Annotated in this window: 96 protein-coding genes (2 of these 96 cut by a window edge); 57 read left to right on the top strand and 39 right to left on the bottom strand. The window is 72.5% G+C overall.

Annotated elements, in window-relative coordinates; genetic code table 11:
• The 4 genes in view from ACFYTT_RS22945 to ACFYTT_RS22930 are tightly spaced (at most 29 nt apart) and all read left to right on the top strand, a layout consistent with a single transcriptional unit that may run on beyond the window.
• Positions 1-3825, top strand: partial view of an amino acid adenylation domain-containing protein gene (locus ACFYTT_RS22945; RefSeq protein ID WP_387262007.1) — the 3' portion only. 1740 nt of this gene lie to the left of the window's left edge; the window shows 3825 of its 5565 coding nt (coding positions 1741-5565); its start codon lies beyond the left edge, outside the window; the stop codon is at positions 3823-3825.
• A 1-nt stretch (position 3826) separates the two neighbouring features.
• Positions 3827-5323 (top strand): class I adenylate-forming enzyme family protein, encoded by a 1497-nt coding sequence (locus tag ACFYTT_RS22940; protein WP_387262004.1) that lies wholly within the window; start codon positions 3827-3829, stop codon positions 5321-5323.
• A gap of 29 nt (positions 5324-5352) precedes the next feature.
• Entirely contained in the window at positions 5353-8505 is a 3153-nt protein-coding gene (locus ACFYTT_RS22935; RefSeq protein WP_387262002.1) for an amino acid adenylation domain-containing protein, read from the top strand.
• Positions 8505-8756, top strand: coding sequence for a phosphopantetheine-binding protein (locus ACFYTT_RS22930; RefSeq protein ID WP_357211896.1), 252 nt, complete (start codon positions 8505-8507; stop codon positions 8754-8756). Before ACFYTT_RS22935 ends, ACFYTT_RS22930 begins: the two co-directional genes overlap by 1 nt.
• Positions 8757-8768: 12 nt before the next feature.
• Here the strand turns inward: ACFYTT_RS22930 and ACFYTT_RS22925 are convergent, their stop codons facing one another.
• Complete coding sequence (locus ACFYTT_RS22925; RefSeq protein WP_131051787.1) at positions 8769-9710, bottom strand: NADP-dependent oxidoreductase; 942 nt, start codon at positions 9708-9710, stop codon at positions 8769-8771.
• 90 nt (positions 9711-9800) lie between these two features.
• Between ACFYTT_RS22925 and ACFYTT_RS22920 the strand changes: the two genes are divergently transcribed.
• Positions 9801-10427, top strand: coding sequence for a TetR/AcrR family transcriptional regulator (locus ACFYTT_RS22920; RefSeq protein ID WP_131051788.1), 627 nt, complete (start codon positions 9801-9803; stop codon positions 10425-10427).
• Positions 10428-10477: 50 nt separating this feature from the next.
• Here the strand turns inward: ACFYTT_RS22920 and ACFYTT_RS22915 are convergent, their stop codons facing one another.
• The 3 genes from ACFYTT_RS22915 to ACFYTT_RS22905 are packed head-to-tail and all read right to left on the bottom strand — an operon-like array spanning position 10478 to position 14015.
• Complete coding sequence (locus ACFYTT_RS22915; RefSeq protein WP_387261997.1) at positions 10478-12583, bottom strand: CotH kinase family protein; 2106 nt, start codon at positions 12581-12583, stop codon at positions 10478-10480.
• Positions 12574-13410, bottom strand: a complete 837-nt coding sequence (locus ACFYTT_RS22910) for a polyphosphate polymerase domain-containing protein (RefSeq protein WP_236145593.1) — start codon at positions 13408-13410, stop codon at positions 12574-12576. The genes ACFYTT_RS22915 and ACFYTT_RS22910 overlap by 10 nt, the downstream gene beginning before the upstream one ends.
• Complete coding sequence (locus ACFYTT_RS22905) at positions 13407-14015, bottom strand: DUF4956 domain-containing protein (protein WP_176093904.1); 609 nt, start codon at positions 14013-14015, stop codon at positions 13407-13409. Before ACFYTT_RS22905 ends, ACFYTT_RS22910 begins: the two co-directional genes overlap by 4 nt.
• 721 nt (positions 14016-14736) lie before the next feature.
• Here ACFYTT_RS22905 and ACFYTT_RS22900 point away from each other — a divergent pair.
• Positions 14737-16089 carry an endo-1,4-beta-xylanase gene (locus tag ACFYTT_RS22900; RefSeq protein ID WP_131051790.1) on the top strand — a complete coding sequence of 451 codons (1353 nt, stop codon included), beginning with the start codon at positions 14737-14739 and terminating at the stop codon, positions 16087-16089.
• Between the two features lie 82 nt (positions 16090-16171).
• On the opposite strand, the gene ACFYTT_RS22895 is transcribed toward ACFYTT_RS22900, so the two are convergent.
• Both ACFYTT_RS22895 and ACFYTT_RS22890 read right to left on the bottom strand, forming a co-directional pair.
• A complete protein-coding gene (locus ACFYTT_RS22895) occupies positions 16172-17728 on the bottom strand; it encodes a glycoside hydrolase family 43 protein (RefSeq protein ID WP_387261993.1) in 1557 nt (518 codons plus the stop codon).
• A 75-nt stretch (positions 17729-17803) separates the two neighbouring features.
• Positions 17804-18652: an SDR family NAD(P)-dependent oxidoreductase gene (locus ACFYTT_RS22890; RefSeq protein WP_387261990.1), complete on the bottom strand. Its 849-nt coding sequence runs from the start codon at positions 18650-18652 to the stop codon at positions 17804-17806.
• A gap of 298 nt (positions 18653-18950) precedes the next feature.
• Here ACFYTT_RS22890 and ACFYTT_RS22885 point away from each other — a divergent pair, with 298 nt between their 5' ends.
• Positions 18951-20330, top strand: coding sequence for a glycosyl hydrolase family 18 protein (locus tag ACFYTT_RS22885; RefSeq protein WP_387261988.1), 1380 nt, complete (start codon positions 18951-18953; stop codon positions 20328-20330).
• Between the two features lie 75 nt (positions 20331-20405).
• Here the strand turns inward: ACFYTT_RS22885 and ACFYTT_RS22880 are convergent, their stop codons facing one another.
• The gene (locus tag ACFYTT_RS22880; protein ID WP_387261985.1) at positions 20406-21182 is read right to left on the bottom strand and encodes an IclR family transcriptional regulator; all 777 of its coding nucleotides are present in this window, start codon (positions 21180-21182) and stop codon (positions 20406-20408) included.
• Positions 21183-21228: 46 nt separating this feature from the next.
• Between ACFYTT_RS22880 and eda the strand changes: the two genes are divergently transcribed.
• Positions 21229-21888 carry a bifunctional 4-hydroxy-2-oxoglutarate aldolase/2-dehydro-3-deoxy-phosphogluconate aldolase gene (eda, locus tag ACFYTT_RS22875; protein ID WP_357211906.1) on the top strand — a complete coding sequence of 220 codons (660 nt, stop codon included), beginning with the start codon at positions 21229-21231 and terminating at the stop codon, positions 21886-21888.
• Between the two features lie 76 nt (positions 21889-21964).
• The gene (locus tag ACFYTT_RS22870; protein WP_357211907.1) at positions 21965-23077 is read left to right on the top strand and encodes a sugar kinase; all 1113 of its coding nucleotides are present in this window, start codon (positions 21965-21967) and stop codon (positions 23075-23077) included.
• Between the two features lie 22 nt (positions 23078-23099).
• Here the strand turns inward: ACFYTT_RS22870 and ACFYTT_RS22865 are convergent, their stop codons facing one another.
• Positions 23100-23888 carry a class I SAM-dependent methyltransferase gene (locus ACFYTT_RS22865; RefSeq protein ID WP_387261982.1) on the bottom strand — a complete coding sequence of 263 codons (789 nt, stop codon included), beginning with the start codon at positions 23886-23888 and terminating at the stop codon, positions 23100-23102.
• A gap of 116 nt (positions 23889-24004) precedes the next feature.
• Between ACFYTT_RS22865 and ACFYTT_RS22860 the strand changes: the two genes are divergently transcribed.
• Both ACFYTT_RS22860 and ACFYTT_RS22855 read left to right on the top strand, forming a co-directional pair.
• Complete coding sequence (locus tag ACFYTT_RS22860; protein ID WP_131051797.1) at positions 24005-24511, top strand: DinB family protein; 507 nt, start codon at positions 24005-24007, stop codon at positions 24509-24511.
• A gap of 64 nt (positions 24512-24575) precedes the next feature.
• Entirely contained in the window at positions 24576-25427 is an 852-nt protein-coding gene (locus ACFYTT_RS22855; protein WP_387261979.1) for a DUF4253 domain-containing protein, read from the top strand.
• Between the two features lie 12 nt (positions 25428-25439).
• On the opposite strand, the gene ACFYTT_RS22850 is transcribed toward ACFYTT_RS22855, so the two are convergent.
• Positions 25440-26291, bottom strand: coding sequence for an endonuclease/exonuclease/phosphatase family protein (locus tag ACFYTT_RS22850; RefSeq protein ID WP_236145595.1), 852 nt, complete (start codon positions 26289-26291; stop codon positions 25440-25442).
• Positions 26292-26440: 149 nt separating this feature from the next.
• On the bottom strand, positions 26441-27826 hold the full coding sequence (locus ACFYTT_RS22845) for a short-chain fatty acyl-CoA regulator family protein (RefSeq protein ID WP_131051798.1): 1386 nt from the start codon (positions 27824-27826) through the stop codon (positions 26441-26443).
• Between the two features lie 172 nt (positions 27827-27998).
• Between ACFYTT_RS22845 and aceA the strand changes: the two genes are divergently transcribed.
• Together aceA and aceB are read left to right on the top strand one after the other, a co-directional pair.
• A complete protein-coding gene (gene aceA / locus ACFYTT_RS22840; protein ID WP_131051799.1) occupies positions 27999-29279 on the top strand; it encodes an isocitrate lyase in 1281 nt (426 codons plus the stop codon).
• Positions 29276-30889: a malate synthase A gene (gene aceB, locus ACFYTT_RS22835; RefSeq protein ID WP_387261975.1), complete on the top strand. Its 1614-nt coding sequence runs from the start codon at positions 29276-29278 to the stop codon at positions 30887-30889. The genes aceA and aceB overlap by 4 nt, the downstream gene beginning before the upstream one ends.
• A gap of 507 nt (positions 30890-31396) precedes the next feature.
• Here aceB and sthA read toward each other — a convergent pair.
• Positions 31397-32800 (bottom strand): Si-specific NAD(P)(+) transhydrogenase, encoded by a 1404-nt coding sequence (gene sthA, locus ACFYTT_RS22830; protein ID WP_131051801.1) that lies wholly within the window; start codon positions 32798-32800, stop codon positions 31397-31399.
• 148 nt (positions 32801-32948) lie between these two features.
• Here sthA and ACFYTT_RS22825 point away from each other — a divergent pair, with 148 nt between their 5' ends.
• Together ACFYTT_RS22825 and ACFYTT_RS22820 are read left to right on the top strand one after the other, a co-directional pair.
• A complete protein-coding gene (locus ACFYTT_RS22825) occupies positions 32949-33590 on the top strand; it encodes a heme oxygenase (biliverdin-producing) (RefSeq protein WP_131051802.1) in 642 nt (213 codons plus the stop codon).
• Positions 33587-33901, top strand: coding sequence for a DUF2470 domain-containing protein (locus tag ACFYTT_RS22820; protein WP_387261971.1), 315 nt, complete (start codon positions 33587-33589; stop codon positions 33899-33901). The genes ACFYTT_RS22825 and ACFYTT_RS22820 overlap by 4 nt, the downstream gene beginning before the upstream one ends.
• Before the next feature lie 45 nt (positions 33902-33946).
• Here ACFYTT_RS22820 and ACFYTT_RS22815 read toward each other — a convergent pair whose 3' ends face one another.
• From ACFYTT_RS22815 to ACFYTT_RS22800, 4 genes are read right to left on the bottom strand one after another with little or no spacing between them, the layout of a single operon-like run.
• Positions 33947-34762: a heme ABC transporter ATP-binding protein gene (locus ACFYTT_RS22815; RefSeq protein ID WP_387261968.1), complete on the bottom strand. Its 816-nt coding sequence runs from the start codon at positions 34760-34762 to the stop codon at positions 33947-33949.
• A complete protein-coding gene (locus ACFYTT_RS22810; protein ID WP_387261965.1) occupies positions 34759-35787 on the bottom strand; it encodes a FecCD family ABC transporter permease in 1029 nt (342 codons plus the stop codon). Before ACFYTT_RS22810 ends, ACFYTT_RS22815 begins: the two co-directional genes overlap by 4 nt.
• Positions 35784-36800 (bottom strand): ABC transporter substrate-binding protein, encoded by a 1017-nt coding sequence (locus ACFYTT_RS22805; protein WP_254876847.1) that lies wholly within the window; start codon positions 36798-36800, stop codon positions 35784-35786. The genes ACFYTT_RS22810 and ACFYTT_RS22805 overlap by 4 nt, the downstream gene beginning before the upstream one ends.
• Positions 36797-37645, bottom strand: coding sequence for a hypothetical protein (locus ACFYTT_RS22800; protein WP_387261962.1), 849 nt, complete (start codon positions 37643-37645; stop codon positions 36797-36799). The genes ACFYTT_RS22805 and ACFYTT_RS22800 overlap by 4 nt, the downstream gene beginning before the upstream one ends.
• Positions 37646-37780: 135 nt before the next feature.
• Between ACFYTT_RS22800 and ACFYTT_RS22795 the strand changes: the two genes are divergently transcribed.
• The 9 genes from ACFYTT_RS22795 to ACFYTT_RS22755 all read left to right on the top strand — a co-directional run bounded on the left by ACFYTT_RS22795 (position 37781) and on the right by ACFYTT_RS22755 (position 48747).
• Entirely contained in the window at positions 37781-39307 is a 1527-nt protein-coding gene (locus ACFYTT_RS22795; RefSeq protein ID WP_387261959.1) for an HtaA domain-containing protein, read from the top strand.
• Between the two features lie 33 nt (positions 39308-39340).
• Positions 39341-40342, top strand: a complete 1002-nt coding sequence (locus ACFYTT_RS22790) for a WxL protein peptidoglycan domain-containing protein (RefSeq protein ID WP_176093921.1) — start codon at positions 39341-39343, stop codon at positions 40340-40342.
• Complete coding sequence (locus ACFYTT_RS22785; protein WP_387261955.1) at positions 40339-41148, top strand: hypothetical protein; 810 nt, start codon at positions 40339-40341, stop codon at positions 41146-41148. The genes ACFYTT_RS22790 and ACFYTT_RS22785 overlap by 4 nt, the downstream gene beginning before the upstream one ends.
• Before the next feature lie 52 nt (positions 41149-41200).
• The gene (locus ACFYTT_RS22780) at positions 41201-42190 is read left to right on the top strand and encodes a DUF5954 family protein (protein ID WP_387261952.1); all 990 of its coding nucleotides are present in this window, start codon (positions 41201-41203) and stop codon (positions 42188-42190) included.
• Between the two features lie 718 nt (positions 42191-42908).
• Positions 42909-43523, top strand: coding sequence for a class I SAM-dependent methyltransferase (locus ACFYTT_RS22775; RefSeq protein ID WP_357211926.1), 615 nt, complete (start codon positions 42909-42911; stop codon positions 43521-43523).
• A 115-nt stretch (positions 43524-43638) separates the two neighbouring features.
• Positions 43639-45900 (top strand): catalase, encoded by a 2262-nt coding sequence (locus ACFYTT_RS22770; RefSeq protein WP_387261948.1) that lies wholly within the window; start codon positions 43639-43641, stop codon positions 45898-45900.
• Positions 45901-46046: 146 nt separating this feature from the next.
• Entirely contained in the window at positions 46047-47024 is a 978-nt protein-coding gene (locus tag ACFYTT_RS22765; RefSeq protein WP_131054791.1) for a helix-turn-helix domain-containing protein, read from the top strand.
• A 98-nt stretch (positions 47025-47122) separates the two neighbouring features.
• The gene (locus ACFYTT_RS22760; protein ID WP_131054790.1) at positions 47123-47956 is read left to right on the top strand and encodes an alpha/beta fold hydrolase; all 834 of its coding nucleotides are present in this window, start codon (positions 47123-47125) and stop codon (positions 47954-47956) included.
• Positions 47953-48747: a carboxylesterase gene (locus tag ACFYTT_RS22755; protein ID WP_131054789.1), complete on the top strand. Its 795-nt coding sequence runs from the start codon at positions 47953-47955 to the stop codon at positions 48745-48747. Before ACFYTT_RS22760 ends, ACFYTT_RS22755 begins: the two co-directional genes overlap by 4 nt.
• 44 nt (positions 48748-48791) lie before the next feature.
• Here ACFYTT_RS22755 and ACFYTT_RS22750 read toward each other — a convergent pair whose 3' ends face one another.
• The 4 genes from ACFYTT_RS22750 to ACFYTT_RS22735 form a co-directional block, all read right to left on the bottom strand.
• Complete coding sequence (locus tag ACFYTT_RS22750) at positions 48792-49736, bottom strand: CPBP family intramembrane glutamic endopeptidase (protein ID WP_387261944.1); 945 nt, start codon at positions 49734-49736, stop codon at positions 48792-48794.
• 160 nt (positions 49737-49896) lie between these two features.
• On the bottom strand, positions 49897-50352 hold the full coding sequence (locus ACFYTT_RS22745) for a hypothetical protein (protein WP_387261941.1): 456 nt from the start codon (positions 50350-50352) through the stop codon (positions 49897-49899).
• A complete protein-coding gene (locus ACFYTT_RS22740; RefSeq protein WP_387261938.1) occupies positions 50349-52967 on the bottom strand; it encodes a DUF6493 family protein in 2619 nt (872 codons plus the stop codon). The genes ACFYTT_RS22745 and ACFYTT_RS22740 overlap by 4 nt, the downstream gene beginning before the upstream one ends.
• Positions 52968-52999: 32 nt before the next feature.
• On the bottom strand, positions 53000-54358 hold the full coding sequence (locus ACFYTT_RS22735) for an SWIM zinc finger family protein (RefSeq protein ID WP_387261935.1): 1359 nt from the start codon (positions 54356-54358) through the stop codon (positions 53000-53002).
• Positions 54359-54439: 81 nt separating this feature from the next.
• Between ACFYTT_RS22735 and ACFYTT_RS22730 the strand changes: the two genes are divergently transcribed.
• Complete coding sequence (locus ACFYTT_RS22730; RefSeq protein WP_387261932.1) at positions 54440-54910, top strand: SRPBCC domain-containing protein; 471 nt, start codon at positions 54440-54442, stop codon at positions 54908-54910.
• Between the two features lie 18 nt (positions 54911-54928).
• On the opposite strand, the gene ACFYTT_RS22725 is transcribed toward ACFYTT_RS22730, so the two are convergent.
• The 3 genes from ACFYTT_RS22725 to ACFYTT_RS22715 form a co-directional block, all read right to left on the bottom strand.
• On the bottom strand, positions 54929-56200 hold the full coding sequence (locus ACFYTT_RS22725) for a multidrug effflux MFS transporter (protein ID WP_254876849.1): 1272 nt from the start codon (positions 56198-56200) through the stop codon (positions 54929-54931).
• Positions 56201-56395: 195 nt separating this feature from the next.
• Positions 56396-57361 carry a hypothetical protein gene (locus ACFYTT_RS22720; protein WP_387261929.1) on the bottom strand — a complete coding sequence of 322 codons (966 nt, stop codon included), beginning with the start codon at positions 57359-57361 and terminating at the stop codon, positions 56396-56398.
• Positions 57362-57401: 40 nt separating this feature from the next.
• Positions 57402-58994 carry a GMC family oxidoreductase N-terminal domain-containing protein gene (locus ACFYTT_RS22715; protein WP_357211942.1) on the bottom strand — a complete coding sequence of 531 codons (1593 nt, stop codon included), beginning with the start codon at positions 58992-58994 and terminating at the stop codon, positions 57402-57404.
• 215 nt (positions 58995-59209) lie between these two features.
• On the opposite strand from ACFYTT_RS22715, the gene ACFYTT_RS22710 reads away from it, so the two are divergent.
• The 8 genes from ACFYTT_RS22710 (at position 59210) to ACFYTT_RS22675 (ending at position 66476) form a co-directional block, all read left to right on the top strand.
• Positions 59210-59842, top strand: a complete 633-nt coding sequence (locus tag ACFYTT_RS22710) for a hypothetical protein (protein WP_254876850.1) — start codon at positions 59210-59212, stop codon at positions 59840-59842.
• Positions 59843-59900: 58 nt separating this feature from the next.
• The gene (locus ACFYTT_RS22705) at positions 59901-60416 is read left to right on the top strand and encodes a sigma-70 family RNA polymerase sigma factor (RefSeq protein WP_131053772.1); all 516 of its coding nucleotides are present in this window, start codon (positions 59901-59903) and stop codon (positions 60414-60416) included.
• The gene (locus ACFYTT_RS22700) at positions 60406-61257 is read left to right on the top strand and encodes an RICIN domain-containing protein (RefSeq protein WP_176093931.1); all 852 of its coding nucleotides are present in this window, start codon (positions 60406-60408) and stop codon (positions 61255-61257) included. Before ACFYTT_RS22705 ends, ACFYTT_RS22700 begins: the two co-directional genes overlap by 11 nt.
• A 219-nt stretch (positions 61258-61476) precedes the next feature.
• Positions 61477-62238 (top strand): DeoR/GlpR family DNA-binding transcription regulator, encoded by a 762-nt coding sequence (locus ACFYTT_RS22695; protein WP_131053770.1) that lies wholly within the window; start codon positions 61477-61479, stop codon positions 62236-62238.
• A gap of 58 nt (positions 62239-62296) precedes the next feature.
• Entirely contained in the window at positions 62297-63658 is a 1362-nt protein-coding gene (locus ACFYTT_RS22690) for a sugar ABC transporter substrate-binding protein (RefSeq protein ID WP_131053769.1), read from the top strand.
• A 57-nt stretch (positions 63659-63715) separates the two neighbouring features.
• Complete coding sequence (locus tag ACFYTT_RS22685) at positions 63716-64648, top strand: sugar ABC transporter permease (RefSeq protein WP_357211947.1); 933 nt, start codon at positions 63716-63718, stop codon at positions 64646-64648.
• The gene (locus ACFYTT_RS22680; protein WP_131053767.1) at positions 64645-65487 is read left to right on the top strand and encodes a carbohydrate ABC transporter permease; all 843 of its coding nucleotides are present in this window, start codon (positions 64645-64647) and stop codon (positions 65485-65487) included. The genes ACFYTT_RS22685 and ACFYTT_RS22680 overlap by 4 nt, the downstream gene beginning before the upstream one ends.
• Positions 65484-66476, top strand: a complete 993-nt coding sequence (locus ACFYTT_RS22675; protein WP_176093934.1) for a zinc-dependent alcohol dehydrogenase family protein — start codon at positions 65484-65486, stop codon at positions 66474-66476. Before ACFYTT_RS22680 ends, ACFYTT_RS22675 begins: the two co-directional genes overlap by 4 nt.
• A 33-nt stretch (positions 66477-66509) precedes the next feature.
• On the opposite strand, the gene ACFYTT_RS22670 is transcribed toward ACFYTT_RS22675, so the two are convergent.
• Both ACFYTT_RS22670 and ACFYTT_RS22665 read right to left on the bottom strand, forming a co-directional pair.
• Entirely contained in the window at positions 66510-67598 is a 1089-nt protein-coding gene (locus tag ACFYTT_RS22670; RefSeq protein WP_387261923.1) for a hypothetical protein, read from the bottom strand.
• Positions 67595-68731, bottom strand: a complete 1137-nt coding sequence (locus ACFYTT_RS22665; protein WP_387261920.1) for an SPFH domain-containing protein — start codon at positions 68729-68731, stop codon at positions 67595-67597. The genes ACFYTT_RS22670 and ACFYTT_RS22665 overlap by 4 nt, the downstream gene beginning before the upstream one ends.
• 201 nt (positions 68732-68932) lie before the next feature.
• On the opposite strand from ACFYTT_RS22665, the gene ACFYTT_RS22660 reads away from it, so the two are divergent.
• On the top strand, positions 68933-69538 hold the full coding sequence (locus ACFYTT_RS22660; protein ID WP_176093936.1) for a cysteine hydrolase family protein: 606 nt from the start codon (positions 68933-68935) through the stop codon (positions 69536-69538).
• A gap of 8 nt (positions 69539-69546) precedes the next feature.
• A complete protein-coding gene (locus ACFYTT_RS22655) occupies positions 69547-70467 on the top strand; it encodes a DJ-1/PfpI family protein (protein WP_357211954.1) in 921 nt (306 codons plus the stop codon).
• Here ACFYTT_RS22655 and ACFYTT_RS22650 read toward each other — a convergent pair.
• Positions 70464-71552: a GNAT family N-acetyltransferase gene (locus ACFYTT_RS22650; RefSeq protein ID WP_387261917.1), complete on the bottom strand. Its 1089-nt coding sequence runs from the start codon at positions 71550-71552 to the stop codon at positions 70464-70466. The genes ACFYTT_RS22655 and ACFYTT_RS22650 overlap by 4 nt on opposite strands.
• 56 nt (positions 71553-71608) lie before the next feature.
• Here ACFYTT_RS22650 and ACFYTT_RS22645 point away from each other — a divergent pair, with 56 nt between their 5' ends.
• Both ACFYTT_RS22645 and ACFYTT_RS22640 read left to right on the top strand, forming a co-directional pair.
• Positions 71609-72058, top strand: coding sequence for a MarR family transcriptional regulator (locus tag ACFYTT_RS22645; protein WP_357211958.1), 450 nt, complete (start codon positions 71609-71611; stop codon positions 72056-72058).
• 127 nt (positions 72059-72185) lie between these two features.
• Positions 72186-73184 carry an NAD(P)-dependent alcohol dehydrogenase gene (locus tag ACFYTT_RS22640; RefSeq protein ID WP_176093940.1) on the top strand — a complete coding sequence of 333 codons (999 nt, stop codon included), beginning with the start codon at positions 72186-72188 and terminating at the stop codon, positions 73182-73184.
• A 26-nt stretch (positions 73185-73210) separates the two neighbouring features.
• Here ACFYTT_RS22640 and ACFYTT_RS22635 read toward each other — a convergent pair whose 3' ends face one another.
• The gene (locus ACFYTT_RS22635) at positions 73211-74284 is read right to left on the bottom strand and encodes an XdhC family protein (protein ID WP_387261913.1); all 1074 of its coding nucleotides are present in this window, start codon (positions 74282-74284) and stop codon (positions 73211-73213) included.
• A 121-nt stretch (positions 74285-74405) separates the two neighbouring features.
• On the opposite strand from ACFYTT_RS22635, the gene ACFYTT_RS22630 reads away from it, so the two are divergent.
• The 8 genes from ACFYTT_RS22630 to ACFYTT_RS22595 are packed head-to-tail and all read left to right on the top strand — an operon-like array spanning position 74406 to position 82715.
• Positions 74406-75278 carry a xanthine dehydrogenase family protein subunit M gene (locus ACFYTT_RS22630; RefSeq protein ID WP_131053981.1) on the top strand — a complete coding sequence of 291 codons (873 nt, stop codon included), beginning with the start codon at positions 74406-74408 and terminating at the stop codon, positions 75276-75278.
• Between the two features lie 2 nt (positions 75279-75280).
• Complete coding sequence (locus ACFYTT_RS22625; protein ID WP_176093942.1) at positions 75281-75829, top strand: (2Fe-2S)-binding protein; 549 nt, start codon at positions 75281-75283, stop codon at positions 75827-75829.
• Positions 75826-78216: an aerobic carbon-monoxide dehydrogenase large subunit gene (locus ACFYTT_RS22620; RefSeq protein ID WP_176093943.1), complete on the top strand. Its 2391-nt coding sequence runs from the start codon at positions 75826-75828 to the stop codon at positions 78214-78216. Before ACFYTT_RS22625 ends, ACFYTT_RS22620 begins: the two co-directional genes overlap by 4 nt.
• Positions 78217-78225: 9 nt before the next feature.
• Positions 78226-79095, top strand: a complete 870-nt coding sequence (locus ACFYTT_RS22615; RefSeq protein WP_387261907.1) for an XdhC family protein — start codon at positions 78226-78228, stop codon at positions 79093-79095.
• Positions 79068-79676 (top strand): NTP transferase domain-containing protein, encoded by a 609-nt coding sequence (locus tag ACFYTT_RS22610; RefSeq protein WP_387261905.1) that lies wholly within the window; start codon positions 79068-79070, stop codon positions 79674-79676. The genes ACFYTT_RS22615 and ACFYTT_RS22610 overlap by 28 nt, the downstream gene beginning before the upstream one ends.
• Complete coding sequence (locus tag ACFYTT_RS22605; RefSeq protein ID WP_387261902.1) at positions 79673-80542, top strand: AAA family ATPase; 870 nt, start codon at positions 79673-79675, stop codon at positions 80540-80542. Before ACFYTT_RS22610 ends, ACFYTT_RS22605 begins: the two co-directional genes overlap by 4 nt.
• On the top strand, positions 80539-81516 hold the full coding sequence (locus tag ACFYTT_RS22600) for an SRPBCC family protein (RefSeq protein ID WP_387261899.1): 978 nt from the start codon (positions 80539-80541) through the stop codon (positions 81514-81516). Before ACFYTT_RS22605 ends, ACFYTT_RS22600 begins: the two co-directional genes overlap by 4 nt.
• Positions 81513-82715, top strand: a complete 1203-nt coding sequence (locus tag ACFYTT_RS22595; RefSeq protein ID WP_387261896.1) for a VWA domain-containing protein — start codon at positions 81513-81515, stop codon at positions 82713-82715. Before ACFYTT_RS22600 ends, ACFYTT_RS22595 begins: the two co-directional genes overlap by 4 nt.
• Here the strand turns inward: ACFYTT_RS22595 and ACFYTT_RS22590 are convergent.
• The 4 genes from ACFYTT_RS22590 to ACFYTT_RS22575 all read right to left on the bottom strand — a co-directional run bounded on the left by ACFYTT_RS22590 (position 82676) and on the right by ACFYTT_RS22575 (position 85865).
• Complete coding sequence (locus ACFYTT_RS22590) at positions 82676-83632, bottom strand: LysR family transcriptional regulator (RefSeq protein ID WP_176093948.1); 957 nt, start codon at positions 83630-83632, stop codon at positions 82676-82678. The two genes, ACFYTT_RS22595 and ACFYTT_RS22590, sit on opposite strands and share 40 nt — an antisense overlap.
• 162 nt (positions 83633-83794) lie before the next feature.
• On the bottom strand, positions 83795-84550 hold the full coding sequence (locus tag ACFYTT_RS22585; RefSeq protein WP_131054842.1) for an SDR family NAD(P)-dependent oxidoreductase: 756 nt from the start codon (positions 84548-84550) through the stop codon (positions 83795-83797).
• A 2-nt stretch (positions 84551-84552) separates the two neighbouring features.
• The gene (locus ACFYTT_RS22580; RefSeq protein WP_387261893.1) at positions 84553-85524 is read right to left on the bottom strand and encodes an alpha/beta hydrolase; all 972 of its coding nucleotides are present in this window, start codon (positions 85522-85524) and stop codon (positions 84553-84555) included.
• 35 nt (positions 85525-85559) lie between these two features.
• A complete protein-coding gene (locus ACFYTT_RS22575) occupies positions 85560-85865 on the bottom strand; it encodes a putative quinol monooxygenase (RefSeq protein WP_131054840.1) in 306 nt (101 codons plus the stop codon).
• Positions 85866-86016: 151 nt separating this feature from the next.
• Here ACFYTT_RS22575 and ACFYTT_RS22570 point away from each other — a divergent pair, with 151 nt between their 5' ends.
• The 6 genes from ACFYTT_RS22570 (at position 86017) to ACFYTT_RS22545 (ending at position 91121) form a co-directional block, all read left to right on the top strand.
• A complete protein-coding gene (locus ACFYTT_RS22570) occupies positions 86017-86952 on the top strand; it encodes an AraC family transcriptional regulator N-terminal domain-containing protein (protein ID WP_387261890.1) in 936 nt (311 codons plus the stop codon).
• A 9-nt stretch (positions 86953-86961) separates the two neighbouring features.
• Positions 86962-87771, top strand: a complete 810-nt coding sequence (locus ACFYTT_RS22565; protein WP_387261889.1) for a class I SAM-dependent methyltransferase — start codon at positions 86962-86964, stop codon at positions 87769-87771.
• 113 nt (positions 87772-87884) lie between these two features.
• Positions 87885-88379 carry a hypothetical protein gene (locus tag ACFYTT_RS22560; RefSeq protein ID WP_387261886.1) on the top strand — a complete coding sequence of 165 codons (495 nt, stop codon included), beginning with the start codon at positions 87885-87887 and terminating at the stop codon, positions 88377-88379.
• A gap of 93 nt (positions 88380-88472) precedes the next feature.
• The gene (locus ACFYTT_RS22555; RefSeq protein ID WP_387261882.1) at positions 88473-89330 is read left to right on the top strand and encodes a fumarylacetoacetate hydrolase family protein; all 858 of its coding nucleotides are present in this window, start codon (positions 88473-88475) and stop codon (positions 89328-89330) included.
• On the top strand, positions 89327-90088 hold the full coding sequence (locus ACFYTT_RS22550; RefSeq protein ID WP_387261879.1) for an SDR family NAD(P)-dependent oxidoreductase: 762 nt from the start codon (positions 89327-89329) through the stop codon (positions 90086-90088). The genes ACFYTT_RS22555 and ACFYTT_RS22550 overlap by 4 nt, the downstream gene beginning before the upstream one ends.
• 40 nt (positions 90089-90128) lie before the next feature.
• Positions 90129-91121: an aldo/keto reductase gene (locus ACFYTT_RS22545; RefSeq protein WP_387261876.1), complete on the top strand. Its 993-nt coding sequence runs from the start codon at positions 90129-90131 to the stop codon at positions 91119-91121.
• On the opposite strand, the gene ACFYTT_RS22540 is transcribed toward ACFYTT_RS22545, so the two are convergent.
• The 3 genes from ACFYTT_RS22540 to ACFYTT_RS22530 all read right to left on the bottom strand — a co-directional run bounded on the left by ACFYTT_RS22540 (position 91069) and on the right by ACFYTT_RS22530 (position 99725).
• Positions 91069-93318, bottom strand: coding sequence for a glycoside hydrolase N-terminal domain-containing protein (locus tag ACFYTT_RS22540; RefSeq protein WP_387261873.1), 2250 nt, complete (start codon positions 93316-93318; stop codon positions 91069-91071). The two genes, ACFYTT_RS22545 and ACFYTT_RS22540, sit on opposite strands and share 53 nt — an antisense overlap.
• Positions 93319-93327: 9 nt before the next feature.
• The gene (locus ACFYTT_RS22535) at positions 93328-94179 is read right to left on the bottom strand and encodes a phosphotransferase (protein ID WP_387261870.1); all 852 of its coding nucleotides are present in this window, start codon (positions 94177-94179) and stop codon (positions 93328-93330) included.
• An 83-nt stretch (positions 94180-94262) separates the two neighbouring features.
• On the bottom strand, positions 94263-99725 hold the full coding sequence (locus tag ACFYTT_RS22530) for a carboxyl transferase domain-containing protein (RefSeq protein WP_387261867.1): 5463 nt from the start codon (positions 99723-99725) through the stop codon (positions 94263-94265).
• 351 nt (positions 99726-100076) lie between these two features.
• Here ACFYTT_RS22530 and ACFYTT_RS22525 point away from each other — a divergent pair, with 351 nt between their 5' ends.
• The 3 genes from ACFYTT_RS22525 (at position 100077) to ACFYTT_RS22515 (ending at position 105113) form a co-directional block, all read left to right on the top strand.
• Complete coding sequence (locus ACFYTT_RS22525; RefSeq protein ID WP_387261864.1) at positions 100077-101429, top strand: hemolysin family protein; 1353 nt, start codon at positions 100077-100079, stop codon at positions 101427-101429.
• Positions 101426-102460, top strand: coding sequence for a hemolysin family protein (locus ACFYTT_RS22520; RefSeq protein ID WP_387261861.1), 1035 nt, complete (start codon positions 101426-101428; stop codon positions 102458-102460). The genes ACFYTT_RS22525 and ACFYTT_RS22520 overlap by 4 nt, the downstream gene beginning before the upstream one ends.
• Before the next feature lie 202 nt (positions 102461-102662).
• The gene (locus ACFYTT_RS22515; RefSeq protein ID WP_387261858.1) at positions 102663-105113 is read left to right on the top strand and encodes a cation-translocating P-type ATPase; all 2451 of its coding nucleotides are present in this window, start codon (positions 102663-102665) and stop codon (positions 105111-105113) included.
• 90 nt (positions 105114-105203) lie between these two features.
• Here ACFYTT_RS22515 and ACFYTT_RS22510 read toward each other — a convergent pair whose 3' ends face one another.
• Positions 105204-106820 carry a ricin-type beta-trefoil lectin domain protein gene (locus ACFYTT_RS22510; protein WP_387261856.1) on the bottom strand — a complete coding sequence of 539 codons (1617 nt, stop codon included), beginning with the start codon at positions 106818-106820 and terminating at the stop codon, positions 105204-105206.
• A 347-nt stretch (positions 106821-107167) separates the two neighbouring features.
• Between ACFYTT_RS22510 and ACFYTT_RS22505 the strand changes: the two genes are divergently transcribed.
• On the top strand, positions 107168-108130 hold the full coding sequence (locus ACFYTT_RS22505; RefSeq protein WP_387261853.1) for a hypothetical protein: 963 nt from the start codon (positions 107168-107170) through the stop codon (positions 108128-108130).
• Between the two features lie 122 nt (positions 108131-108252).
• On the opposite strand, the gene ACFYTT_RS22500 is transcribed toward ACFYTT_RS22505, so the two are convergent.
• The 5 genes from ACFYTT_RS22500 to ACFYTT_RS22480 all read right to left on the bottom strand — a co-directional run bounded on the left by ACFYTT_RS22500 (position 108253) and on the right by ACFYTT_RS22480 (position 112430).
• Positions 108253-108729, bottom strand: coding sequence for a response regulator (locus ACFYTT_RS22500; protein WP_131057446.1), 477 nt, complete (start codon positions 108727-108729; stop codon positions 108253-108255).
• A gap of 121 nt (positions 108730-108850) precedes the next feature.
• The gene (locus ACFYTT_RS22495) at positions 108851-109525 is read right to left on the bottom strand and encodes a response regulator (protein WP_387261850.1); all 675 of its coding nucleotides are present in this window, start codon (positions 109523-109525) and stop codon (positions 108851-108853) included.
• Positions 109522-110730 (bottom strand): sensor histidine kinase, encoded by a 1209-nt coding sequence (locus tag ACFYTT_RS22490; protein ID WP_387261847.1) that lies wholly within the window; start codon positions 110728-110730, stop codon positions 109522-109524. The genes ACFYTT_RS22495 and ACFYTT_RS22490 overlap by 4 nt, the downstream gene beginning before the upstream one ends.
• A gap of 9 nt (positions 110731-110739) precedes the next feature.
• Entirely contained in the window at positions 110740-111540 is an 801-nt protein-coding gene (locus ACFYTT_RS22485; protein WP_387261844.1) for a hypothetical protein, read from the bottom strand.
• Between the two features lie 113 nt (positions 111541-111653).
• Positions 111654-112430 carry a hypothetical protein gene (locus tag ACFYTT_RS22480; protein WP_387261841.1) on the bottom strand — a complete coding sequence of 259 codons (777 nt, stop codon included), beginning with the start codon at positions 112428-112430 and terminating at the stop codon, positions 111654-111656.
• Between the two features lie 210 nt (positions 112431-112640).
• Between ACFYTT_RS22480 and ACFYTT_RS22475 the strand changes: the two genes are divergently transcribed.
• Positions 112641-114581 carry a DUF1996 domain-containing protein gene (locus ACFYTT_RS22475; protein WP_387261838.1) on the top strand — a complete coding sequence of 647 codons (1941 nt, stop codon included), beginning with the start codon at positions 112641-112643 and terminating at the stop codon, positions 114579-114581.
• Between the two features lie 279 nt (positions 114582-114860).
• On the top strand, positions 114861-115343 hold the 5' portion of the coding sequence (locus ACFYTT_RS22470) for a tryptophan 2,3-dioxygenase family protein (protein WP_131053328.1). The gene runs 219 nt beyond the window's last position; the window shows 483 of its 702 coding nt (coding positions 1-483); its start codon is at positions 114861-114863; its stop codon lies off the right edge, out of view.

Raw genomic sequence — 115343 nt, 5'->3', positions numbered from 1 at the left:
CTGATGCTCGCCGACGCCCGTCCGACCGTGGTGCTGACCAGCTCCGCCCTGCGTGACGGGCGGCCCGCCGAGGCGAACACGGTCGCCCTGGACGAGATCGCCGACGAGGTCGCGGCCCAGCCCGACACCGCGCCGGAGACCGGCACCACCGGCGAGCACCTCGCGTACGTCATCTACACCTCCGGCTCCACCGGCACCCCGAAGGGGGTCGCCGTGGCACACCGGCAGGTGCTGCGCTACCTCGACGGGGTGGCCGACCGGTTCGGGGTCGTCCCGGCCGCCCGGTACGGGCTGATGCAGTCGATGTCGTTCGACTTCAGCGTCACCCTCTTCTATCTGGCGCTGGCCACCGGTGGCGCGGTGCACCTGCTGCCCCGCCGGTGTACCGGCGCGGAGCTCGCCGAGCGGCTGCGGACCGCCCGCATCGACTACCTGAAGATCACACCGTCGCACCTGTGGGCGCTGACCGCCGACGCCGCACCGGGGGAGCTGCTGCCCGCCCGCGCGCTCGTGCTCGGTGGCGAGGCGTCCGACCTGGACCGGGTCGGCCCGCTCGCCGCCGCCGGTCCGGCCCGGGTCTTCAACCACTACGGCCCCACCGAGGCCACCGTCGGCGTCACCACCTACGAGGTCACCGCCGACGCGCCGACCAGCGGACCGGTGCCGATCGGCCGGCCCCTGCCGCACGCCCGGGTGTACGTGCTCGACGAGCGGATGCGTCCGGTCCCGGTCGGCGTACCCGGTGAGGTGTACCTCGGCGGTGACCGGCTGGCGCGCGGCTACCTGAACCGGCCCGACCTGACCGGCGAGCGCTTCGTCCCCGACCCGTACGGTCCGCCCGGCGCGCGTCTCTACCGCACCGGCGACCTGGGCCGCTGGCGCGCCGACGGGCAGCTCGTCTTCCTCGGCCGCCGCGACCACCAGGTCAAGATCCGTGGCTACCGGGTCGAGCTCGGCGAGATCGAGGCCGCGCTGCGGGACTGCCCCGGGGTACGGCAGGCCGCGGTGCTGCTGCGCGAAGAGCGGCTGGTGGCGTACCTGGAGGCGGCACCCGACGAGGCCGCGCCCGAGCCGGCCGCGCTGCGTCGGCGGCTCGCCGACCGGTTACCCGAGCACATGGTGCCGAGCCGGTGGGTTGCCCTGGACCGGCTGCCGTTGCAGGAACACGGCAAGGTGGACCGGCGGGCCCTGCCCGAGCCTGTCGACGACGCCCCGACCGGTGCGCGGGAGACGCCGACCGGGCCGGTGGAGACGCTGGTGGCCGACGTCTGGCGAGCCGTTCTCGGGGTGACCGAGGTCGGCGCCACCGACGACTTCTTCGAGCTGGGCGGGCACTCCCTGCTGGCCACCCAGGTGGTGGCCCGGCTCCGTCGGGAACTGCCCGACGTGGTCGGCACGGACGCGCCGCCGGTCAGCGTGATGGACCTGTTCCGCCACCGCACCGTACGCGAGCTGGCCCTGCTGGTCGCCGGGGACGGCACGGACCGCGGCGGGCTGCTGCACGAACTGACCCCGCCGACGCCCGCCGGCACCCGGATCGCCACCCTGGTCTGCGTCCCGTACGGCGGCGGCAGCGCGGTGGTGTACCAACCGCTGGCCGACGCCCTGCCGCCCGGGTACCGGCTGCTGTCGGTGGCCGTACCCGGGCACGACATCGGCCTCGCCGACGACCCGGCACCCATCGCGGAGGTCGCCGCCGACGTCGTCGCGGAGATCCTGCACCGGGTCACCGGGCCGCTGATCCTGTATGGACACTGCGGCCCCGGCGGGGCGCTGGCCGTGGAGGTCGCCCGCCGGCTGGAGGCCGCCGGCCGGGACCTGGAGGCGGTGTACCTGGGCGCGGTCTTCCCGTTCGCCCGTCCCGTCGGCGGCCTGCTCGGCCCGCTGCTGCGACTGCGGTTGGCCGAGCGGCTGCGCAGCGACCGGATCTACCGCACCTGGTTGCAGGCGCAGGGCACCTCCATCGGGTCACTGGCACCGGACGAGGTCGCGTTCCTGATCCGCGCCATGCGGCACGACGCCGAGGTCTCCGAGGAGTACTTCACCGAGCTGATGCGGCGACGGGTCGGCCCGCTGCGGGCACCGATCGTCTCCGTGGTCGGCGAGCGTGACCGCAGCACCGACTTCCACGAGGAGCGATACCGCGAGTGGCACTTCCTCAGCGACCGCACCGCGCTCGCCGTGATCGACGAGGCCGGGCACTACTTCCTCAAGTACCGGGCGGCCGAGCTGGCCGAGATCGTCACCGACGTACACCGGCACCTCGCCGCGCCGCCGCCGTCCGCCGCGCCGCCGCCGTCCGCCGCGCCGGTCCGCGCCGAGCCGGGCCCGCCGTCCGTCGCCTCGCCACGTCCGGACAGCACGCCGGCCGCCTGGCAGCTCGCGGCCGTCTCCCAGCGGGGACCGGACGGACCCTCGGGCGGGAGCGACGGTACGGCCGCCGCGCCGCCACCGAGCATGCGCCGCTTCGGTCTGGTCGCCGCCGGGCAGATCGTCTCCGGCATGGGGACGGCGCTGACCACGTTCGCCGTGCCACTGTGGATCTACACGCAGACCGGGTCGCTCGCCCGGTTCGCGCTCTTCGCGGTGCTCGCGCTGATGCCCGGCCTGCTCGTCGCACCGCTGGCCGGCGCGGTGATCGACCGGTTCAGCCGGCGACGCGTCCTGCTCGGCGCCTGCATGGCCGCCGGGGGCGGCAACGCGGCGATGGCGGTGCTGGTGCTGACCGACGTCGCCCAGGTGTGGCACTTCTACCCCTTCACCGCCTGGCTGTCGGTGGCACTGGCGTTCCAGCGGCTCGCGTTCGTCTCGGCGGTGCCGCAGCTCGTGCCGAAGCGCTTTCTCGGCCACGCGAACGGCCTCGCCCAGACCGCTGTCGGCCTCACCCAGTTCACCGTCCCGCTGATCGCCGTGGCCCTGCTCCAGGCCGTCGGGCTGCGCGGCATCCTGCTCATCGACGTGGTGTCGTACCTCTTCGCGATCGGTGTGCTGGCCGTGGTGAGGTTCCCGCGTACGCTCGCCCTGCGCCGCCGCGAGAGCATCGGTGCGGAGATCGTCGCCGGGCTGCGGTACGCGCTGCGCCGCCGGGAGTTCCGCGCCATGCTGGCGTTCTTCGCCGCGCTGAACTTCTTCCTCTTCCCGGTGCTGTTCCTGCTCTCCCCGCTGGTGCTCGGCTTCGCCGACCTGAACGAGGTGGCGCAGATCGCGCTGACCGGCGGGGTCGGCGCCGCCACCGGCGGTCTGGTGATGCTGCTCTGGGGCGGTCCCCGCAAGCGTCGGATGCGAGCGGTGCTGCTGGGCACGCTCGGCATCGCGGTGGCCGCCGTGGTCACCGGGCTGCGGCCGAACCTGCTGGTCATCGGCGCGGGCGCGTTCGGCATGTACCTCGCGCTCGCCATCGTCAACGGCGTCTACAACACGATCATCCAGACCAAGGTGCCGCCCCGGGTGCACGGGCGGGTCTTCGCGCTCAACCAGATGGTGGCGCAGTCCACCCTGCCGCTGGGCTGGGGCCTGGTCGCCCCGTACGCCGCCCGGGTGACCGAGCCGATGCTGCTGGCCGACGGCGTGCTGGCCGGCACGGTCGGCGCGGTGATCGGGGTCGGGCCGGGGCGCGGACACGGGCTGCTCTACGTGCTGTTCGGGCTCTGCATCGCGGTGACGGCGCTGGTGTCGCTGGCCACGCCGGTGCTGTCCCGCTTCGACGACGAGGTGCCCGACGCGCCCCCGGACGACCTGGTCGGCATCGAGGAGCGCCGGGCGCGGTCGGCCGCCGGCGGGGACGAGCGGGTACCGGCCGCCGCGACCGGCGGAAAGGCGGACTGAGGTGAGTACGGCGTCGCCGGACCGGGCCACCCCCCGTACCGTGCCCGAGCTGCTGGACTGGCGTACCTCCCTGCATCCCGAGCGGGTCGCGGTCGAGGTGCACGGGGTGGCCGAGCTGACCTTCGCCGACTGGTCCGCCGGGGCGGGGGCCGTCGCCGCCGCCCTGTCCCGGCGCGGCCTGCGTCGCGGCGACCGCGTCGGCCTCTACTTCGGCGCCCGGGACTGGACCTGGTTCGCCGTCGCGTACGTCGGGGTGCTGCGCGCCGGTGGCGTCGCCGTGCCGCTCTCCGACCGGCTCGCCGCCGGACAGCTCGGACACGCCCTGGACCACTGCGCGGCCACCGCCGTGCTGCACGGCGACGACACCCCCGCCCCGCCGGTGCCGTCCGGCCTGCCGGTCTGGACCTGCGCCGAGCTGCTGGCCGAGCCACACCGCGACGGCGAGTCGGTCGCCCGTCCCGGTGACCTCGCGCAGATCCTCTACACCTCGGGCACCACCGGACGTCCCAAGGGGGTCGCCGCCAGCCACGCCAACCTCACCGCCGGTGCCCCGCAGCATCCACGCCGGCTGGCCCTGGCCCACTCGGACCGGTTCCTGCACGCCTTCGCGATCGGCACCAACGCCGGGCAGACCATGCTGCTCAACGCGGTGACCGCGAAGGCCGCCGCACTCACCCTGCCCCGGTTCACCCCGGCCCGGTTCGCCCGACTGGTCGAGGCCGCCGGCACCGTCTTCGTCGTCCCGTCGATCGCCGTCGAGCTGCTCGACTCCGGTGCCCTGCGCGGGCGGGACACCAGCGGCGTACACCTGATCGGCTCCACCGCCGCGTTCCTCGCGCCGGCGGTCGCGGCCCGGCTCGCCGAGACGTTCCCGCAGGCCACCATCGTCAACTACTACACCTCCACCGAGGCGGCACCGGCCCAGACCACCATGATCTGGGACCCGTCCCGGCGGGACGCGGTCGGTCGACCGGTCGGCGGCCGGCTCATGGTCGCCGACGCCGACGGTAGGCCGCTGCCCGCCGGCACGACCGGTGACGTCTGGCTGCGGGCGCCCTTCCCCCGCGCCTACTTCCGCGACGAGGCGGCCAACCGGGCCACCTTCCGCGACGGATGGGTCCGCATGGGGGATGTCGGCCGGGTCGACGCCGACGGCTACCTGTACCTCACCGACCGGCACCAGGACGTGATCAAGACCGGCGCGTTCAAGGTCTCCACCCTGGAGGTCGAGGCGGCGCTGCACGACCACCCGCTGGTCGCCCAGGTCGCCGTCGTCGGTGTCCCGCATCCGGTGCTCGGCACCGCCGTGGCCGCCGCCGTGGTGCCCCGGCCGCAGGCCGCCCCGGACGGCCTGTCCCTGCCCGCGCTGCGCGGATTCCTCGCCGACCGACTGGCCGACTACCAGCTGCCCGCCCGGCTCCTGCTCCTCGACCAGCTGCCCCGCAACGAGGGCGGCAAGGTGCTCAAGCGGCAGCTCACCGACCTCTTCGAGAACTGACCACCACCAGCACAACCCAGGGAGCACATGTGGGCACCGCCGAGGCGACCTCCGCACAGCACGCCGTCTGGTTCACCGAGCGGGCCGGGGTCGCCGGCACGGCCTACCACATGGCGGTCGGCGTACGGTTCGCCGCCGGACTCGACCGTCGGGCCCTCGTCGCGGCCTGCGCCTCGGTGACCGACCGGCATCCGATCCTCGCGGCCAGGATCGTCGGCGACGACGACGGCACCCCGCGCCTGGCACCGGCCGACACCCGTCCGACGGTCGGCTTCGCGGAACTGACCGACGCCCGGGTGACCGAGGAGATCGCCCGGACGTACGACCTGACGACCGGACCACTGGCCCGGTTCACCCTGCTCACCGACGCCGACGACACGCACCTGCTGCTCGTCACCGCACACCACCTGGTCTTCGACGGCATGTCGAAGGACATCCTGCTCCGGGACCTGGCCGCCGCGTACGCCGCCGCCCGTGACGGTGCCACCATGGACCCCGGGCCCCGACCCGACGAGTACGCCGGCCTCGCCACCGCCGAACAGCAACGCGTCGCCGTCGACCTGCCCGCCGCCCGCGACCACTGGCGGCGGCACTGGTCCGGGCCCGGTGAGGTGGTCCTGCCCGGCCTGCGGCGGCTGCCCACCGGCGCGGAGCCCGGTGCCGCCGTGCCCGTGGACCTGCCCAGCGATCTGGTCGACGGCGTCGACCGGGCCGCGCGGTCGCTCGGGTTGACCCGCTTCGAACTGCTCCTCGCGGTGCTGCACGCGCTGCTCGTCCGCTACGGCAACCGGGACACCCCGGTCGGGGTGGCGCTCTCCACCCGTACCCCCGACCAGGCCGACCGGATCGGACTGTTCGTCAACGAACTGCCCGTCACCGCCGACCCGGCCGGCGGGACGTTCCGCGCACACGCGCACACCGTCCGGGCCCGGCTGCGCGAGGTGTACCCGTACCGCGCGGTGCCGTTGGCCCAGGCCGTGCCCGGCCTGCGTCCCGCACCGGCGTTGACCCCGGTCAGCATCGGCTACCGGCGGCGCGGCAGCGCACCGGTCTTCCCCGGGGTGGACAGCGAGGTCGACTGGACGCTGTTCTGCGGTGCCGCCCGCAACGCGCTGCACGTCCAGGTGGTGGACGCGCCCACCGGGCTCACCGTCAGCCTCCAGCACAGTCCGGCGGCCATCGACACCGCCGCCGTACGCCGTATCGGCGCACACCTGCGCACCATGCTGGCCGCCGTGGTCGCCGACCCCGATCAGCCGGTGGCGGAGCTGCCGCTGCTGCCCGCCGACGAGTTCGCGCAGGTCACCCGCGTCTGGAACGACACCGCCCGGACGTACCCGGTCGACGCCACCGTGCCGGCCCTGTTCGCCGCCCGGGTCGCCGCGGACCCGGACGCGGCGGCCGTGGTCGACGGTGACCGGACGCTGAGCTACGCCCAGCTCGACACCGCCGCCACCCGGCTCTGCGTCCTGCTGCGGCAGCGGGACGTCGGGCCCGGCTCGCTCGTCGCGGTCGCGCTGGACCGGTCGTGGGAGGCGGTGGTGACCATGCTCGCGGTGTGGCGCTGCGGGGCCGCCTACCTGCCGGTCGACCCCGGCCACCCGCCGGCCCGCCAGCAGGCCGTACTCGCCGACGCCACGCCCACCCTGGTGGTCACCGGTGCCGCCGCGCCGGACCCCGCCCGGCCCACGCTCACCCTCGACCGGAGCGCCCTGCTCGACGGCCCGGTCCCGGCCGCGCCCGACCTCTCGCCGACCGCCGCCGACCTCGCCTACGTGCTATACACCTCCGGGTCGACCGGGCACCCGAAGGGTGTGGCGGTGCGCCACGGCTCGCTGACCAACCTGCTGCTCGGCGTCCGCGACCTGCTGGAGAGCGGTCCGACGCACCGGTGGCTGCACCTGACCTCGCCGTCGTTCGACATCTCCACGGTGGAGGTCTTCCTGCCGCTGGTCACCGGCGGCACGGTGGTCGTAGCCTCGGCCGTCAGCGCCCTGGACGGCGCCGGTGTCCTGCGGCTGATCCGCGCCGCCGGAGTCACCCACGCCCAGGCCACGCCGTCCGGCTGGCGAGTGCTGCTGGAGGCCGGTCTCGGCGACCGCACCGGGTCGGCGGACGGGGACGTCCCGCTGGTCGCCGTCACCGGCGGGGAGGCACTGCCGGTCACCCTCGCCCGTGAGCTGCGGTCCCGCACCGCGCGCCTGATCAACGGGTACGGTCCGACGGAGGCGACCGTGTACGCGACCATGGCGGAGATCCCGGTCGACCCCGACGAGGTGACCATCGGCCGGCCGCTGCCCAACGTTCGGGCGTACCTGCTGGACGAGGCGGGACGGCCCACGCCGGTCGGGCTCCCCGGCGAGCTGTGGCTGGGCGGCGCCGGGGTGGCCGCCGGCTACCGGGGACGTGACGACCTGACCGCCGAGCGGTTCGGTCCGGATCCGTTCGGGGCGACCGGTGACCGGCTCTACCGCACCGGCGACCGCTGCCGGTGGCTGCCGGACGGGCGGATCGAGTTCCTCGGCCGCGCCGACGACCAGGTCAAGATCCGGGGACACCGGATCGAGTTGGGCGAGATCGAGACGCGACTGCTGGAGCACCCCGAGGTCGCCGCTGCGGCCACGGTCCTGCGGCACGACGCCGACGAGCCCCGCCTCGTCGCGTACGTGGTGCCCCGGCCGGGTGCCGCTCCGGAGCCGGCCGGCTTGCGTCGACACCTGGCGTCGAGTCTGCCGACGGCGGTGCTGCCCACCGACTACGTGACGCTCGACCGGTTGCCGCTGAACCCGAGCGGCAAGGTCGACCGGGCCGCCCTGCCCGCCCCGGCACCCCGCGACGCCGTCACTGGCTCGCGCGCTTCAGGGCCCGAGGCACCCGGCGGCGCGCCGGCCGACTCACCCGACGGCGCGGTGGCCGGTGCGCCCGGCGGCGTGGACGCCGACGGTGGTGACGACCCGGTGGTGGCGCAGCTCCGGCTGATCTGGCAGGAAGTGCTGCGAATCCCCGACATCGGCGTGCACGAGGACCTCTTCGACCTCGGCGGGCACTCGCTGACGGTGACCCGGATCAGCGGCCGGATCCAGCAGCGGCTCGGGGTCGAGGTGCCGCTCGACGCCTTCTTCGACACCCCGACCATCGCCGAGATCGCCGACATCGTGCGGCAGTCCGGGAAGGAGTTCTGATGACGGCCGACCCCGGACTGCGGGCACGGATCGCCCACATGGTCAGCGAGGCCACCGGAGGGGAGGTCGAGCCGGCCGACCTCCTCGCCGGCGGGTCGATGATCGCGTTGGGCGTCGACTCCCTGGGACTGCTGCGTCTGGTCGACGCGATCGAGTCGGAGTACGGCGTCGAGGTCGAGCTGACCGGCGCCGGTCGTCGACTCGACACCCTGGACGACCTCGTGGCGATGCTGGCCGCCGCCGAGCGGTGAGCCGGCCTCGGCTCATACGGTCAGCACGAGTTTGCCGAGGGTGTGCCGGCCGGCGAAGTCGGTGAGCGCGCGTACGCCCTCGGCGAGCGGGTACCGGCGGCCGACGGTCGGAGTGAGGCCGGCGACCTCGCGCATCCCGCCGAACCGGCCCTCCACGTCGAGCACCAGTTCGAAACGCACGTCGCTGCGGTCGAGGAAACGCGGATCCGGCTGGGGAAAGGTGATCGTGTAGAGCCGTCCACCGGGCCGCAGTGCCCGTCCGACCCGCTGGAGGCGGTCGCTGGGCAACACCAGGTTGAATGCCAGGTCGACCTGGTCCGGATAGTCGTCGGCGTAGTCGATGACCTCGGTGGCCCCCTTCGCTCGCAGCAGTTCCGCGTCCGGCGGGCGTCCGGTGGCGATCACCGTGGCGCCGGTCAGCTTGGGCAGCAGGGTGGTGCCCACGCCGCCGCTGGCACCGACGACCAGGACGGTCTCCCCGGGTTGCGGTGCCGCGGTGGCGAGCAGGGCCTGGACGGTGAGGCCCACGGTCGGCAGCGCAGCGGCCTCGGCGACGTCCAGCGCTGCGGGCCGGTGCGCGATGAACGGCGTGTCCGCCTCGAAGACGGCGTACTCGGCGAGGGTGCCGGTGGTCAGGCTCGGCCGGCCGGCGCCGACCATCGCCCGCAACGCCCGGGGCACGGCGTGCCCGAACACCTCGTCGCCCACGTGGTACGCCTCGACGCCCGCGCCGACCTCGCTGACCGTGCCGGCGAAGTCGTTGCCGAGGACGTGTGGGAAGGTCAGCTCGGCGGCGCTTCGAAACTCACCGGCGGGTAGCCGTACGTCCATCGGGTTGATCGAGGCGGCGGCGATCCGTACCTGGATCTGTCCTGGCCCCGGCCGGGGGATCGGCATGTCGGCGACGGTGAGTCGTTCGGGTGGCCCGTACCCGGTGGCGACGACAGCTTTCATGATCCCCCCGTTCGCTAGGGCGGTCCGAAACGGACCGTGCGGTCAGGTTAGTGATGAACGGACCGCGCGGTCAACTTGTAGGCTGGGTCGGTGACCGCCTCGATCCGACCGTTGCGCGCGGACGCCGCGCGCAACCGGGCGTCGTTGCTGGCTGCAGCGGAGGCGGAGTTCGCCGAGCGTGGCCCGGACGCGTCGGTGGCCGACATCGCCCGGCGGGCCGGCGTCGGCAAGGGCACCGTGTTCCGCCACTTTCCGACCAAGGACGATCTCCTCGCGGCGGTGGTGCTCGACCGGATCGACGGGCTCGCCGAGTTGGCGCGGCGGCTCGGGGCCGCTTCCGACGCGGGTGCCGCACTCCTGGAGTTCCTGGACGCTGCGGCGAGTCGGCAGCAGCGGTTGGACCTGTCGTTTCTGCGTGAGTCCGGCGCGCTCAACGACCAACTCGCCGAAGCCCGAGGTCGCCTCTTCGTAGAGATCACCGCCCTTGTCGAACGCGCACAGGCGACGGGCGCGGTCCGGCACGACATCACCGGGACGGACGTGATCCTGCTGATGTGCGCGCCGAGCCACGTCGTCAGCTTCGTGCCGCAGGCGTCACCGGAGCTGTGGCGACGTTATCTGGCGATCATCTTCGACGGGCTCGGGCCGGCCGGCGCCCGACCGCTGCCCCAACCGCCGCCGGACCCGGTCTCGGGGGAACTCCACCACCCGCGCTGACGGTACGTCCCTGGCACCGGGCCGTGACCCGGTGCCAGGGACGCCTGTGCTCAACTCGCCGTGCAGGTCGGTGTCGGTGCGCTGGGCGTGCCGGTGGTGGCGCCGAGGAAACCGAAGGTGGTGCTGGCCCCGGCGGCCAGTGTGCCGTTGTAGCTGACGTTGCGCGCGGTGACCGCCGAGCCCTGGCTGGTGACGGTCGCGTTCCACGCCTGGCTGATCGTCTGGCCACCGGCGAACGTCCAGGTCACCGTCCAGCCGCTGATCGCCCGGGTGCCGGCGGTGACCCGCACCTCGCCCTGGAATCCGCCGGTCCACTGGCTGGTCACCGAGTACGTGGCGGTGCAGCCACCACCACCGGGCGGAGGCGTGGTCGGTGGGGGAGTGGTGGGGGGCGGCGTGGTCGGCGGGGGAGTCGTCGGCGGGGGCGTGGTGATGGTGCCGCCCCACCCGGCGGTGGAGTCCAGCCAGGCCGCCCGGCGCAGCATCCAGTCCCGCATGACCTGCACCTGGCCCTGCCAGGTGGGCGCGGTCGGCGTGACGAAGAAGCTGACCATCCGGGTGGTCAGGTTGGGCCAGCGCTGGAAGTTGCGCTGGGCGCCGTTGGCCAGGGGCGTGCTCAACGCGGTGATCCGGGCCTGCATCGACGCGTCGGAGAGCAGCCCCCGGCGCAGGGTCTGCCACCGCTGCCGCACCTCGTTGACGAAGGCCGGATCGCGCAGCAACTGGGTGAACCAGTCGTTCGCCACCGGCTGGCGGACCTGCTGGTGCTGCCATCCGGCGGTCTGGTCGTTGGCGAAGAAGCCGCCCACGCTGAAGCTGAGGTCGTAGTCCCAGAGCGGACCGGCGAAGATCTTGGTGTCCCGGTCCTTGTAGAAGTAGGCACTGCGGACGTACGAGTCCATCTCGCGGCTCAGTTCGTTGATGATGAGCTGGTCGATGAAGGATCCCACGTCGATGTACGCCCGGTAGCCGCTGACCGGGTCGGCGAAGTTCGGGGCCCGCAGCACGTTGTGGAACTCCTGGATGTGGTTGCGCAGCCAGTCCCGTTGCTCCGGCTGCAACGACGACGGGTCGGCCACCTCCAGGTAGTTCCAGCAGGTCGCGGCCGGGCCGGTGCACGGCAGGATCGGCTCCTCGGCGGCCATCCACTCGAACTTCCAGATGTACCCGCCGGTGATCCTCGGCAGCGTCCGGTCGTCGGCACGCAACTGCTTGAGGTCGAGCCGGTTCTTGGAGTTCTTGATCGTCTCGACGAGCATGTAGACGCCCATGTAGTCGTCGGCCCCGACCGGCCCGGCGTCGGTGTTGAGATAGAACTCGGCGAAGGCGTAGCGCGGGGCGGGCAGGCCCATCTCCCGACCGAGGTCGTAGACGAACGCCTCCCGGATCAGCGCCTTGTCGGTGAACGGCCCGCGCAGCACCCAGTCCGAGTCGGCGGGCATGCCCAGCACCGGATAGTCCGCGTCGTCGTCATCGTTGTCCCAGAACTCCAGCCGGAACGGCGTCTTCTCGAACGTCGCCGAGGACTGACCGCGCAACCGGAACCCGGCCCGGGTGGCGACGGTGGGCGCGGCGGCCAGCGAGGTGGTGCCGCCGCCCGGCTCGAAGACCATCGTGGCGGCGTCGATGTACTCCCGGTCCGGCCGCCCGGCGCCGTACGAGTCGATCAGGACCACCGGCAGGTCGTGGGCGGTGCTGGTGTTCTGCGCGACGTACATGGCGGTGCCCGGCGCGCCGGAGGCGGTCTGCCCGACGAAGGCCTGGGCCCGCAGCTGGGTGGTCCGGGTGAAGCGCAGCGCGGTGCCGGAGTAGAGCGGTGACTGTGCGGTGGGCAGGTTCCCGTCGGTGGTGTATCGAATCTGCGCGCCGCTGACGGTGGTGCTCAACCCCACCGTCACCGCGCCCTGGAAGGTGCCGCTGGGCACCGAGAAGCCGATGTCGCCGACCAGGTCGTCGGCGGCCTCGGAGGCGGCGGCGGTGGTCCGGGTGGCGGTGCCGGCGACCGCTTCGGAGCCGGCGAGTGTTTCGGTGCCGGCGGTCGGTTCGGCGCCGGCGGGCGACGGTGACGGGACGAGCAACCCGGCGACGAGTACGGCGACGGCTGCGATCGCGGCGGTGCGCAGCGGTGCCGCCGCGGTGCGGACGGTCAGACGCACGATGCCTCCTGAACGGATCGGTGAGGGACGGTGGTCGGTGCGGTGTCCACCGGTGCGGTGCCGCCCTGGAAGTGCCGCCGCAGCGTGCGTCGCCACGGTGAGTCCGGCAGTTCCGGACGGAGGGCGGCCAGACCGGTGGCGTACTTGGAGATGCGGACGGGGCGCAGCCCTCGACGCCAGAGCAGCCGATCCGCGTGCGTGGCGGCGGAGCCGGTCTTGGTCTCGACCACGGCCAGTTCGGGCAGGCAGAGGGCGAGGTCGCCGTCCTGCCAGGTCAGGCCGGTGTCGATGGTGACCCGGCTGGCGGAGGACGGCAGCAGCAGCGTTGCGCGGCGGTAGCTGGTGACCAGGACCGGTTCCAGACTGCTGCCGGCGGCGGTGGGTGCGACCGCCTCACGGACCAGCGCCTCGTCCACGAAGGCGCGGCCGGGGCCGACGGTGTTCCGGTCCTGCGGGTCGTACGGCAGTCGGTGCTTGGTGATGCTGCCGCGTGCTCCGCTGATCTTCACTTCGAGCCAGCACTGGGCGGAGTCGAGGTAGGTGCGGGTCCGCACCTTGAACCGTCGCCGTCGTCGGTAGGCCGCGCAGTGGTAGCTGGCCAACCGTGGGGTGTCGAAGTAGACCGACTCGTAGCGGAAACTGCGTTCCCCGTCGATCTCCAGCACCCGCGCGTCCGTGGTGAGCTGATCCAGCAGGTCGGGCAGCGCGTGGACCGGGACGACGTACTTGCGGTCCACCCTGGTCTGTAGGGCGGCCAGCCCGAGGACGTCGGCCAGCCCGACCGGGGTCATCGCCGACAGCATCGGGCTGGCGGGCGACCCGGTCACCGCTGGGCTCCCGCCGGTGCGGCGGTGCCGGCAGGGGAGAGGGTGCTGGTGGCCCTGCCCTTCACCGAGTACCGGACGTCCACCACGGTGGTCTCGTTCACCAGGTCGAGGCGTTGCACGGTGACGACGTGCACCCGGCCGCCGAGGAGCTGTTCCAGTTGCGCGACGAGGGCGAGATGGTCGGTGACGGCCGAGTCGAGCACCAGGATCTGGTGCCGGTAGTGACGGAGCAGCCGGGGGTGGTCGCCGAGGAACATCACCACCAGGATCAGGCCCATCAGACCGCCACTGAGCCAGACCTGGGTGGTGCTCAACGCGCCGAGGATGCCCAGCGCCAGCGCTGAGAAGTAGTACGCGACCTCGTGCTGGTCGAGTTCGGTCGAGCGCAGCCGGATGATGGACAGCACGCCGAACAGGGCCAGGCCCAGCCCGAGTCCGGCGCCGACGTTGCTGGCGCTCAGTGCGCTCGCCACCGCGAGGACGCCGACGTTGACGCCCAGGTAGGCGACGACGAGGTCACGGCGGCGGTGGCGGGGGAAGTAGAGCCCGAAGACGAGCAGGGCCACCGCGCCGATGTCGATCGCGAACAGGATCAGCTGCGACATCTCGTACTTCCTCCTGGATCGCCGCCGCGCCGACCGGCGACCGTCCACGGCACCTCCGACGTACCGTGCAGGACCAGCCGAACGCCTCTGAAACTTCCGGTGAAATTGCCGGAAGTAGTTCGGGAATATTAGACCGCCATATCGAAGCAGGTCAATAACTCTCCGTGTCCTCCCGGGTGACGGGCGGCGAGCGGCGTCCGCCGTCGACGGGCCCGGCCGGGGGTGTCGGTGCTGATCAGGGGTGCTGTCGGGGTGGGGTGCCGGTGGTGGGTCGGTGCGGTGCGGGTGGTCGGCGGCTTCGGCCGTCGGTGGTCCGTTCGGGGTGTTGCGGGCTGTCGTCGCAGGTCGGGCCGTTGCCCATGGTGACGATAGATCGACAGGCGACGCACGGCGGGCGACCGGAATCATAGGCTCTGTCCGATGTGGGGCCTCGATCTCCGGAAGTTTCAGTCGACGTGGGTGTCGGTCGCCTTTCGCTGCCCTGGGCAGCGGAAGAGAGGGTGCATGGGCGGTGGTTGACCGCTTCGGTCGCGGGGCGCCGCCAGCGGTAGTTGCGGAAAACTTCCGGAAGTCATTGACGGACGTGAAACCCCGCTGAAATACTTCCGTCCAGTAAGGCCGATGCGGTCCCTTTGTCAGGGATCGCGGGCATCATCCCTATCCCGCGAGTCCGGAGCCATACTGCCCGTCATCGGGCCACCGGACCCGGAAGGAGCATGAGATGAGCAACGACTCTTCCCAGGCACCCAGGCGGCCGAGACGGCTGCGGGCGGCGATCGTCCTGTCCGCAGTCGGTCTGCTGGCCGTGGCGGGCGCCGTGGTGCTGCCGGGCAACGCCAGCGCGGCGAGCACCCTCGGTGCCTCGGCCGCCGAGCGCGGCCGGTACTTCGGGACCGCCGTCGCGGTGAACCGGCTCAACGACTCGGCGTACACGACCATCCTGAACCGCGAGTTCAACCAGGTCACCGCCGAGAACGAGATGAAGATCGACGCGCTGCAGCCCAACCAGGGCCAGTTCAACTACGCCAACGGCGACCGGCTCGTCCAGCACGCGCTCAGCCGCGGCATGCAGGTCCGGGGGCACACCCTGGCCTGGCACTCGCAGCAGCCCGGCTGGATGCAGAACATGTCCGGCACCACGCTGCGCAACGCCATGCTCAACCACGTCACCCAGGTCGCCACCCACTACCGTGGACAGATCGCCTGGTGGGACGTGGTGAACGAGGCGTTCCAGGACGGGTCCAGCGGGGCCCGCCGCGACTCGAACCTCCAGCGCACCGGCAACGACTGGATCGAGGCCGCCTTCCGCGCCGCCCGGACGGCGGACCCGAACGCGCAGCTCTGCTACAACGACTACAACATCGACAACTGGAACGACGCCAAGACCCAGGCCGTCTACCGGATGGTCCAGGACTTCAAGAACCGGGGCGTACCGATCGACTGCGTCGGCCTCCAGTCGCACTTCACCGGCGGCTCGAACTACCCGAGCAACTACCGGACCACGCTCTCCAGCTTCGCCGCCCTCGGTGTCGACGTGCACATCACCGAGCTCGACATCCGCAACGCGCCGACCGACGCGTACCGCAACGTGGTCAACGACTGCCTCGCCGTGGCGCGCTGCAAGGGCATCACCGTCTGGGGCATCCGTGACTCCGACTCGTGGCGCTCCAACGAGAGCCCGCTGCTGTTCGACGGCAACGGCAACAAGAAGGCCGCCTACGACGCGGTGCTGACCGCGCTGAACAACGGCAGCCCCGGCGGCGGCGACCCGACGTCCCCGCCGACCACCCCGGCACCGGGCGGCTGCACCGCGACGATCACCCCGGGTCAGGTCTGGGGCGACCGCTACAACACCTCGGTGACGGTCAGCGGGGCCAGCACCTGGTCGGTGGTCGTCGCGATCACCTCGCCGCAGCGCATCTCCGCCACGTGGAGCGGCAACCCCACCTGGGACGGCAGCGGCAACGTGATGACGATGCGCTCCAACGGCAGCGGCAACACGTTCGGCTTCACCACGATGATGAACGGCAACTCCTCGGCCCGCCCGCAGATCCGGTCCTGCTCCGTCGGCTGACGACGAGCCGTACGGCCGACCTCCACCACCACGCGAGCGCCCGTCCCCGAGACCCGGGGGCGGGCGCTCGCCCGTGCCCCGGTCAGGGGCGTTCGGTCGGGCGGTAGTCGAACCAGTCGAAGGCGGCGCTGCCCTCGGTCACATAGAGGCCGAACACCCGACCGGTGAAACCGGCGGCGACCTCGGTGGACAGGTAGCGCCCGTCGAGTTCGGCGAGCACGACCGGCCCCTGCCCGGTCAGCACCTCGAAGCTGACGGTGTCGCAGGCGGCGGCGCGTACGCCGAACGGCGCACCGGGGGCCGTGACCTGGTCGGCGGCGGTCACGGTCGGCGGGAGCAGGTCGTCGGTGCGGGTGGCGATGCTCAGAGTGACCGGGCCGGCGGGCACCGGCAGCTCGCCGAAGACCTGACGGAACGGTCCGACCCGGCCGACCACCCGGACCAGCCCGTCGCCGACCTCGATGTCGTAGTGGTGGGCCTCGTCGATGCGTAGCGTCAGCCCGGCCCGACCCGTGCCGGGGTCGACCCGCACGGCGGCGCGGCAGTCGTGGTGCTGCTGTCGGCGGGCCATCATGGTGACGCCGACCCGGTCCAGGGTCGTGCCGGCGGCCCGCAGGGTGAGCCAGCCGGGCCGCTCGGTCAGCGACCAGACGTCCGCGGGCCGGTCGCGCAGTGAGATCCACTCCGGCGCGAGACCTGCGGTGTCGAAGTCGTCCCGGTACGCCGCCGGGCCGGGCGGCGCGGCCAGGGCGGGCGGACTTCCGGCCGGCGCGGAGGTCACCTCCTGCACCGGGTCGACCACCGGCCAGTCGTCCTCCCAGCGCACCGGCACCAGGAACGTCTCCCGCCCGAGCACGTGGTAGGGCGGCCACTGGCCCTTGGCCCGGATGCCCAGCAGCACCATCCACCAACTGCCGTCGGTCGCCTGCACCAGGTCGGCGTGCCCGGTCGCCTGCACCGGATGCCCGGTGCTCCGGTGGGTCAGGAACGGGTTGCCCGGGGCGGGCTCGAACGGGCCCCGGACGCTGCGCGAGCGGGCGACGGAGACGGCGTGGCCGGTGTGCGTACCGCCCTCCGAGACCAGCAGGTACCACCACTCGCCGATGCGATAGAGGTGCGGCGCCTCCGGGTACTGCCCACCGCTGCCGGACCACATCGGCACCGGGCCTTCGAGGACCTTGCCCGCCTCGGGGTCGATCCGGTACGACGCCACTCCCGACAGGGTCAACCAGCAGTCGCCGTCGTCGTCCCAGGCCAACGAGGGGTCGATGTGCGGCAGGTCGAAATAGACCGGGTCGGACCAGGGCCCGGCCGGATCGGTGGCGGTGACGATCAGGTGCCGGCCGATGCTGACGTTGGTGGTGACCATCCAGAACCGGCCGTCGTGGTAGCGGATCGTCGGTGCGAAGACGCCACCCGAGGCGTGCGCGTCCGGTGGCAGGTCGAGCTGGCTCGGGCGGTCCAGCACGTTGCCGATCTGCCGCCAGGTGACCAGGTCCCGGCTGTGGAAGACGGGTACGCCGGGGAAGTACTCGAAGCTGGAGCAGACCAGGTAGTAGTCCTCGCCGGCCCGACAGACACTGGGATCGGGGTGGAATCCGGCGACGACGGGATTGCGGAACGTGGGGGCAGCGGACACCTCGGGGTCACCCTTCGTCGTCTGGGCGAAGTAGCCATCCCGGTCGATGCTATGCGCCGCCGGGCGGCGCGCCGGTCACTCCGGGAGATGGCCGCGCAACAACTCCACGGTGCGCTCGTACAGCCGGTCCTGGACCTCGGGGTCGGCGGCCTGCGGATGGGGTGTGCCGGGGACCCGCTCGTCGTAGTAGGTGCCGTTGTCCTCGCGCTTCGCCGTGATTTGCACGACGGTGTCGGCGGCCTGCTCCGGGGGCTGCCCGTCGACCGAGAACATCGCGTGCAGCAGGCCGGTCGAGATGACGCCCGGGTGCAGGCTGACCACGTCCAGCGACGGTGACGGTCGGTTCCGGGCCAGCCAACCGGTGTACGTGACCAGGGCGAGCTTGGCGTGCGCGTACGCGGCCGACGGGGTGTACGCCTGCCGGGTCAGGTCGAGGTCGTCCAGGTGCAGCGTGGCCGAGTGGTGGGTGGCGGACACGATGTTGACGATCCGTCCCCGGTCGTGGCCGGCGACCAGGTCGATCAGGTCGGTGGTGAGCAGGAAGGGCGCCAGGTAGTCGACCTGGAAGGTGATCTCGTTCCCGGCGTCGCTGACCGTCCGGGTGGCCGGCGCGGGACGGCCCGCGTTGTTGATCAGGACGTCGATCGGATCGGTCGTGACGCGGATCCGCTCGGCCAACCGGGTGACCTCGGCGAGATCGTGGTAGTCGGCCGTCACGTACGTCAACTCGGCATCCCGGCGTTGCCGGGAGCGCACCTGGTCGAGCAGGTCGGCGACCTCGCTCTCCGGCTCCGGTCCGTGCAGGACGAGACTGCCGGGCCGGTCGGCGATGGCCAGCGCGGTGGCGCGGCCGATGCCGCTCGTCGCGCCGGTCAGCACGACGGCGGCGTCCCGCAGCGCGTCGGCGTGCGGTGCTGTCGGCACGACTGCTCCCGTCGTCGTCGAGCCGGGCGGTGGACGTGTTCCGCCACGTCATCGGCGGTGTCGGTGATGAACCTAGCGGCTGTCGCCGGGGCGGTGGTGCGCTTGGCGAGTTTCGTCGCCGGTCGTCCGACTTTCATGGCTGCCATCGAAAGTTGTCGTTGACCCCAACGGTTAACACTCTTTAAGATTCTGCTGCCTCGAGGAAACCACCCTGTCCACCCGTACGCTCGTCCGGCGCCGACGACCATCGGCGCCGGACGGCGGCACGGCGCCGTGATCCGCACCGGGAAGGCCCTCGATGTCCTCACCACGTCCACGCCCCCGTTCGGCCCTGGCCGCCGGCCTGCTCGCCCTGGTCACCGCCGGAGCGACACTCGCCGTCACCCCGACCGCCGCCCACGCCGTGGTCCTGCCGAACAACTTCAAGAGCGTCGGCTACATGCCGTCCTGGACCGGCAACGTCAACTCGGTCCAGTACGGCAAGCTCACCCACATCAACTACGCGTTCGTGCTGCCCAACAGCAACGGCACCCTGCGGCCGGTGGAGAACCCGAGCAAGCTCTCCTCGCTGGTGTCGCTGGCCCGGGCCAACAACGTCAAGGTCTCCATCGCCGTGGGCGGCTGGAACGACGGCGACGACAGCGCCTTCGAGGCTCTCGCCGCCAACGCCGGCACCCGCACCACGTTCGTCAACAGCCTGGTCTCGTTCGTCAACCAGTACGGCCTCGACGGCGTCGACATGGACTGGGAGTACCCCGACCCGGGCGCCTCGGCCGCCAACTACGCCCTGCTCATGCAGCAGCTCGGCAACGCGCTGCGCCCGCAGGGCAAGCTGCTGACCGCCGCCGTGGTCGCCGAGGGCTACTACCGCGACGGCGTGCCCACCTCGGTCTTCAACCACGTCGACTTCCTCAACATCATGGCGTACGACGGCGGCAGCCCGCACGCCAACTACGACTGGTCGATCAACGCGGTGAACGGATGGAAGGCGCGCGGACTGCCGGCCGCCAAGGCCGTCCTCGGGGTGCCCTTCTACAGCCGGCCCGGCTACTACACGTATACCCAACTGGTCGGCATGGACCCGGCCAACGCCAACCGGGACTGCACCACGGTTGGCGGCGTCCAGCAGTGCTACAACGGCATCCCGACCGTCAAGCGCAAGACCCAGTGGGCGATGGCGAACGCCGGCGGCATGATGAACTGGGAGCTGACCCAGGACACCAGCGGCTCGACCTCACTGGTCAGCGCGATCTACGACACCGTCATGGGTGGCGGCACCCCGCCGCCGACCGGCCGGACCGGCCCGATCACCGGCATCGCCGGCAAGTGCGTGGACGTGGCCGCCGCGAGCAACGCCAACGGCACGGCCGTGCAGCTCTACACCTGCAACGGCACCAGTGCGCAGAGCTGGACGGTGGCCTCCGGCGGCACCCTGCGGGCCCTCGGTAAGTGCCTGGACGTGGCCAGTGCGGGCACCGTCAACGGCACGCCCGTGCAACTCTGGGACTGCAACGGCACCACCGCGCAGGTCTGGCAGGCCCAGTCCAACGGCACGCTGCGCAACCCGGCGTCGAACAGATGCCTGGACGCCACCGGCAACAGCTCCGCCGACGGCACCCGGTTGCAGATCTGGGACTGCTTCGGCGGCGCCAACCAGGTCTGGCGCCTGCCTTCCTGACCGGCGGCGAGGATCGGCACCGGCCGGGCTGACCGGCGTCGAAGGGCTCGGGGTGGAATCGCCGCCCCGAGCCCGCTACGCGACCACCATGCTGCGGGCCTGGGTGAGGCCACCGATCATCTCCCGCAGCGCCGCGACGATCGACGCCTCGATCTCCGGCCGTAGCCGGGAGACCGGAACGGAGATGCTCACCGCGTCCACCGCCGGGGACGACAGCGGGACGGCCATCGCGAAGCAGACGATGCCCTCGGCGTTCTCCTCCCGGTCCACCGCGTGCCCGGTCGCTCGGACGTCGGCCAGCGCGGCGTGCAGGGCGTCCCGGTCGCAGACGGTGTGCGGGGTGAGGCGGGGTAGCGGCCAGGTCAGCAACGTGTCGACCGTCTGCTCCGGGTGCCCGGCCAGCAGGGCCTTGCCGAGGGCGGTGGCGTGCGCCGGCAACCGGCGGCCGATCGCGCTGTAGAGCCGCAGCCGGTGCACCGACTCCCGCTTGGCCAGGTAGACCACCTGGTCGCCGTCGAGCCGGCCGAGGTGGACGGCCTCGCCGAACCGGCGGGACAGCTCGTCGAGGACGCTGCCGAGCAGGCCGACCCGGTCGTCCCCGTCGAGATAGGCGGCGCCGACCCGCAGGGCCCGCAGGCCGAGCCGGAACCGGGTGCCGGTGTCGTCGGTCTGCACCCAGCCGCGACTGGTCAACGTGCGCAGCAGCCCGTGCAGGCTGCTCTTGGGGATGCCGAGCGCGCGTGCCAGGTCGCCCAGGGCCCAGGAGCGCGGCTGGTCGGCGAGCAGTTCGAGCAGGTCGAGAGTGCGGCCGGCCGACTTGACGGGCTGGAACTCCTCTGGCGCGGTGGGCACCGGCCCACTCTAGCGAAGCCGGTACGCCTCCAGTAAGGTCACGTACGTGACTAACGTTCAAGGATCTGAACGATCTGGCCAGGGATCTGGAAAAATCGACGTCGGACGGGTGCTGCCGGTGGTGGTCCTCGAGGACGCCCGGCACGCCGATCCACTCGCCTCGGCGCTGGTCAAGGGTGGTCTGTCGGCGATCGAGGTGACCCTGCGTACCGCCGCCGGGCTGGACGCGATCAAGGCGGTGGCCGGGCGCGGCGATCTCACGGTCGGTGCTGGCACCGTGCTCACCGCCGAGCAGGCCGAGCGGGCCGTGGCCGCCGGTGCCCGGTTCGTGGTGACCCCCGGTTTCGCCCCCGCAGTGGTGCGCTTCTGTCAGGAGGCCGGCGTGCCGGTCTTCCCCGGCGCGGCCACCGCGACCGAGATCCAGATGGCCGTCGACGCCGGCCTGAACGTGGTCAAGTTCTTCCCCGCCCAACTGCTGGGCGGCGCGCCGATGATCAAGGCGCTGGCGGCGCCGTTCCGCGACATCCGGTTCATCCCCACCGGCGGCCTCACGCCCGCCGTGATCGACGAGTACCTTGCCCTGCCGGCCGTGCTGGCCGTCGGCGCGACCTGGATGGTGGCGGCGGACCTGATCGCCGGTGAGCAGTGGGACGAGATCACCAGCCGGACCGCCTCGGCGGTGGCGGCGGCGGGAGGCCGGGCATGAGCGCGCAGAGCGAGCGAATCATCGGGTGCAGTGCGGTGGTGCCTCATGGCGGCACGCAGCGGAGCGGAGTGCCGGCATGAGCGCGCAGAGCGAGCTGACCCCTCGGCCGAAGGACGAGTGCCGGTACGACCTGGTCTCGCTCGGCGAGGTCATGCTGCGACTCGACCCCGGTGAGGGGCGGGTCCGCACCGCGCGTCAGTTCCGGGCCTGGGAGGGCGGCGGCGAGTACAACGTGGCCCGGGGCCTGCGCCGCTGTTTCGGCCTGCGGACCGCGGTGGTCACCGCGTTCGCCCAGAACGAGGTCGGCCGGCTGCTGGAGGACCTGATCCTGCAGGGCGGCGTGGACACCAGCTTCGTCACCTGGCTGCCCTACGACGGCATCGGCCGTAGCGTGCGCAACGGACTGAACTTCACCGAGCGCGGTTTCGGCGTACGCGGGGCGGTCGGCACCTCCGACCGGGGCCACTCCGCCGCCAGCCAGCTCAAGCCGGACGACGTCGACTGGGACCACCTCTTCGGCACGCTCGGCGTGCGGTGGCTGCACACCGGCGGCATCTACGCGGCGCTGTCGGAGACGGCCGCGCAGACCGCCGAGGCCGCGATGACCGCCGCCCGCCGGCACGGCACCATCGTCTCCTACGACCTGAACTACCGGCCCAGCCTCTGGAAGGCGGTGGGTGGTCAGGACCGCGCCCGGGAGGTCAACCGTCGGCTCGCCGCCCTGGTCGACGTGATGATCGGCAACGAGGAGGACTTCACCGCCTGCCTCGGGTTCGAGGTGCCGGACACCGACATCCACAGCGGCGCGCTCGACGCCGGCAACTTCAAGACGATGATCGAGGCCGTCGTCCAGGAGTACCCGAACTTCAAGGTCGTGGCGACCACGCTGCGCGGCGTGCACAGCGCGACGGTCAACGACTGGGGTGCCGTGGCATGGTCGGGTGGCGCGTTCGCCGAGGCCACCCACCGCCCCGGCCTGGAGATCATGGACCGGGTCGGTGGCGGCGACAGCTTCGCCTCCGGGCTCATCTACGGCCTGCTGGAGCGCGACGGCGACCTGACCCAGGCCGTGGAGTACGGCGCCGCCCACGGCGCCCTGGCGATGACCACCCCCGGCGACACGTCGATGGCCAACCTCGCCGAGGTGGAGGCACTGGTGCGCGGAGCCGGCGCCCGCGTGCAACGTTGACCTGCGATCGGCCGGGTCGGGACTACCCGATCCGGCCGGTCAGCACGCAGACGCGGACGTGCTCGCGGAACCGGGTGGCCGGGACCAGCGCGTCGCGGATCATCGTGGACAGCTCCGTCCGTTGCGCCGGCGGGGGCAGGGCGTCGACCGGGAAGCTGGAGTAGACGCCGCCGAGAAGAGCGTCCAGGTCGATCTCGTCGGTGTATTCGACCACGGTCTCGGTGACGTGGTAACCGTGCCGGGTGAGTGCGTCGGCGTACCGGCGTCGGCTGTCGGTGTCGGTGCCGCAGCTCCGGCTCAGTTCGGTGCCGTGCCAGCGTTCCAGGCAGGCACGTAGTGCCCGCGACCATGACGTGTCCTGAAGCCACAGAGGGGTCCCGTTGGCGACCACCGCGATTCCGCCACCGGGACGCAGCAGCGGACGGAGCCCGGCGAACACGCTCTCATGCGCCATCCAGTGCAGAGCCTGCCCGACGGTCACCGCGCCCACACTCCCGTCGCCGAACAGCCGCCCCAACGCGGGCAGGTCGGAGTCGGCACCGAGCACCCAGCTCACGTTGTCGACCCGCTGCTCCTCGGCGGCCCGACGGGCGAGTACGAGCATGTCGGGCTCGGGATCGACCCCGACGACCGCCCGCACCCGGGCGGCGATCGGCAGCGTGAGCTGGCCCGTGCCGCAGCCGAGGTCGACGACCACGTCCTGCGGCGTCAGACCGAACGTCGTCGCCAGCACGTCGAAGACGGCCGGCGGATAGCCGCGCCGGTAGCGTTGGTAGAGCCGTGCCACTTCACCACCGAAGCCCAGGTCCATGCGGCCAGGATGTCCGGACCGGCCGCGACCGGCCAAGGCATTCTGCTGACGGCAGCATGCGGCGAGGATTCGGCAACCTGTTTGCCCCGCCGTCGCGGGGTTGACATGCTTCGCTCATGTCATCGCCCTCCGTGCCCGACTTCGAGCGGGTCATCGACGCGCCGCTGCGGGACCAGTTCGAGGTCTTCATCGACCAGCACCGTGCCGAGCTGCAGCACTGTCTCGACGGGCTGACCGAGGAGCAGGCCCGCCGGTCGCTGGTGCCGTCCCGGACGACCCTGCTGGGTCTGGTCAAGCACGCGACCTTCGTGGAGAAGGTCTGGTTCGACGAGGCGGTGACGCGCCGGTCGCGTGCCGAGATCGGCATCCCGGCCACGCCGGACGAGTCGTTCCTGCTCGACGACGGTGACACCGTCGCCAGCGTCCAGGAGGCACACCGGCAGGCGTGTGCGGCGTCCCGTCGTGCCACCGCCCCGCTGGGGTTGGACGACCTGCTGCACGGCAACCGGCGCGGACCGATCCCGCTGCGCTGGGTCTATCTGCACGTGCTGCGCGAGCTGGCCGAGCACTGCGGTCACGCCGACATCCTGCGCGAGCAGATCCTGGCCGACGCGCCGGGATGACACGGGTCGGAGCGAACGGCTCGTCGGCCGGAGTTGTCGGTGTAGGCGACTATCCTCACGCCTCGTGACCTCGCAGTTGAACGACCTTCCCACCGATCTGGCCGAGCTGTTCGCCGACGCGCAGCCGCACCGCCGCACCCTGCCCGTGTCGCTTCCGCCCGGCCGGACGGTCCGCAGCGAGGAGGCACCCGACGAGCGTCCCGCGCTGTGGCTCAGCGACGGCCCGGCCCCGTCCGGACTGTGGCCGGAGCTGCACGCGGCGCACGCGACGTCGGGGCTGTGGCCGCTGCTCCTCGACCACCTGCACGGCGACCCGGATCGCCCCTGGGCCGACGGCGAGCTGTGGCCGGCGAGCAGTTCCGACCCGGCGGAGCACGCCCCCGAGCGGCTGCTGGCCGGATGGTGGTCCGACCACACCACCGACTACGAGGGCGGTGAGCCGACCAGCAGGCAGCTCGCCGTCTCCGCGCCGTACGGCCAGGACTGGCCCGGCCTGGCGGCACCGGCGTCGCCCCGGGTGACGCCGCAGGAGCACGCCGACCACTGGGCCGAGCAGTTGTCGCTGGCCCAGCCCGACATGCGGCTCGGTCTGGTCGCCGCCGAGCGGGGCAGCGACGCGCTCGCCGTCCTCGGCTGGCAGGGGCCGGTGAACTACACCAACGACGCCGGCCGGCTCTCCGCGGTGCTGCGCAGCTGGGAGGACCGGTTCGGGGTACGCGTGATCGGCCTCGGCTTCGCCGAGCTGTACCTCTCGGTCGCCGCCCCGCCGACGACCGTCGACGAGGCGCTGCCGATCGCCGCCGAGCACTTCGCCTTCTGCCCGGACAACATCTGGCAGGGGCAGAGCCCGTGCACGCTCGCCGGCTACGCGGACCGCATCGTCAACGCTCCGACCTGGGCGTTCTGGTGGGACTGACGGTCCAGGTCGTCAGGCGGCGGGGTTCTCGGCCCGCTCGGTGGTGAGGGTGACCAGGAACGCCGCGTGGTCGGTGGTGCCGCGCATGTCGATCGATCTGCTGGCGGTGATCGTCAGGTCCGGGGTGGCCATGAACTGCTGCACCCCGCCGTCGTGCAGGTGCTGGTAGTCGGCGGGTACGCAGGACCGCACGTCGGGCGTGCCGCCGTGCCGCAGGTTGAGGTCGCCGCTGACCACCGTCGGCTGATAGCCGGCACCGGCGTGCAGCTCGGGTACGGCCACCCCGAGCAGGTGCCCGCACTGGGCCAGCGCCAGCGTCGAGCTGGTGTACGCCAGGTGCGTGGTGCACGCGTAGAAGACGGTGCTGGCGTCCACGCAGAGCCAGGCGCGCTGCTCGGGGTCGGCCGGGTCCTGCGCCGGGAAGACCCCCCGGTGCAGCTCGTGCCCCTGGTACGGGTCGGCGACGTGGGCCAGCACGCCGACGCCGTACTGCTGGCCGTTGACGCAGCGGTAGGGCTCGCCGGTGCGGCCGTTGCGGGCGGGCTGGAAGGCCGCGACCACGGTGCCGGAGTGCACGCCGGTCATGGCGCGCTCCAACGCGTCCACGTCACCGGAGCAGATCTCGTTGAGCGTGACGATGTCCGGGCGTTCGGCGCGGATCACCTCGGCGGCCTGGTCCACCGCCCGCCCGGTGTAGCAGCCCAGGGCCATGCCGCTGTTGCAGAGGTTCATCTGGAGCACCCGCAACGGGGCGGGCGTGGTGGGCGGGGCGGTCACCGAGCAGCCGGCCAGCAGCGCGGTGGCCGCGAGCAGGCCGAGGGCGGCGCGCAGCGGACGGGGGACGCGGAAGCGACGACGAGCCAATGCACCTGCCCTGGACGTGCGGAGGGGTGGCAAGTGTATCGGCAGCTCCGTCGCGGCCGTGACGCTGCGCGACCGGCGTCGTCGGGGTGGGTGGCCACGCCGGTGGCCCGGACCGGCCGGTCCGGGCCATGCGCGCCGGACGCCGGCTTTCAGTCCCGCAACGGGTACGGGATGAAGGTGCTGCGGTTCTCGTCCAGGTCCAGGTGCCGGCTGATCGGTGGGGCGGCCCGCTGCGGGCAGCTCATCCGCTCGCAGGTCTTGCAGCCCGGCCCGATCGGGATGGCCGCCTCGGCCGCGTGCAGGTCCACCCCGGTGGAGTAGACCAACCGCCCGGCGTGCCGCGTCTCGCAGCCCAGCCCGATCGCGTACACCTTGCCGGGTTGGCCGTAGCCGCCGTGGTGGCGGGTGATGGTGCGGGCGATCCAGAGGTACCGCTGCCCGTCGGGCATCGCGGCGACCTGGGTGACCACCCGGCCGGGCGCGCCGAACGCCTCGTAGACGTTCCACAGGGGGCAGGTGCCGCCGGTGCGGGAGAACGGGAAACCGGTGGCGGACTGCCGTTTGGACATGTTGCCGGCCCGGTCCACCCGGACGAAGGAGAACGGCACGCCGCGCGCCCGGGGGCGTTGCAGGGTGCTGAGCCGGTGGCAGACCGTCTCCCAGCCCAGCGCGTAGTGCTGGGTCAGCAGGTCGATGTCGTAGCGGCGCTGCTCGGCGGCGGCCAGGAAGTGCTCGTACGGCAGCAGCAGTGCCGCCGCGAAGTAGTTGGCCAACCCGACCCGGGTCAGGATCTGGGTCTGCACGTCGTCGAAGTTCTCCGACTCGACGATCTCGTCGATCACGTCGGCGCACTCCAGCAACGCGATCTGCGCGGCCATCCGCATCGCCTCCTGCCCGCCCCGCAGTGAGGTGGACAGGTGCAGGGTGCGGGTCTGCGGGCGATAGCGGTGCAACTCGCCGCCGAGCGAGCCGGGCTCCTCGCGGGTGACGCGTACTCCGTGTCGCTGCGCCAACCGGTCGCGCAGCAGGACGCGCACCTCGCCGCGACGCAGCGCCATCCGGGCGGCCAACCGCTCGGCCTCCTCGTCCAGGTCCGGCACGTAGTTCTGCCGACGGTAGAAGAACTCGGTCACCTGGTCGTGTGGGCTGCGCCCGATCCGCTCCCGGTCGCCGACCAGCTCGGCGAGCTGCTCGTCGGCCTGCTGGTAGCGGCGGTGCAGGTCGATGACGGCGGCAGCGACCTCGGGCAGGCGGGTGGCGAGCTCGGTGAGTTCGGTGATGCCGGCCCGGGCGGGCAGCGCCTCGCGCAGCCCGGCGACCAGGCGCGGGGTGTCGTGCGCGGCGAACACCGTCGGGTCGACGCCGAACAGCTCCGTGATGCGCAGCAGCACCGGCACGGTCAGCGGGCGGGTGTCGTGCTCGATCTGGTTCAGGTAGCTCGGGGAGATGCTGAGGTGACGGGCCAGCTCCGTCTGGCTCATCCCGCGTTCCTCGCGCAGCCGGCGCAGACGGGCGCCGGCAAAGGTCTTGGTCATCGCCTCGCCTCCCGGTCGGCGGATCAGGTCGGGCCACATTAGCACTGCTGCGAATAGAGCCTTTCACAACTTTGCAAAATCGCTCTTCGGCTTTTCAATAATTGGCTCCTTCCGTCTCTCGACCGGCCCTGACAGGCCGTGTGACCGTATGTGACACAGAAATCCGAAGGGGATGAATACGATGCTTTCCGCGGTCGAGCAGTTGCAGCACGAATGGGAGACCAACCCCCGCTGGCGGGGAGTACGGCGCAGCTACCGCGCCGAGGACGTCATCCGGTTGCGCGGCGCCATCCAGGAGGAGCACACCCTGGCCCGGCACGGCGCCAACCGGCTGTGGCGGCTGCTCACCAGCGAGGACTACGTGCACGCGCTGGGGGCGCTCACCGGCAACCAGGCGGTGCAGATGGTCCGGGCCGGGCTCAAGGCGATCTACCTGTCCGGCTGGCAGGTGGCCGCCGACGCCAACCTGGCCGGGCACACCTACCCGGACCAGAGCCTCTACCCGGCCAACTCGGTGCCGGCCGTGGTGCGCCGGATCAACAACGCGCTGCTGCGGGCGGCCCAGATCACCACCGCCGAGGGCGACACGTCGGGCATCGACTGGCTGGCCCCGATCGTCGCCGACGCGGAGGCCGGTTTCGGCGGCGTGCTCAACGCGTACGAGCTGATGAGCGCGATGATCGCGGCCGGCGCCGCCGGCGTGCACTGGGAGGACCAGCTCGCCGCCGAGAAGAAGTGCGGCCACCTCGGCGGGAAGGTGCTCATCCCCACCGGCCAGCACATTCGCACACTGGAGGCGGCCCGGCTCGCCGCCGACGTCGCCGGGGTGCCGACCGTGGTGGTGGCCCGCACCGACGCGCAGGCGGCCACGCTGCTCACCACCGACGTGGACGAGCGGGACCGCCCCTTCGTCACCGGCGAGCGCACCCCGGAAGGCTTCTACCGCGTCCGCAACGGCATCGCGCCGTGCATCGCCCGAGGGCTCGCGTACGCCCCGCACTCCGACCTGCTCTGGATGGAGACCAGCAAGCCGGACCTGGAGGTCGCCCGCCGCTTCGCCGAGGCGATCAAGGACGAGTACCCGGACCAGCTGCTCGCCTACAACTGCTCGCCGTCGTTCAACTGGCGCAAACACCTCGACGACGCCACCATCGCCAAGTTCCAGCGCGAACTCGGCCACATGGGATACCGGTTCCAGTTCATCACGCTGGCCGGCTTCCACGCGCTGAACTACTCGATGTTCGACCTGGCCCGAGGTTACGCCGCCGAGGGGATGCCGGCGTACGTGTCGCTCCAGGAGCGGGAGTTCGCGGCCGAGGCGGCCGGTTACACCGCGGTCAAGCACCAGCGCGAGGTGGGCACCGGCTACTTCGACCTGATCAGCACGGTGCTCAACCCGACCGCCGAGACCACCGCGCTGCGGGGTTCGACCGAAGAGGAGCAGTTCGCATGAGGTACGAGATCATCGGCCCGGTGGCGGAGCGCTTCGCCGAGGTGCTCACCGCCGAGGCGCTGGAGTTCCTGGTCACGCTGGACAGCGAGTTCTCGGCTCGCCGGGTGGCGTTGCTGGACACCCGGCGGGCCCGCCGGGACCGGTTCGCCACCGGCCAGTTGCCCGACTTCCTGCCGGAGACCATCGGCGTCCGCGCCGACCCGAGCTGGCGGGTGGCGCCGCCCGCCCCCGGCCTGGAGGACCGGCGGGTCGAGATCACCGGCCCGCCGGAGCGCAAGATGACGGTCAACGCGCTCAACTCCGGGGCCCGGGTGTGGCTCGCCGACTTCGAGGACGCCACCGCCCCCACCTGGGACAACGTCATCCGTGGGCAGCTCAACCTGATGGACGCGCTGGACCGGCGGATCGACTTCACCGACGCGCGCGGCAAGCGGTACTCCCTCGGCGACGACCTGGCGACCATCGTGGTCCGTCCGCGTGGTTGGCATCTGGTGGAGAAGGGGATCGTGGTGGACGGTCGGCCGATCTCGGCCAGCCTGGTCGACTTCGGGCTCTATCTCTTCCACTGCGCCCGACGGCAACTCGCGGCCGGCGCGGGACCGTACTTCTATCTGCCGAAGCTGGAGGACCACCGCGAGGCGCGGCTCTGGAACGACATCTTCGTCTTCGCCCAGCACTACCTGCGGCTGCCGCAGGGCACGATCCGGGCGACCACCCTGATCGAGACGATCACCGCCGCGTTCGAGATGGAGGAGATCCTCTACGAGCTGCGGGAGCACTCGGCGGGGTTGAACGCCGGCCGGTGGGACTACATCTTCAGCATCATCAAGAACTTCGGGCAGTGGCCGGACTTCGTCCTGCCGGACCGCGCCGAGGTGACGATGACCGTGCCGTTCATGCGCGCGTACACGGAGCTGCTGGTGCGGACCTGTCACCGGCGCGGGGCGCACGCGATCGGCGGCATGGCCGCGTTCGTGCCCAGCCGGGACCCGGAGGTCAACGAGACGGCGCTGAGCCGGGTGCGGGCCGACAAGCAGCGCGAGGCAGCAGCCGGTTTCGACGGCTCCTGGGTGGCCCACCCCGGCCTGGTGCCGACCTGCCGCGAGGAGTTCGACGCGGTGCTCGGCGCACGCCCGCACCAACTCGACCGGCAGCGCGACGACGTCGAGGTCACCGCCGCCGATCTGCTCGCCGTGGACAAGACCCCCGGTCAGGTCACCGAGGCGGGCCTGCGATCCAACATCGCGGTGGCGCTGCGTTACGTCGACGCCTGGCTCGGCGGGGCCGGTGCGGTGGCGCTGTGGAACCTGATGGAGGACGCGGCGACCGCCGAGATCGCCCGCTGCCAGGTCTGGCAGTGGCTGCACCACGGTACGCCGCTGGCCGGTGGCGGCAGCGTCACGGAGGAGCGGGTCCGGGCGATCCTCGACGAGGAGTTGGTCACCCTGGTCGAGGGGCGCGGGAACGCCGCCGAGCGCGAGCGTGCCGAGCACGCGGCGCGCATCGTCGAGGAGACCGCGCTCGGTGAGGTCCTGCCCGCCTTCTTCACCACCGGCGCGTACGCCCGCCACCTCAGCCCGGTGCGCTGCCCTGCTCCGGTCACCGTCTGAGCGTCCACCGTCGGGCGCGGGCGCTGGTGGCGGATCGTCGTCGGGCCGGTGCGGGTCGTGCTGGTTGGGGCGCTGTCGAGCTGAGAGCGTCAACGGATCGGGACTTCCTCTGGCCGCCGGTGGGCGATGCTGACCCGTGCCCGTGCCCGGGCTCGGAGCCGTGCCCGGGCTCGGACCTTTCCCCACCTCGACCCTTGGCCAGGCTCGGGCCGTCGACAGATACGCACCTTGCCGAGGCTCGGACGTTGTCCAGGCTCGGACCTGTGTCGGGGGCGGGGGTGGGAACGGGCTCCGGACACGGCGTCCGGCAAGGTGGTCAGGGCGAATGATCGGCGGGCGGTCGGTGGGGCTGAACGGCTGCGGGGCCCAAGCGGTCGCGGTCGCGGAGTGGTGATGGCCCACCGGCCGAACGGTCTCGACGGGCGACGGCATAGACGGGTCAGCTCGACAGTGCTCCCAGCAGACGCCACCAGGGCAGCATCGCAGCACCGCACGATCGCCGGGCGGTCAGGTGTCGATCCGGGTGATGTTGCGGATCTTGTTGGACGCGTCCAGCGCCGCGACCTTGTAGGCCTCGGCCAGCGTCGGGTAGTTGAACACCGTGTCGACCAGGTAGTCGACCGTTCCACCGCAGCCCATCACCGCCTGTCCGATGTGGACGATCTCGGTGGCGCCGGTGCCGAAGACGTGGACGCCCAGCAGTCGGCCGTCGTCCGGCGAGACGAGCAACTTCAGCATGCCGTACGAGTCGCCGACGATCTGGCCGCGCGCCAGCTCGCGGTAGCGGGCGACGCCCACCTCGAACGGTGTGGCGCTCTCGGTCAGCTCGTCCTCGGTCTTCCCGACGAAGCTGATCTCCGGGATGGTGTAGATGCCGATCGGCTGCAACTCGTGCATCGGGCGTTCCGGCTCGCCGCAGGCGTGCTGGGCGGCCAGCCGGCCCTGCTCCATCGAGGTGGAGGCCAGGGCCGGGAAACCGATCACGTCACCGACGGCGTAGATGTTCTCCACGGTGGTCCGGTAGTTCGCGTCGACCTCGATCCGACCGCGCCGGTCGGCGGTCAGTCCGGCCGCCTCCAGGTCCAGCCCGTCGGTCTGGCCCTGCCGTCCGGCCGAGTACATCACCGTGTCGGCGACGATCCGCTTGCCGCTCTTGAGTACGCACAGCGCCGCGTTCTGGTGCTTCTCCACCGCGGCGACCTCCTCGCCGAAGCGGAACGTCACCGACAGGTCGCGCAGGTGGTACTTGAGCGACTCGATGATCTCCTCGTCACAGAAGTCGAGCATCCGCTCGCGACGTTCCACCACGGTGACCTTCGTGCCCAGCGCGGCGAACATGGAGGCATACTCCATGCCGATCACGCCCGCGCCGACCACGACCATGCTGCGCGGCACGGCCTGGAGGTTGATGACCCCGTCGGAGTCGACGATGGTCCGGTCGTCGAAGTCGACGCTGTCCGGTCGGGCCGGTCTGGTGCCGGCGGCGATGATGGCCTTGTCGAACGTGATCTTCGAATCCCGTCCGGAGCCGCCGTCGACCCAGACCGAGTGCGGGTCGGCGAAGCGGCCGGTGCCGGTGATCAGGGTGACCCGGTTGCGGGTCAACTGGTTGCGGATGACGTCGGTCTGTCGGTTGATCACGTGTTGGGTGCGGGCCGCCAGGTCGCTGACGGTGATCTCGTCCTTCACCCGGTAGCTGCTGCCGTACAGGTCTCGTTGGCTCAGGCCGGTCAGATAGAGCACGGCCTCGCGCAGGGTTTTCGAGGGGACGGTGCCGGTGTTGATGCAGACTCCGCCGAGCATGTCGCGTCGATCCACGACGGCCACCCGTCGGCCGAGTTTGGCGGCGGCGATGGCGGCCTTCTGACCGCTCGGCCCTGAGCCCAGTACCAACAGGTCGTAGTCATACACGATCACTAGCGTCGCAAGATGTGGTGGACTGCGCCAGGCCAGGCGACCAAGCGGAACAAGGGTTTACCTTCCTGGAATGTTGACCTGGTGCCCTCTCCCCACCGACCGATGATCATGATAGGTTAGCCTTACCTAACAGGAGGTGTTCATGGGGTTCGCCGCACAGGTGCGCGAGTTGACCAGGGCGGACCACCGGGCCGCGCAGAACGTGACGTATTTCGACGCCCTGTTGTCGGGGCAGCTCGACCGGGCCGGGTACGCCGCGTTGCTGGAGCAGCTCCACGTCGTCTACCAGACGTTGGAGGAGGCCGCCGAGGCGATGCGGGACGACCCGGTCGCCGGGCCGTTCGTCGTGGAGGAACTGCGCCGCCTGCCCCGCATCGTCGACGACCTGCGGTTCCTGCACGGCCCCGACTGGGCCACCCGGATCGCGCCGAGCCCCGCCACCCGGCAGTACCAGGAACGCCTGCGCGAGGTCGCGTTCACCTGGCCGGCGGGCTTCGTCGCCCACCACTACACGCGGTACATGGGCGACCTCTCCGGCGGGCAGGTGATGGTACGGGCGGTACGCCGCACGTTCGGCCTCGACACCGACGGCGTCCGGTTCTTCCTCTTCCCCGACCTGGACGCGGCCGCCTTCAAGCAGCACTACCGCGAGTTGCTCGACACGGCACCGTGGGACGAGGTCGAGCGGCAGCGCTTCCTGGACGAGGTGTCGTGGGCGTACCGGCTGAACACCGAGATGATCGCCGAGCTGGGCCGGGACGTGGCGCAGGGGAGTGCGGCGTGAACGCGGCGGACCCGTTCCCGCCCGACGTGGTGTCGGCCGTCATGCGGCACATGAACACCGACCACGCCGACGACTGCCGGCTGATCTGCCAGGGCCTGGGCGGTCGACCGACCGCCACCGCGGCGACCATGTCCGGGATGGACGCCGAGGCGATGTACTTCGCGGCCACCGTGGACGGTGTCCCGGTCCCGGTGCGGGTGCCCTTCAGTGCCCCGCTCACCGAGCGGCGGCACATCCGGGCCGAGGCCGCCCGGATGTACCGGGAGGCGTGTGCGGCGCTGGGCCTGACCCCACGGCCCGACACGAGCTGATTCCGTGCTGTGCACGACGGCCCGCCGGTCATCACCGGCGGGCCGTCAACCGTCCGTGCGGACCGGCAGCACCAGCGGTACGCCGGTGCGCGGGTGCGGCAGCACCTCGATCTCGTGCTGGTAGACCTCGCTGAGCCGGTCGGCGGTGAGCACCTCGACCGGTGGCCCGTCGGCGACCAGCCGCCCACCGGCCAGCAACGCGATCCGGTCCGCGTACGCGGCGGCAAGCGCCAGGTCGTGCAGGACGACCACCACGGCACCGCCCTGACGGGCCCGCTCGCGTGCCAACCGGAGCACCAACTCCTGGTGGTGCAGGTCCAGCGCGGCGGTCGGCTCGTCCAGCATGAGCATCGGGGTGCGTTGGGCGAGTACCCGGGCCAGCGCCACCCGCGCCTGCTCGCCACCGGAGAGCGCCGAGAAGACCCGGTCGGTGAAGGACTCCGTGCCGGTCAGCCGCATCGCCTCGCGGATCGCGTCGTCGTCCTCGTCGGCGTACCGCGTACCGGCCCAGGGTGCGCGGCCCATCGCGACCACCTCGCCGACGGTGAACGGGAACGTCATGGTGGCCCGTTGCGGCAGCATCGCGCGGAGTCGGGCCAGCTCGACCGGAGCCCAGCGGTGCAACGGCCGGTCGGCGAACGCGATGTCGCCGGAGGCCGGTGCCAGGTCGCCGCAGATCGCGCCGAGCAGGGTGCTCTTGCCGGCGCCGTTCGGCCCGACCAGCGCCAGCAGTTCCCCGCCCCGGACGTCGAAGGTGACGTCGGTCAGGATCGGTCGGCCGCCGCGCCGGACACCCAACCCGTCCACCCGCAGGCGGACCGGATCGCGACCGATCTCCGGCACCGCCGTACGCCGCCTCATCCCCATCCTCCCGCCCGGGTCCGGGTCCGGCGCAGCAACCAGAAGAAGCACGGGCCGCCCACCACGGCGGTCAGCACGCCGAGCGGTAGTTCCTGGTAGTCGACCAGGGTGCGGGCGGCCAGGTCCCCGGCGACGACCACGATGGCCCCGCCCAGCGCGCTGGCCGGCAGGAGCAGCCGGTGACCCGGCCCGGCGACCATCCGGACCAGGTGCGGCACGACCAGCCCGACGAAGGAGATCACGCCGGTGAAGGCCACCGCGGCGGCACCGAGCAGCGCGGTCACCCCGATCATGGCCAGCCGCAACCGTTCCACGTGGACGCCCAGGTGCCGGGCCGACCGGTCACCGAGGGCGAGCAGGTCCAGGCGGCGGGCGGTGGCGGCGGCGATCGCGATGCCGACCGCCGCACACGGCAGGGTCACTCCCACTGCCGCCCAGTTGGCCTGCGCCAGGCTGCCGAGCTGCCAGAACGCGATGGCGCGTACGGCGTCGGCGTCGCCGAAGAACATCAGCAGGCCGATCAGCGCGCCGGCCACCGCGTTGACCGCGATGCCGGTCAGGACCAGCGTGACCACCTCGGTGCGTCCGCCGGTGCGGGACATCGAGTAGACCAGCGCGGTGGCGGCGAGACCGCCCAGGAACGCGCCGGTCGCGACGGTCCAGCCGCCGAGCGTGGCGACGCCGGTGACGATGACCGTGGCGGCGCCGACCGCGGCGCCCGAGGAGACGCCGATGACGCCCGGCTCGGCCAGCGGGTTGCCGAAGACGCCCTGCATCAGCGCGCCGGCGCAGCCGAGCGCCGCGCCGACGATGACGGCGAGTACGACCCGGGGGAACCGGACCACCCAGAGGGCGCTCTCCCCGTGCGGGGCGCTCGGCAGGGGACCGACGTCGAGCCCGACGCGGTGCAGCAGTGATCCGAGCACCTCGGCGGGCGGCACCTGGACCTGCCCGGTGCCGGCCGCGACGAGGCAGAGCAGGACCAGGGCGACGCTCAGCCCGACCAGGAGCAGGGGCCGTCTCATGTGCACGGTCGGTGGACCGCCTCGGCGAGGGCCTGGATGGTGCGGCCGGTCCGCGCCCCGAAGCTCAGCAGCATCCCGTCGTCCATGTCCACGATCCGGCGGTGTCGACCGGCCGGGGTCTGGCCGACGCCGGGCAGGGCGAGCAGGCCGTCCACGCCCTTGACCGACTCCAGCCCCTCGGTCATCACCAGGATGACGTCCGGTGCCGCGTTGATCAGACCCTCGCTGGTCAGCGGCCGGAACCGGGACAACCCGATCTCGGTGCCGGCGTCGGTCGCGCCGATCGCCCGGATCATCTCGTCGGAGCCGGCGCCCTTGCCGCCGATCAGGTACACCCCGGCGGTGCCCCGCACATAGAGGAACGCGATGCGCAGTGGCGGGCCGTCCGCCGGGGCGCTGCGGCGGGCCTCGGCGATCTCCGCCTCCACCCGGGACACGAGGAGGTCCCCGGCCGCCGGTACGCCGAGGGCGGCGGCGATGGCGCGGATGTTGCGGGGGATGGCGGCGAGGCTCTGCTCGTCGTCGATCAGGACCACCGGGATGCCGGCGCGACGGAGCTGGTTGAGCACCTCGGGTGGGCCGATGCTGGTGTCGGCGAGTACCACCGTGGGGTTCAGCCGCAGCACCGCCTCGGCGGCCAGGTCGTGTCCGGCCGGCGTGACCACCGGCAGGTGCGTGGCGGCGGCGAAGGTGGTGGAGGTGTCCCGCCCGATCACCCGGCCGCCGAGGCCGAGGCTGAAGACGATCTCGGCGATGGAGCCGTACAGGTTCACCGCGAGGATGCGGCTGGCGTCGGTGACGGTGACCGTCGTCCCGTCGGCCGAGTCCACGGTGACCGGCAGGTTGCTGCCGGGGTCGCCGCCGACCGGGACGACGTCGGTGTCGGTCACCACGGCGGTGGCGGGCCCGCAGCCGGTCGCCGTGGTGGCGCCCGGCGTGCCGGCGGCGGCGTCGCAGGCGACGAGACCGAGCAGCGCGGGCAAGGCCAGCAGCGCGGGCAGTACGCGCCTCACCGCTGTCCCTGCCGACGTCGACGGATCCGCAGGACCACCAGCAGGACCAGCAGCGCGGCGAGTCCGGCCACCGTGAGGGTGAACCACCGTCCGGCCGGTCCACTGTCGCTGACCTGGGTGGTGAGCAGGTGCTGGTCGGCGCTGACCGGATCACCAACGGTGCCGCCCGTGCCGGTGGCCGTACCCGCCTCGGGCGGAGCCGATCCCTCGACGGCGCCGGCCGGACCGGTGGTGCCGACGGGTGCGTCGGAGGCCGCCGGCGCCGGGGCGGCGGAGGTCCGGGTGGTGCCGCCGGGCGCCGACGACGCCGGGGCGGTGGCCCGGGTGGTCGGGCTGGCCGCCGGCGCGGCGAAGGTGACCGGCACCTTGACGTCCTGCGCGCGGTCCGAGCTGCGGGTGTGGTCGTTGCGGCTGGCCACCACGCAGCGCCGGACGGTGCAGTCCACGTCGCCGATCGTCGCGGTCAGCCGGAGCCGCACGCTGAACGAGCCGCCGGAGCCGTACGGGACGGCCAGCCCCTCGCCGTACGCGGGCGGGTTCGAGGAGATCCAGTGCGAGGCGCCGGTCGCGCCGCTGGTGTCGATGCCGCCCCCGCAGGGCGAGGGCGGTGCGCCGGCACCGTTGTCGACGCAGTACGCGACGTAGATGCCCTTGGCGGTGTCGTAGCCGGATCCGGAGACGGTGACGGTGGCACCGGCGAGGGGGATCGCGGTCGTCCGGCTGACGGAGAGGCGTTGGCCGTCGGGGCCCCTGCCGACCGTGTCCGCGTACGCGGGGCCGGCCGCGAGGGCGCCGATGACCAGCAGCACCACGCTGACCAGGGCGGCGGCGAGGCGGGCAGGCATGAGTGACCTCCGAAGATTTGGTTAGGCTAACCTAAGTAGATCTTGCCGCGTCCGCAAGAGGGTGTTCGGAGGATTTCCCAAAAGATTAGGTGAGCCTAACCTAATCGAGCCCTACCCCCTCCGAGAGGAAGACTCATGTCCGTACCCAGACCCGGCGGTATCCGCCGACGGTCGTACCGGTGGGCGTCGGCAGCGGTGCTCGGCGCCGCCGCGTCACTGGCCGTGGTGGCCCCTGCGACGGCGGCACCCGCCGACGTCACCGCGGGAAGCCTCGACTGGGGCTTCAAGAGCTCGTTCCGGGCGTACGTCTCGACCGGTAACGGCAATCCGCCGATCGGGGTCGCCGACGGTGCCACCCGCAAGGCGGACGGCACCTTCACGTTCCCGGTCACCGGCGGCACGTACGACAGCGCCACCGGCGCGACCACCGTCAACTACGGGGGCACGGTCGTGTTCTCGTACCCCTCGCACTTCTTCAAGATCACGCTGGCCAACCCCACCGTGGTGGTGGACGGTGCCGGTGGTTCGCTGCTCGCCGATGTCGACCTCGAGGTCAGCGGCGGCGGATTCGAGCCGGTGCAGATCGAGCAGGCCGCCATCGCCACCCTCGGCACCGGCGGCGCCAGCCCGACCGTCTCGGGTGGCTCGGTTAGCTGGAACAACCTGGCCACCACGCTCACCGAGACCGGGGCCACCGCCTTCGCCGGCTTCTTCACCGCCGGCACGGCCCTGGACCCGACGTCGTTCACCTTCACCACCGGGACGGGCGGCGGCGGCCCCGCCACCCCGTCGGTGACCGTGGACCCGTCCGCCGCCCTCGACCCCGAGGGGACGTCGGTCACCGTCACCGGCTCCGGGTTCGACCCGGACGCCAACGGCGGGGTCGGCGTCTATGTGGCGTTCGGCCCGAAGGTCGACAACCACTGGACGAACTCCCGTCCGTACAAGCCGGTGAAGTGGGTGCACAAGAACGCCTCGTCCTCCGCGGCGCAGGTGAAGCTCGCCGCCGACGGCACCTTCTCCACCACGTTGGACCTGGTGCCGAGCTACACCGACGGCAACGGCGACACGGTCGACTGCACGGTGACCCAGTGCTACGTGCTGACGTTCGCGGCACACGCCTCCAGCGACCGCAGCCAGGACACCTTCACCCCGGTCACCTTCCGGGGGGCCACCGGTGGGCCCAGCGGCGCCGAGCAGGAGATCACCGCCACGGTGCTCCAGTCCGGTCCGCTGACGCTGACCTCGTCCGGCAGTGCCGTGGCACTGTCGGCCGTGCACCCCGGCGGGGTCGCCGACGGTGCGCTCAACGCGGTGACCGTCAGCGACCTGCGCGGCACCAACGCCGGCTGGAACGTGGTCGGTCAGGTGGAGGACTTCACCAGCGCGCTCGGTGGCACCATCGCCGCCGACAACCTCGGCTGGACGCCGAACGCGTCCGTGCTCGCCGACAAGCTGGTGGGCTCGTCCGGGGTGGTCACCCCGGGCGGACGGGCCAACCCGGGTGACGGTACGGGTCTGGGCAGCGCCCGTACCCTGTGCGGCTCGACTGCCGGCGCCAGCGCCGGCAGCTTCCGGTGCGGTGCCGACCTGGGCCTCGGGGTCCCGGCCGCCACCGGTCCGGGTGACTACACCGCCACCCTGACCCTGACCCTGTCCTGACGCGTGGAAGGGCATCTTGTTGTGCGCAGATCGATGACGAGGTGCCCTTCCCCGCACCTGGTCGCCGTGACCGTGGTCCTGCTCGTCACCGTGCTGGCGGGTGGACCCGCCGTCGCCCTCGCCGCGCCGGCTCCCGCCCCGTCACCGTCGCCGAGCGACGCGGGGTTCACCTGGGCGGTGCAGCCGTCCGGACCGTCCGGCCCCACCGGCCGCAGCTACTTCGTCCACGACGCCGAACCCGGTCAGGTGATCGAGGACCGGGTGGCGTTGACCAACCTGAGCACGACCGCGATGACCTTCGCGGTGTACGGCGCCGACGCCTTCACCACCGCCGACGGCGGCTTCGCGTTGCAACCGGCGAGCCGTCCGGCGGTGGACGTGGGCGCCTGGACGCAGTTCGCCGAACGCACCTACCGGGTGCCGGCGGGCGAGCAGGTGATCCTGCCGTTCCGGATCGGCGTACCGGCCAACGCCAGCCCCGGTGACCACGCCGGCGGGGTGGTCGCCTCGATCGCCCAGGTGGCGGAGACGGGTGGGCAGGTCAGGCTCGACCGCCGCGTCGCCGCCCGGATCTACCTGCGGGTCGCCGGCCCGGTGCGCCCCGGCCTCCAGGTCGAGGCGATGCGGATCGGGTACGACAACCCGGTCAACCCGTTCGGCACCGGCCCGGTGGTGGTCAGCTACCGGCTGCGCAACACCGGCAACACCCGGCTGACCGGCACCACCCAGGTGCGCCTGACCGCGCCCTTCGGCATCGGACTGGCCCGCACCGAGCCGGTCGAGGTGCCCGAGTTGCTGCCCGGCGCGGCGATCACCGTCACCGAACAGATCAACGGTGTGGTGCCGGCTGGACGGCTCGCCGCCGACGTGGCCGTCGACCCGGCCACCCCGGACCGTATGCTGCCCACCGTGCACCGCACCGCCGTGACCTGGGCCGTGCCGTGGGTGTGGACGGCGCTGCTGCTCACCGCCCTGGGCGCGTTGCTGGTCAGCCGGTTTCGGGCGATCCGGCGTCGTCGGACGTCGCCGGCATGAGGTGGCTCGCGTACGGGGCAGTCGCCCTGCTCGCCGGCCTCGCGCTGACCGGCGCCCCGGGGCCGGGCCCTCGGGTGACGTTGGACCGGGCCGAGGCGAGACCGGGGGAGCAGGTGCTGGTCCGGCTCACCGGTTGGCCCGCCGGCACCGTCGTGATCGAGCTGTGTGACGCGGGTACGCCGCCCCGCTGCGCGGTGGACACCTCGGCCCAGATCCATCTGTCCGGCTCCGGTGCCGGTGGCGCGCCGCTGACCGTCGCCGCGCCGGCTGACGGCTGTCCCTGCCAGGTGCGCGTACGCACGATGGAGGGTCGGCTCTCGGCGACCGCGCCGCTGCGCGTGACCGGCGCGACCCGGCAACCCGGCGGCACCCTCCGATCGGCGGCGACCCGCCCCCCGGTCGTCGTCGGGGCACACGTCGAACGCGACGGCGGCTGGCCCGCCCTGTTCGGTGCGTCCGCGCGGCGGACCGTGGTGCTGCGGCTGCGTAACGACGAGCCGGTGCCGGTCGCGGTGACGCTCTCCTTCAGCGTCGGTCGGGGACCGGAGCCGACCGGCTTCGTCGCGTCCCCGGACACGCCGGATCTCGCCGCCGGGGAGGAACGCGTCGTCCGGGTTCCGATGACGCTGCCCGCCCCGGCCGTCGGTGACTACCGGATCCACGGCGAGCTGGTCACCTCCGGGGCGGCACGCCGGGTGGAGGCGACCACCGACCACCAGCCGTGGGGGCTGGCCGGGCTGTTCGGCTTCGCGCTGCTCGTCCCGGCGGCGGCCGAGGTGCGTCGCCGCTGGTCCTCCGGACGGTGAATCCACCGTCGCCTCTGGCGCACTGACGACTGCCGTAACACAATGTGGAGCTATGCATCACGGTGAGCAGCCGCCGGACGCGGTGATTCGGATCCGGCACCGGGACGACCCCGTGGGGCTGGTCACCGAGCACGACGCGGTCGAGCGGGCCGGCGCGTACCCGACGCTGCGGCTCGGCGCCCCGCTGTTCGGCTACGCGGTGGATCTCGGCGGCGGGCGCTGGCGGGTACACGAACTGGTCGAGGAGACCCCGCAGGCCGCCCGCGACGCGCTCGCGCACCGGCTCCGGGACCGGATCGCCGAGACCGCCGACGCGGACCTGCTGGCCGAGCTGACCGCGGCGCGGACGGTCCTGGACTGGCAGAAGGTCGACGAGGTGACCGTCGGAGGCTGCCGGCACCGGGTGATCCGGGCGGACACCTTCGTCCGCTTCGGCCCGGACGGGCCGGAGCCGCCCCGCCCCACCGACCCGGACCCGCGCGACGCCGACACCTCGGACAGTTTTCTCGGCGGCACCGACCTGGTCGCCGACCCGGCCGAACCGACCGGCCTCGGCGCGGCGGTGCTCAAGGTCGAGCTGCTGCCGGCCCGCTATCCGCGTGCCCAGGTGCCCGCCGACGTGTACGCCGACAGTGTCGCCGCGGTGCGTGCGTACCCCGACGGAGTCCTGCTGCCGACCCGCTTCGCGGTGGCCGAACAGGTCGGGGCCGGATGGCAGCCGACGAGCCGGGCGGTCGCCACCCCGCAGGAGGCCCGTGACCTGATCACGTTCGAGTTCCGGTGGCTCGTACCCCGGCTCGCCGATCCGACCGAGGCGGAGGCGGCGGAGTACCGGCGTGCCGCCGACCGGATCGAGTCCACCCGGGCCAGCGAGGTGACCGTGCTCGGCCGCCGTTTCCGGGTCACCCGCGTCGAGACGCTGCTGCGCTTCTCCGCCGACGGTCCGGAAGGACCCCGTCCCTCCGACCCCGACCCGGAACCGCCACCCGAGATCCACTTCGCCCGACTCCGCGCCGAAGGCCGCCTACCCGACCACCCTTGACCACCCGCCCCCGGATCCGGCTCCCGCATGACCACCGGACCATCGACTAGCCCGGGCAATCTCGCCGGGGCGACCCGTGAGGCGGCCCCACCGCCTCGCCCGGCCACCACCGCCTCGCCCGGCCCCGCTAGCGCCCGGCCCCGCTAGCGCCCGGCCCCGGTCCGGGCCGGTCCCCGCTGGCACGCCCCGCACCCCGCACCCCGACAGCGCGTGCCGGGGCATCACTGCTGGTAGTCATGTCGCCCGCCCATCGTCCCCCGTGCGACCCCTTTGCTCTGCTTCAACCCACGCATCGGTAACCCTCCGCAGTGTATTCGGTGCCATGGTCGCTGCGCCGTCGTCGAATTGGTGCAGCTCACGCGCTATTGCGTGGGTTGAAGCAGAGCAAAGGCGGCGCGGTGGACATCTGGTACTGGCGGGAAGTCGTCACACTCAGCGACTGTCACAGGATGCCACCGTCGCCGATGTGCGTGCCCACCGCAGGCGTCGTTCGTCCGCTCCGGCGCGTTGATCAAGACGTTTTGGTCACGACACCTCGGCGCGCAGGGCCAAAACCTCTTGATCAACCGGCCGTCGGTCGGGGGGCGGGGGGCGGGGTCGGGGCGGGCGGGAGGGTTGGGGGGCGGTCGGGGGGTGCGGGTGGGTGGGACCATCGGTTTGGGGCGATGCCTGGGCGGCGGCGGCCCGGCGGGGTCGAGCGGGAGAGCGGAGGCTGCACGTGCGACGACGCGACCGGCTCATCGACTACTGGGACGACCGGGCCAGCGGGTACGACCGGCGGACCGCCTCGGCGGAACGTCGGCTGCTCGGGACCAGCCGCCGATGGGTGTGCCGCCGGGCCACCGGGCAGACCCTGGAGGTGGCCGTCGGCACCGGCCTCAACCTGCCGCACTATCCGGCCGACGTGCGACTGAGCGGCGTCGACTGGAGTCCCCGGATGGTCCACGCGGCCGGGCGGCGTGCCGCCGACCTCGGTCGTACCGTCGCGCTGGCCGCCGCCGACGCCACCGCCCTGCCCTTCGCCGACGCGCGGTTCGACACGGTGGTCTGTACCTTCGCGCTCTGCTGCGTCCCCGACGAGCGGGCCGCGCTGACCGAGGCGCTGCGGGTGCTGCGCCCCGGCGGCAGCCTGCTGCTCGCCGACCACATCGTCGCCTCCCACCCGCTGCTGCGCGCCGCGCAGCACGTGGTCGACCTGGTGAGCGTGCCGTTGCAGGGCGAGCACTACACCCGTCGCCCACTGCACACCCTGCGGCGGCTCGACGTCGAGGTGCTCGCCACCGAACGCCTCAGCTACGGCGCCATCGAACGCGTTCACGCGCGCCGGGCCTAGCCGGGAACCGAGGAACGGGCCTCACCAGACTCATACCGTTCGCCCTGTTTTGCCGACTCCGGCCAGGGTATCGCGGTGGCATCCGGTACTTGTGTTCCAGGAGGTACTTGCCGATATGGATGCCCGTAACCCCGCGAAGGTGGTCAAGGACGCGGTGGAGTCCGCCGCGGAGAAGGTCACCGACGCCCTCACGCCGGAAGTGCCCGGCAAACCGGGCAGCGCGCCAGCGACCGTGTCGGAGCCGACCACACCGCAGGATCCGCTGCCCCCCAAACCGGAGCAGGGGAGCCCGCAGACCCGTACGCCGACCGGCGCGCGCACCGGCGCTCCGGCCAGCGCCAACGGTCAGCAGGGCGCCTACCTGACCACCGCGCAGGGGGCACGGCTGCGCGACACGGACCACTCGCTCAAGGCCGGTCCCCGGGGGCCGGTGCTGCTCCAGGACCACCACCTCCGCGAGAAGCTCACGCATTTCGACCACGAGCGCATCCCGGAGCGGGTCGTGCACGCCCGGGGCGCCGGAGCGCACGGCGTGTTCACCGCGTACGGTGCGGCCGAGGCCGTCACCCGGGCGGGGTTCCTCCGCAAGGGACGCACGACCGACGTGTTCGTCAGGTTCTCCACCGTCCTCGGGTCACGCGGCTCGGCGGACACGGTGCGCGACACCCGGGGCTTCGCGACGAAGTTCTACACCGACGAGGGCACGTTCGACCTGGTCGCCAACAACATGCCGGTCTTCTTCATCCAGGACGCGATCAAGTTCCCGGACATCATCCACGCCGGCAAGCCGCACCCGGACCGCGAGATCCCGCAGGCGCAGAGCGCGCACGACACGTTCTGGGACTTCGTCTCGCTCCACACCGAGGCGCAGCACCACACCATCTGGAACATGTCCGACCGGGGCATCCCGCGCTCGTACCGGACCATGGAGGGCTTCGGCGTACACACCTTCCGCCTGGTCAACGAGGCGGGGGAGACGGTGCTGGCCAAGTTCCACTGGAAGCCGAAGCTGGGCGTGCACTCCCTGGTGTGGGAGGAGGCCCAGATGCTCGCCGGCATGGACCCGGACTTCCACCGGCGCGACCTGTACGACGCCATCGAGGCGGGTGCCTTCCCGGAGTGGGAACTCGGTCTCCAGGTCTTCCCGGACACCCCGGAGGAGACGTTCGCCGGTATCGACCTGCTCGACCCGACGAAGATCGTGCCGGAGGAACTCGCCCCGGTGCAGCTGGTCGGCAGCCTGACGCTGAACCGTACGCCGACGAACTTCTTCGCCGAGACCGAGCAGGTCGCCTTCCACGTCGGCCACCTGCCGCCCGGCATCGACGTCACCAACGATCCGCTGTTGCAGGGCCGCCTCTTCTCGTACGTCGACACCCAGCTCACCCGCCTGGGCGGGCCGAACTTCGCGCAGATCCCGATCAACCGGCCGCACGCGGCCGTCAACGACATGCTGCGCGACGGCTTCCACCAGCACGCCGTGCACGCCGGGGTGGCGCCGTACCGGCCGAACTCGCTCGACGGCGGCAACCCGTCCCCGGCCGGCGACGCCGAGAACGCCTTCCTGGACGTGCCGGTGCGGGTGGCCGAGGCGCCGAAGATCCGGGCCAACCCGGTCTCCTTCGACGACCACTACAGCCAGGTGCGACTCTTCTGGCTGAGCATGTCGCCGGTGGAGCGGGAGCACATCATCCGGGCCTACACCTTCGAGCTGGGCAAGTGTTACCACCAGGAGATCAAGGAACGGCAGCTCCAGTGCCTGGCCAACATCGACCCGGTGCTCTGCGCCCAGGTCGCCACCGGTCTCGGGCTACCCGCCCCGGAACCGACCGTGCCGCTCGCCGACGTCACGCCCAGCCCCGCACTGTCCCAGGTGGGTCGGCAGTGGCCGGCCGACGGACGGATGGTGGGCATCGTCGTGGACCCGGAGGTCGACCTGGACACGGTCAGTGACGTCCGGCGGGCGGTCTTCGCCGCCGACATGGTGCCGCTGCTGATCGCCCCGCATGGTGGCCTGATCGGTGACCTGCCGGCGCAGCGCAGCTTCGCCACCGGCCGGTCGGTGGAACTCGACGCGCTGCTGATCGCCAGCGCACCCGCCCCGGCACCGGACGCGCCGCCGGCCCGCGACGCCAAGGCCGGTGCGGCCTCCGCAGGTCCGGTGGACCCCCGGGTGCTGCTGATGGTGGAGGAGTGCTGGCGGCACGCCAAGGCGATCGGCGCCTGGGGCTCCGGTGTCTCCGTGCTGGAGCAGGCGGGCGTCGCCGGTACGCCCGGCGTCGTCACCGGCGACTCCGGCGAGGACGTCTTCACCGGAGTGCACCGGCTGATGGCCGACCACCGGGTCTGGGAACGGTTTCCCGCCTCGGTCGGCTGACCCAGCGACCGGTCCTGCGGGGGCGGTTCGTCGCACGGCGACGGGCCGCCCCCGCATCCGTGCACTGTCGGTCGAGCCCGTGCACTCACAGCCCTCCCCGCCCCGTCGGGCCAGCGTTAGGTTTCGATCCGACGGAGGGAGGAAGCATGCTCGTGCTGGACACCGGGGACCTGCCGGCCGGCGAGCGCGCCGAGGCGTTCCAGGCCACGGTCAGCGCCAACTGCTCGTCGAGCATGGCGTCGTTCGAGGACCCGGCCGCGATCCACGCCCGGATGACCGTCTTCGACTTCGGGCCCGCGAAGGTCTTCAACATCGAGGCGTCCGGCACCACGCTGCGGCGTACCCCCCGGATGTGCCGCGCGGAGACCGAGACCTCGATCGTGCTGGCGGTGCCGCTGCGCACCGACAACCACCTGAGCTGGGCGCGCGAGGACCGCCGGTTCGGGCCGCGTGACCTGATGCTCGTCGACCTGTCGCTGCCGTACGTCTACGGCTGGGAGGGCGGCGGCGCCTCGTACGCGCTGCACGTCGACGTGGACCGGCTCGGCGTACCCCGCGACCTGATCCACGAGGCGGCGCGGACGCTGCCGGGCAGCCCGATGTACGACCTGGTGCGGGATCACGTCACCCGGATGACCACGCAGGCCGACCCGCTCGCCGCCTCCGCTGCCGCCGCCGAACTCGGTGCCGCGTCGGTCGAGCTGATGCGGGCGCTGGTGGTCTCCGCCGCCGGCAGCGGTCGCCTGCTGCGCGACACCGTCGAGTCCTCGATGTCCGCGCGGATCCAGGCCTACGTCCGCGCGCACCTGCGCGAGCCCGATCTGACCCCGGCCCGCGTCGCCGCCGCAAACGCCATCTCGCTGCGTGCCCTCTACAAGCTGTACGAGGAGATGGGCCAGAGCCTGGAGCAGTCGATCATCGAGCAACGCCTCCAGGGTGCCCGCGCCGAGCTGACCGCCTCGCACCGGCGGTACACCTCCATCGCGGCGCTGGCCCGCGCGTGGGGCTTCTCCAGCCCGAGCTTCTTCTCCCACCGTTTCCGGGCGGCCTTCGGGCTGACCCCGCGACAACTGGCCGCGACGAGGCCGACCACCCGTACCCCGGAACCGGCCCGCTCGCGCTGAACAGTGTGCCGTCAGGCGCAAGAACCGTGCGTCGACACGAAACCCGGCCCGCGCGATCGGTGCGACATTTCTCCCCCAGGCAGCGAAAGGACGGCAGGATGCCCTTCGTCACGACCGCGGACGGCGCGGAGATCTTCTACAAGGACTGGGGTACGGGACGGCCGGTCGTGCTCAGCCACGGCTGGCCGCTGAACTCCGACAGTTGGGAGGCGCAGGCGCTGTTCCTCGCCTCGCACGGCTACCGGATCGTGGCGCACGACCGGCGCGGGCACGGGCGCTCCACCCAGACCTGGCACGGCAACGAGATGGACACGTACGCCGACGACCTGGCCACCCTGGTCGACGCGCTCGACCTGCGTGACGTGACGGTCGTCGGGTTCTCCACCGGCGGGGGAGAGGTGACCCGGTACATCGGCCGGCACGGCACCTCCCGGGTGGCGCAGGCGGTGCTGGTCTCCGCCGTACCCCCGCTCATGCTGCGCACCGACGACAACCCGGACGGCGTACCCGGGGAGGTCTTCGACGGTCTGCGGGCCGGGTCGCTGGCGGACCGGTCGCAGCTCTACCGGGATCTCGCCGACGGTCCGTTCTTCGGCAACAACCGGCCGGGAGCGGCGGTCTCCGTCGGCATCCGGGACGCGTTCTGGCGGCAGGGCATGCAGTCCGGACACCGCAACGCGTACGAGTGCATCGCGGCCTTCTCTGCCACCGACTTCCGTGGCGACCTCGCCCGGTTCGACGTGCCGACGCTCGTCGTCCACGGCGACGACGACCAGGTCGTGCCCTTCGACGTCGGCGGCAAGGCGTCCGCCGCCCTGATCAAGGACGCCAGGCTGATCGTTTACCCGTCGGCGCCGCATGGCATCACCGACACTCACAAGGAGCAGCTCGGCCAGGATCTGCTGGCCTTCCTGAAGGAGTACGACGCATGAGCACGATCGTCCTGGTGCACGGTCTCTGGGTCACCTCGCGCAGCTGGGAACACTGGGTGCCGTACTTCGAGGCGCAGGGGCACACGGTGCTGACGCCGACGTACCCGGGCTTCGAGGTGGAGGTGGAGGCGCTGCGGGCCGACCCGACGCCGATCGCCACGGTGACCGTGCCGGAGACCGTCGCGCACCTGGAGAAGGTCATCGCCGCGCTGCCGGAGAAGCCGATCATCATGGGTCACTCCTTCGGCGGCACCCTGACCCAGCTCCTGCTCGACCGGGGACACGGCGCGGCCGGTGTCGTGATCAACTCCGCGCCGCCCGAGGGTATCCGGGTGAACCCGCCCTCGCAGATCAAGTCCCTCTTCCCGATCCTCAACAACCCGGCCAAGCGCCACCGTGCGGCCGGTTTCACCCCGGAACAGTTCCATTACGCGTTCACGAACACGCTGCCCGAGGAGGAGGCCCGCGCCGCCTACGACCGCTACGCGATCGCCGCGCCGGGAAGCTGGGTCTGGTCGTACGGGCTGCTCGCCAACTTCACCCCCGGCAAGCAGGAGACCTGGGTCGACTTCCGCAACGAGGGGCGGGCCCCGCTGCTGTTCATCGCCGGCGGCAAGGACCACATCATGCCGGCCTCGGTGAACCGCTCCAACGCCCACCACTACAAGGCGTCCGGCACCGTCACCGACTTCCACGAGTTCCCCGAGCGTTCCCACTGGACGTGCGCGGAGCCCGGCTGGGAGCAGGTCGCCGACTACGCCCTCGACTGGGCCCAGCGCCACGCCGTCTGAGCCGGTGGGCTCCCGTCGGTACGCCGCCGGGAGCCCACCTCGGGTTACCCGGCGACCAGCATCCCGACGTCGACGCCCAGCTCCGGCGCGCAGTGCAGCAGGAACGCGGGCCAGACGCTGCGGGTCCGCGCCCAGATCCACCCGAGCGCCAACCCCATCACGATCGCGAAGAGACCACCGGCGACGTTGAACCCCCAGACGCCGTCGAGGTCGACGAGGATGCCGTGCCCGGCGCCGAACACCACGCTGGTGAGCACGATGCCCCAGCCGACCGGCGCACCGAGCACGACCCAGGGCGTACCGAAGGCCCGATCGAGCACCGCGAGCATCGCGGCGCGCCAGATCAGCTCCTCGGTCAGGTTCGGGATCGTGGCGTTGAAGGCCAGTCGCTCGGCGTCCACGGTCGTGGCGGCCGACGGATCCAGCGCGACCGCCAGCGCGCTGAGCCCGACGAAGATCCCGAAGACGACGACGATCGTGAGCAGCGCCGGCCGGGCCGAGCCGGGCGTGATCCTCAGGCGCAGGCCCGCCTCGGTCCGCGCCCAGCGGTGCAACATGCCGAACAGGATGGCCAGCCAGAGCAGGTCGAGCACCTTGCCCTGCCAGTGCCGATCGAGCGCGTCGAACACCGGCAGCGGCGCCATCCGGCCGGAGACGGCGGTGAGCAGCACGAGGTAGGCGACCACGGCGACCGCGATCCAGGTGCCGGGTGTACGCGCGACCTGCCGCGCCGCCGTGGCGCCCCGCCGTGCCGCGGTGATCGCGAAAAGGACCAGCAGCGTCGCGAGCAGCGTGCCGATCAGGGCCAGACCCCAGGCCGCCGCCACCCCGACGCTCCGGGTGGCCTCACCCAGCCCGTCGGGAACGATCCACGCGTACGCGACGAAGACCACCACGAGCGGCACCAGCACGGGTACCACCCAGCGGCCCGTCTCCGCAGGTCGCACCAGCCACTCGACGCCCCCCGCGTCCCTCCCCAAGATCCCCATGCGAGTCGACGCTACCCCGCGCCCGCCACCACGAAGCGGTCCGCGGCTCATCGTGGCAGTGTGGCTGGCCGACACGCCGACGTGCGAACAGCCACACTGCCACGATCAGGGGAATCGTGTCGCGCTCCTGGCGCAGAGGGAACGGCGACCAGGTGCTCGGTCATCGTGCGGTGCGGACCGGAAGGTGGGTTGTCCCCGCGTGCGTCAGGATTCCGACCGCACTGCCGACCAGCAGGCCCCCCAACGTCGCCCACGCCGACCCGACGACGGTCTCCAGCAGGGCGGCGAGACCGAGACCGGCCGCGACGCCGGTCGCCAGGCCGACGGCAAGGGCCCACCAGCGGTGCCGTACCCCCTCCGCGTGCTGGTGGAGAACGGGCGACACCGTGGCCAGGAGGACGAGCGTCGGCGGGTGGTAGGGGATCAGCAGCACCAGGGCGACACCGACGACCGCCCCGACGGCCAGGGCCGACAGGCCGAGGGCGACCGCCTGGTGCAGGTCGACCGGCTCGGGGTGGACGTCCGGAGAGCGCCGCCAGAACCGTCGCCAGTTGTCGGCGGGGGACCGCCCGGGTGCGGCCCGGGCGGTCCCCGTCGTCGGTGGCGGTTCGTTCACCGGCTCTGCAGCGCCCGGTGCAGGCGGCGGGCCTCGGTCACCAGGCGGCTGGATCCACCTCGGGCGGCCACCTCGGCGAGGCCGGGCACGTCGAGGCGTACCCCGGTGGTGGTGGCGGTCTCGGTGGCCAGGGTGAGCATGTCGATGGTGCCGCGTGGCGGGGTGGGTGGGGTGAGCAGGGCGGGCAGCGTGGCGGCCAGCAGTCGCCACACGGTCGACGGTGCGCCGGCCTGGGCGGCGTCGCGCAGTGGCTCGACGACCCGCGACAGTTTGACCCGTGCGCCGGTGGCCAGGGCGCCGAGTGCCGCGCCGGTGCCCACCGCGTCGAACTGGTCGGCGGCGGCGAGTGTGAGCAGGGCGTCCAGGGTGGCGACGCGGTCGGGGGCGTGCCGGGCGCCGAGGCCGTACGCCATCGCCAGGTCGAGGGCGATCCCGCCGGGGCCGGTGGTCTCGGCGAGCAGCGGCAGCACCGCCGTGCCGTCGCGTTGGTCGAGGTCGGCGGTGTTCGCGACGAGGGGGAGGACGGCGGCGGCGACGACGCCCCGGTGGCCGGGCAGCAGCGAGGGCCACAGGTTCACCCAGCCGGTGTGCTCCACGCCGATCGAGGACGGGTGCAGGGTGAGCAGCCCGTCGGGGTCGGCGTGGCCCTCGGGTGGGCTCAGCTCGACCAGGAGCCGCTCCGGCGGCATGTACGGGTGGTCGAAGTTGTACTGGCCCGTGCGCTTGCGCCGCAGGGTGCTCTGCCGCATCACCGGCTGCGGCAGTCCGCCGTCGCGCAACCAGGCGGCGAGGCGGTCACCGGCCGGGCTGCCCAGCGCCGCCGCCTTGCCGGCTACCGCCTCGTCGGCGTTCGTCGGCAACCGCAGCAACGCCTGGGTCAGATCCCAGTGCCCGGGCGTACGCGAACCCAGCGCGGCGAGCCGTTCCACCAGGACCATCGGGTCGAGGGTGCCGTTGGCGGAGGTGGGTAGCGCCAGCAGCCCGGTGTCGCCTCGGTCGGTGACGTGTGCGCCGATCTCGACGAGTCGGGCGCGCAGCAGCCGGTGGACCGGGGGCACCCGGGGGTTCGTGCCGACCAGCTCCGGCGTCGACGGTTCGCTGCGGCGGACCGCGGCGAGCAGCGCCTGCCATCGGGACCGGGGCTGGGCGGGCTGCGCTACTCCGGCGCTGGTGAAGACGTCGACCAGCACCTGGCAGAGGCAGAGCGGATCGTGCCGGTGTTCGTTCGCCCACGACCAGTGCCGACGGTTGATCACCGGGTCGAGGGCGGCGCGTACCCGGACGGCGTCGGTGGCGGTGAGCCGGACCAGACCGTCCAGGATCCGGTCCAGCGACGCGCCGTCGTACTGGGTGCCGAGCAGCGCGGCGACCTCCTCGGCCAGCTCGTCGACGTCGGTGATCGGCTCGGGCGCCGGGGCGGGCGGCGCCGGGGCGGGCAGGTCGTCGCCGCGCGGGCCGGTGACCGCCGCGCCGAGGTCGGGTGACACCGGCGCGACGCCGTGGCGGGCGGCCAGGGTGGTGGCGCGGTCGCGCAGCTCGACGGCGGGATGGTCGGCACCGAGCGCGATCACCTCGGCGATCTCGGTGACCCGGTCGGGATGCTGGCGTGCCAGCTTGTCGAGCCAGGTGAGCTGGGTGCGGACCAGCGCCTTGTCGGGCCGGGTGAGCACCTGGCGGGAGGCGTCGAGGATCGACTCCAGTTCCAGGTCGGTCACCTGACGCAGCGCCTTCTGCGCCATGGTGGCCACCGGCGCGGGCGCGTCGGTGAGCAGGCGCAGGTGATCGGTGGCGTGTGCGGCGACCTCGGCGGTGCTCAGCGAGAGCAGACCGAGCAGGGTGGTGAAGGCGCGCAGCGCGGTCGGTCGGTCACCCCGCAGCAGGCGGCCGAGCGCACCGTCGACGAGTGCCGCCCGGTCGACCACTCCCTCGGCGGCGAGTTGGGCCAGCGCGGTCAGCAGGGCGTGTCGCTTCGGCTCGTCCCAGCTCTTCCAGTGCACGTCGAACATCATCTGGGTGCCGATGCCGTCCACCTCGAACAGCCGGGGCAGCATGGCCGGCAGGAACGGATCGTCGCGCAGGCGGTCCGCCACCGGAGTCGGGGCACCTCGGCGGCCCCGGTCCGGGAACTGCACGGCGGTCAGCCACTGCTGCACCGAACGGTCGTCGGTGGGCGGTGGTGACCCCTGCGCCTGCAACAACGCGGCGACGAACTGCCACCGGTCGACCCAGGACCGTTCGCTGAACCGCGCGGCCACCCGGTAGGCCAGGTCACCGAGCCAGGTGACACCACGGTCCTCGGCGACGGCGAGGACCAACCTGGCGGCACGGGTGCCGTCCACCGGCACCGAGGCGCGCCCGAGGATCGCGGCGGCCTGGGCAGCGGTCGGCAGGCAACCGACGACGGCGACCGCGAGCGCGGTGCCCGGTCCCGAGGTCCACCAGGTCTCCCTGTCCCGCTTCTTGAACCAGGCGGTCAGCCCCACGCCGATCTCCCGGCGGCGCGGCTCGGGCAGCCCGGCCAGCGCCTCCGCGACCTGCTCGGCGGAACCGTTGCCGACCAGGTCGAACAGGTCGCTGGTGCCGCCTTCCGCCAACTCCCGCCGACGTCGCGGCATGCTCGTGATGATGTCGACCTGCGTAGGACGCCTCACACCCGCTCCTCGACCCGGTTGGTGACCATCATGCGGGCGGCCAGGGCGTGCCGGCACGGCCCCCGTTGCCCCCGATGCTTTGCCCACCAGGGGCAGGTGCAGGTGAGCGCGCCGTCGGCCAGCAGCCGGACCCGGTAGACATGGTCGCCGCTGCGGATGGTGGCCGACGCGCCGTCCGCCTGCACCGCCCCGGCGTCGAGCTGCACCGCCCCGGCGTCGAGCAACGCCCGCGCGCCGACCAGCCGGGGATTGTCACGTTCGGCCCGCTCCGCGTCGTACGGCATGACCCGGTGGAAGTACGCCGCCTCGGAGACGTCGTACCCGACGCGGCCGGCGGTGCCGAGCTGCGCCAGCGCGCCCCGGACCCGGTCGACGTCGATGCCCGCCTCGCCGGCCAGCCGGTCCACGTCGACCGTCGGGTCCCAGGAGAGCAGCGCGGAGACCAGCTCGGCGTCGTCGACCACGTCGTCACCGGCGAGCGCGGTGAGTGCCGCTCCCTCGCCGGAGAAGCCACGGTAGGGCTCGGGGGAGAGGGTCAGCGAGAGACGCAGCGCCCCGGTGTCCAGCTCCCACACGCTGGGCAGTGGCGCGGAACCGGCCCGCACCGTCGGGCCGTACACCCGGAGGGTCTTCGCGAAGCGCAGCATCGGGTGCAGCGCGACCAACCGGCTCGGCCCGGCCAGGCAGACCGCCCCGGGGACCGGGCGTGAGGTCAGCCGCAGCGAGCGGCCGGCGGGCACCACCCACAGCACCGAGCGGCTGCCGCCCTTCGGCAGTCGTCGCAGGAACGTGGTGGCCTCGGCCGCCGACAGCTCCGCGCGGGGCTCGAAGCGGGCGGCGAGCACCTGCACCTCGGCGAAGCCGCGCAGCCAGCGCTTCGGCAGCGGGACCTTCTTCTCGACCACCTCGCCGTCCATCGTCGAGACGGTCAGGTCCTCGGGGCCGACCGACAGGTGCAGCGGATCCAGCCCGCCGACCCGGGACAGCGCCTCGCGCAGCGGCGTGTTGACGTCCACGTTGGTGGTGCCGTGCTCGACCACGTCACCGTCGAGGCCGTCGGGCAGCGCGTCGAGGCGCGCGTACACGCCGCAGCAGCCGGAGAAGGACTCGAAGCGCAACCGGTCGCGGCTGCCGGTGACCACCGGGTCGAGGCTGGCCACGTCGACCGGCCGGTGGTAGCGGGTGCGGGCGACCTCGGCGACCGCCAGCAGGCCGACCGCCGCCGCCTGCGGTGTGGTCAGGAAGCCACGGAAGAAGCGGGGATTCGGGGTCGGCCCGCCGCTGGTCTGGAGGGCGAGTGCGCCGCCGCCGAGCGCGGAGGGGGCGAGATACCGGTACGTCTGCACTGCGTTCACGCCGTCGCACGCTAGAGCACGCCTGCGACACGGACCGGGTGAGCGCCGGTTTCGTCACCCGTGACCGGTACCGTCCGCCGCATGTACACGACCCAGGTCACCGCGCACGTCGCGGCACCGCGTCCGGCGGTCTACCGGGCCCTGCTCGATCCCGACGCGGTCGCGGTGTGGCGGGCGCCGGAGGGCATGACCGGCCAGGTGCACCACTTCGAGGCACGCGAGGGCGGTGCGTTCCGGGTGTCGTTGACCTACGACGCGCCCGACGCCACGGGCAAGACGACGGCGCACACCGACACCTACCACGGCCACTTCCGCCGGTTGGTGCCGGACGAGGTGGTGGTGGAGGTCCTGGAGTTCGAGACCGACGATCCCGCCCTGCGCGGTGTCATGACGATGACCACCACGCTCACCGACGCCGACAGCGGCACCGACGTGCGCGTGGTGCACGAAGGCGTACCGGACGCCGTCCCCGCCGCCGACAACGAGACCGGCACCCGGATGTCGCTGGCGAACCTCGCCCGCCTCGTCGAGACGGGCGAGGCACACCGGTAACCGGCGCGGGTGCTGCGGTCAGTGGACCGCGACGGCCAGCGGTTTCGCGTCGGGCTCCGGGGCGTCGAGCTGCCTCGGCCGCACCACGAGGTGCAGCACGACCAGCGCCGAGGCCATGCCACCGGCCACCACCAGCGACATCGCCACCGCACCGTTGCCGAGCACCCCGACCATCGGCGCGGCCACCGCGCCGACGCCGAACTGCACCGAGCCGAGCAGCGCGGAGGCGGTGCCGGCGGCCTCGCCGTGCCGGGTCAGCGCCACGGCCGGGGCGTTCGGCAGCGCCAGGCCGGCGGCCGCGAGCACCGCCCAGAGCGCCGCGAGCAGCGCCGGCAGGCCACCGATCCCGGTCGCGGCCAGACCGAGCAGCACCAGACCGGCGACCGTACCCGCCAGCAGGGCGCCGGCCAGGATCCGCTGCGGCGGATAGCGCCGCAGCAGACGTACGTTGGCCTGGGTGGCCGCGATCAGGCCGATCGAGCCCGCGCCGAAGGCGAACCCGAACTGCTGCTCGTCGAGGCCGTACTGCTCCTGGAGGACGAAGGAGGATCCGCTGACGTAGGCGAAGATCGACGACATCGCCAGCCCGGCCACGAGCACCAGCCCGACGAAGGGCCGGTCGTGCAGCAGCGAGCGGTAGAGGCGGGCGGTGGACACCACCCCGCCGCGCTGGCGGCGGGCCGGCGGCAACGTCTCCCGCAGGCCGAAGACGGCGACCAGCATCAGCAGGACGCCGAAGACGGCCAGCGCGGCGAAGACACCCTGCCACCGCGTCCAGCGCAGCAGTTCGCTGCCGAGCGTCGGCGCGAGCACCGGAGCGGCTCCCATCACCAGCAGCAGGCGGGACAGCACCTGCGCGAAGGCCCTTCCGCTGAACAGGTCACGGACCACGGCCATGGCGATCACGGCGGCGGCTGCGGCGCCCAGGCCCTGGAGGACCCGTAGCGCGCCGAGCACGGCGACGTTCGGGGCGAGCGCGCACAGCACCGAGGCGACGATGTGCAGCGCGGTGCCGGCGATCAGCGGCGTGCGCCGACCGACGGCGTCGGAGAGCGGGCCGATCAGCAACTGGCCCAGGGCGAGCCCGACCAGTGTGCCGGTGAGGGTCAACTGGACCGCCGCCGAGCTGGTGCCGAGGTCCTCGGCGATGGCCGGCAGCGCCGGAAGATACATGTCGATGGTCAGCGGCCCCACCGCGATCAGGGAGCCGAGGACGAGGATGAGCCGTACGCGTTGCCGGGGGCTCATCAGGTCGCCCGGCATCAGCGCGCCCGGCGGCGGGGCGCTCATCGGAGGATCTCCGGCCGGTCCGGACGCTGAGCAGGCAGTGGTGCGACGGTCATATCTGGCTCCAACCCGCGACCGGCGTGCTGATTCCCGGTCGACGTATTGGTAACGCAGCTCACAGCCGGTCGGGCGTGGGTGACCATCCGGTCGTCGGGTGCGGGCGGGCCGTCGCGCCGACGGCCCGCCCGACCGTCGTCACTACCCGATCAGCGACCGGTGGACCTGCTGCTGCGAACCCTGCACGAAGAGGTGCACGTGACCGCCGTAGACGGTGGTGCCGGGCGCCGAGACCAGGTCGACCGGGCGGGTCGCCGCCGACCATCGCGACCAGGTGGAGGTGTTCAGCGTGTACGCGGCGGTGCGGACCGTGCCGGAGTCGACGTCGCTGACGTACAACCGCAGGTCGCCGCCGTACACCTCGGCGGCCGGGCCGGACGGCGTACCCGCCGAGCCGGGCACTGTGGACCAGGTCGTCCAGGCGTCGGTGGACAGGTCGTACCGGACGGTGCGGAGGGTGTCGACCGAGCTGCGGACGAACACCCAGAGCCAGCCCCCGTAGACCGCGGTGGTCGGCGCGGAGGTCGCGCCCTGGAGGCCCGCCAGCGTCGACCAGCCCGACCAGGTGCCGGTGCTCTGGTCGTACCGGACCGTGCGCAGGACGCCCGGCGTTGCCCGGACGAACAGGTGCAGGTGACCGCCGTACACCGCGACAGCCGGCTCCGACGTGGTCGCGCCCGACCCGGGCACCGTCGACCAGGCGGACCAACTCGCGGTCGTCAGCGAGTAGTGGGCGGTCCGGATGGTGCCCGCCGGCCCCCGGACGAAGACGTGCAGCCCGTCGCCGTAGAGGATCAGGGCCGGGGCGGAGGCCGCCTGGGCCAGGCCCGGCGCGGTCTGCCAGCCCGACCAGGCCGCGGTCTGCATGGAGTACCGGTTGTGCACCACGCTGTCGCCGGGGCCTTCGGCGACCAGGTGCACGTCCCCTCCGTAGACGGCGGCTGCCGGCCGGGACAGCGCGGGGGTGGTGCCGGGCACGGTCGTCCACCCCGGGGGTGACGACATCTGTGTCGGGGCGGCGCCGGCCGGTGCGGCGGACAGCACCGTGCCGACGAGGGTGAGGGCGAGCAGGCGGCTGACCAGCCGTGCGCGACGCATCGAGAACATGTACGACTCCAAGATGGACGGTGGCGGAAGCATACCGTCGTCAGGCGGCTCGGATGAGGTCCGCGGCGCGCCACGCCAGTGCCATCACCGGTGCGTTGAGATAACCGCTGACCAGGGTCGGCAGCACAGAGGCGTCCACCACGCGCAGGCTCGCGACGCCCCGTACCCGCAGCTGCGGATCCACCACGAAGTCGTCGCCCGGCCCCATCGCGCAGGTGCCGACCGCGTGGTAGCCGCAGTATCCGAGCGCCAGCCCCGCCTGGATGATCTCGTCGTCCTCGCGGACCGCCGGGCCGGGTAGCGTCTCCATCGAGATCCGCTTGGCGATCGGGCCGGTGGCGAAGAGTTCCCGGGCCCGCCGGAAGGCGTCCACGGCCACCCGCCGGTCGTGCGCCGCGTCGAAGTAGCCGGCGACGATCCGGGGCGGAGCCTCCGGGTCGGCGGAGGTGATGGCGAGGCTGCCCTCGCTCTCCGGCCGGGTCACCGTGACCTGCGCCATCAGCCCCGACTCGGCCTCCAGTTCCAGCGCCCGTCCGGGCCGTCGGGGTGCCGCCGAGAAGGGCGCGACCAGCAACTGCGCGTCCGGATGCCCGGCGGAGGGCGTGGAGCGGAGGTACGCGCCGACGTCGTACACCGGCAGGGCCAGCGGACCCCGGCGGGTCAGCAGGTAGCGCAGCATCTCCCGACCCTGCCCGAGCGGCCCGCGCAGACGCGGGTTGTAGCCGACCCGACCGGTCAGCCGGAACTGGATCGGGGTGGTCCGGTGCTCCCGCATCCCGGCACCGACCCGGGGCCGGTCGAGCAGCACGTCGACCCCGGCCTGGCGCAGCGTGTCGGCCGGGCCGATCCCGGAGACCTGCAACAGGTGAGGGGTGGCGATCGCCCCGGCGGCGAGGACCACCTCCGCCCGGGCCCGGAAGTCGACCGGTTGCCCGCTCCGGTGCGCGTGCACGCCGACGGCGCGACCGTTCTCCACGATCACCCGGCGGACCACCGTGTTCACCGCGACGTGCAGGTTGGGCCGATGCCGGACCGGGTGCAGGAAGGCGTCGGCGGCACTGCTGCGGCGGCCGTCGCGGATGGTGGCCATCAGGTAGCCGATCCGCTCCCCGTCACCGGCGTTCAGGTCGTCCGTGCGGTGCCAGCCGAGTTCCTCCCCGGCCGCGATGGTCTCCTCGCTGACCTCGTCGGTGGCGGTGGCGGTGGAGAGCCGCAACGGGCCACCGGCTCCGCGTACGTCGGAGGCACCGAGCGGGTTGTCCTCCAGCCGCTTGAAGATCGGCAGCATGGTGTCCCAGCCCCAGCCGGGGTTGCCGAGGCGTTCCAACTGGTCGTAGTCGAGCCGGTCGCCCCGGGCGTACACCATGCCGTTGATCGAGCTGGAACCGCCGATCAGGCGTCCCCGCTGCCAGATCTCCTGCCGGCCGGAGCGCACCTCGGCGGGGTAGTGCCAGGCGGTGCGCCGGTCGTCCATCAGCCGGCTGAAGCCCTTGGGGATGCGCACCCACGGGCTACCGTCCCAACCGCCGGCCTCGATCACCAGCACCCGGACACCGGGGTCCTCGGTCAGGCGGTTGGCCAGTACGCAGCCGGCCGAACCCGCGCCGACCACCACATAGTCGTACTCCGTCATGGGGAACCCTCCGGCTCGCGGCCCGGCAGCCGACTTACCGTATTGCCTCGGTCACGCAAAGGGAAGAAGTCGTCGATGCGTACCCGAAATCCGTACGCAGAGTGATCGTGCGTCGTGGTGAAACCACCACCGCGTGCCAGGCGTCATCAGGCTGTACGGACCGACACCCGGACCGGTCGGACGGGCTCGGGGCGGTAGCCGGAAGGTGGGAGGCCATGATGGTGACGAGTAGGTGGATCGCCGGTACGGGCCTGGTGGCGCTGGTCGCCGCCGCAGTGGGTGTGTACGGGGTGGCGTCGGCGTCCGAGAGTGCGCCACCGGCGGTCGAGCCGCTGTCGATGGCGGCGCCGTTCGTCGCGGCGACGCCGAAGCCGACGCCGACGCCGACCGTGGAGCCGGTACTCTCCGGCACGCGTCGGGTCACGATCGTCCGGGTCGGCGCGTTCGAGTCCGGGCTGTCGTTGCTCGACGGGGGACGGCTGGCCGAGGTGGACGACGACCGGGGACGGCAGGTGTTCGTGCCGACCCCGCTGGGCGGGCAGGAGTACCTCATCAAGTCGTACTACGGCGGCGGCACCGGGCAGCCGGTCTGCTGGCAGACGCACAACCCGGGCAACGCCCGACCGCTGGTGGTGCGGGGCGCCACCTGCCGGGCCGGTGACCCGCTCCAGCGGTTCGTCATCACCAGGGCGCAGGGTGGCGGTGCCCGCGAGTTCGTGATCAGCAACAGTTGGGCCTACCTGCGGACCACGGCGCGCAACGGGCTGATCCTGGAGGAGTTGGGCGACGCGGCGCCGTTCGACAGCTTCCGGTTCAACGACACCGGGCCCGCGCCACGGCAGGGCTGACGTCCGGCGGGGATGCGGCATGACCAGGAGCGACCGGATCGGCTGGAGACCGTGATCGATGCGCGACGCTGACGAGTTCGACGCCTTCTACTCCGCGTCGGCCCAGCGGGTGCTGGGCCACCTCTACGCCATGATCGGCCGTCGGGCCGAGGCGGAGGACGCGGTGGCGGAGGCGTACGCCCGGGCCTGGGACCGGTGGGCGACCGTCCGCGAGTGCGACAGCCCGGAGGCGTGGGTGCGCAGCGTCGCGTACCGGGTGGCGGTCAGCGCCTGGCGCAAGACGGTCAACCGGCTCACGGCCCACCGACGGCACGCCGCCGAGGAGCGCGTCGAGGGCAGCTCGGTCGACCACGTCGCGATCGTGGCCGCGCTGCGCCGCATCCCCGCAGACCAGCGCCGGGTGGTGGTCCTGCACCATCTGGTGGGCCTCAGCGTGGCGGAGATCGCCACCGAGGCGGGCACCAACGTGAACACCGTCAAGACGCGGCTCGCCCGGGGGCGACGCGCCCTCGCCGCCCACCTGGGCGACGACGAGCACCAGGTGACCAGCGGGGGGAGGGGACATGACCGCTGACCGCGAGCTGGACGACGCCCTGCGCGGGTTGGCCCGGCACGGCGGGCAGGGCCGGGTCCACCCCGCCGCCGAGATCCGGCGTCGGGGGGACACCCGACGCCGTCGACGGCACGTCGCGACCGTCACGGTCGGTGTCCTCCTGGTCGCCGCGCTCGGTGCCGGCACCGCCGCCATCCGCCTCGCCGGGCCGCCGCACACCATCCCGGTCGGGCCGGCGGGACCGACCCCCGTCCCGGCCACCGGCCCACCCGGGGCCACGCCGAGTCCCGACGTGGTCGGTCCCCCCACCGGCTCGTCGAGTCCGTCCACCACGTCGTCGCGCCCCGCGCCGAATGGCTCTCGGCCGTCCGTCACGGACCCGTCGAGTCCCGCCTCGGGCACCACCGGTGCGCCGCCGGTGGGCGCTGGCGGGGTGCTGTCCGGGCAGCGCCGGGCCACCGTCGTGCGGGTCGACGGGATCGGCGGGGTGTCGCTGCGCGACGAGGGTGGTCTCGGCGAGGTCGACGGGGACGAGGGCGACCAGCTCTTCGTCTTCGTGCCGCAGGGCGGGGACACCTATCTGGTCCGGGTCGCCGGGGCGGGGGACACCTGCTGGGAGTCGCGCTCCTCGGGCAGTGCGCCGTTACGCGTGGTGGGTGCCGCCTGTGATCCGGGCGAGCCGAGGCAGCGGTTCACGATCGTGCGGGACGGGCAGCGGGGCGGCGCGCCCGCGTACGCGATCAGCAACCTGTCCGCGTTCCTCCAGCACTCGCCGACCCGGGGGCTGATCCTCGAGGAGATCGGCGACGCGACGCTGACCACCTATTTCCGGCTGGTCGACAACGGGCCCGCGTCGAGCTGACGAGGCGACGCCCGACCGGGCGCACCGGGTGCTGATCGGGCAACCCGGGGCGCCAATCGGGCGGTCGTTCTGCGCGGTAAAGGGTCAATGACCGTTATGTGCTGCCCGTTCGGGCTGGCTTGCGGGCAACAAACCCACCAGAATCACCCGCATGTGACCGGAGTCACCTGACCGTCCACGGTGTTACAAAAAGACACACACGCCGACGGGAGGTACACAGTGGACGCGAACCAGCGCCGCCACCACATCCTCGCCGTGGCGCGCCGGCAGGGCGACGTCGACGTCCGCGACCTCGCCGTCGAGCTGAGCGTCGCGCCGGAGACCATCCGTCGTGACCTGAGCCTGCTGGCGCAGCAGGGCCTGGTCCGCCGGACGCACGGCGGTGCCTACCCGATGGAGACCGCCCGCTTCGAGACGACCCTGGAGACCCGGGCCACCCGGATGGTCGTGGAGAAGCGACGGATCGCCACCGCAGCCGTGGAACACCTCGGCGACGCCGAGTCGATCTTCATCGACGAGGGCTACACCCCGCAGCTCATCGCCGAGGCGCTGCCCACCCACCGGCAACTGACCGTGGTGACCGCCTCGCTGCACACCGCGGCGACGCTGGCCGCGTACCCGTCGGTCACGGTGCTGTTGCTCGGCGGCCGGGTGCGCGGACGCACGCTGGCCACCGTCGACCACTGGGCCACCCGGATGCTCGCCGGCTTCGTGATCGACCTCGCCTACGTCGGGGCCAACGGCATCTCCCGCAAGCATGGGCTGACCACACCGGACCCGGCCGTGGCCGCCGTCAAGGCCCAGGTGATGGCGGTGGCCCGGCGGGTCGTCTTCGCCGGGGTGCACACCAAGTTCGGCGGGCACAGCTTCTGCCGGTTCGCCGACGTGGCGGACCTCGACACCGTCGTCACGGACACCGCGCTGCCGGCCTCCGAGGCGCACCGCTACTCGCTGCTCGGCCCGGTGGTGCTGCGCGTCTGAGCGCCCCGGCCGACCGTCCCCTCACCCTCACCCTCACCACCACTTCCGGAGGTTCGCTGTGCCCAGAACACGATCTCCGCGCCGATGGCGCGGCACGCTCGCCGTCGGTCTCGCCGTCGCGCTGGTCTCGACCGCCTGCTCCGGAGCCGGCGGCGGGTCGTCCGGCGACGGCACGGCCATCACCGTGCTGATGGTCGGCAACCCGCAGATGGAGGACCTGGCCAAGGTCACCGCCGAGAACTTCACCAAGGACACCGGGATCACCGTCCGGTTCACGATCCTGCCCGAGAACGAGCTGCGCGACCGGGTCACCCAGGACGTCGCCACCCAGGGCGGCCAGTACGACGTGGCCACCATCGGCGCGTACGAGGCGCCCATCTGGGCGCAGAACGACTGGCTGCACGAACTCAGCTCGTACGCCGACGGGGACACCGGCTACGACAAGGGCGACCTGCTCGAACCGATGGTCGCCTCACTCTCCGGCCAGGACGGCAAGCTCTACGCCGCGCCGTTCTACGGCGAGTCGTCGTTCCTGATGTACAACAAGGAACTCTTCGCGGCCAAGAACATCACCATGCCGGAGCGCCCGACCTGGCAGCAGGTCGCCGGGTTCGCCGCCCAGCTCGACGACAAGGACAAGGGGATCTCCGGCATCTGCCTGCGCGGGCTGCCCGGCTGGGGTGAGCTGTTCGCGCCGCTGACCACCGTGGTGAACACCTTCGGCGGCACCTGGTTCGAGAAGGACTGGACGCCGAAGGTCAACGCGCCGGAGTTCACCGAGGCGACCACGTTCTACGTCGACCTGCTCCGCGCGCACGGTCAACCGGGCGCACCGCAGTCCGGGTTCACCGAGTGCCTGAACACGTTCGGCCAGGGCAAGGCGGCGATGTGGTACGACGCCACCTCCGCCGCCGGCACCCTGGAGGACCCCAACTCCAGCACCGTCGCCGGCAAGGTCGGCTACGTGTACGCGCCGGTCGAGAAGACCGACTCGTCGGGCTGGCTCTGGGCCTGGGCGCTGGCCATGCCGAAGACCACCAAGAACGCCGACGCCGCCTGGAAGTTCATCTCCTGGGCGACCGGCAAGGAGTACGAGCGGCTGATCGGCGGCTCGCTCGGCTGGTCCCGGGTACCGGCCGGCAAGCGCCAGTCCACCTACGAGATCGCCGAGTACCGCGAGTCCGCGAGCGCCTTCGCCGACATCACGCTCAAGTCCATCCAGGAGGCCGACCCGGTCGCCCCGGGTGTGCAGCCCCGGCCCGCGCTGGGGGTGCAGTTCGTCGGCATCCCCGAGTTCGCCGACCTCGGCACCAAGGTCTCCCAGGAGGTGTCGGCGGCGATCGCCGGCCAGAGCACCGTCGAACGGGCGCTCGCCGACGGCCAGCGGTTGGCCGAGGAAGCCGCCAGCAAACACCGGTAGCCGCGTGTCGGGGCCGGTCGACCGGCCGGCCCCGACCCTGCCCTGTGAGGCGGATCGATGACCACGACCACCACCACCGACCCGGACGCGAGCCCGCGTCCCGCCGTACGTCCCACCCGGCCGGACCGTAAACAGCGCTGGGCCCGCCGCGCCCCGCTGCTGCCCGCCCTGGTCTTCGCCATCGTGGTGACCCAGCTCCCGTTCCTGTTCACCCTCTACCTGTCCACCCAGAGCTGGAACGCGTTGCGTCCGGGCAGCCAGGAGTTCATCGGGCTGGCCAACTACGCGACCGTGCTCAGCGACGCCCGACTGCGGGCCGCCCTGGTCAACACCGTGGTGCTGACCGCCTCGTCGGTGATCGTCTCGGTGCTGCTCGGCCTCGGCCTGGCCCTCCTGCTGGACCGGAAGTTCCCCGGCCGGGGCATCGTGCGGACCCTGCTGATCACCCCGTTCCTGGTGATGCCGATGGCGGCGGCACTGCTCTGGAAGCACGCCATCTACAACCCGTCGTACGGCCTGATCAACGGCATCGTCGGCGGCAGCACCGACTGGGTGTCGCAGTACCCGATGGTGGCCGTGGTCGCCTCGCTGGTCTGGCAGTGGACCCCGTTCATGATGCTGATCATCCTGGCCGGGTTGCAGGGCCAGTCCCTGGAGACGCTGGAGGCCGCCCGGGTCGACGGCGCCGGACCGTGGCAGACCTTCACCCGGATCACGCTGCCCTACCTGCGGCCCTACCTGGAACTCGGCGCCCTGCTCGGCGCGATCTACCTGGTGCAGACGTTCGACGCGGTCTTCACCATCACCCAGGGCGGTCCCGGGCGGGCCACCACCAACCTGCCGTACGAGATCTACCTGACCACCTTCCGCAAGTTCGAGTACGGCGAGGCCGCCGCAGCCGGTGTGGTGGTGGTGATCGGCACGATCGTCGTCGCCACCTTCGCGCTGCGGTTGCTCTCCAGTCTGTTCCGGATGGAGGACGCGCGATGAGGCGTACCGCTGCCCCGGTCCGGCGCGGGGCGGGCGTCACCGGCGCGGTCTGGACCGTGCTGGCCTGGCTCGCCGGACTGTTGTTCTTCCTGCCGGTGGCATGGATGGTGCTGACCGGCTTCAAACGCGAGGTGGACGCCGCCAGCAACCCGCCGGCCTGGTTCTTCACCCCGGTGCTCGACGGCTACCGACAGGTCTTCGACCGGGACCTCATGCCGTACCTGCTCAACTCGCTGATGGCCAGCGTGATGTCCACGCTGCTGGTGCTGCTGCTGGCCACCCCGGCCGCGTACGCGCTCTCCATCCGGCCGGTCGCCAAGTGGCGTGACGTGCTGTTCTTCTTCATCAGCACCAAGATGCTGCCGGTGGTCGCCGCGCTGCTGCCGATCTACCTGCTGGTGCAGAACCTCGGCATGCTGGACAACGTCTGGACCCTGGTCGTGCTCTACACGGCGATGAACCTGCCGCTGGCGGTCTGGATGATGCGCTCGTTCATGCTGGAGGTGCCGACCGCCCTGATCGAGGCGGCGGCGATGGACGGCGCGAGCCTGCTGGTCACCATCCGGCGGATCCTGTTGCCGATCGTCGCGCCCGGCCTGGCCGCCACCGCGCTGATCTGCTTCATCTTCAGCTGGAACGAGTTCTTCCTCGCGGTCAATCTCACCGCCACCAGGGCCGGCACCTCGCCGATCTTCCTGGTCGGCTTCATCACCTCCGAAGGGCTGTTCCTGGCCCGGCTCTGCGCGGCGGCGACGATCGTGTCGTTGCCGGTGGTGCTGGCCGGCTGGATCGCCCAGAAACAACTCGTCCGAGGACTCTCCATGGGGGCGGTCAAGTGAAGGCAGCAGTCATCGTCACGCCGGGTCAGATCAGCGTCGAGTCCGTACCGGACCCCACGCCCGGCCCCCGGGACGTGGTCGTCGAGGTGGCCGGCAGCGGGATCTGCGGCACCGACCTGCACATCATGGACGGCGAGTTCGCGCCCGCGTACCCGATCGTGCCGGGCCACGAGTTCGCCGGCACGGTGGTCGCGGTCGGCGGCGACGTCACCGAGGTCCGCGTCGGCGACCCGGTCGCCGTGGACCCGTCGCTGCACTGCGGCGAGTGCTACCAGTGCCGGCGGGCCCGGGGCAACCTCTGCGAACGGTGGAACGCCATCGGCGTGACCGTCGCCGGGGGAGCGGCCGAGTACGCCCTCGCTCCGGTCCGCAACTGCGTGGTGCTGCCCGAGGGCGTCGCCCCGGCCGACGCGGCCCTGATCGAACCGCTCTCCTGCGCGGTACGCGGCTTCGACGTGCTGCCCCGGCGGCTCGCCGACCACTACCTGATCTACGGGGCCGGCACGATGGGCCTGATGATGCTCGAACTGGCCAAACGGTGCGGCGCGGCCACGGTCAGCGTGGTCGACCCGAACGCCGACCGCCTCGCCACCGCCGTCGCGCTGGGCTGTTCGGCGAGCGCGGCGAGCGCCGACGACCTGGACCGGCCGCGTGGCTGGGACGTGGTGATCGACTGCACCGGCGTGCAGGCCGCCATCTCCGACGGCCTGGGCCGGGTCGCGCCGGCCGGCACGTTCCTCCAGTTCGGCGTCTCCGAGTACGCCACCCGGGTGCCGGTCGAGCCCTACCGCATCTACAACAAGGAGATCACCGTCACCGGCTCGATGGCCGTGCTGCACAGCTTCGAACGTGCCGCCGAACTCTTCGCCGTCGGGGTCCTGGACCCGGCCGTCTTCATCAGCCACCGGTTCCCGCTGGAGAAGTACGCCGACGCGATGGCGCAGTTCCGGGCCGGCGTCGGTCGCAAGATCCAGATCGCCGCCGCGTGAGGTACGCGGCGGCGTCCGAGACCCGCGCGGCTCCTACCGACCCAGCGCGAACGCCAGCACGATCGCGGCGACCAGCGCCAGCGCGGCCAGCACCGCGGCAGCGATCTTCACCTTGCTGTACGGGCGTTCGCCGATCACCTCGCCGGTGCGGGCGTTGACCAGGATCTGGTACGACCGCCCGGCGTGCAGGTAGGCGGCGATCCAGACCGGCAACAGCATCAGCTTGTACGTCACGTCCGAGTAGCTGGTGTCGACGGAGTCGACGCGCTGTTCGTCGCCACCGATGTCGCTGCGGCAGTCACCCTGGATGACCGGCGCCATCCGGGTCTTCGCCGTGGCCAGCCCCGCCTCGGGCTCGGTGTCGTAGCGCAGCGCGTGGTAACCGGCCAGGTAGTCCCCGTGGTACGCGACCGCCTCGGTCAGCGGCCACGGGCCCAACCGGTCCAGCTGCTGCTCCGGCAGGTACCGGGTGGCCGGGACCAGCACGTCGTCGAAGTCCCGCCGGACCGTGCCGCCGGCCGGATACCACCGGGTGTGGCGTACCTGCCGGGTCCGCGTCTCCGCCTTGCCGTCGACGATCACCGTGTACGTCTCGGTGACCCAGTAGTGCTGGCCGCGCTGCCCCCGGTACTGCGACACGGTCCGCGCGTCGAACGTCCAGTGCGGCAGGTACGTGCCCTTGAGCGTCTCCGCCTCGCTGACCTTCTTGAGGCTGTTCGGCGCGAACCAGCGGCTGCGGCACCAGGTGCTCAGAGCCGTCCGCACACCGGCGCGGTCGACCTGGAACGGCAGCACCCCCTCCGGGGCGATGAGGCTGCCCGTCGCGTGGTCGGCCACCAGTGGCGCGGCGCAGAACTGGCACCGCTTGGCCAGCGCGTTGCTCTCGGTGCGGGCACCGCAGCCCGGGCAGACGAAGGTGTACGCGCCGACCTGCGCCGCCGGCTTGCGCGCCAGCGTCGCCAACTGGGCGTACGCGTGCTCGCGTACCTCCCGGCCGGCTCCGGCGATCTCCTGCTGGCTGCCGCAGTACGGGCAGCGCAGCACTGCCGCGCCCGGTGCGTACTCCACCCGGGCGCCGCAGTTGCCGCATCCGAACGCCGGCGGGACGGTCGCGCCGCTCATCGCGGCGGCAGCGGCGGCGGAACGCTGGCCAGCACCGAGGCGAGCTCGGGAAGCTGCCCGGCGGGCTGCCACTGTGCCATGCCGGCCCGCCAGGCCAGCGTCTCCGCGCCCAGCGTGCCGGCGGCCACCTGGGCGGCCAGCCCACCGAGGTCGAACGGGCCCTGCCGCTGCCCGTCGACGCCGATGAACCACTGGGTCTGGGTCGGCAGCGGCGGCGGCTCGGCGCTCGGCGGTGTCGGGGCGTGCGCCGCCGGGGCGTGCTGGGCGGGCGCGGTCTCGCCGGCCATCGTGCGGGCCATCTGCTGCCCCATCGCCATGCCCATGCCCAGGCCGACGCCGGCACCCGCCTCGCCGCCCGGGTTGCGGGCCGCCTCCTCCAACGCGGTCGCGGCCTGGAACTGCGTGAACCGGTCCAGGTCGCCGACCGCGCCCATGCTGGTGCGCTTGTCCAGCGCCCGCTCCACCTCCGGCGGCACGGAGATGTTCTCGATGACGAAGGTGGGGATCGCGATGCCGACATCGGCCAGCTCCGCCGTCAGGACCCCGGCCAGCCGTCGGCCGATGGCGTCCTGGTGCGCGGCCAGGTCCAGCAGCGGTACGCCGGCCGTGGCCAGCGCCCCGCCGAGCCGTCCCACGATGAGCTGCCGCAGGTACTCCTGCACCTCCTCGGTGCGGAACTGCGGATCGGTGCCGACCAGCTCCCGCAGCAGACGCTGCGCGTCCACCACCCGGGCCGCGTACGCGCCGAACGCGCGCAGCCGGACCACGCCGAACTCGGCGTCCCGCAGGATCACCGGGTTCTGGGTGCCCCACTTCATCTCGGTGAACTGCCGCGTGTTGACGAAGTACACCTCGGCCTTGAACGGCGAGTTGAAGCCGTACTTCCAGCCCTTGAGGGTGGAGAGGATGGGCAGGTTGCGGGTCTCCAGGGTGTAGGTGCCGGGCGGGAAGGCGTCGGCGATCTGCCCCTCGTTGACGAACACCGCCGTCTGCGACTCGCGCACGATCAGCTTGGCGCCCATCTTGATCTCGTTCTGGAACCGGGGGAAGCGCCAGACGATCGTGTCGCGGCTGTCGTCCAGCCACTCCACGATGTCGACGAACTCGCCCCGGAGCCGGTCCATGAGTCCCATCGCGTACCCTCCCTGTCGGCCAGGTGATCATCGGCGTCGCGGGCGACCGTATCAACCGGTGACCAGCAGTTCCGCCGGGGTACGTGCGGCGGCCGGATGCCGGACCACCGACCACGGCCGCTCGCCGGTGACCGGATCGGTCCGCAGCCCAGCCCGATCGTGGCTGGTGGGGGCCGGATTCGGTGGGCAACCATGGATGCCATGAGCAGCGCACTTCTCGTCATCGACGTGCAGGAGTCGTTCCGGCGACAGGAGATCTGGGCGGCCACCTCGAACCCGGGCATCGTCGGTCAGGTGAGCCGTCTGGTCGACGCGGCACGCGGCGGGGGCGACCCGGTCGTCTGGGTGCTGCACGCCGAGCCGGGCACCGGTGACGTGTTCGACCCGGCCCGAGGTTTCGTCCGGCCAATGGACGGGTTGCGGCCCGCCGCGGACGAGCCGGTCCTGACCAAGTACGCGCACAACGCCTTCACCACCACCCGACTGCACCAGCTGCTCACCGTCGCCGGGGTACGCGAGCTGGTGATCTGCGGAATCCGGACCGAGCAGTGCTGCGAGACCACCGCCCGGGTCGCGGCGGATCTCGGCTACGCGGTCACGTTCGCCGTCGACGCGACCGCCACCACCCCGATCGCGCACCGGGACGCCCCGGCCGGTCGACCGCTCGCCGAGATCCTCGCCGACCCGCGCACGCTCGGCACCGACGAGATCATCGCGCGCACCGAGTACGCGTTGGCCGGGCGGTTCGCCACCATCCGTACCGTCGACGAGCTGACCGGTGCGGCGGTGGCCGTCGCCACGGGCTGAGGCCGTCGATGACCACGGTGGTGTTCCTGCTCGTGCCGCAGGTGCACCTGCTCGACCTGGCCGGTCCGGCGCAGGTCTTCTCCACGGCGGCGAACCAGGGGTACCCGTACCACCTGCGGTACGTCGCCGAGCAGGACGAGGTGGTGACCGCACAGGGGCTGCCGGTGCGCGCCCGCGTCGACTGGCCCGCGTTGGGCCCGGCCGACCTGGTCGTCGTCCCCGGTTGGCGGTCACCGGCCTCGCCCGGCACCGGACGACTGGACACCACGACCCTGGGCCGGCTGGTCGCACACCACGCCGCCGGAGGAACCGTGGTGAGCGTCTGCGCGGGCGCCGACGCCCTCGGTCGCGCGGGGCTGCTGGACGGGCGGCGGTGCACCACCCACCACGAGGTGCAGGACGAGGTGGCCCGTCGGTATCCGGCGGCGACGGTGCTGCGGGACCGGCTGTACGTGGTCGACGACCGGGTGGCCACCTCCGCCGGTATCGCCAGTGGCATCGACCTGGCGCTGCACCTGGTGGCGACGCGCCACGGACCGGCCCCGGCCGCGCGGGTCGCCCGCGAGATGGTGGTGTACGCGCGGCGTAACGGACACGAACGGCAGGACAGCGTCATGCTGCGGCACCGCGCCCACCTCAGCGACGTGGTGCACCGGGCCCAGGACCTGCTCGACGTGCGGTTCACCGAGCCGCTGCCGCTGGGCGAGCTGGCCCAGTCGGCAGGGGTCAGCGAACGCACCCTGACCCGCCTGTTCGGTGCCGCGACCGGGCTCACCCCGCTGCGGTACCAGCAGTTGCTGCGCGTCGAGCGCGCCGAACACCTCATCGGGCACGGCGTCACCGTGGAGGCCGCCGCCCGAGCGGTCGGTTTCGCCGATGCCCGGATGCTGCGCCGACTGCGGGCCCGGACGGCACCCGCCGTCGGCTAGCTGCTCACCGGTGGGCGCCGCTTGACCAGGTGGACGACGCCCTGTGCGGCGTCGACCTCGGTCACCGTGTAGCCGGCCCGTTCGTACACCCCGATGTTGCGGGTGCTGCGGTGGCCGGTGCACAACGCGTGGTGCGTGGTGGTCTCCGGGGCCTGCGACTCGGCGTGCGCGAGCAGCCAGGAGCCGATCCCGCCGCCCGCCTGGTCGGGGGCGACCATCAGGCGGCCGACCAGCCACGCGTCCCCGTCCGCGCGGGCCCGCACCGACCCGACCAGGCGACCGTCGCGGCGCAGGCACCAGATCCGCCAGGTCGACGTGGAGGCGCGCAGATCCGCGAAGGACTCCTGCAACGGCGGCAGGTCGAGGGTGTCGTTGACGATCGCCTCCTGCACCCAGCAGCAGCGCTGGAGCACGAACAGCTCGGCCAGGTCCTCGTCCCGGACCTCGGACAGGGTCAGCCCCTCGACCGGCCCGGCGGTGAGCTCCGGGAGCGCGGGTGCCCGCAGCGGACGCAGGGCCCGGGCGACCTGGTCGAGTTCGCGCAGCACGCTCCGCGCGCCGTCGGCCAGCGCGGGGGCGTCGAGCACCCGGCCGTCGCGGGTGTGTTCGGCGAGGCGCAGCGCGACGGTGGCGCCGATCGGCACCATCCGCAGCGTGGTGACGACCTGCTTGGCCATCTGCACCGCGCGGGTGCCGGCCGAGGTGTTGCCGTAGCTGACGAAGGCCACCGGCTTCCACGCCCACTCCTGATAGAGGAAGTCGAAGGCGTTCTTGAGCACCGCCGGCATGCCGAAGTTGTACTCCGGGGTGACCACCACGAACGCGTCGGCGTCGGCGACCCGGCGGCTCCACTCGCGGGTGTGGTCGTGCGCGTACTCGCCGCGTGACGGGTGCTCGGGCTCGTCGAACATCGGCAGCCCGACGTCGGCCAGGTCCGCGACCTCCACCCGGGTCCGGTGCCGGGCGGCGTCCGGCGCGGTGGCCCGGACGAACCAGTCGGTGATGGCCGGGCCGAGTCGGCCGGGTCGGGTGCTCGCGACGATGACGAGGACGCGCAGGGGTGCGGACGGAACGGTCGATGACATGTCAACGAACGTAGCCGGAGTTTCGATGACATGTCAACGACGGGTACGGTGGTGACATGGCGACACCGTGGCTCAGTGCCGACGAGGAGCGGGCCTGGCGGGCGTTCCGGCGTCTGCTCGTCGCGCTGCCCGCCCGCCTGGACCGGGACCTGGTCCGCGACTCGGGCCTCTCCCCGGCCGACTACGAGGTGCTCAGCACGCTGTCGGAGAAGACGGACCGCCGCTGGGCGCTCAAGGACCTCGCCGCCAAGATGGAGTGGTCGCGCAGCCGGCTCTCCCACCACGCCACCCGGATGCAGGCCCGGGGGCTCGTCGCCCGGGAACCCGACCCGCAGGACGCCCGGGGCTGCCTGCTGCGCCTGACCGACGACGGCTTCGACGTGCTGGAACGCGCCGCGCCGCCGCACGTGGAATCGGTGCGAACCCGCTTCCTCGACCACCTCGACGCCGACGAGCTGGCGTTGCTGCGCGACCTCTCCACCCGTATCGCCGACCTGCCGGACTGAGCACCACCCGACCGGCGTCGGCGGGTACCGCGCCGTACTTTCGGCCGTACGGTCTCCTGCCGGGGACCGGTGCGGGGGCGGCCCGTGTGCCGATGAGTCGCCCCGCCGCGAGCGACACCATGGCGACATGAAGGCGATCGTTGCGCACCGATACGGCTCACCCGACGTGTTGCGGCTCCAGGAGGTCGACCGGCCGGTCCCGGCCGCCGACGAACTGCTGGTGCGGGTGCACGCGGCCGCGCTGAACGCGCGGGACTGGCACGTCCTGCGGGGCGACCCCTACCTCGCCCGGCTGGCCGCGCCGCAGATGATGGGGCTGCGCGGGCCCCGGCGCGTCATCCGGGGCACCGACTTCGCGGGCACCGTCGAGGCGGTCGGCGCCGACGTCGACCGTTTCCGCCCCGGCGACGAGGTGTACGGCGACACCGGCGACCTGCACGGCGCGTTCGCCGAGTACCTCTGCGTACCCGCCGCGCGGGTCGAGTCGACACCGGCGACGCTCACCGTCGCGCAGGCCGCCGCACTGCCGCTGGCCGGCAACACGGCCCTGCTCGGCGTCCGCGACGTGGGGCGGCTGCGCGACGGGCAGCACCTGCTGGTCAACGGCGCCTCCGGCGGTGTGGGGACGTTCGCCGTCCAGATCGGCAAGGCGCTCGGGGCCACCGTGACGGCGGTGTGTCGGACCCGCAACGTCGACCTGGTCCGGTCGCTCGGCGCGGACCACGTGGTCGACTACACCACCCACGACTTCGCCCGCCTCGGCCGCCGCTACGACGTCCTGCTGGACCTGGTCGGCAACCGATCCCTGGCCGACCTGCGACGCGCACTGGTTCCCGGCGGCACGCTGGTGCTCTCCGGCGGCGGGACCTTCCGGGGCCGACCCGCCCTCGTCGGGCCGATGGCGCTGCTCCTGCGGGCGCAGGTGGCGGCGCGCGTCACCGGTGAGCGGTGGGAACTGCTCGCGACGCCACCGAGCCGGGAACTGCTGGCCGGCGTGCGCGACCTGGTCGAGGCCGGTCTGGTCGCCCCGGTCGTCGACCGCACCTATCCGCTCGCCGAGGTGCCGGCGGCGATGCGGTACCTGGAGAGCGAGCACGCTCGCGCCAAGGTCGTCATCACCGTCTGAGCCGGGATCGGCGGTGCGGTGGGCGCTCAGGCGTGGTGGATCGGGCTGTCCAGCTCGGTCAGCGGACGACCCGAGCCGCCCCAGGACCCGGCGACGATCTCGGCGGCGATGGCCACCGCCGTCTCCTCCGGGGTACGCGCACCGAGGTCGAGCCCGATCGGGGAGCGCAGCCGGGTCAGGGTCTCCTCGTCCACCCCCGCCTCGCGCAACCGGCGCATCCGGTCGTCGTGCGTACGGCGGCTGCCCATCGCGCCGATGTAGCGCGCGGGCGTGCGCAGGGCGACCTGGAGCAGGGGGACGTCGAACTTCGGGTCGTGGGTCAGCACGCAGAGCACGGTGCGCTCGTCGACGACGGTCGCGGCGAGGTACTCGTGCGGCCAGCGCACCACGAGGTCGTCGACGTCCGGGAAACGCTTCCGGGTGGCGAACACCGCGCGGGCGTCGCAGAGCGTGACGTGGTAGCCGAGGAAGCGGCCGATCCGCGCGACGGCGGCGGCATAGTCGATCGCGCCGAAGACGATCATCCGGGGCGGCGGCACGTAGGACTGGACGAAGACCGACACCTCGTCACGGCGCTGCTCGCCGTGCGTACCGAGATGGACGGTGCCGGTGCTGCCCTGGGCCAGCATCCCGGCGGCCTGCTGCGCCACCGCGCGGTCCAGGTCGGAATCGCCGAGGCTGCCGGCGACCCGGTCGGGCCAGACCACGAGCTGGGCATCCCCGGTCGACGCGGTGGCCACCGGCCGGCCGGTGGTGATCGCGTCGAGCAGCGCGTCGGTCTCGGTCAGCGCCACCTCCGGCTGCACCAGGACCTCGATGGTGCCGCCGCAGGTCAGGCCCACGCCGAACGCGTCGTCGTCGCTGACGCCGTAGATCTCGGTCCGCGACTTGCCGGTCTCGATGGCCTCCCGGCACAGGTCGAAGACCGCGCCCTCGACGCAGCCGCCGGAGACGCTGCCCAGCACCTCACCCTCGGCGTTGACCGCCATGGTGGCCCCCGGCTGCCGGGGCGCCGAGCGCCAGGTGCGGACGACGGTCGCCACGGCGAACGCGACGCCGGCCGCACGCCAGTCCGTCAGTCCGTCCGCGATGTCCCGCATGGTTGCACCATCCGTGGCCGCCGGTGTCGTCGTCAACCCGACCTAAGCAATTGCTTAGGTCGACGTTGACTTTGGAAACGGGCCCGACCAGATTCTGGCGGGACCGCGGAGGAGCGACATCATGCAGGTTCCGGCACCGTTCGAGTACGAGCGCGCCACCAGTGTGGACCAGGCCATAGGTTTGTTGGAACGGCTGGGCGGAACGGCCCGGCTGATCGCCGGTGGGCACAGCCTGCTGCCGATGATGAAGCTGCGCCTGGCCAATTTCGACTATCTGATCGACATCAACGATCTGCACCCGGAACTCGGTTACATCCGACCCGGCCGGCACGAGTTGCGGATCGGCGCACTGACCCGGCACCGTGAATTGCTGGAATCCGCCGAACTGGCCGCCGCATTCCCGATCTTCGCCGACGCGGAGCGGGTGATCGCCGACCCGATCGTGCGCAACCGGGGCACCCTGGGCGGGTCGCTCTGCCAGGCGGACCCGTCGGAGGACCTGTCAGCGGTCTGCACGACGCTGGACGCGAGCTGCGTGATCCGGGGGCCCGGCGGCGTCGAGCGGATCGTGTCGATGGAGGAGTTCCACGTCGGACCGTACGAGACGGCGGTCGGCGAGGCCGAGATGCTGATCGAGGTCCGGCTGCCGGTACGCCCCGGCGGCGGCAGCGCGTACGAGAAGGTCGAGCGCCGGGCCGGCGACTGGGCCGTGGTCTCGGCCGGCGCGGCGATCTGGCTGGACGGCGGCGTGATCTCCGACGCCCGGGTGGGGCTGGCCGCGGTCGGCCCGAACACCACCGGCATCCCGGAGGTCTCGGCCGCGCTGCGCGGGCAGGAGCCCACCGAGAGCGTGTTCGCGCGGGCCGGCGAGATCGCGGCGAGCCAGTGCGAACCGGTCACCGACCAACGCGGCAGTGCCGACTACAAGCGGCATCTGGCCGCCGAGCTGACCAAGCGGGCCCTGCGCCGGGCCGCCGAGCGGGCGAGGAGCTGAGCATGCAGGTCACCATGACCGTCAACGACGTCGAGGTCACCCGGGAGATCGAGGGTCGGCTGCTGCTCGTGCACTTCCTGCGGGACGTGCTGGGCCTGACCGGCACGCACTGGGGATGCGACACCAGCAACTGCGGCACCTGCGTGGTCTGGCTGGACGGCGAGCCGGTGAAGTCGTGCACGGTGCTCGCCGCGATGGCCGGCGGCCACGAGGTGCGTACCGTCGAGGGCCTTGCCTCCGGCGCCGAGCTGGACCCGGTGCAGCAGGGCTTCATGCAGTGCCACGGCCTCCAGTGCGGTTTCTGCACGCCGGGCATGATGATGACCGCGCGGGCGCTGCTGAACCGCAACCCCGACCCGAGCGAGCCGGAGATCCGCGAGGCGATCTCGGGCCAGATCTGCCGCTGCACCGGGTATTCCACCATCGTCCGATCCGTGCGCTGGGCCGCCGTGCACGAGCAGGCCGCCGCCGCCAAGGTCGTCGAGTCCACCGAATCACCCGCCGCCGGCGAGATCTCCGACGCCGGCCAGCCTGCCGGGAGCCCCGCATGACGACCGTGCACGAGCCCGTGGACACGTTCCACGACAACGACCAGAAGCCGGTCGGGTACGGCCGGATGCTCCGCAAGGAGGACCCGCGCTTCGTCCGGGGCCGGGGCCGCTACGTCGACGACGTGCAACTGCCCGGCATGCTGCACCTGGCCATCCTGCGGTCGCCGGTGGCGCACGCCCGGATCGTCTCCATCGACACCAGCGCCGCCGAGGCGTCGCCCGGGGTCAAGGCGGTGGTGACCGGGGCGATGCTGGCCGAGCAGAACCTCGCCTGGATGCCGACGCTCTCCAACGACGTGCAGGCCGTGCTCGCCACCGACAAGGTGCGCTTCCAGGGCCAGGAGGTGGCCTTCGTGGTCGCCGAGGACCGGTACGCCGCCCGCGACGCGCTGGAACTGATCGACGTCGAGTACGACATCCTCGACCCGGTCGTCGACGTGCGCCGCGCGCTGGAGCCGAACGCCCCGGTGATCCGCGACGACCTCGAGGGCAAGGCGAACAACCACTGCTTCGACTGGGAGACCGGCGACGAGGCGGCCACCGAGGCCGCGTTCGCCCGCGCCGACGTGGTGGTCAGCGAGGACATCGTCTACCCCCGCGTGCACCCGGCGCCGATGGAGACCTGCGGCGCGCTCGCCGACTTCGACCCGATCGAGGGCAAGCTGCGGCTCTGGTCCACCACCCAGGCGCCGCACGCGCACCGCACCCTGTACGCCATCGTGGCGGGCATCCCCGAGCACAAGATCCAGGTGATCGCGCCGGACATCGGCGGCGGGTTCGGCAACAAGGTGCCGATCTACCCCGGGTACGTCTGCGCCATCGTCGCCTCGATCGTCACCGGCAAGCCGGTGAAGTGGATGGAGGACCGCTCGGAGAACCTGATCAGCACCGGTTTCGCCCGCGACTACATCATGCGCGGTGAGATCGCGGCGACCCGGGACGGCAAGATCCTGGCCATCCGCACCAACGTGCTCGCCGACCACGGCGCCTTCAACGGCACCGCCGCGCCGGTCAAGTACCCGGCCGGGTTCTTCGGCGTCTTCACCGGCAGCTACGACATCGAGGCCGCCTACTGCAAGATGACCGCGGTCTTCACCAACAAGGCCCCCGGCGGTGTCGCGTACGCCTGCTCGTTCCGGATCACCGAGGCCGTGTACCTGGTGGAGCGGATCGTCGACTGTCTCGCCGACGAGTTGGGCATGGACCCGGCGGAGCTGCGGCTGAAGAACTTCATCCAGCCCGAGCAGTTCCCGTACACGACGAAGACCGGCTGGGTCTACGACTCGGGCGACTACGAGCCGACCATGCGGCTGGCCATGGAGATGGCCGGCTACGCCGAGCTGCGCCGCGAGCAGGAGGAGAAGCGTGCTCGGGGCGAGCTGATGGGCATCGGCATCGCGTTCTTCACCGAGGCCGTCGGCGCCGGTCCCCGCAAGAACATGGACATCCTCGGGCTGGGCATGGCCGACGGCTGCGAGCTGCGCGTACACCCGACCGGCAAGGCCGTGGTCCGGCTCAGCGTGCAGTCGCAGGGACAGGGCCACGAGACCACGTTCGCGCAGATCATCGCCGAGGAGATCGGCATCCCGCCGGACGACATCGACGTGGTGCACGGCGACACCGACAACACCCCGTTCGGTCTCGGCACGTACGGCAGCCGGTCCACCCCGGTCTCCGGGGCCGCCGCCGCGCTGGTCGCCCGCAAGGTCCGGGACAAGGCGAAGATCATCGCATCGGCCATGCTGGAGGTGTCCGTCGCCGACCTGGAGTGGGAGAAGGGCACCTTCCACGTCAAGGGCGACCCGGGCAAGTCCGTCACGATACAGGACATCGCCATGCGCGCGCACGGCGCCGGTGACCTGCCCGACGGTATCGAGGGCGGACTGGAGGCGCAGATCTGCTACAACCCGTCGAACCTGACGTACCCGCACGGGGCGTACATCTGCGTGGTGGATATCGACCCGGGCACGGCCCAGGTGACGGTGCGCCGGTTCATCGCGGTCGACGACTGCGGCACCCGGATCAACCCGATGATCATCGAGGGGCAGGTGCACGGCGGCCTGACCGACGGCGTCGGCATGGCGCTGATGGAGATGATCGCCTTCGACGAGGACGGCAACTGCCTCGGCGCGTCCATGATGGACTACCTCATCCCGACCGCGCTGGAGGTGCCCGACTGGGAGACCGGCTACACGGTCACCCCGTCGCCGCACCACCCGATCGGCGCCAAGGGCGTGGGGGAGTCGGCCACCGTCGGCTCACCACCGGCGATCGTCAACGCGGTCGTGGACGCCCTGAAGCCCTTCGGTGTCCGGCACGCCGACATGCCGCTGACGCCGTCGCGGGTCTGGGACGCCATGCGCGGCCAGGCCCGACCGCCGATCTGAGGAGGCGACATGTCGACGACGATCGCCGACCGGGCGAATGCGTTGCGCGCCGCCCGGGAACCGTTCGTGCACGCCACGGTGGTCCGCGCGCAGGAACCGACGTCGGCGCGGCCGGGTGACGACGCGGTGATCCTGCCGGACGGGTCGATCGAGGGCTTCGTCGGTGGGGCGTGTGCCGAGAACTCGGTCCGTGCCGCCGCGCTGGACACCCTGCGCGACGGGAGCACCCTGCTCTTGCGCGTGCTGCCGGACGGCACGGACACCTTCCCCGACACCCCGGGTGCGCGGGTGGTGGTGAACCCGTGCCACTCCGGCGGCGCGGTCGAGGTCTTCCTCCGGCCGATGCTGCCCGCGGCGGTGCTGGGGGTGGCCGGCACCAGCCCGATCAGCGCCGCCGTGGCGACGCTGGCACGCTTCCTCGACTTCGAGGTGGTCGAGACCGGTGACTACGCCGGCGCCACGGCCGTGGTGGTGGCCGGTCTCGGCAAGGGCGATTCGGAGGCGATCCGGGCCGCGCTGGACGCGGGCGTGGGCCACGTCGCGCTGGTCGCCAGCCGTAAGCGGGCCGCCGCGCTGCTCGACGAGCTGACGTTGACCGACGACGAACGGGCCCGCGTGCACGCGCCGGCCGGGCTGGACATCGGTGCGCGTACCCCGCCGGAGATCGCCCTGGCGATCATGGCCGACGTGGTGCGCGCGGTCCGGCGCGACGACCTGCGGCCCCCGGCGGGCGCGCCCGTGGTCCGTCCTCAGCAGGCGGTGGACCCGGTGTGCGGGATGACGGTGACCGTCGGACCGGACACCCCGCACGCCCGGGTGGACGGCACGGACCACTGGTTCTGCTGCCCCGGATGCCTCGCGCGTTTCACGGGCGGGTAGCCGTGAACGTGACCGGTCTGGTGCTCGCCGCAGGGGCGTCGGTGCGTCTCGGTGAGGCCAAGCAACTGCTGCCGTACCGGGGGCGGACCCTGCTCGACGCGACCCTGGACCTGGCCCGCTCGTGCGGCTTCGGTCAGCTCCTGGTGACCCTCGGCGGCGCGGCGGACCAGGTCCGGGACCGGGTCGACCTGACCGGGTGCGAGGTGGTGGAGAACGCGGCCTTCAGCACCGGGTGCGGCTCGTCGATCAGCACCGCCGTGCGGGCGGTCGACCCGCGCGCCGACGCGCTCGTGCTGCTCCTCGGCGACCAGCCCGGCGTCCGCGCCGACGACGTGCGGCGGCTCGCCGCCACCGACACGCCGCTCGGGGTGTGCCGGTACGCCGACGGGCCGGGGCACCCGTTCCGGTTCGGCCGGGCGGTCTTCCCCGACCTGGCCGACCTGCACGGCGACAAGGCCGTGTGGAAGCTGCTGCACTCCGGCCGTCATCCGGTGACCGAGCTGCCGGTGGACGGGCCGGTGCCGATCGACGTGGACACCCGCGCCGACTACGAGCGACTGCTGACGGAGCAGGCCCGGTGAAGGACGCGCCCGACGTCGCGCGTCGCCTCGACGCCGTCGACTACCTGACCGACGACGGCCTGGCGATGGCGCTGTTCCTGGCCGTACGGATCGGCAAGCCGCTGCTGCTCGAAGGGGAGCCCGGCGTCGGCAAGACCGCCGCCGCCAAGGCGCTGGCCCGGGCACTGGACACCACGTTCATCCGGTTGCAGTGCTACGAGGGCCTGACCGCCGGTGAGGCGCTCTACGAGTGGAACTACCAGCGGCAACTGCTCGCCATCCGACTCGCCGAGGCGCAGGGGGCCCGGCTGACCGACGGTGACCTGTTCAGCGCCGAGTTCCTCCAGGAACGGCCCATCCTGCGGGCGGTACGCCATCCGGGGCCGGTGCCACCGGTGCTGCTGATCGACGAGATCGACCGTGCCGACGACGAGTTCGAGGCGCTGCTCTTCGAGTTCCTCGGCGAGGCCGGCATCACCATCCCGGAACTCGGCACGTTCACCGCGCACACCCCGCCGATCGTCGTGCTCACCTCCAACCGCAGCCGCGAACTGCACGACGCGCTGCGCCGTCGCTGCCTGTACCACTGGATCGAGTTCCCGGAGCCGCACCGGGCCGCCGAGATCGTCCGCCGGGCGGTGCCGACGGCCGCCGAGCCGCTGATCCGCACCGCGACCGAGTTCGTCGGTGCCGTACGCGGCCGGGAACTGGACAAGGCGCCCGGGATGGCCGAGGCCATCGACTGGGTGTCCGCGCTGTCCGTGCTCGGTGCCACCGACCTCGCCGGTGACGACGTCCTGCGGACCATCGGCACCATCGCCAAGACCCCCGACGACCGCGTCACCGTGGCCGCCGCGCTCGGCACACTCCAGGAGAGTCAATCGTGAAGCTCAACAATGATTTCGTGGTCAACATCCCGATCGATCGGGCCTGGGCGGTCCTCACCGACCTGGAGGGGATCGCCCCCTGCATGCCGGGTGCCCGTCTCACCGGCGTCGACGGCGACGTCCACAAGGGCAAGGTGAAGGTCAAGGTGGGCCCGGTCATCTCCGAGTTCGCCGGCACCGCGCAGTTCGTCGAGAAGGACGACGCCGCGTACCGGGCGGTGATCGACGCCAAGGGCCGCGACGCCCGCTCGGCGGCGAACGCCGCCGCCGTGGTCACCGCCGCCCTGCGTCCCGACGGCGACCGGACCCTGGTGAGCGTCGACACCGACCTGCGGATCTCGGGGAAGCTGGCCCAGTTCGGCAGCGGCATGATCAAGGAGGTGTCGGGCAAGCTGCTCGCCCAGTTCGTCACCAACCTGGAGGCCAAGCTGGCGGCCGAGGAGGCCGACACCGCCGCACCCGCCACCGAGGCGCCGCCCGCCGCCGCACCGGCCACGGTGGACGCCGCGCCGGTCGCGGCCGACGCCGCGCCCGCCTCGGCCACGTCGCGCCCCGCGCCCGCCCCGACCGACGCCGCAGCGGCGACCGACGCACCGGCAGCGGGGGAGACCGTCACCGCCGGGGCGCACCCGAACCCGGTGGACCTCGCCCCTGCCACCGAAGCCGTCGGCACCGAGGCGACCGCCGGCGGCGGGGACCCCCTGCGGACCGCGACCGCTGCCCCCGCCGCCGCGACGACGACCACCGGGGACGCCACGACCACGCGGCAGACCGTGGTCGCCGAACCGGCATCGGCCACCGTCGCACCGGTGACCCGGGGCGCCGCCGCGCCGACTCCTGCCGACAGCGACGACGACGAGGCGCTGGACCTGCTCAGCATCGCCGGTGGGTCGATCACCAAGCGCGTGGTGCCGCTGGTCGTCGGTCTCGTCGTGGTCGGCGCGGTGATCGCCTGGTTGATCGCCCGCAGGTGACCGCAGGGGTGCTGCGCGGCGTCGACCGCGCCGCGTTCGCCGTGGCGCTGGCCGACCGGTTGCGTCGTGCCGGCGTACCGGCCGGGCTCACCCAGGTCGACGACTTCGTCCGCGCGATCGTCGCCGCGTCCCCGGCGGACCGGTCGACGCTGTACTGGAGTGCCCGGGTCAGCCTGGTGCGGCGGCACGCCGACCTGGCCACCTTCGACGCCGTCTTCCAGGCGGTCTTCGCCGATGCGCCGCCGCTGCCGGTGACCCGTGCGGCGGCGACCGGGCCGGGTCGTCGCGACGAGGTGCACGTGCCGCTGCCCGCCGACACCGACAGCGCGGGTTCGGGCGGCGGGCTGCCCTGGGCGACGCTGCCTCCGGCGGTGGCCGAGGCGGAGGAGTCCGACGCGGCGCTGCGCCTGCCCGAGCGGCGTCCGGCCGCCCTCGCCGGGCTCGCCGACCGGCCGTTCGAGGACCTCGACGACGGGCAGGTGGCGCTGCTCGGCGAGGTGTTGCGGGCCGCCGTGCGCCGCTGGCCGACCCGGCGTACCCGGCGGCACCGGGTCAGTCCGGCCGGACGGCGGATCGCGCTGCGACCGACCGTGGCGCGGGCCCGCCGCACCGGCTGGGAGCCGGTGGAGGTGATACGCGAACGGCAGGTCCGCCGACCGCGCCGGGTGGTGCTGCTCTGCGACGTCAGTGAGTCGATGCGGGCCCAGGCGACCGCCTACCTGCACCTGATGCGGGCGTTCGCCACGGTCAGCGACGCCGAGGTGTTCGCGTTCGCGACGACGCTGACCCGGCTCACCACCGTGCTGCGGCACTCCTCGCCGGTCGAGGCGGTGGACCGGGCCGGCGTGGCGGTGACCGACCGCTTCGGCGGCACCCGGATCGCCACCAACGTGCGGACGCTGCTCGCCTCCCACCACGGCGATCTCGTTCGCGGTGCCGTGGTGGTGATCGGGTCGGACGGGTGGGACAGCGACCCGCCCGACGACCTCGCCGCCGCCATGGCCCGGCTGCGCCGTCGGGCGTACCGGATCGTCTGGTTGAACCCGCGTGCCGGCGCACCCGGTTTCGCCCCCCGGGTGGCCGGCATGGCCGCCGCGCTGCCCTACTGCGACCGGCTGCTGCCGGCCGGTACGTTCCAGAACCTGCTGGACGCCGCCGGTCAGCTCCAGAGCGTCACGTGGACCGCCGGCTTGAAGTGACCCACGCTGACGCCCGCGCCGCGCATCATCGCCTGGATGGCGCGGGAGGTGGAGGCGAACCGGGACAGCTCCGCGGCGGCTGAGGGCGCACCCGCACTGGACAGCAGCAGCGAGTGCCAGCCGTCCTCGACCGGGGTGTGCGGGCCGGCCAGCAGCAGCAGGTCACCGCTGCGGACCTCGGGTGCGACGGTGAACGCCAGCGCGGGCGCGATGCCCTTGCCCCGTTTCGCCTCGCCGAGCGCGGCGGCGTGGCTCTGGAAGATCTGCTGCCGGTCCTCGGGCACGGCGAGTCGGCGCAGCATCGCCGGCACCGCACCCAGTTGGGCGGTGCCCGAGGGGCCGAGCAGCCAGGTCTGCTCGCGCAGTTGGGCCGCCGACGCCCGCACTCCGGCCAGCGGATGCTCCGGTCCGACGACGGTCACGAGCCGGTAGTTCATCACCGGCCGGCAGGTGATCGCCGGGTCGACCACCGGCGGCTGCGGACCGATCGCGATGTCCACGGCGCGGGTCAGCAGCAGCGTCTCGAAGGAACCCGCGTCGCGCACGCTCAGCTCGACGTCGAGGTCGGCGGCGCGCCGGGTGAACAGCTTGATCAGGCCGGGCGCGGCGAGTTCGGCGAAGAGGCTGCACGCGGCGACCCGCAACATCCGTCGTCCCCGCGCCGCCGCGGTCACCTCGACCACCGTGCGGTCCTGCAGGCCCAGCAGTTCCGAGGCCCGGCTGGCCAGCCGCAGCCCGCCGGGGGTGAAGGCGAGCCCGACGGCGGTACGGGTGAACAACTTGTCGCCGAACTCCTTGCGCAACTGCGCGATGTGCAACGAGACGGCCGACTCGGAGACGTCGAGTTGCGCGGCGGCCTGTTTGACCGAACCCATCCGGACCACCGCGACGTACGCGCGTAGTTGTGCCGGCGTCATCGACGGCGTCCCTCCTGCCACCCCGATCTGACGATCCGGACGGTCCCTCGCAGCGAAACACGATCATGCCCGTTACGCCGCGTCGTCGCCAACCCTCCTGTCGGCCACCATGGTGCCCGGTCGACGGGGCGGGCGGACGAGCCACCCGCCCCGGCCGCCCCGTCAGAGCCGATAACCGCCGGACACCTCGATGTCCTGGGCGGTGATCCATCGGCCCGCGTCGTCGAGCAGGGCGGCGATGGCCACCCCGATGTCGTCCGGTTCACCGACCCGGCCGAGAGCGGTCTGGGCCGCCAACTGCGGGATCACCTCCGGGTGCCGGGCGAAGGCGTCGCCGGCGATGCGGGTGCGGGTGGAGCCGGGGGAGACCGAGTTGACCCGTACACCCCGCCCGCTCAGTTCCTTGGCCAGGTAGCGGGTCAGCACCACCAGGCCGCCCTTCATGGTGCCGTAGGCGGAGTAGCCGGACTCCAGGCCGGCACCGACGGCGTTGCTGGCGACGTTGACGATCGCGCCGCCGTCGGCCAGCCGGGGCAGCAGCGTCCGGGTGAGGAAGTACGGCCCTCGCAACAGCACCCGCATGAGGTCGTCGAAGAGTTCCTCGGTGGTGTCCTCGAACGTCGCCGTCCGGCTCGCCCCGGCGTTGTTGACCAGGTAGTCGAAGGTGTCCCGCTGCCAGGTGTCGCGCAGCGCGGTGACCACCGCGTCGTGGAAGGCCGGGAAGCGTGTGGAGTCGCCGAGGTCGAGCGGCAACGCGACGGCGCGGCCACCGTCGCTCTCGATGCGCGCCACCGTGTCGTGCGCCCCGGTCGGGTTGTTCTGGTAGGTGAGGATCACCCCGGTGCCGCGTCGGGCGATCTGGAGCGCGGCACTCTGGCCGATGCCGGAACTGCCGCCGGTGACGATGGCGATACGCATGGTCAGTGGTTCCCTTCGTCGGAGCTCAGCACCCGGGCGAGCCAGTCGGTGCGGGTACGGCGGGCCGTGGTGGAGATGGCGGCCTGCGGCAGGATCGCGTCGAAACCGTGGCAGCCACCCGCCCACACGTGCAGTTCGGCCTGACCACCGGCGGCCCAGATCCGGCTGGCGTAGTCGACGCTCTCGTCCCGGAAGACCTCGGCCGAGCCGGCGTCGACGTAGGTGGTGGGCAGTCCGCCCAGGTCGTCGGTGAGCGCCGGCGACACGTACGCGGGCACCGGTCGATCGGTCTCCTCACCCAGGACGCAGCGCCAGCAGAACTCGTTCGACTCGCCGGTCCAGACACCGGGTCCACCGGAGTACTGCCGGCTGGAGGTGGTGTCGTTGCGGTGGTCCAGCATCGGGCCGATGAGCACCTGGGCGGCGATCGGCGGAGTGCCGAGGTCACGGGCCATCAGGGTCACCCCGGCGGCCAGGCCGCCGCCCGCGCTGGCCCCGGCGACGACCAGGCGGGCCGGATCGATGTGCAGGTCGGCGGCGTGCGTGGCGGTCCAGAGCAGACCCTGGTAGCAGTCCTCGACGAGGGTCGTGCCGGTCACCTCGGGCGCCAGCCGGTAGTCCACCGAGACGACCACGGCACCGAAGCGGTCCAGCCATTCGAGCGGGATGTCGAGTTGGGCGTAGCGGTCGCCCAGGACCATCCCGCCGCCGTGGATCCAGTAGACGCACGGTGCCGGTGCGCCGTCGCTGCTCCCGGCGGGGCGCAGCACGGCGAGCGGGATCGGGGTGCCGTCGGCGGCCGGGACGGTGATCTCCTGTCGGTCCACCGACACGCCGTCGAGCAGGGTTTCCACGGGGGTGGTGGCGTAGGGCCGGATCTGTTCGAGCACGTCGGCGTCGAGTCGGGCCACCAGCGGCAGGTCGGCGAGCAGTGCCCGCAGGTCGGGGTCGAGGTCGGGGCGGGGCAACGTCATGGCGGGTCCTCGGGTCGGCGGGGGTGGGTGTCGGCTCAGAGGGCGGCTCTACCGCCGACCGGCACCTCGTCGGTGTAGGTCGCCTCGGCGGCGAGCAGCGGTTCGAGTCGCGTGACGAGGTCGCGCGCCGGGGCGGTGGTGAAGAACTCGGCGTGGGCCGCCCGGCTGGTCCAGCCCTCGGTGAGGTGGACGACGTCGGGGTCGCCGGCCGAGCGTCCGACCAGGAAGACGACACAGTCCGGGTGCGTCAGCGCGGGGGCGTCGAGCAGCAGCGCGACCACCTCGTCGCCCATGCCGGGCTGTGCGGTCATGGTGGCGTGGAAGCCGTGGTCGATGGTCATGTCGGTTATTCCTCCAGTGGGGACGCTGTCGATGAGATATCGACTCACCCATATAAGCAGCCGGGGCAGCGAGGACGTTAGAACGATGGTCCTGTGCTCTTGCCTGATCCTCTCGTTGTGGCGAGGATCGTTCTTCTGCTCCAATGGTCCGGTGAGCCTCGACGAGTTACGTGACCTGCTCGACCGCCATGCCCGCCCGGACCAGCACACCGCCATCGACGACCTGTTGATCTCGCGGGTCGGCCGGTCGGGGCCGCCGTCGCCGTCGATGTCGGGCACGGTGCTGGCGCTCATCGCCCAGGGCGCGAAACGACTCGCGACCGGCGACCGGGTGTACGAGTACCGCGCCGGGCAGTACCTCGTCGCCTCGGTGGACCTGCCGGTCACCGGCCAGTTCCTCGGGATCGACCCCGACCACCCGGCGCTCGGCGTCGGCCTGGTCCTGCGTCCGACAGCGGTCGCCGAGGTGCTGTTGCGGGCGGCGCCCGGAGACCTGCCGCCGGTCGGCGGCGGCGCGCCGTCCGGCCTGGCCGTCAGCGACGCACCCCCGGAGCTGCTCGACGCGGCCGTCCGACTGGTACGCCTGCTCGACCGGCCACGCGACGCGACGGTGCTGGCGCCACTGGTCAAACAGGAGATCCTCTGGCTGCTGATGACCGGCGAGCACGGGGCCACCGTGCGGCAGCTCGGTCTCGCCGACAGCAGCCTCAGCCACGTCGCCCGCGCGGTCCGGTGGATCAGGGAGCACTACTCCCGGGCGTTCCGGGTGGAGGATCTCGCCCGGCTCTCCGGCATGAGCGTCTCCGCCTTCTACCGCAACTTCCAGGCGGTCACCGCGATGAGTCCGATCCAGTTCCAGAAGCAGATCCGGTTGCAGGAGGCCCGGCTCCTGCTCGCCACCCGTCCCGACGACGTCACCGGCGTCGCCCGGCAGGTCGGCTACGACAGCCCGTCCCAGTTCAGCCGCGAGTACCGCCGCCGGTTCGGCCTACCGCCCCGCCAGGACGCCGCCCGCCTGCACGGCGAGCTGGGTCGACCCGCCCCGACGCCCCGCCGGGTCCCCACGGCCGCCGGACTTCTTCCGTAGGGTGGCGGCATGGCGGTGCCACGGGAGCAGCGGACCGTGTTCGGCGAGGTCGCCGACGCGTACGAGCGGAGCCGGGCGGACTATCCGGCGGCACTGCTGGACCTGATCGCCGGGTACGCCACCCGCACACCGGCCGAGGTGGTGGAGGCGGGCGCGGGCACCGGCAAGGGCAGCGCGTTGCTGCGTCGTCTCGGCGTACCGCTGACCTGTGTCGAGCCGGATCCGGCGATGGCCGCGCTGCTGGCGCGGCGCTTCACCGGCGACGACCTGGTGTCGGTGGTGGTCGGCCGGTTCGAGGACTGGCGTCCGCCGCCCGGCGGAGTGGATCTGGTGGCCAGCGCGCAGGCGTGGCACTGGGTGGACCACACCCGACGGACCGTCCTGGCCGCCGAGGCGCTGGCACCCGGCGGGGTGCTCGCGATCTTCGGGCACGATTACGGGTTCGCCGACGTGGGACTGCGCACCGCGATGGACGCGGTCTACCAGCGGTACGCCCCGGAGATCGCCGACCTGCCCGGACGGCCGGTGCACACCCGGCACCCGGGCGCGTTCGATCCGCAGGAGCTGCGGACGGCACCCGGGTTCACCGACGTCACGCACGAGCGGGTGGTGACCGTGGTGCCGTACGACACCGCGCGCTACCTCACCCTGCTCTCCACCTTCTCGCCGCACCGGATGCTGCCCGAGGCGCAGCGGACCCGTCTGCACGGCGCGCTGGCCGACCTCGTCGACACCCACGGCGGTGTCGTCGCACACGAGCTGACGACCTGGCTGTGGCTGGCCCGACGGCGTGGCCCGGCGGCGGCCGACCGGTCTTGACCCTCGACCCGGTCGAGGGCACATCCTGGTGCGGTGCGGGACATCCGACCCGCCCGGTGCGCCATCCGCCGTCGCGGCCGGCCACCGGTCACGAAGACCAGGAGGAGCAGCCCGTGCCGGAGTCCACGACGGACGTGACGGATGACGTGATGGCCGCCATCGGCGCCGCCGTCGAGACGGGGCACGCCGGGGACCGCGCGGGCGCGCGGGACGCGCTGGAACGCCTCTGGGAGACGATCGGGGCGGACGGTGACGCGCTGCACCGGTGCACCGTCGCGCACTTCCTCGCCGACCTCCAGGACTTGGTCACCGACGAGCTGGCCTGGGACCAGCGCGCTCTGGCCGCGATCACCGATCTCAGCGACGAGCGGGCCCGTCGGTACCACGACTCGCTGCGGGTACGGGCGTTCCTGCCGTCGCTGCGGCTCAACCTGGCCGACGCCCACCGGCGGACCGGCGACGCCGCCGAGGCGCGCCGCCACCTGGCGGCGGCGGTGGCGGATCTCGACGCGCTCCCGGACGACGGGTACGGCGCGATGATCCGGTCGGGTGTCGCGCGGGCCCGGCAGGCGCTCGACGCCGGCTCGACCGCACCGCTGGCGCCCTGACCCGCGTCGCCGGGGCGGGCGACCCCTTGCCGACACCGTCGTGACTCCTCTATAACGATGCAGCAAGGTCGATCTCTGTCCGAAAGGTGCGGCGTGAAGCTACTTCGAGTGGGCGCGGTCGGTCAGGAACGCCCCGCCGCACGGGACCGGGACGGCCGTCTGCGGGACCTCTCCGACCTGGTGACCGAGATCGACGGAACCTTCCTCGCCGGGGGCGGCCCGGCCCGGGTCCGCGCCGCGCTCGCCGAGGGACGGCTGCCGCTGCTCGCGGACCCCGCGCCACGGATCGGGGCGCCGATCGCCCGCCCCGGCAAGATCGTGTGCGTCGGGTTGAACTACTCCGACCACGCGGCCGAGACCGGCGCGCGGCTGCCGACCGAACCGATCCTGTTCATGAAGGCGCCCAACACCGTGATCGGCCCGGACGACGAGGTGCTGATCCCGCGCGGCAGCGTCAAGACCGACTGGGAGGTCGAACTCGCCGTCGTCATCGGCCGCACCGCGCGATATCTGGACAGCGACGACGAGGCGATGGCCTGTGTCGCCGGCTACACCGTCTCCAACGACGTCTCCGAGCGGGAGTTCCAGCTCGAACGCGGCGGCCAGTGGGACAAGGGCAAATCCTGCGAGACGTTCAACCCGCTCGGCCCGTGGCTGGTCACCGCCGACGAGGTGCCCGACCCGCAGCAGCTCGGTCTGCGGTTGAGCGTCAACGGCACGCGCCGTCAGGACGGCAGCACCAAGAACATGATCTTCGGGGTCGCCGAGGTGGTCCGGTACGTCAGCCAGTTCATGGTGCTCGAACCGGGCGACGTGATCAACACGGGCACCCCGGCCGGCGTGGCGCTCGGGATGCCGGAACCGAAGCCGTACCTGCGTCCCGGCGACGTGATCGAGCTTGAGGTGGACGGTCTCGGCACCCAACGCCAGACGGTCGGGCAGGCGTCGTGACCGGCGAGTTCACCGGGCTGGCAGCGGTGGTCACCGGTGGCGGCTCGGGCATCGGCCTCGCCACGGCCCGACTGCTGGCCGCGCGGGGAGCGTCGGTGGCCTGCCTCGACCTGGACCCCTCCGGCGTACCGGCACCGCTGCTCGGGGTGCGGTGCGACGTCACCGACCCCACCTCGGTGACCGCAGCGGTGACCGACGCCGCGACCCGCCTCGGTGGTCTCGACGTGCTGGTCAACAACGCCGGGACCGGTGCCCGGGGCACCGTCGAGGCCAACCCGGACGAGGAGTGGCACCGGGTGTTCGACGTCAACGTCGTCGGGATGGTCCGGGTGACCCGGGCGGCCCTGCCGCACCTGCGGCGCTCCGCCCACGCCGCGATCGTCAACATCGGCTCGATCGCGGCGAGCACCGGCCTGCCCGACCGGGCCCTGTACGGCGCGACGAAGGGCGCCGTGCAGGCGCTCACCCTCGCCATGGCGGCGGACCACGTCGGCGAGGGCATCCGGGTCACCTGCGTGAACCCCGGCACCGTCGACACCCCGTGGGTACGCCGGCTGATCGACGCAGCCGCCGACCCGACCGCCGAACTGGCCGCCCTGCGTGCCCGGCAGCCCACCGGACGGCTGGTCGCCGCCACCGAGGTCGCCGCCGCCGTCGCGTACCTCGCCGGCCCGTCGGCCGGCGCCACCACCGGGACCGTGCTCGCCGTGGACGGCGGGATGCACTCCCTGCGGCTGCGCGCCCCCGCCGAGAACTGACCACCTGTCGCCGACGGCGACGCCCCGTGAGGAGACGGCGATGCGACACACCCGACTGGGGCGCACGGCGGTCCCGGTGAGCGCCCTCGGATTCGGCGCGGCCGGGATCGGCAACCTGTACCACGCGGTCGACGACGAGACGGCACAGTGCGCCGTGGACACCGCGTGGCAGATGGGCGTCCGCTACTTCGACACCGCGCCGCACTACGGTCTCGGACTCTCCGAGCGTCGGCTGGGCGCGGCGCTGGCCGGGCGTCCCCGGGACGAGTTCACCGTCTCCACGAAGGTCGGTCGGCTGCTGGTGCCCTCGCCCACCAGCGCGCACCTGCGCGACGACGGCGGGTTCGACGTGCCCGCCGACCACGTGCGCCGCTGGGACTTCAGCGCCGACGGGGTGCTCCGGTCGCTGACGGCCAGCCTGGACCGGCTCGGACTGGACCGGGTGGACGTGGTGCTGCTGCACGATCCGGAGGCGCACTGGCGCCAGGCCGTCGGGGAGGCGTATCCGGCCCTGCACGAGCTGCGCGACCAGGGGGTGGTGGGCGCGATCGGGGTCGGCATGAACCAGGCGCGGATGCTGGAGCGGTTCGTCGCCGAGACCGACGTGGACACCGTCATGCTCGCCGGCCGCTACACGTTGCTGGACCAGACGGCGGCCGAACGGCTGCTGCCCCGGTGCCGGGAACGCGGCGTGTCGGTGCTGGCCGCCGGCGTCTTCAACAGCGGCGTGCTGGCCACCGTCGAGCCGGGTGACACCTACGACTACGGCCCGGTGCCGCCGCCGTTGCGCGAGCGGGCCGTTCGCATCGCGCAGGTGTGCCGACGGCACGGCACGACTCTGCCGCAGGTGGCGATGGCGTACGTGGCCCGCCACCCGACCGTCGCGTCGGTGGTCGTCGGGATGAACACCGCCACGCAGGTCGCCGACAACGCGGCCCGCTTCGCAGCCCCGGTGCCCGACGCGCTCTGGGCGGAGCTGGTCAGCGAGGGGCTGATCCCGGCCGAGGACCGGCCCCGGGAGCCGTCGGCGTGACCCAGACGTCCGCGCCGTCGACCCGGACCCGGACCGGATCGCGGTGCGGTGCCCGGTCGGCCACCACCGCGAAGTCGACGACCCGACCCTCCCGCCACGTGCAGTCGACCCGGTAGCCGCCTCGGGCGCGCAGGCCCCGGAACTCCCCGTCGGCCCACTCGCGGGGCAGCGCCGGCAGCAGGTGGACCAGTCCCTGGTGACTCTGCAGGAGCATCTCGACGACGGCGGCGGTGACGCCGACGTTGCCGTCCATCTGCATCGGCGGATGGTCGCAGAGCAGGTTCTCCAACGTGTTGTAGCGCAGCAGGCCACGGATCATGTGCCGGGCCCGCTGCGCCTCGCCGAGTCGGGCGAAGACGGCGGCCCGCCACGGCCACGTCCAGGAGCGGCGGCTGTCCCCCCGCACGGCGGACTCGTCGAACGGTACGCCGTCGCGCTCACCGCAGCGGGCGGTGAGCGAGACCAGGGCCGCCGCCGCGAGATCCGGTGTCGTCGCGGGGGTGATCTGGCGGCCGGGGAAGACCGCGAACAGGTGCGAGGTGTGCCGGTGCACGTCGTCCGGGTCGTCCCGGTCGGTCCGCCACTCCTGGAGCTGGCCCCACCGCCCGATCCGGTGCGGCGCGAGCCGGGTCCGCAGGTCGGCCACGACGGCCCGGTACCCGGCGTCGACGTCGAGTGCCTCGGCGCAGTCCAGGTAGTTGCCGAAGAGGTCGGCGACGATCTGCTGGTCGTACGTCACGCCGTGCTCGCGCGGGCCGTGCTCCGGCGACCAGCCGTCCGGCGCGACGAGAACGCCGTCCCGCTCGATCAGCCGGTCCTGCCAGAACTCACAGATCTCCCTGATCATCGGGTGGGCGACGTCCCGCAGGTAGGCCCGGTCCCGGGAGAAGGCCCAGTGCTCGTAGAGGTGCTGCGCGTACCAGGCGCTGGCGACGGTGTTCCACTCCCAGGCGTTGCCGCCGAAGATGCTCTGGCTGGTGCGGGCCGTCCAGCCCCGCGTGTCGGCGCCGAAGGCGTGCCGGGTCGCGACGCGGCTCGGCACCGCCACCTGGCGGACGAACTCGACCAGCGCGCGATGGCTGTCGCCGAGGTCGGTCGTCTCGGCCGCCCAGTAGGCCATCTGCACGTTGATGTTCGTGTGGTAGTCGCAGGCCCACGGCGGCCGGTCGCTGTCGTTCCAGAGTCCCTGGAGGTTGGCGGGGAGCCCACCAGGTCGGGAGGAGCTGTACAGCAGGTAGCGGCCGAGGGCGACCATGGTCTGTTCGAGCGCGGGGTCCTCGCCGCCGGTGCGGTAACGGGCCAACCGGGCGTCCGTCGGGAGCGCGCGGAGATCCTCGTCGGAGTCGCCCCAGGTGACCGAGACGCGTCGCGCCACCTCGGTGCTGTCGGCGAGGTGCGTCGCGCGCAGCGTCGGGTAGGGCCGGTCCACCGCCGCGTCGAGAGCGGCCTCGACGGCCGGTTCCGGCGCGCTGCCGCGCCACCCGGCCGACGCGTCCATCCGGTAGTCGGTGCGCGCGTCCAGCAGCAGCGTCATCCAGGTCGCCGTCCGTACCCGCAGGCGCGCGCCCACGGCGGTGACCACCCCGTCGGTGTCGGCCAGCCGCAACCCGGCCGCGTACCGCAGGCCGTTGCCCAACCGGCCCCGGAAGGCGGCGGTACGCGCGGCGGCGTCCACGGTCACCGGCGCGCCCTGCGCACTGGTGAGGGCGATGTCGCAGTCCAGCGGTCCGGGGTGTGCGGCCTGGTAACGCAGCACCAGCACGTCGGCGGACCGACTGGCGAACGCCTCCCGCCGGACCCGCTGCCCGGCCACGGCGAAACCGGTGGAGTGGATGCCGGTCTCCAGGTCGAGGGTCCGGTGATAGTCGGTGACCCGGCCCGCACCGTCGACGGCGACCGGGCCCCTCGCGGGGACGAAGGTGAGGAGCAGGTCGCCGAAGGGCCGGTAACACCCGAAGCCGGTGTCGCTCAGGTCGAAGTCGTCGTCGGGTCGACCGGCGAGGGCGTTGTCGTAGTCGTTGGCCCCGCCCCACAGGCTCTGCTCGTTGAACTGGATCCGGTCCCGCTCCGGCCCGCCGAAGAGCATCGCACCGAGCCGACCGTTGCCGATCGGCAACGCCTGGGACTGCCAGTCGGTGGCGGGACGCGCGTACCAGAGGTGGTGGCGGCCCGGTGGACCGTCGGGTGCGCGGGACATCGGCGGGGGCTACCCGGTCGCCGCGAGCGCGTCCCGGATCATCCGGTGCCCCTGCTCCTCGAAGCGTTCGTCGCCCACCCGGTACGCCCACCCCGCCGTGCCGATCGCGTCGCGGACCCGGGTCCGGTGCCAACTCCCCGGCTCGCGCGGATCGGCGCCGTACCCGTCCAGGAACGCCCGTTCCAGCGCCGGGTTCCGCCGGAAGTCCTGCACGGCCAGCCGCCCCAGGTCGGTGTACGCCGGTCGCAGCGCGGCCCGGCCGAAGTCGATGATGCTGACCCGCCCCCGGTGGACCAGCCAGTTGCGGGGCTGCCAGTCCCCGTGCGTCGGCACCAGCGTGGCCGGTGGCGTCGGCCAGTCGGCGATCTCGGCGCGCAGCCGCCGCACCGTCGCCGGGGCGATCCGGTGTGGACCGGCGAGCCAGGCCAGCGCCCGGGTGTTCTCCCGACTCTCGTAGTCGTCGTCGGTGACGGTGGTCTGGGCGTGCAGCAGGGCCAGCAACTCGCCCGCCTGGCGGTAGGCGGCCGGATCGTCGACGTGTGCGGTGTCGAGCACCAACTCGCCGGGGAGGTAGCGGGTGACGAGCAGTTTGGCCGACTCGTCGCCGTGCACCAGCACCGGCGCGCGGTCCCGGCTGGTCCACGGCGTCAGCCACTGGTGGTGGGCGCGCAGCTCACGGGCGATGTGCTGGTCCTCGGGGCCACCGGCCTTCACGATGTAGCGTGCCCCGTCCCGGGCGACCTCCAGCACGGTGGTCGGCAGCAGGTCCCACCCCAGGTCCCGGAGCACCGTCGCGTCGGGGAGCCACCGGTCCAGCAGGTCCCGCTGTGGCTCGGAGAGCCGGTCGCGTACGGAGGTCACCGCCGGATCCTACGTGCGGGCGGCCCGACCACGGGGACGCCGCCAGCCGAATCCGGCCACCGGCGTCCCCGTCGCGATCCGTCCTACTCGGTCGCCGTCGCCCCGATCGCCGCGATGACGCGGGGGCGGAGTTCGGCGGCGCGGATCACCGCGTCCACCGAGCCCACCTCGACCGCCCGCGCGATGTTGTGCACCCGGTCGAACTCCGTGGCCACCTCGCCGAGCTTCTCGGCGCGTACCGACGAGCGGAGTTCGTCGAGTTCGGCGGTGAGCGTGGCCCGGTCGGCGCCGGACGCGGACGCCACGCGGGCCTCCAGGTCCCGGACCCGGGGGTCGGCCGCCGTGCGGGCGTCGACGTCGCGGGAGAACACCACGGCGGCGGCCGGGGCGCCACCGAGCACCGAGGCGTACGAGCCCTCCAGCGCCAGCACCGTCATGCGGGGATTCAGCGCCTTGGAGAACACCACGAACGCCCCGCCGTGGTATCGCGAGATGACGCAGAAGACGATCGGGCCACGGAAGTTCACGATGGCCCGGCCGATCTCGGCGCCGTACTCCAGTTGCAGCTTGCGCATCGACTCGGGCGACCCGTCGAAGCCCGACAGGTTGGCCAGCACCACCAGCGGCCGGTTGCCGCTGGCCGCGTTGATCGCCCGCGCGGCCTTCTTGGAGGAGCGGGGGAACAGCGTGCCCGCCGTGTAGGTGTCCGGGCCGTCGGTGGGCGGGAAGCCTCGGCGCGGCACCGCACGCGACTCGATGCCGAGCAGGCAGACCGGTACGCCGCCGAGGTGGACGTCCTGCACCACCGCGGTCTCCGCGTCGGCCATGCCGGCCCACCGCTCCAGCACCGGGTGGTCCTGGTCGGACAGCGCCCGCATCACCGTACGGATGTCGAAGGGCTTCTTGCGGTCCGGGTTCGCCACCGGGGAGAAGATCTCACCGACGGTGGTGAAGTCGCTGCCGGCCACCACGTGCGGGAAGTCGGAGACGTCCCGGTCGACGGGGTCGGTGGTGGTGCCCGGTCGCGGCCCCTGCTCGCCCGGCGCGACGTACGTGTGCTCGTAGTGCGACATCAGCACGTCCCGCGCGGCCGGCAGGTCCGGCGCCCAGTACTGCGCCTGCCCGTTCGGGCCCATCACCCGGTCGTAGCCGCCGATGCCGAAGTTGTCCTCGGCGGACACCCCGCCGGAGAAGTCCAGCGACTGCTTGCCGGTCAGCACCATCGCCGAGTCCGGCGTCATCACCAGCACACCCTTGGTGTGCATGAGCATCGTCGCCTCGGCGTTCCAGTACGGCTGGGCACCCACGTTGATGCCCGCGACCACGATGTTGATCTCGCCGCCGTCCTGGGTGAACTCCACGATCCGCTTGAGTGCGGCGGCCACCCAGTCCATGTTCTCGGTGCCCGAGCTCATCGAGATCCGGGCACCGGCGGAGAGCGCGTACCACTCCAGCGGCACCTGCATCCGCTCGGCGAGGTCCAGGGCGGCGATCACCCGGCGGCACTCCGGCTCGGAGAGCGCGCCCAGCGACTTGGTCGGGTCGCCGAGCAGCACCACCCGGGTCAGGCCCTGCGGGTGCCGGGAGGTCGGGGTGGTGACCACGCCGGCCACGATCGCCGCGCGGTTGCGTCCCTTCGGCCGGTCGACCGGCACCAGCACGTGCGCGTCGTCCAGGTCGTGCTCGACGAAGTCGCCGAGCAGGCGGGTCAGCTCGTACGGGTAGACCGTGTTGCGGCTGCTCGCGCCCAGCACCTTCAGCCGGTAGTCGTCGAGCGGCTCGACCGGCTCCACCGGCGGCTCGCCCACGGACAGCTCGGCTCCGCCGGTGGCGTCGAAGGAGATCCGTACCGCGATCTTGGTCAGCTCGCCGGTACGGCGGTTGCGCTGCCGACCGACGAAGAGGATCTCCTCCAGGCCGGCGCCGGCCGTGGTCGGGCGGATCCGGGCGGCGAGGTTCTCCATCTCCTCCAGCGTGAGGCTGCTCGGCGGCCAGACGTAGATGACGATCCGGTTGGTGTGGAAACGCTTCTTCGACGACCGCCGGGACTGCGCCCGCCGGATCGAGTCGAGGCAGGCGGCCACGGTGTCCTCGGTGGTGGGCAGGGCTACCAGCCGGCCGTCGTGCTCCCGAAGCTCGGTCAGGTCGCGGATCTGCGCGAACGCCACCAGCCGCTCGTCGGACGGGTTCTCCCGGGCCACGCACTGGAAGAGATAGACCTCCTCGTCCGCCGACGGCAGCCGGGTCAGGTCGAACTTGTGCAGCCGCTCCAACTGCATCCGCTGCGCGATGTGCGGGTGCAGGCCACGGATCAGCCGCTCCTCGGCCATCCCGTCGCTCGACGGGCGGAACGTGAAGTGGTGGTGCATCACCGCCCCGCCGCTGCCGGCGACCGTGGCGGTCAACCGGCGGACCTGCGGCGGCAGCGGGTGCGCGGTGACGACCGCCAGCAGGGCCGCCGCCATCTCGTCGAAGCTCTCCGGCTGGTTCTCCCAGGCGAGGTAGATGTCGGCGTCGACGGCGGGCCCGTCGGCGGCCAGCTCGGCGAGCCCACGCAACGCGTCGCCCAGCGCGTCGAAGCCGACGGCGGCCGAGACCAGCTCGGAGTCCGCGCGCCCGGCGACCACGAAACGGCAGCCGGCCGCCTCGCGGCTGGTGACCCCGGTCAGCCCCTTGTTGCCGTAGTACCGCCGGGTCAGCACCTCCAGCATCACGGTGTTGTCCAGGTGGCCGCGTTGCAACCGCTGGCCGAGCAGCCGGACCAGCGGCTCGGTGCTGCGGACCATGGCAGCGACGCGCTCGGCGCGGTCCGGCGCGTCCGGCACCGTGTCCAGGTGCCGCAGGTGGCGGCGGACCTCGGCGTAGACCCGGGCCCGATTGCGACGCAGCAGCGGCTGGGCGAACCAGGCGAAGGCCACCCCACGGGCGAGGTCGGCGATCACCGGGTAGCGGACCTGCGTCGCGGCCAGCAGCCGCTCCAGCGCGAGGCCGGTCGGTTCGCGCAGCGCCTCGTCCGGCGGCGGCTCCCGCAGCCAGGTACGCAGCAGCGTCGCGATGACCGTGGCGTCGGCGGCGGCCCGCTGCTGGGCCAGGAAGATGCGGAAGACGGCACCCTCCAGCGCGGGGGCGCGGTCCAGCTCGGCGACACCGTAGTGCCCGAGCGCCCGGGCCAGCTTGGCCTGGAAGGCGTCCGGCACGCCGGCCCGCTCGACGTCGAGGCTCTGCAGATAGGTGTGGAAGTACTCCCGGGCGCTGTGCACGTGGGCGGCCTCGCCGTCCTCACCGGTGGGCCGGTTGCGGCTCAGCTCGGCCAGGTCGGCGAAGACGTCGACGAGGTCGAGTTCCTCGGCCAGCGGCCGGTACCCCTCCTCGGTGGCGGTCTGCCGCGCGGCCAGGTACTCGTCGAGCACCCGCCCGCCGTCGTGCGGGTCGACGTCGAAGCCGAGCAGCAGGCCGCGCAGGTCCTCGTGACCGCGCCGGACACGCTGGCGGGCCGGGAGCCCGGCGGGCCGGGAGGGCAGGTCCAACTCGACGGAGGTCACCGGAGCCTCCACCTGCTCGGCCGCCCCGTCGGTCAGCGGCTCCAGCCGCAGCAGGGCCGCGCCGGCCTCCACCTGGCTGCCGACCGAGACGGTGCACTCCTTCAGCCGCGCCCGGAACGGGGCCCGCAGCACCGTCTCCATCTTCATGGCTTCCAGCACCAGCACCGGCGCACCCGCCTCGACCTCGGCGCCGACCGTCAGCGGCGTGGCGACGACGAGCGCCGGCATCGGCGAGCGCAGCACGCCGCCCTCGTCCCGGCTGACCCGGTGCGCCACCCCGTCGACCTCGACCAGGTGCACCGGGCCGTGGGTGCCGGTGAGCAGGCGGTGCCGGGCGCCGTTGACGACGATCTGCCCGGTGTGCCGGTCGAAGCGGTCCAGCTCGACGTCGGCGGTGTGCACGGTGCCGCCCGCCTCGATGCCGACCCGGAACCGGTGCGCGCCGGTGCGGGCCACCCGCATCCGGTACGTGACGCCCCGCAGCTTGAGGTCCGACGGGGTACCGCTGGCGTGCCGCACCTGGGGACGCCCACCGGAGGCGGTGGCCAGCAGCCGCTGCTGCTCGACGCGCTCCTCCTCCTCGTACGCCCCGATGGCGGCGGCGGCCAGCGCGACGCCGGAGTGCCGGTGCGCGACCAGCCGACCGGCGCCCCGGACCCGGTCGATCCAGCCGGTGTCCGCGCTCGCGTCGATCACCTCGGGCTGGTCGAGCAGGTCGAGCACGAAGCTCTTGTTGGTCGCGCCGCCCTCGATGATCACGGTGGTGTCCGCCATCGCGCGGCGCAGCCGGCCCAGGGCCTCGTCCCGGTCCCGGCCGTAGGCGATGACCTTCGCGATCATCGAGTCGAAGTCGGCGGGGATGGTGTCGCCCTCGCTGACGCCGGTGTCCACCCGGATGCCCGGGCCGGCCGGCAGGTCCAGCCGCGCGATCCGCCCGGGGGCGGGCGCGAAGTCACGGTCCGGGTCCTCGGCGTTGAGCCGGGCCTCGACGGCGTGCCCGCGCTCGACCGGCGGCCGCCCGGTGAGCTGTCCGCCCGAGGCCACGTGCAGCTGGGCCTTGACCAGGTCGAAGCCGGTGGTGGCCTCGGTGATCGGGTGCTCCACCTGGAGCCGGGTGTTGACCTCCAGGAAGGCGAACAGCCGGTCGCCCGGGTGATAGAGGAACTCGACGGTCGCCGCGCCCCGGTAGCCGACCGCCACGGCCAGCCGCTCGGCCGACGTCTTCAACTCGGCCGTCTGCTCGGGGTCGAGCACCGGCGACGCCGACTCCTCGATGACCTTCTGGTTGCGGCGCTGCACCGAGCAGTCCCGGACGCCGAGCGCCCAGGCGGTGCCCTGACCGTCGGCGATCACCTGGACCTCGACGTGCCGGGCGCCGGTGACCAGGCGCTCCAGGAACACCACACCGCTGCCGAAGGCCCGCGCGGCCTCCTGGCTGGTGCGCTCGTACGCGTCGGCCAGCTCCGCCTCGTCGGTGATCACCCGGATGCCGCGTCCGCCGCCGCCCGCGGTCGCCTTCAGCATCAGCGGGTAGCCGATCTCGGCAGCCGCCGCGCGGGCGGCGTCCAGCGTCTCGACCGCGCCCCGGCTCCACGGCGCGACCGGCACACCGACCTGCTCGGCGAGCAGCTTCGCGCCGATCTTGTCGCCGAGCTGCCGCATCGCGTCCGGGCTGGGCCCGACGAAGGTGACGCCGATCTTCTCGCACAGCTCCGCGAAGGCCGGATCCTCGGCGACGAAGCCCCAACCGACCCACGCGGCGTCCGCGCCGGTCTCCACCAGCGCCCGCTCCAGCGTCGCGAGGTTCAGGTACGGACGCGCGGCGGCGGGCCCGAGGTCGTACGCGACGTCCGCCTCACGCACGAACGTGGCGGTGCGGTCGACGTCGGTGAACAGGGCCACGGTCTCGATGCGGGATCCGGTCTCCGCTGCCAGCTCCCGGACCGCGTGGATGAGCCGCATGGCGGCCTCACCACGGTTGACGATGGCGATACGGCTGAACACCCGACGGACCCCTCCGGTAGACCTACGGCGACACGCGTCAGGGCACGGTGGCCCCCCGCACAGATCACTGTTCTGCCTATGGGCAGCCAGCGCCATGTCGTAACCGCCGAACCCTGGGCGACCCGAGTTGTGGGAACCCCACAAAACCTTTTGGCGGGCGCCCACGTGAGCGGCGGGAAAGCCCGTCATCCCGACGACCGGTTCGTCGCCGCGCCGGTGGCCCTTTTCAGCATGCTCTCAGCGCGACCGACTACTCTCTGCTGCTCATGGATGATCTTCCGCATCATAGTCCGAGGCCCCTCGTCGTCCCGGTCGCCCGTACGGCCGTCGACCCGCGACAGGGGCTGACTCGTGTCTGAATGGATCCTGCTCGGAATAGGCCTGTTGCTCACCGTGGGCACCGGCATGTTCGTGGCGTCCGAATTCGCGCTGGTCAATCTAAACCGGGGTGACCTCGAAGCGCGTCAGTCCCGGGGAGAGAAGCGGCTCGGTCCGACGATCGCCGCACTCAAGATCACGTCGACGCACCTGTCCAGCGCACAGCTCGGCATCTCGTTGACCACCCTGCTCACCGGTTACACCTTCGAGCCCGCCGTCAGCTCGCTGCTGGCCGAACCGCTGGGCGCGGTCGGCGTACCGGACGGGGCGGTGACCGCCGTCGGCGCGGTCGTCGGCATCCTGCTGGCGACGCTCTTCTCGATGGTGATCGGTGAGCTGGTTCCCAAGAACTTCGCGCTCGCCGTGCCGTTGCAGACGGCGAAGCTCGTGGTGCCGTTCCAGGCGCTCTTCACCACCGTGCTGAAGCCGGTGATCCTGCTCTTCAACAACACCGCCAACGCGGTGATCCGGGCCTTCGGCATCGAGCCGAAGGAGGAGCTGTCCGGAGCTCGCAGCGCCGAGGAGCTCAGCTCGCTGCTGCGCCACTCGGCCCGCGCCGGCGTCCTCGACCCGGACCATGCCACGCTGCTGGACCGCACGCTGCGCTTCTCCGGACACGACGCGTCCGACGTGATGACGCCGCGGGTCCGGATGACGGCGGTGGGCGCCTCCGCCACCGCCGACGAGATCATCGAGCGGGCCACCGCCACCGGGCTGTCCCGGTTTCCGGTGATCGGCCGGGACGTCGACGACATCGTCGGGGTGCTGCACGTCAAGCACGCCTTCGCGATCCCGCCGGCCGAACGCGCCGGGGTGCGGGCGCAGGACCTCGTGGTCGAGCCGGCCCGGATCCCCGAGACCATGCACCTCGACGTGCTGCTGCCGACCCTGCGCGGCGGTGGCCTGCAGTTCGCGGTCGTCTATGACGAGCACGGCGGCACCGCCGGGATCGTCACCCTGGAGGACCTGGTCGAGGAGATCGTCGGGGACCTGGAGGACGAGCACGACCGCGCCCGCGTCGTCATGCGGCGCCGGGGCAGGTCGGTCTACTTCGACGCCTCGCTGCGGCCGGACGAGATCTTCGAGCGGGCCCGCATCGTGGTCCCCGAGGACGAGGAGTACGACACCGTCGCCGGGTTCGTCACCGCCCACCTCGGCCGCTTCCCCACGGTCGGTGACGAGGTGGCCATCGAGGGCGGGGTGCTCCGGGTCGAGCACCTCAACGGTGTGCAGGCCGACCGGCTGCGCTTCGTACCCACCGAGACCACCGGCGGCTCCGGTGCGGACCGCCGGGTCGACGACCGCCAGGAAGGGGCGATCCGATGAGCGCGTACCTGCCCGGCATCATCTGGCTGTTCGTCCTGCTGGTGGTCAACGCGTTCTTCGTCGGCGCGGAGTTCGCGGTGATCTCCGCCCGTCGTTCCCAGATCGAGCCGAAGGCGCAGGCCGGCAGCCGGGCGGCGCAGACCACGCTCTGGGCCATGGAGCACGCCACCCTGATGCTCGCCACCAGCCAGCTCGGTATCACCGTGTGTTCGCTGCTCATCCTGAACGTCTCCGAGCCGGCGATCCACCACCTGCTGGAGATCCCGCTGGCGAACACCCCGCTGTCGCCCGGCATGGTCTCGGTGCTCGCGTTCGTCGTGGCGCTGGTGCTGGTCACCTTCCTGCACGTGGTGTTCGGTGAGATGGTGCCGAAGAACATCTCGTTCTCGGTGCCGACCCGGGCCGCGCTGATCCTGGCCCCGCCGCTGGTGCTGGTCGCCCGGGTCTTCAACCCGATCATCTGGACCCTGAACGGGATCGCCAACGGCGTCCTGCGACTGTTCCGGGTGACCCCGAAGGACGAGGCCACCAGCACGTACACGCTCGACGAGGTGGCCACCATCGTGGCGCAGTCGACCCGCGAGGGAGTGCTCGTCGACGGCAACGGCGCCCTCACCGCCGCCGTCGAGTTCACCGGCAAGACCGTCGGTGACGTGGAGGTGCCGTTGGTGGACCTGGTGATGCTGCCGGCACCGGTGACGCCCGCCGAGATCCAGCAGGCGGTGGCCGCGCACGGCTACTCCCGCTACCTGCTCACCACCGGTGGGGAACCCAGCGGGTACCTGCACATCAAGGACGTCATGGACCTGACCGGCGACGCCTGGACCAGCCCGGTCCCGGCCAAGCGGGTCCGCCGGCTCGCGTCGGTGCGGCGCGACAGCGAGCTGGAGGACGCCCTCACCGCGATCCGCCGCAGCGGCGCCCACGTGGCCCGGGTCCTCGACCCCGACGGCGGCTCCACCGGCGTGATCTTCCTGGAGGACATCGTCGAGGAGCTGATCGGCGAGGTCCAGGACGTGACCGTCCGCTGACCGCCCCGGTCTCCCGGCGCGGGGGTTCCCGCCTCCGCGCCGGGAGACCGGCCGTCACCGCGTTCTCACCACCGGCAACCCCGGGAAAACTCAGGGTCGCCGGTGGTCGCTGATGCGTGGTGGCTGCTCACGGCCGCCGGGTAGCGTCAGCGGGGTGCTCGTCACGAGCACGTCCACGCGCGTCATCGGGGGGAGCAACCACGTGGAATCCGCCGGTGCCGCCGGTCGAGGGCAGGCCACGGACGAGATGGATCCGGTCGACACGCAGAGTCCCGATCCGGTCACCGCAGAGCGGATCCGGGCCGGGCTGTCGGTCGGGGAGGTGGCCGAGCGGGTCGCCGCCGGAGGAGTCAACGACCTGCCGCCGAGCACCAGCCGCAGCCTCTGGCAGATCGTCCGGGCCAACCTGTTCACCCGGATCAACGCCATCATCGGCGTGCTGTTCGCCATCATCGTGGTGGTCGGCCCGATCCAGGACGCCCTCTTCGGCGGCGTGATCATCGCGAACACCCTGATCGGCATCATCCAGGAGGTCCGCGCCAAGCGCACCCTGGACCGGCTGGCGGTCGTCGGCGAGGCCCGCCCCCGGGTACGCCGTGGCGGCCGGACCGTCGACCTGACCTCGTCCGAGCTGGTCCTCGACGACGTGATCGAGCTGGGCCCCGGCGACAAGATCGTGGTGGACGGGCGGCTGGCCGTCGTGGACGGCCTGGAGGTCGACGAGTCGCTGCTGACCGGCGAGGCCGACCCGGTGGTCAAGGCGGTCGGCGACAACGTGCTCTCCGGCAGCTTCGTGGTGGCCGGCACCGGCGTCTTCAGCGCCACCCGGGTCGGCCGGGACGCGTACGCGGCACAGATCGCCGAGGAGGCCAAACGCTTCACCCTGGTCGACTCCGAGCTGCGCAGCGGCATCGACCGGATCCTGCGCTTCGTCACCTGGGCGATCGTCCCCGCAGGCATCGCGCTGATCATCAGCCAGTTGCTGGTCAACCGGGACGACCTGCCCGAGGCGGTACGCCGGATGGTGGCCGGGCTGGTGCCGATGGTGCCCGAGGGCCTGGTGCTGCTGACCTCGGTCGCCTTCGCGGTCGGCGTGATCCGCCTCGGCAAACGGCAGTGCCTGGTGCAGGAACTGCCCGCCATCGAGGGTCTGGCCCGGGTCGACGTGGTGTGCCTGGACAAGACCGGCACGCTTACCGAGGCGACGATGGACGTGGCGGAGATCCGGTCGCTGACGCCGGACGTGCCGGTGGAGGTGGTGCTCGGCGCGCTCGGCATCGGCGACGACCGGCCCAACGCCAGCATGCGGGCGATCGTCGAGCGGTGTCCCGCCCCGCCCGGCTGGCGCGTACGTGAGACCGCGCCGTTCTCCTCGGCGCGCAAGTGGAGTGGCGCGACGCTCGCCGAGCCGTCCGGCCGCACCGGCACCTGGCTGATCGGTGCGCCGGAGATGCTGCTCACCGAGCATCCGGCCTTGACCGAGGCGGACGCCTACGGTCGGCAGGGCCTGCGGGTGCTGCTGCTCGCCCGATACTCGCGCCCGCTCACCGAGGCGCTGGCGGACCCGGCGGCGGTGCCGCAGGCCACCGAGCCGGTCGCGCTCGTCGTGCTCCGGCAGCGGGTCCGCCCGGAGGCGTCGGACACCCTGCGCTACTTCGCCGACCAGGGCGTCGCCGCGAAGGTCATCTCCGGTGACAACGCGGTCTCGGTCGGCGCGGTGGCCCGCAGCGTGGACGTGCCGGGCGCCGCCGAGCCGGTGGACGCGCGGACCCTCTCCACCGACCCGCAGGTGCTGGCGAGCACCGTGGAGACCCACTCGGTCTTCGGCCGCGTCGGCCCGCAGCAGAAGCGGGCCATGGTGGGCGCCCTCCAGTCCCAGGGGCACACCGTGGCGATGACCGGCGACGGCGTCAACGACGTCCTCGCGCTCAAGGACGCCGACATCGGCATCTCGATGGGTTCGGGCAGCGCGGCGGCCCGGGGCGTCTCCCAGATCGTGCTGCTCGACAACAACTTCTCCGCACTGCCCTCGGTGGTCGCCGAGGGCCGACGGGTGATCGGCAACATCGAGCGGGTCGCCAACCTCTTCCTGACCAAGACGGTCTACTCGGTGCTGCTCGCGATCATCGTGGTGCTCGCGTCCGTGCCGTACCCGTTCCTGCCCCGGCATCTGACCCTGATCGGGTCGCTCACCATCGGTATCCCGGCGTTCGTGCTGGCGTTGGCGCCGAACGTGGAGCGCGCCCGGCCCGACTTCGTCAGCCGGGTGTTGCGGTTCGCGGTCCCCGGCGGCGTCCTCGCCGCCACCGCCACCATCGGCGCGTACGCGGCCGCCCGTGCCCACTACGGCGGCGACCTCGCCGCGGAGACGTCGGTCGCCACGCTGACGCTGTTCGTCGTGGCGCTCTGGGCGCTGTCCATCATCGCCCGGCCGTACACCTGGTGGCGGATCCTGTTGGTGCTGTGCATGGGTCTGGCCTTCACCACGGTGCTGGTGGTGCCCGGCCTCCAGGAGTTCTTCCAGCTCCGGCTGATCGGCATCCAGGCCCCGGTGACCGGGGCCGCCGTCGCCGTCGGCGCGGGCCTGCTGATGGAGGCCGTCTGGGCGGTCACCCGTCGCCGGGCGACACCACCGCCCACCCCGACCGACTGACCACCCGAGCGGGTCGGCCTTCCGCAGAGCCCCGCGACGACGTGGAGCCCGGCATCCCCGAGGGGTGCCGGGCTCCACGTTGGGTGGCCGCTACTTCAGCGTGAACGTCTGCTTCGGGTTGAACACGCAGAGCCAGCTCATCATCGGGGCGCCCGCCGAGTGCCCCTCGACGTCCAGGCACCGGTCGGTGTCCCGGTTGAACAGGGAGCGGCGGCCGTTGGACTCGATCCACTCCCACTTCTGCGCCGGGTTGCCGCTACAGAGTGCGACCTGCACCGGGGTGCCGTCCTTCGCCTCGCCCCAGGCGACGTCGAGGCAGAGGCCGTTGGCCCGGACGCTGCCGTCGGACCGGAAGGTCCACCACTGCGACTGCGTCTCCCGGCACCGCTCCAGCGTGGCGCGTACGCCGTCGCTGGTGCCGGCGGTGACGCAGAGCCCGGTCTCCATGCCGACGAGCTGCTTCGCCCCGGACGGGCGCGCCGGCGGCTTCGCCACCGGCGTCTCGGCACGGGTTCGCGACGGCGAGGCGGAGGGGCGCGGCGACGGGTTGTCCGGGTCGGTGTCCGGCGACTGCGGGTCGGACGGCTCCGGGGACGGGCTGCCGGTCGGGGTGGGGGAGGCCGAGGGGGCCGGGCTCGTGGTGCGTACCTTCACCGCGAGCCGGCTGTCCAGCTCGTAGTACTCGGTGTGCTCGCGGACCGTACGCAGGAACGCCTGCGTGGAGCGGTCCAGCTCGCCCCCGGTCTGCCGCACCGCCGTCGGCCCGCCACGGTACGCGGCCAGCGCCAGCAGGTACGGGTCACCCTCGATGCCGGCGAGTTCGGTCCGCATCGCGCACATCGTGGCGCCCAGCGCCGGGATGGCCGTGCGCGGTTCCCAGACCGAGGCGGTGGTCGGGCCGTACTCCTGCCACACCTCCGGCAGGAACTGGGCGATACCGCGCCGGCCGTCCGCGCCGAGCAGGTTCGGATCGAACCCGGACAGGGCCATCACCTGGGCGGCGACCGCGGCGGGCGGGACCTCCGCGCAGATCGTGCCGGCGCGGACGACGTGCTGGACGTAGTCGGCCGGGACCGCCCTGGGCGGCTGCCGGTCGGGGCCCGGCCCGGGCTCGTCGGAGCGGCCGAACGCGGGAAGCCTGTCGTAGTACGCCGAGTAGCCGCTGACCCGGTCGACGTACTCGACCGCCGACGGCGGGATGCCGCCGTTGGTCCGGACGTCGTCGAGCCCGGTGTGGTACGCGGCCAGCGACAACCGCCACGCGTCCCCGTCGAGCCGGGACACCCGGATGTGTCCGCTCAGGTCGCACATGTGGTGGGCCAGCGCCATCACGTTCGCCGTGGTGTCCGAGCGCCGCGCGTTCGGCCACGGCGCCCAGGACCGCCACGCCTCGGAGTCCAGCCCCGCGATGCCCTCGCCGCCGGAGGCGGTGCCGGTGGCGGTGGCGCGCATCCCCGACTCGGCCATGAGCTGGCCGGCGAGCCGGGACGGGGTCAGGACGGGACAGGACCGGGCGGCGGCCTGGATGGTGGTCAGGTGCTCGTCGGAGACGGGACGGCCGGTCGGCGCGTCCGTGTCCGAGGCCACGCCCCAACCGACGGCGGCGGCCACCGCGCACAACGCGGCCAGGCCGGCGACACCGCCGGCCACCGCGCGACGCGAGAACGTGCCCAGCCGGGGGCGGGCGGAGGGTCGATCGGGCTCCACGTGTCTTCCCTTCCGGTGCTGACGTCACCGTCTCGACGCGCACACGGAACGCTCCGTTCAGCCTGGACGGCACGATCCCGGTGACCTGTGGGTCCGGTACGCCCGCCGTCGGAGGAGGGACGTCGCGGTGCCCCTCGACGGGGACTCCGGGACGCCCCTGTCCGGAGGGCGGACGGGGGACCGGACCGGGTCGATGGCCCCGAGGTGATCGGGGACTACCGATGTCCCGTCGCGGCTGGGAAGCTCTGGGCACCGTGCGGCGGGGCGGGTCGGGGTCCCCGTCCCCGCGCCACGGCCGACCGGCGACCACTGCCGGTCGGGACGGCTCGGCCGGAGGGGAACCAGGGGTGCGACGACTGCGGCGGGTCGCCGTCTCGGGTCTCGGCACGTTCGTGCCGATCGTGCTCCTGCCGGCCGGTCCGGCCCAGGCCGCCGCCCCGACGCCCTTCCCGCCGGGCGCGCCGCTGACCCAGGCCGCCGGAGTGTTCGGCGCGGTCATCCTGTTCGCCCTCGCGGTGGCGGTGCTGCGCGGTCGCCCCCGCCCGCCCGCCGCCCCCGCACCCGACCCGTCGATGCCGGCCGGATCGCCACCCACGATCACGCTGCTGACCCCGGCCGTGTCCGCTGCGGTGCCGACGCTCGCCGACCACTTCTCGCCTCGGCGCACCGGGACGTCGCCGGCCCGCACCGCCGTGCTGTCCCGCCCGGTCGGACCCACCGTCGCGTCCAGGCCCGACGCACGCTCCCGCCCGCCGGGCGGGTGGACCACGCCGGGGCGGTCCACGCTGGTCGACCCGTACGCCCTGACCACCGAGGTCCTGCTCGACGGACGGGCGGTCACGGTGTCGCTCGACGGTGCCCGCGCCGATCGGCCCGGCCCGCCGCACACCTGGCGTGCCGGGGTCCGGGAGCCCTGCTCGGCGACCCTTCCGCTCCAGCTCGGTGCGGCGTCCGGCCGAATCCTCCAGGTCGACCTGGCCCGCTGCCCGGACGCGCTGACCCTGGGCGGTCCGCCGCCGCAGCAGCGGTGGTACGCGTCGCGCCTGGTCCGGCAGGTCCTCGACGCCGGTGGTCAGGTCACCGTGGTGGGCGACCTGACCGACGACCGCCTGCCGGCCGAGTGCCGCCGGGTCGCGGACGTCTTCGACCCACGACTGTCGCAGACCTCCGGCGTCGTGCTCGCCGCCGGGCTGGACCGGCGGGCCGTCCAGGTGGCCCGGCAGTTGAGCGTCTGCGGCGGGCCGGTGCCGGTCCTGCTCGGCGACGCGGTGCCGACGCGCTGGTCGATCCGGATCAGCCCGACCGCCTAGCGGGGGAGTCCGGCCCCCACCGGCCCGGACCACCGCGCGCGCAACGCCGGCCCGGGACAGACGTCCCCGCCGGAACGCCGCCCGGACTCCGCCTCGGCGCGACCGCCCTGACGAAGCAGGCCCTAGGTGTTCTGGGGTCGGGTGGACTCGCGCAGCGCCCAGGCAACCGCCGCCACCGCCACCGGTGACAGCCAGCCCAGTCCGGACGCGACGGCCCGCACGGCACCGAGCAGGTCCGCCGGCTCGTGGTGCCCGTACACCAGGCAGCCCTTGAACGGCGCGCGGAGCATGGTGCTGATCGTGCGGTGCTCGGTGGCGGCGGTCAACGCGATCACCGGTGATCGCCGGGCCAGCGCCCGCACCAGGTCGGTGCCCTCGGGGGCGGTTATCCGATCGTCGAGCAGGGTCACGGTGGGCCGCATCCGGTCGGCGAGTGCCACCGCCTCACCGGCGTCACCGGTGAGCGCCACCACCCGGATCCGTTCCCCGGTGTCGAGCACGGTACGGATCACCGACCGCTCGCCCGGGTGCGGATGCGCGATCAACACCCTGATCGTCGGCGCGGTCCGACCGACCGCGCGTACCTGCCGACTACCCATCACGCCGAAGTCGCGCCTGGGCTGATACGGCTGCCATCCGGTCCCCGCTCCCGTCGGTGTCGGGCGGTGCGACGTCACCACCGCCCACACAACGGCGCCGGGGCGCGCCGCGTTCAGCCGGTCACCGAATCGGCGTACCGTCCGGGCCCGACCAGCGCACCACCGCCTCCGTTCGGTTGGTCACCCGCAGCTTGGCGAAGATGTGGTTGAGGTGGTTCTTCACGGTCTTCTCGGTGAGCAGCAGGCGGCGGGCGATCGCCGCGTTCGAGTGGCCGGCGCCGAGCAGCTCGACCACCTCCTGTTCCCGCCTGGTCAGGCCGAACTCCTGCCGCATCCGGCGGATCTGCTCGGCACGGCCCACCGTGTCGCGTTCCCGGTTGGCCTGTTCGCGCAGCACCGCGATGGTCACCGAGGCGCCCCGGGGGGAGAGCCAGCCCTGACCGGCGGCCACCGCGTGGACGGCGCGCAGCAGTTCCGCCGGGTCGAACTCGCCGTGTACGAGGTAGCCGCTGGCGCCGCCGCGCAGCATCCCGGCGATCAGCTCGTCGTCGGAGTCGCTCGTCAACACCAGCACCGACGTCTGCTGGGCGAGCTGGTCCACGACGCTGAGTCCGTCGGCGATCGGCATGCGGTGGTCGAGCAGGGTCACGGTCGGCCGCAGCCGGGTCGCCACGGTCACCGCGGTCCGGCCGTCCGGGGCCTCACCGACCACCCGGATGTCCTCGGCGCTGGCGAGGTAGCCGCGGATGGCGGTGCGGACGATCGGATTGTCGTCGACGATCAGTACGTCGATCATCGGGAGGCCGCCTGACGGGCGCGGCCGGATTCCGGCACCGGGCCGGACAGTGGCACCCGTGCCACCACCCGGGTGCCCAGCCCGACGCGGGATTCGACGCGCAGGGTGCCACCGACGGCGTGGGCCCGCTCCGCCATGCCGACGATGCCGAAGTTGCCCGCGCCGGAGAGGTCGGTCAGATCCCCGGGCATCGGGAAACCCCTGCCGTCGTCGGTGATGGTGAGTTCCACATGTGCCTCCGAGCGGTGGAGTACTACCTGGACCAGCGTCGCCTCTGCGTGCCGGGTCACGTTCTGCAACGCCTCGCTGAGGATCTGCGCGAGTTCGTAGCGGGCTGCCACGGGAGGCTCGACCGCGTGCGCGATCACCTGGACCGGGACGTCACTGCGCGTCGACCACTCCGCGCAGATGCTCCTCACGTTATCCGGGAAAGGTCGGTCCGGCAGGTCGCGGCGCAGGCCGGCGAGCAGGTCACGGGCCTCTCGCACGGCCGCGTCGGCGCCCTCGGAGACGGTGCCGGCGAGTTGCTCGGCCAGGTCCGGTTGCCGACGGAGCAGACCGGGCAGCGCCACCGCGGCGAAGGAGACGCCGCGCAGCGTCTTGGCCACCGAGTCGTGCAGCTCCCGGGCGAGCCGGGCCCGTTCCGAGGCGGCGGCGGACCGCTGGGCGGCGGTCACCGTCGCCACCGTCGCCTCGATGTAGCGGGCGAGCGCGGCGGTGGCCACCGCCGCGCCGAAGCCGCAGACAATGTTGATCATCGGGAAGGCGAGCATGAAGGGCGCGGCGACCGAGGTGCCGGCCACGCCGCCGTCGGCCCGCAGCAGTTGCGTCGCGACGGCGAAGCCGAGAACCGCGTTGACGGTCCAGAGCGGCAGCCCGTGTGCACCCAGCAGTGCGCCGGTGAGTGCGGCGTGACCGGCGGCGTAGCAGAAGAACCCGATCCCGCCGCCGCTGACCACCAGCACGGTGACCATCAGGGCGGCGTCCAGGGCGAGGAAGCTCATCCGCCACCGGATCGCCGTCGGCCACTTGCTCAGTACGCTGACCTGCACCGCGGTGGTGACGGCGATCAGCCCGAGCGTCTGGACCGCCGCCCAGGCGTCGTCCACCAGCCGCAGTCCCACTCCGACCGCGGCGATGGTCACGACGAGCCGGCCGAGCAGGACTGCCCGACAGAGAGCGGCGTAGGCGACGAACCGGCTCATCCGTTGCCGTCAGCTGATGGTGACTTTGTCGATGTCGGGCGCCGACCTGCCGCTCCAGAGTCGCACCGCGACCCGTCCGGCCGGGACCGAGGCGTCGAACTGGACGCTGCGCGGCGAGTCCCAACTCGTGCCGGTGACGGAGAAGGTGTACGGGCTCGCGTCGTTGACGGAGACCTGGAGTTCCCGTGGCCCGTCCACTGTGTAGTGCACCGTGACGGTCCGTCGGCCGGCGGCGGGGACATCGAAATAGACGGTGAGTTCACCCAGGTAGCGCACCCGCGCGCCGCCGTCGCAGGCGGAGCAGGTGGCGACCTTGGCGCCGCCGCCCAGGGTGTTGCCCGGATCCTCGGCCTGCACGATGAGCGGCGGGAACCGCTCGGTCCCGGTGGTCGCGCTCGGGCTCGTGGTCGGGCCGGGGGTACGGCTGTTCGTGCCGGTCCCGGAGGTGCGCGTCGGTTCGGCCGTCGGCGCCGGTTCGCCCGTGCCGCCGCCGCCCGGGCGCGGTGTCCCGCTCGGGCTTTGACCCGGCGCACGCCCCGACTCGGTCGGGGCGACCGGCCCTTCGGGTTGCTGACCGACCACGCTGGGTGGCGCGCTGGACGGGTCGACCTGGGTCTGCGTCGAATCCGAGCGGCCGTCGTCGTCGGTGGCGAGGATCAGCGGCGGAACCAGCACGGCAGCCAGCACCATCGCACCGGCCAGGCTGCCGATTCCCGCCCAGAGGGGTACCCGCAGCGATGTCGATTCTGTCGAGGTGTCGAGGAACCGCTGGTCAGGACTACTGCTGTCCGTCGGCGGGTCAGTCGGCACCGTGGATCCCCCCGGGTCGGGAGTCAGAAATCGGACGAGGGGCCCGCTTCTCCGTACACACGGCAGCGAATGTACACAACACCTATGTGTACTTGCCTCGGCAAGGGTCGCTGTTAGCTGACCGTGACTTTGTCAATATCGGGCGGTGGCGAGCTGTCGTGGTAAAGCGTTACGGCGGTGCGTCCGGCAGGTATCGACGCGGTGAACTGGAGGCTGCGCGGCGTCACCCAGCTACTGCCGGTGACGGTGAAGGTCTGTGGTGGACCGCCGTTGACGACTACCTTCAGGTCACGAGTGCCGTCGGCCGTGTAGCCCACCGTCACGGTGCGCGACCCGGCGACCGCCACGTCCAGATAGACGGTGAGCTGACCGAGGTAACGGACCCGGGCACCACCGTCGCAGGAGTCGCAGTAGGCGACCTCCGCGCCGCCGCTGCGGAGGTTGCCGGGCGCCTCGGCCTGGACGGTGACCGGTCGGAACTGCGCGGCCGGGCTACGGCTCGGCGTGCTGCTCGGCGTGACCGCAGCGGATGTCGGCAGGATCGACGTCCCCGGCGTGGTGGTCGACGGTGCGGGCTCGGCGCGGGTGCGGCTGGGCGACGGCGCGGCCGGGCCGCTGACGGTGACCGACGGGGTGCTCTCCGGTGAGGGGCTCGGGACCGGTTCGTCCTCCGCGCCCAGGGGGAACAGAGTCGGCGGGTCGGACGGCGGGTCCGCCGGTGCCAGCGACGGCGTCTGGTCCAGCGCGCGGGTGCTCCCCTCCGGCGGCTCCGGCTGCCGGAAGGTGGACCAGAGCACGATCACACCGAGACAGGCCAGGGCGGCAGCGCCGATCAACCGCCACAGTCCGGGACCGGTCGGACCGGGTTGATCATCACTTGCCGCAGACATGGCCACGACGGTAGACGCCGGTTCGTGCCCGTTCCTGAGCCGAAAGACCCAGTCGGGCCCAGAGGCGGCCCGGCCCGGCACCGAAGCCAGTCCCGCTGGGCCCTGGGCGACCCTCACCTGGGTCCTAAGCCTCATCTCCCGGGCCGTCGGGCGTGGTTAGCGTACCGCGACATTCGTCGCCGACGAACGGATCGAGACCTCGGAGGTTCCATGCCAACCCGCGACCTGCCCGCGTCCGGGCCGCGCCGCCGGCCGCGCTGGCGGTACTGGATGGTGGCGGTGACGCTCGCCGTCACCGCCGCGCTGACCTCCTGGACCGCGATGGGGCCGCTGCGTCTGACCGCCGGTGAGGAGGCCCCGCTGTCCCAGGGCAAGCCCGCGACGGCCTCGTCCAGCGAGGGCGGACGGTGGTCCGCCGAGCGCGCGGTCGACGGCGACACCAAGTCCCGCTGGTCCAGCACCTTCGCCGATCCGCAGTGGCTGGGGGTCGACCTCGGGGCTCCGGCCCGGATCGACAGCGTGGTCCTGAACTGGGAGTCCGCCTACGCCACCGAGTTCGAGATCCAGGTGTCGCCGGACGGGCTGGCCTGGACCTCGATCTACCGCACCGGCAACGGCACCGGCGGCACCCAACGCCTCGACGTGTCCGGCGAGGGCCGGTACGTGCGGATGTACGGCACCAAGCGGGCCACCGGGTACGGCTACTCACTGTGGGAGTTCCAGGTGTTCGGGGCGTTGACCGGCGCGAGCGCCACCCCCGTCGCCCCGCAGACGTCGGGGGCCGCCTCCGGCACGCCCAGCGCGTCGGGCACCCCCGGATCGAGCAGCCCGAGCCAGTCCCACCCCGCCGGCCACGGCAACGGGGCGACCGGCGCGCCGACCCCCGGCGACTACGTGCTCGCCGAGCGGCCGGTCACCGGTGTGACGCCCTCGACCGCGAACCCGCCGCGCCGCGACCACCGCGAGTTCCAGGCCAACTGCGCGGTCAGCCACCGGCTGGAGGACGACCCGATCGTCTTCTTCAACCGGCCCGGGGCGTCGCACGACCACACCTTCATGGGCAACACCACGACCAACGCGGCGAGCACCATGCAGTCGCTGCCGAGGGGCGCGACCACCTGCCGGGTGCCGGGCGACAAGTCGGGCTACTGGATGCCGACCCTGCTCAACGGCAACACGCCGATCGTGCCGCAGGGGCCGCAGGTCATCTACTACAAGAGCGGCGTACGCGACTACACCAGCGTCCGTCCGTTCCCGCCCGGCCTGCGGTTCCTCGTCGGCAGCCCGATGACCACCGCCGCGCAGTTCGAGTCCTCCCCGGCCTATCAGAAGGGCTGGGAGTGCGGGAACAGCTACGACAACGTGGACTTCCCGGCGAACTGCCCCTCCGGCACCCAGCTCAACGTCCGGATGCAGGCGCCGAGCTGCTGGGACGGGCGGCACCTGGACACCCCCGACCACGTCAGCCACATCGTGTACCCGGTCAACGGCGTCTGCCCGACCAGCCACCCGGTCGCGGTACCGATGATCGAGTTCAAGATGGCCTGGCCGGTCAGCGGCGACATGTCGCAGGTCCGGCTCTCCAGCGGGCGGGGCTACTCGTTCCACTACGACTTCTACAACGTGTGGGACACGCCCACCCTGGCCGCGTTGGTGAAGCACTGCATCAACGCCGGTCGCCAGTGCGACAGCCGGGGCTACGACCAGTTCGAGCCCGGCGCGGGTGCGGCCCTCGACGAGCAGTACCAGGTGCCCGGCAGCCGTACCGTCCTGAGCCGGTCGGGCTGGACCGCCACCGCCTCCGGCGGCGCGGACACCGCGGCGCGGATGCTCGACGGTGACACCGGCACCCGGTGGACCTCCGGCGCGCCGATGACCAACGGGCAGTCGTTCACCGTCGACATGCGGTCGGTGCGGACCGTCAGCGGTGTCTCGCTGCTCTCCACCGGTGCCGACCACGCCCGGGGTTACCAGGTGTTCCTCTCCACTGACGGAAGGAACTGGACCGGTCCGGTGGCCAGCGGCAAGGGCTTCACGAACCAGACCCTGGTCGACTTCGAGGCCCGCGACGCCCGCCACGTGCGGGTGGTGCAGACGGGGTCGGCCAGCAACTGGTGGTCGGTGGCGGAGTTCACCGTCTTCTCCGGCTGACCTCTCTCCCGCACGACGAGGCGGCGTGGCCCGGTCCGGGCCACGCCGCCTCACGCTGTTCGGCGCGTGATCCGATCCGAATGGGTTGACTGGTTATCATCAATATGATAATTGACGGCACATTCAGGTGGCGAGTTCTCCTCCGCGCCGCCTCGCAGTTGACTCTCGGTGATTTTTCGGCGACGGCTAGCGCAAGCGAGATCCGCGTTGGATAATATCCGGGCGTCAGTCGCCCCGCATTGCCAATTCGGGCTGTGCCGCCGGTGGAGGGACAATTCCGTGAAGCGTGACCAGTCACCTGTGCTGCCCGGCGACGGTGCCACGGACTACGCACGTTATATGCGTACGGAGGCGTTGCTCGGGCTTCAGCGGGCCCCGGAGGAGATGATCCACCGCGACGAACTGCTGTTCCAGGTGGTGCACCAGTCCACCGAGCTGTGGCTGAAGCTGGCGGCGGCGGAACTGGTCGAGTCGGTGGCCCGGGTGGACGCCGGGGAGATGGTGGCGGCCGAGACGCTGCTCGGTCGGGCGAGCCTCGGGGTCCGGCTGGTCACCGACCAGTTGGAGATGCTGAGGCACCTCTCACCAGCGGATTTCCAGGCCATGCAGCCCGCACTGGGCAACGGCTCCGGTGCCGAGTCGCCGGGATGGCGGCAGGTCCAGACGCTCAGCCGCCGACTCGGCCGGGCCTTCCACGACCACCTCGACGCCCGGGGCATCGCCCCGGCGGCGCTGCCCGACCTGGACCCGACCGACCCGACG

Source organism: Micromonospora sp. NPDC003816 (assembly GCF_042874705.1).
GTDB lineage: Bacteria > Actinomycetota > Actinomycetes > Mycobacteriales > Micromonosporaceae > Micromonospora.
Note: the sequence above shows the minus strand (reverse complement) of the source record. Positions and strands in the feature narration are given on the sequence as shown.

What these genes read in the sequence shown, in the direction of transcription:
- ACFYTT_RS22930 (WP_357211896.1), top strand. Translation starts at nt 8,505, where the DNA reads ATGACGGCCGACCCCGGACTGCGGGCACGGATCGCCCACATGGTCAGC.
- ACFYTT_RS22925 (WP_131051787.1), bottom strand. Translation starts at nt 9,710, where the DNA reads ATGAAAGCTGTCGTCGCCACCGGGTACGGGCCACCCGAACGACTCACC.
- ACFYTT_RS22905 (WP_176093904.1), bottom strand. Translation starts at nt 14,015, where the DNA reads ATGTCGCAGCTGATCCTGTTCGCGATCGACATCGGCGCGGTGGCCCTG.
- ACFYTT_RS22900 (WP_131051790.1), top strand. Translation starts at nt 14,737, where the DNA reads ATGAGCAACGACTCTTCCCAGGCACCCAGGCGGCCGAGACGGCTGCGG.
- ACFYTT_RS22885 (WP_387261988.1), top strand. Translation starts at nt 18,951, where the DNA reads ATGTCCTCACCACGTCCACGCCCCCGTTCGGCCCTGGCCGCCGGCCTG.
- ACFYTT_RS22870 (WP_357211907.1), top strand. Translation starts at nt 21,965, where the DNA reads ATGAGCGCGCAGAGCGAGCTGACCCCTCGGCCGAAGGACGAGTGCCGG.
- ACFYTT_RS22865 (WP_387261982.1), bottom strand. Translation starts at nt 23,888, where the DNA reads ATGGACCTGGGCTTCGGTGGTGAAGTGGCACGGCTCTACCAACGCTAC.
- ACFYTT_RS22860 (WP_131051797.1), top strand. Translation starts at nt 24,005, where the DNA reads ATGTCATCGCCCTCCGTGCCCGACTTCGAGCGGGTCATCGACGCGCCG.
- ACFYTT_RS22845 (WP_131051798.1), bottom strand. Translation starts at nt 27,826, where the DNA reads ATGACCAAGACCTTTGCCGGCGCCCGTCTGCGCCGGCTGCGCGAGGAA.
- aceA (WP_131051799.1), top strand. Translation starts at nt 27,999, where the DNA reads ATGAATACGATGCTTTCCGCGGTCGAGCAGTTGCAGCACGAATGGGAG.
- aceB (WP_387261975.1), top strand. Translation starts at nt 29,276, where the DNA reads ATGAGGTACGAGATCATCGGCCCGGTGGCGGAGCGCTTCGCCGAGGTG.
- ACFYTT_RS22825 (WP_131051802.1), top strand. Translation starts at nt 32,949, where the DNA reads ATGGGGTTCGCCGCACAGGTGCGCGAGTTGACCAGGGCGGACCACCGG.
- ACFYTT_RS22815 (WP_387261968.1), bottom strand. Translation starts at nt 34,762, where the DNA reads ATGAGGCGGCGTACGGCGGTGCCGGAGATCGGTCGCGATCCGGTCCGC.
- ACFYTT_RS22810 (WP_387261965.1), bottom strand. Translation starts at nt 35,787, where the DNA reads ATGAGACGGCCCCTGCTCCTGGTCGGGCTGAGCGTCGCCCTGGTCCTG.
- ACFYTT_RS22800 (WP_387261962.1), bottom strand. Translation starts at nt 37,645, where the DNA reads ATGCCTGCCCGCCTCGCCGCCGCCCTGGTCAGCGTGGTGCTGCTGGTC.
- ACFYTT_RS22795 (WP_387261959.1), top strand. Translation starts at nt 37,781, where the DNA reads ATGTCCGTACCCAGACCCGGCGGTATCCGCCGACGGTCGTACCGGTGG.
- ACFYTT_RS22790 (WP_176093921.1), top strand. Translation starts at nt 39,341, where the DNA reads ATGACGAGGTGCCCTTCCCCGCACCTGGTCGCCGTGACCGTGGTCCTG.
- ACFYTT_RS22785 (WP_387261955.1), top strand. Translation starts at nt 40,339, where the DNA reads ATGAGGTGGCTCGCGTACGGGGCAGTCGCCCTGCTCGCCGGCCTCGCG.
- ACFYTT_RS22780 (WP_387261952.1), top strand. Translation starts at nt 41,201, where the DNA reads ATGCATCACGGTGAGCAGCCGCCGGACGCGGTGATTCGGATCCGGCAC.
- ACFYTT_RS22770 (WP_387261948.1), top strand. Translation starts at nt 43,639, where the DNA reads ATGGATGCCCGTAACCCCGCGAAGGTGGTCAAGGACGCGGTGGAGTCC.
- ACFYTT_RS22765 (WP_131054791.1), top strand. Translation starts at nt 46,047, where the DNA reads ATGCTCGTGCTGGACACCGGGGACCTGCCGGCCGGCGAGCGCGCCGAG.
- ACFYTT_RS22760 (WP_131054790.1), top strand. Translation starts at nt 47,123, where the DNA reads ATGCCCTTCGTCACGACCGCGGACGGCGCGGAGATCTTCTACAAGGAC.
- ACFYTT_RS22755 (WP_131054789.1), top strand. Translation starts at nt 47,953, where the DNA reads ATGAGCACGATCGTCCTGGTGCACGGTCTCTGGGTCACCTCGCGCAGC.
- ACFYTT_RS22750 (WP_387261944.1), bottom strand. Translation starts at nt 49,736, where the DNA reads ATGGGGATCTTGGGGAGGGACGCGGGGGGCGTCGAGTGGCTGGTGCGA.
- ACFYTT_RS22740 (WP_387261938.1), bottom strand. Translation starts at nt 52,967, where the DNA reads ATGCCGCGACGTCGGCGGGAGTTGGCGGAAGGCGGCACCAGCGACCTG.
- ACFYTT_RS22730 (WP_387261932.1), top strand. Translation starts at nt 54,440, where the DNA reads ATGTACACGACCCAGGTCACCGCGCACGTCGCGGCACCGCGTCCGGCG.
- ACFYTT_RS22725 (WP_254876849.1), bottom strand. Translation starts at nt 56,200, where the DNA reads ATGAGCGCCCCGCCGCCGGGCGCGCTGATGCCGGGCGACCTGATGAGC.
- ACFYTT_RS22720 (WP_387261929.1), bottom strand. Translation starts at nt 57,361, where the DNA reads ATGTTCTCGATGCGTCGCGCACGGCTGGTCAGCCGCCTGCTCGCCCTC.
- ACFYTT_RS22715 (WP_357211942.1), bottom strand. Translation starts at nt 58,994, where the DNA reads ATGACGGAGTACGACTATGTGGTGGTCGGCGCGGGTTCGGCCGGCTGC.
- ACFYTT_RS22710 (WP_254876850.1), top strand. Translation starts at nt 59,210, where the DNA reads ATGATGGTGACGAGTAGGTGGATCGCCGGTACGGGCCTGGTGGCGCTG.
- ACFYTT_RS22705 (WP_131053772.1), top strand. Translation starts at nt 59,901, where the DNA reads ATGCGCGACGCTGACGAGTTCGACGCCTTCTACTCCGCGTCGGCCCAG.
- ACFYTT_RS22700 (WP_176093931.1), top strand. Translation starts at nt 60,406, where the DNA reads ATGACCGCTGACCGCGAGCTGGACGACGCCCTGCGCGGGTTGGCCCGG.
- ACFYTT_RS22685 (WP_357211947.1), top strand. Translation starts at nt 63,716, where the DNA reads ATGACCACGACCACCACCACCGACCCGGACGCGAGCCCGCGTCCCGCC.
- ACFYTT_RS22680 (WP_131053767.1), top strand. Translation starts at nt 64,645, where the DNA reads ATGAGGCGTACCGCTGCCCCGGTCCGGCGCGGGGCGGGCGTCACCGGC.
- ACFYTT_RS22670 (WP_387261923.1), bottom strand. Translation starts at nt 67,598, where the DNA reads ATGAGCGGCGCGACCGTCCCGCCGGCGTTCGGATGCGGCAACTGCGGC.
- ACFYTT_RS22665 (WP_387261920.1), bottom strand. Translation starts at nt 68,731, where the DNA reads ATGGGACTCATGGACCGGCTCCGGGGCGAGTTCGTCGACATCGTGGAG.
- ACFYTT_RS22660 (WP_176093936.1), top strand. Translation starts at nt 68,933, where the DNA reads ATGAGCAGCGCACTTCTCGTCATCGACGTGCAGGAGTCGTTCCGGCGA.
- ACFYTT_RS22655 (WP_357211954.1), top strand. Translation starts at nt 69,547, where the DNA reads ATGACCACGGTGGTGTTCCTGCTCGTGCCGCAGGTGCACCTGCTCGAC.
- ACFYTT_RS22650 (WP_387261917.1), bottom strand. Translation starts at nt 71,552, where the DNA reads ATGTCATCGACCGTTCCGTCCGCACCCCTGCGCGTCCTCGTCATCGTC.
- ACFYTT_RS22645 (WP_357211958.1), top strand. Translation starts at nt 71,609, where the DNA reads ATGGCGACACCGTGGCTCAGTGCCGACGAGGAGCGGGCCTGGCGGGCG.
- ACFYTT_RS22640 (WP_176093940.1), top strand. Translation starts at nt 72,186, where the DNA reads ATGAAGGCGATCGTTGCGCACCGATACGGCTCACCCGACGTGTTGCGG.
- ACFYTT_RS22635 (WP_387261913.1), bottom strand. Translation starts at nt 74,284, where the DNA reads ATGCGGGACATCGCGGACGGACTGACGGACTGGCGTGCGGCCGGCGTC.
- ACFYTT_RS22630 (WP_131053981.1), top strand. Translation starts at nt 74,406, where the DNA reads ATGCAGGTTCCGGCACCGTTCGAGTACGAGCGCGCCACCAGTGTGGAC.
- ACFYTT_RS22625 (WP_176093942.1), top strand. Translation starts at nt 75,281, where the DNA reads ATGCAGGTCACCATGACCGTCAACGACGTCGAGGTCACCCGGGAGATC.
- ACFYTT_RS22620 (WP_176093943.1), top strand. Translation starts at nt 75,826, where the DNA reads ATGACGACCGTGCACGAGCCCGTGGACACGTTCCACGACAACGACCAG.
- ACFYTT_RS22615 (WP_387261907.1), top strand. Translation starts at nt 78,226, where the DNA reads ATGTCGACGACGATCGCCGACCGGGCGAATGCGTTGCGCGCCGCCCGG.
- ACFYTT_RS22610 (WP_387261905.1), top strand. Translation starts at nt 79,068, where the DNA reads ATGCCTCGCGCGTTTCACGGGCGGGTAGCCGTGAACGTGACCGGTCTG.
- ACFYTT_RS22590 (WP_176093948.1), bottom strand. Translation starts at nt 83,632, where the DNA reads ATGACGCCGGCACAACTACGCGCGTACGTCGCGGTGGTCCGGATGGGT.
- ACFYTT_RS22585 (WP_131054842.1), bottom strand. Translation starts at nt 84,550, where the DNA reads ATGCGTATCGCCATCGTCACCGGCGGCAGTTCCGGCATCGGCCAGAGT.
- ACFYTT_RS22580 (WP_387261893.1), bottom strand. Translation starts at nt 85,524, where the DNA reads ATGACGTTGCCCCGCCCCGACCTCGACCCCGACCTGCGGGCACTGCTC.
- ACFYTT_RS22575 (WP_131054840.1), bottom strand. Translation starts at nt 85,865, where the DNA reads ATGACCATCGACCACGGCTTCCACGCCACCATGACCGCACAGCCCGGC.
- ACFYTT_RS22565 (WP_387261889.1), top strand. Translation starts at nt 86,962, where the DNA reads ATGGCGGTGCCACGGGAGCAGCGGACCGTGTTCGGCGAGGTCGCCGAC.
- ACFYTT_RS22545 (WP_387261876.1), top strand. Translation starts at nt 90,129, where the DNA reads ATGCGACACACCCGACTGGGGCGCACGGCGGTCCCGGTGAGCGCCCTC.
- ACFYTT_RS22540 (WP_387261873.1), bottom strand. Translation starts at nt 93,318, where the DNA reads ATGTCCCGCGCACCCGACGGTCCACCGGGCCGCCACCACCTCTGGTAC.
- ACFYTT_RS22520 (WP_387261861.1), top strand. Translation starts at nt 101,426, where the DNA reads ATGAGCGCGTACCTGCCCGGCATCATCTGGCTGTTCGTCCTGCTGGTG.
- ACFYTT_RS22500 (WP_131057446.1), bottom strand. Translation starts at nt 108,729, where the DNA reads ATGGGTAGTCGGCAGGTACGCGCGGTCGGTCGGACCGCGCCGACGATC.
- ACFYTT_RS22495 (WP_387261850.1), bottom strand. Translation starts at nt 109,525, where the DNA reads ATGATCGACGTACTGATCGTCGACGACAATCCGATCGTCCGCACCGCC.
- ACFYTT_RS22490 (WP_387261847.1), bottom strand. Translation starts at nt 110,730, where the DNA reads ATGAGCCGGTTCGTCGCCTACGCCGCTCTCTGTCGGGCAGTCCTGCTC.
- ACFYTT_RS22480 (WP_387261841.1), bottom strand. Translation starts at nt 112,430, where the DNA reads ATGTCTGCGGCAAGTGATGATCAACCCGGTCCGACCGGTCCCGGACTG.
- ACFYTT_RS22475 (WP_387261838.1), top strand. Translation starts at nt 112,641, where the DNA reads ATGCCAACCCGCGACCTGCCCGCGTCCGGGCCGCGCCGCCGGCCGCGC.